The following is an 85,194-nucleotide window of genomic DNA, read 5'->3' on the forward strand; positions in this document are numbered from 1 at the left end:
CGAATTAGTGCCTTGACGGCACACTAACCAAGCCGATCACCGCAGGTCAGCGCGACCTGGTCCCCAAAAACCTGTCCAGGTGACCCAAGTCAGGTCAGAACATGGTTGATTGGGAACGGCACCAGGTGGCCGCGGATCGCAAGCGAGCAGAGCTGCAGGCAGAGGTGTCTACGTCTATGCCGCGGGGTTGCAGGAGTGGTCTGGTCAGCTGACCGTGTGCAGCCATGGTTCTTGGAAAATCAACTGGGTTTGGCCGAAGCGCCACCAGGACGACTATGACCCTGACGAAATTGCGAGGAGCGCTGCTGGCACGTACTCCTGCTGGAGGACCGGTCAGAGGCAGCACGTCAGTTCGACACTCGGCCCGACGGTCGACGATGTTGGGCAGGCGCTCGCTGAGCTGGCCGAGTCGCAGAAGATTCGGCTGGTATTGACGCATCGACGATCCAGTAAGTAAACCGCCACCGGCACGCGGGTCGAGCCGACTGAAGTGTCGGCGCTGGCGAGAGGTGTCCGACTCGCTGAGCTGCTGCTGGCGCCACCGGGTCTGCGGTGACCATGGGGCCGCGTGACCACTTCGCCTTGGGCTGGTCAGCATGAGGACAACGGGTTGTTCAGGTGGAATGGTTTGCCTGGAAATTGGCTATAGGTTCGCTCAATTGCTCGATTGAAATGATGGTGGGTCGAAATCGCTTGGGCTGATCGAGAAACTTTGAGGTTGCCCGGTGCATCTAACTGGTGTCCAAAGGGGGGCATCGTGAAATGTATTCACACCATCATCCATATCCGCAATCCGATCCGCACCGCAGTCGCCGTACTGGCGATCGCCGCAGTACCGGCGGGAGCCGTCGCTGTACCTGCGGTCGCCGGCGCCAACGCGACAACGACCGCGACTGCCGCCGGTTGTCCCACCGGCTGGGGTTCATTGCCTGAGGCAAGCACGTACACCGGCCCAGGTCACCTGACGAGCGTCCGGACCGGCCGGCACGCCTGTTTCGACCGGATCGTGTTCGACGTCAAGGGCAAGCCGTCCTGGTTCCGCGTGTTCTACGTGAAGGAGGTGTCCACGGTAGGCGAGGGCCGACCTGTCCCGCTTCGCGGCGGCGCCAAACTCGAGATCATCCTCAGCGTTCCGTCGTATGACAACGTGCACAGCACCTACAACCCGACGAACGTCGACGAGCTGACCAACGTGAGCGGCTACCGAACCTTCCGGCAGGTCGCGACCGCCGGCAGTTTCGAGGGCCAGACAACGATCGGGCTGGGAGTTCGCGCCAGGCTCCCGTTCCGCGTCTTCACCCTCACCGGCCCAGGCGCCACCGGCCGCGTCGTCGTCGACGTCGCCCACAGCTGGTGAACGCCGTGAGATCGCTACGCACCGCGCTCGCAGTCCTCGCAGTCGTTGCGGTGCCGGCGGGAGCGGTCGCTGTCCCGGCGGCCGCCACCGCCGGCACCAGCGCTTCCTGCCCCGCAGGCTGGGGCTCATTGTCCGAGGCAATGAACCGCAGCACGACCGCTGTGTTGACGAACGTCCGGACCGGACGGCACTCCTGCTTCGACCGCGTCGTGTTCGACATCTCGGGCAAGCCGCCCGGATACACCGTGCGCTACGCATCCGAGGTGTTCTACACCCACACCAACCGTCCCATGCCGCTGCGTGGCGGCGCGCAACTCGAGTTCGCCATCGACGGCAACGAGGTCGACGCGACCGGACGACCGGCTTTCCAGCCACCAAACGAGCTGGAGGTTGCCGATGTGACCGGCTACCGCACACTCCGGCAGGTTGCCAGCGGTGGTTCCGCGGAAGGCTTTACGGTGTTCGGTATCGGAGTCCGCGCCCGCCTGCCGTTCCGCGTCTTCACCCTCGCAGGTCCGGGATCAGGCAGCCGGCTGGTCATCGACATCGCTCACCGGTGGTGAATGGAGCTATGCAGCCAAGCGTCGTACTGCCAGATAGGTACATCGTCCGTGCTCCTGAATTGACCGATGCCGAGGGGATCTTCGATCTCAGGTCGGCCTACAACACGGCGGTGGTCGGGTTCGCCGATTGCACGCTGGACGAGGTCGCGGACGGCCTCGCCGAGCCCGGATTCGAGCGGGCAACCGACGGCCTCCTCGTGCTGGCGGCCGATGGGCGGCCGGTTGGCTACGCGACGACTTTCTGCAAGGGCGACGGCGTGGTGATCGAGTTCGAGGTGGTGTCGCAGGAGCAGGCGGTCGTCGCCTGGCTGGTCGATCACGCGTTGCAACGTGCCAGGCAGATGGGACGCGAGCACGGACACGCCGAGATCACCGTAGATTCGTGGGTCTATCGCGATGACGAGCTGGTGTGCGCTCTACTGGCTGATCATGACTTCGCAGCCTGTACGACGTTCCACCGGATGCGGATCGATCACACCGGAGCCGTTGCCGTGCCCGATCCACCCGCGGGCGTGGTGGTACGCCGCGGGGCGTTCGACGACACCACCCGCTGGACTGCTCATGAGGTCATCATCGACAGCTTCCGCGGCCAGTACGGCTTCGTCCCTCGTCCGCACGACGAGTGGGTCGAGGCACTCGGCGCGAGCTCGACCTTCGACTGGTCCCAGCTGACCCTGCTCGAGATCGACGGGCGGGCAGTGGCGGTGCGAAGCTGCAACGACGAGTTCGTCGAGGCCGAGAACTGCGGGTCCGTCGGCATGCTCGGCGTCCTCGAACAGTTCCGGGGGAGGGGACTGGCGAAGTTCTTGCTGCGTGACGCATTCGCCGGTGATGCGGCTGCTGGGCGGGCCGGCACGATCCTGCACGTCGACACCAACAATCCGACCCCGGCCCTCGGCCTCTACCTGTCGGTCGGCATGCGGCCCACCCTCGTCTTCGACGGCTGGCGCCGGGTCATGCCACTTCGCTAGTACCGCGCCAAGAAGCGTTCGGGTCGTAGCTTCCTGCATCCGGCCGTGGATGCTCTCGGTCCATTGGTCCCTTTCCACTGCCAGTGCGTTGCGCAAAACTGCGACCTGCGTAAACCCGGTCAACTTCAACGGTGAACACCCGCATGGACGCGGGCACGTGAGGCTTGAACCGCCCCGAACCGCCGCATTGCGTCGATGACGAGGTCCAGAGCAGTGTCGACAACACCCCAGATAACGACACTCGGTGAGAGCCGGTGCGCGGAGAGACGCCTCGTTGGCTACATCCTGGACAACGCTATTCGTGCCTAAGGGAACATGCTTTCTGGGTATCTGCTTTAGTGCAGTGCTGACTGCTCGCCGGGTTTGAGGAGGGTGGGCGAGGGTGCGGGTCGATGGCTGCCTCCCTCCGGGGGCGGCCATCCGCATTCACGCGACACCACAACGCCTCCTGGCGCCAGCTCGCTCGGCTCATCGCGTCCGGTCGGCTGGCCGTGGAACAGTTTGTGGAACGAACTGGCAAGTAACAGAGGTGCCAGAGTCGACTAAATCCGGACTCGCGTCGTGTGGCTCAAATCTGCCCCTGCCGATGCGGTCCGGCGGCCTTTTAATCCGTTGGTCGCAGGTTCGAGTCCTGCCGGGGGCGCCCACAGAACGGCAAGTCAGGCGCGGGGTGCACCTGATAGCGCAGAGCCGAGACCTCGGTCGTGGGGCTATCTGTGGTCCGGTGGTCGTAGGTGAGGTTCGGTGACCGTCCCTCGACGCTCGAGTGCGGCGATGGCCTTCGGTGAGTCGCCGTAGGGTGAGCGGGTGACTGTCGCCCGCCTGCTCGCTACTGTCCCCGCACCGCTGGATCCCGTGAACGCCGACGCTCCCGAAGTGGTGCATCGACTGCTGGTGCAGCGGGGTGACACCGAACTGGTGGCTCTCGATCTCGACTCGGGTCGCGAGGCGCGCTTCCTGGCGCCGTGGCCGCGCCGCTTCGGCACGGCGACCGTGTCCCCCCAGGGCGACTTCGCCGTGTTCGCGGGTCTGCACGCGGTTCGCGCGGTGGATCCGGCCGGAAACACCCGCTGGGAGTTGCCGCACGCCTGCTGGGGCGGCTGCGGCGCGATGCACGCGTCGCCGGACGAGTACGTCGCCGGCGAGGACCACGAGTCCGCGGACCACGGATCGGCCGCCGTGTCGGGCGACGGCAAGCTCGTCTGGGCGCATGTCTGTGACCCGGACGACGAAGCGTGGCTCGTCCTCGACGCTGCGGACGGCCAGGTACTGGGACGCGCGGAGACCGGCACGGTGGCCTCCGGCTCGTTTCATACCTCGCATCCGGACCCGTCCCGGATGAACCTGAGCATCGGTGAGGGTGAGGAGGGTTCACCCGTCTTGTCGGGTCGGTGGGACGGGCAGTTGTCCGTGGCGAAGATCGACGACGAGCTGATCCTGCTCGCGGTCAGCCCGTCCGGCCGATTGCTTACCCTCGACGTCACCCAGGAGACCCTGTCCCTGCACAACGAGGACGGCTCGGTCCGGCGCGAGCTGGACGCGACGGGCGTCCTCCCGGCGAGCACCGACGGACGGGTGTACTGGGACCTGGAGGGGGCATTCGCGGACGAGGAAACGATCATCGCCGCCGACGCTGCACAGCGGCGTCCCCGCCACTGGGTGCTCCACGACCTCACCCTGGACGACGAGATCACCTATCCGTTCCGCGTCGCAGGCCCACCGCGGTCCGCCGGCGAGGGCAGCTGGTTCACGCTGTCCGAAGACCGCACCGCCGTACACGTCTGGACGCTCTAGAGTGCTGATCGACTACAACCAGGTGTACCCGGCGTGAGGTTGGAAGCGGTCGGGTGAAAGGCGACGACGGAAATGCGGTCGGCTCACGTCGACGGGTCGCCTATCGTCATCTGTCATGTCCGAGACCTTCGTGACCTCTGGTCCGCTGCGCTTGTGGACCGAACGGACCGGAAACCCCGATCATCCCGCCGTTCTGCTGATCGCGGGCGCGTCGGCTCAGGGCCTCACCTTCCCCGACGCGCTGGTCGACCGCCTCGTCGTTCGCGGCGTGCAGGTGATCCGGTTCGACCATCGCGACACCGGGCGCTCGAGCATCATCGACTTCGACCGGCATCCGTACGGCCTGTCCGACCTAGCCACCGATGCTCTGGCCATCCTGAACGCCTATGAGCTGCCGTCGGCCAACGTCGCCGGGGCATCGATGGGCGGCGTGATCGCGCAGTGGCTGGCCGTGCATGAGCCGGCCCGCGTACGCTCCCTGACCCTGCTCTCCAGTACCCCCATGGGCCACGATCCCGGTCCGGTTACGCAACGAGCCATGGCCGGGCAACCCGCCGACCCCGACGACCTGCCCCCGCCGACCCCGCGTTACCTGCAGTACCTGGCTGACTCGGACGGCACCCCGCCGGGCGTGGTAGCCGACATAGCCATCTTCCGGGTCATGAACGGCGACGTTCGCCCCTTCGACGAACCGGCCGTCAGAGCGATGCTCCAGCGCTGCTGGGCGAGGGCCACCGACCCGTCCGCCGCCGCCCATCACGGCTTGATCGGCCGGATGAAAGGCCCGGACCTGCTCACCCCGCTGTCGACGATCAGTGCCCCGACCACAGTCGTCCACGGTGACCAAGACCCGATCTTCACGCTGGCCCACGGCGAGGCTCTGGCCGCCGCCATCCCGGATGCACACCTGCACGTCGTCCCTGGCATGGGCCACGTCTACTTCTCCCCAGGCCTTCCGGAGGAGCTCGCCGACCTGATCTCCGTGCATACCCGTGACTCGGCCGCTTCCCGAGTGGTCATGCGACGATCCTGTCCTGATTTCTGGTGACATTTCAGGCATTTACGGGGGCGTCACCGCCGTCAGAAGTACTCGACGTCATCAGCTGGTCACACCGACAGTTGGCGCTGACGGAGCTAGGCGATCGGCTCGGACCGACCCAGGGAGTGCAATGGCTGAGGTGCAGGCAGTCGTCTTTGACCTTGACGGTGTTCTGGTGGACTCCGAGCAGCAGTGGGACGAGGTCCGTCGCGGAGTCGCCGCCGAAGCCGACCGACCCTGGCCCGACGACGCGACCCGTGCATTGCAAGGTATGAGCACGCCAGAGTGGTCGGCCCACCTGACGGAGGTGATCGGAGTGCCTGGCCGGCCACAGGACGTGGCGGCCCAAGTCATCGACCGCATGGCGAGCCGATACCGGACACGGCTGCCGCTGCTGCCTGGCGCCATCGAGGTCGTCCACCGACTCGCAAGCCACTGGCCGCTGGGCTTGGCGTCGTCGTCACCGCGGCAGCTGATCGACGCCGTCCTCGAGTCTGCGAACTTGGCAAGCAAGTTCCGTGTCACCGTGTCCACCGAGGAGGTGCGAGCCGGCAAGCCCTCGCCCGCGGTCTACGAGGAGGTGGTGCGACAGTTGGGCGTGGACGCGCAACTGGCGGTTGCAATCGAGGACTCGAGCAACGGACTGCGGTCGGCTGCCCGGGCGGGGTTGCACATCATCGCAGTTCCCACCCAGGCCTTTCCGCCCGACAAGGATGCCCTCGGCCTCGCATCCGTGGTCGTGCGCTCACTTGACGACATCACCCCGCCACTGGTGACGTCGCTGGCCGATCGAAGCTAGCTACCCCGCGAATGCGGCGTCGCCCCGCCCCACCCGCTCCGCGAATCCCGAACCGTGCGGGGGGCGCTTCTGATGACTCGGGGCGCTCGGCGGCGATCATCCGGGCGGGACGATGCGGGCGGGGACTCGCGACCTGATGGTGGAGGGGCGCCTGAGGGGGTTCTCATCGTGACGATCGACGCGCCGCCGGCCGGTCCGCCGGCGATGGATCCGCAGACAGTCATCCGTTCGAAGCGGTATCTCTCGGCACTGCTGCTCGCCGCGCTCCTGGGCATTCCGATCTCGGCCATCGCCTACGGGTTCCTGGCGCTGGTCAGCGCGATTCAGGAGTACCTGTTCGACGATCTCCCGAAGGACATGTTCACCGGGGGCGCACCCGCGTGGTGGCCGGTGCCCTGGTTGGTGCTGTGTGGACTGTTGACCGGGTTGACCATCCACTACCTGCCTGGCAACGCGGGCCACTCGCCCGCCTTCGGGTTCAAGACCGGCGGAGGTCCGCCGGTCGACCGGGAGCTCCCCGCCATCATCCTGGCCGCACTGACCACACTCGGTCTCGGCGCCGTACTGGGGCCGGAGGCTCCGCTCATCGCTATCGGTGGCGGTCTTGCCGCGCTGACCGTGCACCTGGTCAAGAAAGACGCGCCGCCGATGGCGCTGACGATCATCGCGTCGGCCGGTAGCTTCGCGGCGATCAGTACGCTGCTCGGTTCCCCCGTGCTCGGTGCCTTCCTGATCATGGAGACCGCCGGCATCGGGGGTGCGACGCTGAGCCTGGTGGCGCTACCGGGGCTGCTGGCCTCCGGCATCGGCGCGCTGGTCTTCGTCGGTCTGGACAATTGGACGGGACTGGGCAGCTTCTCCCTGGCCCTCACCACAGTGCCGCCGGCGGTGGACCCGACGGTGGCCACGATGGCCTGGGCGCTGGCCATGGGCGCGGCCGGTGCGCTCCTGGGCTGGATCATCCGCTGGATCGGGCTGTCGCTGCGTCCGATCGTTCATGTGAACCGGGTGCTGGTGACAGCCGGCCTCGGCCTCGCCATCGGCCTGACGGCCATGGTCTACCAGTTGATATCCGACAACAGCTTCACCCAGGTGTTGTTCTCCGGTCAGGATGCGCTGCCCGAACTGGTCGAGGACGCCGCGGACTATTCGGTCGGCGTACTGATCCTGCTCGGCGTCTGCAAGACGCTCGCGTACGGATTCTCGCTCAGCGCGTTCCGCGGCGGACCGGTCTTCCCGTCCATGTTCATCGGTGCGGTCATGGGCATCGCCGCGGCGGGTTTGCCCGGCATGAGTCTGGCGCCGGCGATCGGCATGGGCATCGGGGCCATGTGCGCCGCGATGCTCCGGCTGCCGCTGACCGCAACGCTGCTCGCCACTCTGTTGCTCGGCGCCGACGGTGTGAAGGTGACACCGCAGGTCGTCGTGGCTGTGGCAGTGGCGTTCGTGATCACCTACGTGCTCCCCGTTCCCGGCCCGAAGGATCCGGAGGCATGAACCTGATCCCCGAGTCGTTCCGTGGGTACCAACGAGCCTGGCTGAGCCGCGACATCATCGCCGGTCTGACGCTGGCAGCGGTGGCGATCCCGGAGGTGATGGGTTACACGTCCATAGCCGGTACGCCGATAGTGACCGGGCTCTACACCATCATCTTTCCGACCCTTGCTTTTGTTCTGCTGGGTTCCTCGCGGCTGCTCGTCGTGGGCGCTGACTCGGCCACTGCCGCCGTACTCGCGGCCGGCCTGAGCGGTCTCGGCATCGCCGGGGTCACGCCCGGGTCGCCCGACTGGCTCGCCCTCACCAGCCTGACGGCGCTGATCTGCGGTGCGCTGCTGATCGTGGCGCGTCTCGTCCGGCTGGGTTTCATCGGGGACTTCCTGAGCGCGTCGGTACTGATCGGGTTCCTCACCGGCGTCGGCATCCAGGTGCTGTCCGGGCAGATTCCGGACCTGCTCGGCATCTCCAAGGGCACCGGCAACTGGTTCGAGCAGCAGTGGCACTGGATCAGCTCGCTGTCGTCGACCAGCCTGGCCACGTTCGCCTTCGGGCTGTTCACGATCGCGATCATCCAGATCTTCAAGCGTTTCATCCCGGCCGTCCCCGGTGCCGTCGTCGCCGTCGTGGTGCTGACCGCCATCTCGGCGCTGACCGACGCGCACGCCCACGGCGTGGCCGTGGTCGGTTCCGTGCAGGGCGGATTCCCCCCGATCGGCCTGCCGCCAGACGTCTCCTGGTCGGACGTGCGCAAGGTGCTGCCGACCGCCGTGTCCTGCTTCGTGCTCATCATCGCCCAGAGCGCCGCCACCTCCCGCAGCTTCGCGTTCAAGCACGGAGACGCCGTCAACATCAACCGGGACATCGTGGGGCTCAGCGGGGCCAGCATCGCCGCCGGCCTCAGTGGCACGTTCGTGGTCAACGGCAGCCCGACGAAGACGCAGATCCTCGACGAGCAGAAGGGGCACAGTCAGCTCGCCAACGCGACCATGGCGGCGGTCACTCTCCTGTTCACACTGTTCTTTACCGGCCTGCTGTCCGACATGCCCAAGGCGGTCCTCGCCGGGATCGTCTTCCTCATCGGCGTCAGCCTGATCGATGTGCCCGGCCTGCAGCGGTTGAGGATGCGACGCATCAACGAGTTCGTGGTGGCTCTGATCACCATGGTCACCGTCTTCGCCATCGGTGTCGAGCAGGGCATCATCCTCGCCATCTTGTTGTCGCTGCTCGATCTCGTCCGGCGGCAGTACACGCCGGGCGACTACGTCATCGGCCAGGACGAGGCTGGGGAGCCGACGTACCTGCCGGCCAAGCCAGGCACACAGAGCCTGCCCGGACTGGTGGTCTTCCGCTACGACGCGGCCCTGTTCTACGCCAACGCCAACCGCTTCGCCGACGACCTCGAGGCGGTGATCTCGGGTGCGCCCGACCCGGTTCGCTGGATAGCGCTGGACTGCGGCGGGATCGACGACATCGACTACTCGGCCGGAGTGACCCTGGCCAACCTGGTCAACTACTGCCGCGCTCGCGACGCCCGCTTCGTACTCGTCCGGCCGGATACCCAACTGCTCGCGACACTCCGCGCGTACGGAGTCGTCGACGCGGTCGGCGAGCACAACGTCTTCCCAACCCTGGTAGACGCCTTCCGCGCCTACCGAGCCGACCCAGAAAACAACACCTCCGCTCGCAGCTAACCCTCTCGGACGCCCGCAACCCGTCCGAGGGTTGCGGGCGTCCGAGCGCCTGGCTAGAAGGTCGCCTCGGCGGTGACCTTGGTGAACTTCTTGGTGTAGGTGCCGTCGGGGATGCAGTTCATGGTCTCGGACTGACCTGGTTCCAGGTCGCCGGTGTTGCACATGACGTGAGCGACCACCTCGTCCCCCTTGAGGAACTTGACGTCGATGAACATCGTGCTGGTCTTGTCGTCGGTGTTCTTCGCCTTGCCGACGATCGTCATACCGAAGCCCGAGTCCTTGATCTTCCAGCCGGCCAGGACTGTGTGGGAGCCGAGCTTGAACGCGGAGCCGACCTTCACCTCACACGGCGCGGACCGGTCGTCCTGGCCCTCGCAGGCGAGCTTCGGCGCCGCCGGCTGCGTCGGCTTGACCGGAGGTGCGGATGTCTTAGGCGCCACGACCTTCGGCGCTTCGGTCTTCGGGACCGCCTTCTGAACCGGCGCCGCGGTGGTGGTCGTCGCCGCCGGAGCCGCGGCCGGCTTGTCGGCGGACTTGTTGCCGCCGATCGAGCCGAGAGCTCCGATCAGAACCAGTCCACCGAAGATCGATCCGACGATGATCAGCGCGGTCTTGGTGGTGTTCTTCTGCTTCGGCGGCTGCTGCATCGGCATTTGGGCATGCGGCGGCTGCGTGTACTGCTGTGTCATTGATTTCCCCCTACAAGAGCCCGAACCCCCCTGGCTCGGCGCAGGCATCATGGGCGGAATCGCGACGCTGCGTCAACTTTTAACGTCCAACTCCTCGAAGAGGATCACAGTTTGTTACCTACCTCCCGGTAGAGGTTCTCTCAGGGAGTTCCTAGTGACTTCTCAGCGTCTTCTCGGGGCAGTGGGGCTTGCTCGTCCGTCATACCTGTACTGGCGAGTGGCGGAAGGCGTGGCGTGGTGGAGGTCGAGATGGTGGACGTGGTGGGCGTGCGACATCGGGTCGATGGGGCACGCGAGTTGCGGTATTCGGCGGACTCCGTGGTTGTCGTGGCCGGCGTGCCGGGAGCGGGCAAGAGCACGCTGTTGCGGCGGCTGTTCCCAGGGGACAGTGCGGTGCGGGTGTTCGACTCCGAGCGGATCCGGAATCGGTGGATGCCGGTGCTCGGTGTGCTGCCGTATGCGTGGTGGCGGCCGCTCGTGCATGTCACGTACTACGTGAGTGTGCTGAGAGCGATGCGGCGCGATGGCGGGCCGATGGTGGTGCATGACTGCGCTACTCGGCCGTGGGTACGGCAACTTCTCGGGTGGCGGGCCAAGAGGGCCGGACTGCCGCTGCATCTCGTCCTCCTTGACGTGCCGGGTGACGTGGCTCGGGACGGGCAGTGGGTGCGCGGTCGCATCGTACGGGCGGGAAGTATGGCGACCCATTGCCGTCGATGGCCTGGGCTGCTGGCGAAGGCGGCCGACGATCCGAGTCACGTCGTACCGGGCGCTGCGTCCGCGGTCGTCCTGAACCGGCGCCAGGCGAACCAGCTCGAGTCGATCAGCTTCGGCAGAAAACTGTCGGTGGTGAGTGATTGAGTCGTACTTCTCGTTGGGGAGGAAGTGCGGATGAAGGTTCGGGTTGGGCGTGAGGTGCTGGCCGAGGCGGTCGGGTGGGTGGCGCGTGGGCTGCCGAGCCGGCCGAGTGTGCCGATTCTGGCTGGGATGGTGGTGGAGGCCGGGGACGGGCAGGTGACGTTGTCCGGGTTCGACTACGAGAGTTCCGCGCAGGTGAGTGTGGCGGCCGAGGTCGCGGACGACGGGCGGTTCCTGGTGTCCGGCCGGCTGCTGTCGGACATCTGCCGGAGCATGCCGCGGGACTCGGTGGATCTGAGCGGCGATGCGACTCGGGTGCAGGTGAGCAGCGGGAGTTCCAGATTCGTCCTGCACACGTTGCCCCTGAATGAGTATCCGGCGCTGCCTGAGGTGCCCGCGGCGAGTGGTGTGGTCGCCGGTGATGTGTTCGCCCGCGCGGTCGCGCAGGTCGTGAGTGCCGCCGGCCGGGACGACACGCTTCCGGTGTTCACCGGGATCCGGGTGGAGATCCGCGGGGCGACCATCTCGCTGCTCGCGACCGATCGCTACCGCCTCGCCGTACGGACGTTCCCGTGGGAGCCGCTCGATCCGGACGGAGAGGCCAACGCGCTGGTCCCGGCGAAGCTGCTCTCCGACGTGGCCAAGGCGATGGCCGGTCATGAACTCACTCTCGCGCTCGGTTCAACCCGCACAGGGGACGGGTTGATCGGGTTCGAGGGTGGCGGCCGTCGGGCGACCAGCCGGCTGATCGACGGCGACTTCCCGAGGGTCCGCAGTCTGATCCCGGCAGAGGGTGCGATCACCAGCACGGTGACCGTGGACACGGCGACGCTCGTCGAGGCAGTGAAACGAGTCGCCCTGGTGGCCGAGCGGACGGCGCCGGTCCGTGTCACCTTCGCGGACGGGACGGCGACGCTCGACGCCGGGAACGGTGAGGAGGCGCAGGCCTCGGAGTCGGTCGAGGCGACGCTCACCGGTGAGCCGGTGGTTGCCGGGTTCAACGCCGGCTATCTGCTCGACGGGCTCGCGTCACTGGGCGCACCCATCGCGCACTTCGCCTTCACTCAACCAACGAAACCGATCAACCTCACCGGCCTCCGCTCTCCCGACGACAGTCCGGCCGCGGACTCGGCGTACATCTTGATGCCTATGCGACTACCGAACTGATGCCGATCGAGGAGCCGACTAGCTGGAGCGCGTCAGCTTTGGATGAGGCGCTGATCGGGCGGTTCCTGGCGCGTCGGGACCCCATCGACCGACCCGTCGACCTCGTTGTGCTGATGGGGTCCGCCGTTCTCGAGTCGGTGGAGGTCGCGGCAGGGCTGCAGCGCGAGGGCGTCGCGCCGAGGATCTTGGTGAGCGGTGGCATCGGCCACTCGACGGAACATCTCGAGGCAGCTGTCCGCAGACGTGGGCTTGACGTCGAGACGAGCGGACGACCGGAGTCGCACGTCTTCCGCGACCTGCTCATCCGGTACGACGTCCCGCCGGCGGCGATCGTGGTCGAGGACCGGTCCACCAACTGTGGTCAGAACGCGGACTTCACCCGCCGGATGATCGACGAGCCGCAGACGCTGCTGCTGATCCAGGATCCGACCATGCAGCGGCGGACCCACGCGTGCTTCGAGCGCTCCTTCGCCGACCTCCCCGGCACAACGCTGATCAGCCAGGCACCCTTCCTCCCATGGATCGGCAGTGACCACGTCAGCTCTGGTCCGGCGACGCCGGAGGTCTGGAGTCGCGAGCGGTTCCGGTCGCTCGTGCTCGGTGAGATGAGGCGGTTGCGCGACGACACCGAGGGCTACGGGCCGCGGGGGAAGAACTTCATCGACCAGGTCGAGGTTCCGGCCGAAGTGCTTGCCGCGTACAACCATCTTGTTGCCGAGCACCCCGAGTCGGTGCGGTCCTGACGTCATCTGCAAGTCGCAGTCCGGATCAGGCCGTGGACTGACGATCAGCCGGCTCTGGTGCGGTGTAGTGGGAATGTGGAACCAACTCGATCAGCCCGGCTTCACGAGATCGATCTGTTGCGGATGTGCGCGGCCGTCGCGGTGATGGCGTACCACTACCTGTTCTCCGCCTACGCCGGCGGGCCGAGGTCCGGTTCTACGCGATGATCCTGATCCTGACCTGGATCGGCATCACCCACCGCCGCGTCACGACTTTCTGTTGAGCCAAGCTGGCCGCCACCCTGATCTTCCAGGCCGGTCTGTTGCCGCACGCAACCGATCTGGTGCTGAACACCCAGTTCTCCCACTACTTCATCGCCGGGATGGCGCTCTGCCTGATCCGCCGGTATGGCGCGACGCCGCAGGCGCTCCTGATCGTCGCGCTCTCACTCGGTAACGCAATCTACCGCGGCACCGGCTTCGCGGACCGGGTCGGCCTCCGCTACCACACCGAGATTCACCGGCCGGCCGTGGTTCGCCGTCCTCGGTGCGCACACCTATCCGCTGTACCTGGTGCACGCACACATCGGTCTCATCATCTTCGAGCGGCTCGGCGACCAGGTGAATCACATCCTCCTGGTCGCCGCCACGATGATCGCCATGGTGGGCATCGCGGCCGCCCTGCACTACGGAGTCGAGCAGCCGCTAGCACCCCGCCTCAAGCGCGTACTTGAGCGCGTCCGGCCACGGCAGTTGGTTCACGCAAGGAAGTAGTCCGTCAGCGCGCGGGCCAGCGTGTCCGACGGGAGAGTGTGGAAGGTCCCGTCGTACCCTTCCACCTTTCCGTGCGGCAGCGCGGCCGCGGTCTGCTGGACTGCGTCCTTCAGCCAGTCCGGGCTGCCGTTGCTGAAGAGTGCCAGCGTCTCCTGCGGGGTTGCCGCCAGCAACGAGGTCGGTACGGCGCTGTCCCGCATCTGCAGCCCGTCGTACACCAGGGTGTGCGCGATAGCCTCCAGACCGGCCCACATCGGCGTCTCCCGGATCTGGTCGACGACCTCCTTCGGCTGCCCGACCGCCTCGACCATGAACAGTTCGGCCGCGCCACCGGGGTTCCCGGCCGCGACGAACTCCTGCAACCGCTCGAGGTACCGCTCCGGCGCCGGCGGTGCTCCGTCGACCCGGAACGGCGGCTCCATCACCGCCAGCTTCTCGAACGGCAGAGCGGCCTGCAACAGCAGCATCGACCCGGACGAGTACGCGCAGGCGAACCGGGCACCGGTCGCCGAGCGCACCGCGTCGAGGTCCTCCCACTCGCGCTCGACCGCGTACGGCAGCGTGTCGCCGGAGTCGCCGCGACCACGCCGGTCGTAGTTCACCACGGTGAACGCCGACGACAACGCCTCGGCGTCGGACACGTACCGCGAGCGGTCGGTGAACCCACCGGCCACGAGCACCAGCCCCGGCCCGCTCCCGTAGCTGTCGTACGCGATCTCGGTGCCGTCCTTCGAGGTGACCTTCTCCATCACCACACCCTTCTGTTGGGGATCCCTACTTATCCGTCGAACGGGAGCAGGCCCTAGAGACGTCCTGTGACCCACATCACAGTACGCCGAGCCCTACCGACATCCGCCCCAGCTCACTACAGTTGGTTTATGTATACAGACGACTGCACACCGTCCCGAGGTCGCTGATGCTGCTCCGCCAGCTGGAGTACCTCGTCGCCCTCGCCCGCGAGAAGCACTTCGCCCGGGCCGCGGACGCCTGCTACGTGTCCCAGCCGTCGCTGTCCGCCGCGATCCGCAAGCTCGAGCAGGAGCTCGACGTACCGATCGTCCGCCGCGGCCGCCGGTTCGAAGGACTCACCCCCGAGGGCGAACGGGTACTGCTCTGGGCACAGCGGATCCTGGCCGAACAGGACGCGCTCCGGCATGAACTCTCGATGTTGCGCGGCGGTCTGACCGGCACGCTCCGGCTCGGCGCGATCCCGACCGCGATGCCCGTCGTCTCGCTGCTCACCACCCCGTTCTGCGAACGGCACACCCATGCCCGGGTCACGCTCGAGTCGCTGTCGTCGCGGGACATCACCCAGAAGCTCGCCGAGTTCGATCTCGACGTCGCGATGACCTACCTCGACGACGACACGCTCGGCCAGGTCCGGAAGACCCCGCTGTACGAGGAGCGGTACCTGTTGCTCACCCCGAAGCACTCCGAGCTGGCGGAGTTGCCGGTGGCAACGTGGGCTCAGGTCGCCGCACTGCCGCTCTGCTTGCTCTCCCCGGACATGCGCAACCGGCGGATCATGAACGGCTACTTCACCGACGACGGCGTCACCGCCACGCCGGCGATCGAGAGCGACACGGTCTCCGGCCTCTACAGCCACCTGCACGGCAACCATTGGTCGACCGTGATCTCGCATGCGTGGCTGCACATGTTCGGAGTGCCCGACGGCATGCGCGTCGTACCGCTGAAGAGTCCCGCCCACGGACCACGGGTCGGCCTGGTTATCGCGGCTCGTAGTCCAGAGCCCGTACTGGCGCGCGCGTTGCTCGACGTCGCCCGGCAAGCCGGGGTCCACACCGCGCTCGACCAATTGCTCGACGTACATCTGATGGGTTCTGGCTATCTCGACATAGCGAGCAAGTCTTTGACCGTCGGACCGTGACGCAGCAAGTGTGGAAGTCCCTTCACTACAAGGAGATTCCACACCATGGCGAAGATCCTCTGTGTCCTGTACGACGACCCGGCCGACGGCTACCCGACGCCGTACGCACGCGACGACATCCCCACCATCGACCGCTACCCGGGCGGTCAGACCGCACCGACTCCGAAGGCGATCGACTTCATTCCGGGCGCCCTGCTCGGAAGCGTGTCCGGTGCTCAAGCTCGCGATCACGGCCGGTATCGGCTCCGACCACGTCGACCTGGACGCGGCGATCAAGCATGGCATGACCGTTGCCGAGGTCACCTACTCCAACAGCATCAGCGTCGCCGAGCACGTGGTGATGATGATCCTCGGCCTGGTCCGCAACACCTCTCATCGCACCAGGTGGTGCTCGACGGCGGCTGGAACATCCGGCTCGTCGCTGTCCGCCCAGACCCGGTACGCCGCCGGCACGCGGGAGATCCTGGAGTCGTGGCTGGCGGGTACGCCGATCCGCGACGAGTACCTGATCGTCGACGGCGGCCGCCTGGCCGGGGTGGGCGCTCACAGCTACTCGACCCGCGTGTAAGCGGGATCACGTCGTACGTAATCGGGATCACGTGAGACGCGGGCATAACCGGTCAGTACGCCTGGTTGAATGTATACAGAAGCCAGAATTCAAGGAAGGGTTGAAATGATCTTCACACGTAGGTTCGGCGCTCTGGCGGCTCGCCCGCAGTTCCCGGATGCCCCGGAGCTGCAGCACGAGCTGAACACCCCGGTCGACCTCGACGCCGAGCTCGCCCAGCTGACCGACGAAACCCGCCTGCACCACGACGACCACCGTCGCGGCGCGGACGAGTCGGCTGCCTGATCGGCGCCGAACGCAAATGTCCGGTCATGGCACTTGGTAGACTGTCTACCAAGTGCCAGGCTTAGTTCCGGGAGGGACCTCATGACGACCATCAGTGCGGGAGCGGAACCGGCGGGGGTGCGGCACGTCAAGCGGCCGACGCCGTTGCGCGAGTCCGTCTACGAGGCCCTGACCGAGATGATCATCGACGGCACGCTCGAGCGTGGGCGGCACCTCGTGGAGGTCGAGCTGGCCGGTCTGCTGGGGGTCTCCCGGCAGCCGGTGCGCGAAGCCTTGCAGCGGCTGAACAACGAGGGCTGGGTGGACCTGCGGCCGGGGTTCGGCGCGATGGTGCACGTGCCCGCGGAGGACGAGGTCGACCAGTTGCTCGCGGCTCGCGCGGCGCTGGAGTCGGAGTCCGCACGGCTCGCGGCCCGGCACGCGACCAAGGACGACGTGGCGAAGCTCCGGGACCTGTGCAAGGTCGGCACGGCGTACCAGGAGGCCGGTGACATCGACAGCACGGTCCGGACGAACGGCGAGCTGCACAGCCTGATCACGCAGATGTCCGGCAACCGGTTCCTGGTCGACTTCGCGGCCCAGGTGGATCGCCGGGTCCGCTGGTACTACACCCCCGTCGCACCCGTCCGTGGTGCCGCCTCCTGGCGCGAGCACAACCGCCTGGTGAAGGCGATCAGCGAGGGCGACGAGGACAAGTCGGCCCAGATCATGCGCGAACACACCGAGCACACCCGTAAGGCCTACCACGACCTCCAGGCGGCGTCCGAGCCGATCGAAACGCCCGACGAGGCCGCTCCTCGGAGGCGCCGCCGTACGGTGAACTGACCCACCCGACGCCGCACGCCACGCCACCTTCACACAGCCGTTGAATCACCCGGTCGGGGTGATGCCGCTCGGCCGGCCGGCGGATGAGGATGACCTGTGACCGCAGGTTGATCTCCCGGTATCGAAGGAGGCCGGCATGACTTTGACGCCGACGGGTTCGCAGGCGCCGGCCGCGGACGTGCTGGTGATCTTCGGGATCACCGGTGATCTGGCCAAGGTGATGACGTTCCGCTCGCTCTACCAACTCCAGGCGCGCGGTCTGCTCGACTGCCCGATCGTCGGGGTGGCGGCCGACGACTGGACCCTCGACCAACTGGTCGACCGGGCCAGGACGTCGATCGAGGGCACCGGTGTCACCATCGACAAGACCGTCTTCGACAGCTTCGCGGACCGGCTGTCGTACGTCGGTGGCGACTTCACCGACGCGTCCGTCTACGAGCGTGTCGGCCAGGCGATCAAGGGTGCCCAGAATCCGGTCTTCTATCTCGAGATCCCGCCCTTCCTGTTCGGCCGGGTGGTGCAGGGACTCTCCGAGGCCGGGCTGACAACCGGCGCCCGGGTCGTGGTCGAGAAGCCGTTCGGCCACGACCAGCAGTCGGCTCGCGAGCTGGCCGACACACTGCACCAGTACGTCGACGAGTCGCAGCTGTACCGGATCGACCACTACCTCGGGAAGATGGGGCTGGAGGAGATCCTGTACCTGCGGTTCGCGAACGCCATCCTCGAGCCGCTGTGGAGCCGCAACTTCTTGGACTGTGTCCAGATCACCATGGCGGAGAGCTTCGGCGTCGAGGACCGCGGCCACTTCTACGACCCGGTCGGCGCGCTGCGCGACGTGGTCGTCAATCACTTGATGCAGGTGGTCGCAGCGGCCGCGATGGAACCGCCGTCGCGCGGCGATCCGATCACATTGAAGGACTCGCAGGTCGCCTTGTTCCGTGCGATCGAGGAGGCCGATCCGGCCCACTACGTCCGCGGCCAGTACGACGGCTACCTCGCCATCGACGGGGTTGCGAAGGGTTCCACCACCGCGACGTACGCCGCGCTCCGGCTCGACATCGAGAACTGGCGCTGGGCCGGTGTGCCGTTCTTCATCCGCACCGGGAAACGGCTGCCGGTCACCCAGACCGAGCTCCGGCTGGTCTTCAAACGGCCGCCGCGGCTGGGCTTCGGACCCCGCGGGCACATCGCCGAGCCGAACCAGTTGGTGATCAAGCTCGACCCGTCGACCGGGGTCCGGATCCGGGTGGACGCGCACCGTACGGACACCGCCCGGATCGCGCCGATCGAACTGGACATGGAGTTCGCGGCCGAGGGCGGCGAGGGCCCCACGCCGTACGAGGTGCTGCTGCACGCGGCGATGACCGGGCAGAGCACCCGGTTCACGCGCCAGGACGCCGTCGAGGAACAGTGGCGGGTGATGCAACCGCTACTCGACGCACCGACGCCGATCCACACCTACCAGCCCGGGACCTGGGGGCCGGCCGCGGCCGACGAAGTACCGGCCGGGTACGGCGGTTGGCGCAAGCCCTGGATCCCGAGCTGACGTCCAGAACCCCTGGCGCGTTCACCGACCTGGCGTATCGTCAGGCGTGTGCAGGGGCCGGACACTGGTTCGGACGCAGCCTCCGTTCCCGCTGCGCCACCGACAGTGACCCCGCGGGGCCGCAGCGTGGGGTCAGGAGTCCGTGGTGGGCGTGAGCGCCTGGTTCCGCGGACCGCAGTTATCGATCGCTTGATGGAATCGCACGAGCCGGTGGTCGCCGTGGTGGCGCCACCCGGCTACGGCAAGACGACAGTGCTGGCCCAATGGATCGAGCGATTCGGGCCGCGGGTGGCCTGGGTGTCATGCGAACGCTCCGACAACGACCCGGTCACCTTGTGGACGGGCATCCTCGACGCCCTCGACCAGATCGAGCCCGTCGGCGCGGACGCGCGCACTGTGCTGGCTGCATCCGGTGGCGGCGTCGACGTCGTACCCCGGCTGGTCGAGTCGATCAGCGCGTTGCATTCGCCGGTGCTGGTCGTGCTCGACCACGTCGAGGAGATCACCAGCCCCGACTGCGCGACGTCGATCGCCGAGTTCGCGTTCCGGGTCCCGGCCGGCTGGCGGCTCGCCGTCGCGTCGCGGGATGCCGTGCCGCTCCCGCTGTCCAGGTTGCGGGTCGACCGCCGGGTCGTCGAGATCGGCGTCGACAACCTCGCGATGGACGGCGCCGAAGCGGCCGCGCTCCTGCGCCTGGCCGACGCGGAGGTGTCCCCCGCCGAGGTCGACGAGCTGGTGCGGCGTACCGAGGGCTGGCCGGCCGGTCTCTATCTGGCCGCACTGGCGATCCAGTCCGGCTCGCCGGCGACCGGATTCAGCTTCAGCGGCGACGACCGCCTGGTCGACGACTACCTGCGGTCCGAACTGCTGGCGCGGCTCTCCCCCGCCCAGGCGGACTTCCTCGTCCGTACGTCGATTCTCGACCGGATGAGCGGGCCGCTGTGCGACGCCGTCGTCGGCGGGAAGCAGTCGGCCCGGATGCTCGACGATCTCGAACGCCACAACCTGTTGGTCGTCCCCCTCGACCGACGCGGCGAGTGGTACCGGTATCACCATCTGCTGCGCGAGTTCCTGCAGGCCGAGCTCCGGCGCGGCGATCCCGACCTCGGCAGCGAGCTCCATGCCCGCGCCGCCGACTGGTACGAGGCGAACGGGATGGCCGAAGCCGCCGTCGATCACGCCGACGCGGCCGGTGACACCGAACGGGTCGCGCGGCTGGTCCTCGAACTCATGCAACCGGTCTGGGCCAGCGGCCGGGTCGGCACCGTGCGCGGCTGGATGGAACTCCTCGACGGCCGCCCGCGCGTACCGCAGCACGCCGCGGTCGCGGCGCACGGCGCGTTGATCTTCGCCCTGCTCGGCAGGCCGCGCGAGGCCGAGCGCTGGGTCGGCGTCGCCGAGAGTCTCCCCGTCGGCGGGACGTTGCCGGAGGGCACCACCGTCGCGGCGACCCTGGCGTACCTGCGGGCCAATCTCTGCCGGGAGGGACCCGCGGCGATGCGTGCGGACAGCGTCCTGGCCCTCGACGGGCTCAGTCCGGCCAGCCCCTTCCGCGCGACGATGCTGCATTCGGAGGCGATGTCCTGGTTGCTCGAGGGAGAGCTCGAGCGCGCCGACGCCGGGTTCAACCACGCGTACGACGTCGCGACCGGCTTCGGCATCACTCCGCTGGCGGCCCTGGTTCTGGCCGAGCAGTCCCTGATCGCGGCCGAGCGGGGTGAGCGAGCCGCTGCCGAGGCGATGATCAAGCGCGCCGTCGAACTCGTCGACACCGGACACCTCGAGGCTTACTGGACCAGTGCCTTGGTCTACGCGGTCGCCGCGCACGCTGCCGCCCGCCGCGGCGAGATGCGCGAGGCCCGCCAGTTCGTCCGGCGTGCCGCCGAGCTACGACCGCTGCTGACCTACGCCCTCCCGAGCGTGTCGGTCCAGACCCTGCTCGAACTCGCCCGGACGTACATGGCCCTCGTCGACCCGTCCGGCGCTCATGCCGTCCTCGAACAGGCCCACACCATCCTGCGCCGCCGGCCCGACCTCGGCACCCTGCCGGCGGCCGTCGGGCAACTGCGCGCCCGCGTCGACCAGATCACCGTGGCCGCGGCCGCCGGGATGTCCTCGCTGACGACGGCCGAACTGCGACTGGTCCGCCTGCTGCCGACCCATCTGTCGTTCCCGCAGATCGCCGAGCGACTGTACGTCTCGCGCCACACCGTCAAATCGCAGGTGCAGTCGGTCTACCGCAAGCTCGGCGCCTCCTCTCGTGGGGAGGCGGTCGAGATCATGGCCGAGATCGGCATGCCAGGCTGAGGTCTAACCAAGGCGCTCCAGCAAGTGGTCACCGACCCGCAGCGCGTTCGCCATCGCGGTCAGCGCCGGGTTCACCGCGCCGATGCTCGGGAAGAAGCTGGTGTCGACGACATAGAGGTTGTCGAGCTCGTGCGCCTTGCAGTCGCTGTCCAGCACCGAGGTCGCCGCATCGTGCCCGAACCGGACGGTCCCGGCCTGGTGCGCGCACCCCGCGACCGGGATGTCGTTCTTCATGTAGATGCTGCGCGGGATCAGGTGGTGCGGGTGCATGCCCAGCTTGCCCAGGTTCTTCTTGACCCGCTTGTACAACTGCTCCATCGGCTCGCCGTTGTTCGGCGTGTGGGCCAGCACCACGTTCCCGTCGCGGTCGAGCGTCACCCGGTTGTCCGGATCCGGCAGGTCCTCGGCCGACAGCCAGAAGTCGACGGCATGCTCGGCGACGTCGCGCAGCGCGAACGTCGGCGCCAGTAAGGTCTCGACCGGCTTCTCACCGCGGTACATCGGCGCCGACGACTTGCCCACCATCTGCAGGTTGCCCATCGGGTAGTCGAAGTCGGCGTCGCCGAAGTAGTAGTCGTTCATCCCGAGCGTCTTCTGGAACCGGGTGTCGTTCTTCTCGGTCGAGATCGCCAGGAAGGCCCGGCTGTTGTGGAAGATGAAGTTGCGCCCGACCTGGTCGGACCCGTTCGCAAGCCCCCGCGGATGCCGGTCGTTGGCACTCGCGAGCAGGATCTTGGCCGAGTTCACCGCACCGGCCGAGAGTACGACGATGTCGCCGGCGAACCGCTGCTCCGCACCGTCCACCTCGGCGACGACCGCGGTCACGGTCCGGCCGGTGGCGTCGGTCTCGAGGCGCCGTACGAGCGTGTTCCGCAGCAGCGTCACGTTGTCGTGCTCGATCGCGGGCCGGACGGCGATGACGTCCGCGTCCGCCTTCGCGTGGACCAGGCACGGGAACCCGTCGCAGGTCGCGCACCGGATGCACGCGCTGAACGCGGGCCGGCTCTCGTCGAGCATCACCCCGCATGGCGCGTGGAAGGGGTGCAGCCCGACCGCGGCCATGTCGTCGAACAGCGTCTGGATCCGCGGCTCGTGCGAGACCGGTGGATACGGGTACGGCGCCGACGCGGGCGGGTCCGTCGGGTCCTCGCCCCGGGCACCGTGGACCTGGTAGAGCTGTTCGGCCTGGGTGTAGTAGGGCTCCATCACGTCGTACGCGATCGGCCAGGCCGGCGAGATTCCGCCGTGGTGCTTGAGTTCGGCGAAGTCGCGCTCGCGCAGCCGGTACAGCGCGGCGCCGTAGAACTTGGTCGCGCCACCGACGAAGTAGTGCACCTGCGGCTGGAACGGTTTGCCGTCGCGGTCGTACCACTGGTCCGGCGAGACGTAACGGTTGTCGACGAACACGGCCTCGGCGTCCCAGTTCTCGACCTCGCGCGGGAGCCAGTCACCCCGCTCCAGGATCAGGATCCGCCGCCCGGACGGCGCGAGCCGGTGGGCGAGCGTGCCGCCACCTGCTCCCGATCCGACGATGATGACGTCGTACTGCTCGGCCATGGCTGTCTCCTCAGTTGCTGCCGGCCGGCGTGGTCGAGTCGCCTCGGTCGACGATGATGTGCGGAACGTCGGCGGAGTCGTCACCCCAGGCGATCCGCTGCGGCGTTGCGGACCACTCGACGGTCGCGGCGCGGTCGCGGTCGAAGTAGTCCCAGGCCCACGACATGAACGCGTCGGTCTTGCTGTGCGCACCGCTCAGCAGCATCGCGTGCACGCCGAGCCAGGCTGCGAAGGCGAGCGGGCCCTCCATCTGGTGCCGGTGCCGGCCGACCTCGGCGACTGCCGCGTTCCGGCCGATCATCGCCATGATCCCCTTGTCCTTGTAGCGGAACGGCTCGGCCTTCTCGCCGTGCAGCTCACGCAGGATGTTGGCAGCGACCCACGCACCGGACTGCTGCGCGACCGAGCCCAGCTGCGGCAGGATCGTGCCGTCCTTCGCGGGGATGTTCGCGACGTCGCCGATCGCGTAGACATGCGGATGACCGTCCACGGTGAGGTCAGGCTGTACGTCGATCCGCCCGCCACGACCCGTGGTCAGCCCCGTCGCACTCCCCACCACCGAAGCGGCCGACTCGCCGCCGCCCCAGATGACCGTCCGGGTCCGGATCGACGAACCGTCGTCGAACTCGACCCGGTCCGCGTGCACAGCGGCCACTCCCGTCCCCAGTCGCGGATCGGCGCCGTGTTCGGTCAGCCGCTTGTGCGCGTACTTGTGTGACTTGCGGGAGAACGCCGCGAGCAGGGTGCTGCCACGATCGACGACGGTGATCGTCCCCGGCTTCGAGATCCGTTCCGTGGCCACCAGCGCGGCCATGAGTTCGGTCAGCGCTCCGGCGATCTCCACCCCGGTCGGACCGCCGCCGACCACGACGACATCGAGCGCGCCCTCGTCCGGCTGATTGGCGTGGACCGTGGACTGCAGGTGCCGCCGCAACCGCTCCGCGTCGGCGACGGAATACAGGGGGAACGCGTGTTCTGCCGCGCCCGGAACCCCGAAGTACTCCGGTCGCGCGCCGGCCGCGATGACCAGGTGCGAGCCCGTGATCCGATCGCCGCCGGACAGCGTCACAGCGAGATTCCCGGCGTCGATCTCGGCGACATCGGCGGTCCGGATCTCGACCGTCGGGTACTCGCGGAAGATGGCCCGGTGCGGCCGGGCAATGTCCTCGGCGGGCAGTTGCGATGTGGCGACCTGGTAGAGCAACGGCTGGAACTGGTGGTAGTCGTTGCGGTCGACCAGCGTGACCCGGATCCCTTCGTCCCCGAGGCCGTGAGCGCACGCGACCCCGGCCAGCCCGCCGCCGAGTACGACGACGTGCGGGCCCTCGTCCTTCTGCCCGGTCACAGCGACAGCTCCTCCCGGAAGTCGGCCAGGATGATCCGGCCGGCCGCTCCGATCAGAGCGAGGTGCGAGAACGCCTGCGGGAAGTTGCCCAGGTGCCGGGCCCTGTCCACCTCGAACTCCTCGGCGTACAGGCCGAGCTTGGACTCGATCCGCAGCAGCCGCTCCAACTGACTCCGGGCCCGGTCGATCTCACCGACCATCGCGAGCGCCGAGACCAGCCAGAACGAGCAGATCAGGAACGTGCCCTCCTTGCCGGACAGACCGTCGTCGGTCTCGTCGGTCTTGTAGCGCAGCACGAACCCGTTCTCGGTCAGCTCGTTGTCGATCGCCTCGACGGTCGCCCGCATCCGTTCGTCGCCGGCCGGCAGGAAGCCGAACAGCGGAGCCAGCAGGGTCGACGCGTCCAGCGCGTCGGTCTCGTAATGCTGTCGCAGGACCCCGCGGTCGCTCACCCCGTGCTCGAGGATGTCCTCGCGGATCTCCTCGGCCGCCTTCGCCCACAGGTCGCCGAGGTCCTCCTCGTTGCGAATCCGGGCCAGCCTGGCCGCGCGGTCCAGGGCCACCCAGCCCATCAGCTTCGAGGAGACGTAGTGCTGAGGATTGCCGCGGGCCTCCCAGATTCCCTGGTCCGGATCGCGCCAGTGCGCGATCGCGCACTCTGCCTGCGATTGGACCAGCGGCCAGAGCCGGCGCGGCAGCCGCTTGCTCCGGACGGTGTGCAGCAGCACCGAGTCCAGCACTGCCCCGAACACGTCGTTCTGCCGTTGGTTGTAGGCGCCGTTGCCGATCCGCACCGGGCTGGCGCCCTCGTAGCCGGAGAGGTCGTCGCGGGTCGTCTCGGCCAGGTCGCGGCGGCCGTCGATGCCGTACATGATCTGCAGCGCACCGTCCGAGTCCGGCTCCAGGTCGGCGACGAACTGCATGAACTCGTTGGCCTCCCAATCCAGGTTCAGGTAGTGCAGCGCCTGCAGAGTGAACGTGCTGTCCCGGATCCAGGTGTAGCGGTAGTCCCAGTTGCGTTCGCCACCCGGCGTCTCCGGCAACGACGTGGTGAGCGCGGCGATCGTCGCTCCGGTCGGCATGTACGTGAGACCCTTGATGGTCAGCGCCGAGCGTTCCAGTGGATGCCGGTACCGATGGTCGGGGATCCGGGCCCTGGCCAGCCAGTTGCGCCAGAACCGGATCGTCGCGGCGATGCGTGCCTCCGCGTCGGCCAGGTCCGCCGGTGACGCCAGTCCGTCGGCCCACGAGAGCGCGCAGTAGACCTTCTCTCCCGTGGAGATGACGTGCCGGGCCCGGGCGGAGCCACCCTCGATGCCGATCAGCATGTCGGTGCTCAGCCGGAAGGTCTGGTCGGCCCCGGTCGCGTCCGCCGCGTGCGCGTCCTCGCCGACCATCGTCCACTCGGCCGGGACCCGGCCGTAGTCGAAGGCGGGCTCGCAGACGAGTTCCACCTCGACCGAGCCCTCGAGGCACTCGATGGTCCGGATCAGCATGTGGTCGGCGTCGTCGTCGGCCGGCGGGCGGGTGTGCGGGGTGACGGTGTCGGGGCCTTTCGACGGACCCATCGTCAGCGCGTCGTGGACGAGCAGCCAGCCGGCCGGGGTGTGCCAGGTGGTCGTCATGACGTTGGTGCCCGGCACGTACGTCCGGGCGGTCGGCTGGTTGATCCCGTACGGCCCGAACCGGAACGACCCGGCACCGCGGTCCAGCAGGTTGCCGAACGCGCTCGGCGCGTCGAACGCCGGCACACAGAGCCAGTCGACCGATCCGTCCGGGGCCACCAGCGCGCCGGTGTGGCAGTTCGACAGGAACGCGTAGTCGGCGATCGGTGGGAACGGTGAGGTCGAGGTCATGGCGGGGCTCCTTCACACTCGCGGGCCTATCTCCACCATCGGCCGGTCGAACGGAACGGCAAATCACCCGCCAGTGATGATTGTGCGGTCACCGGCGTCCTCGGTCCCCTCCTCGGAGAGCTGCGCACGCTGCTCGAGCACGTAGAGCAGGACGAAACCAGGCACCACGATCACCAGTGCCAGCCCGACCGCCACGAGCAACGTGACCAAGGTGCCCTCGGGTGCGGCGGCCGCCGAGACGGTCAAGCTCTCCGGCAGGATGTACGGCCACTGGGCGATGCCCCAGCTGACGATGATCAGGGCCACCGCCAGGATGGCGAGAACCCGCGCGCCGCGAGCGGCGTACCGCATCAACAGCACCAGGGCGCCGAATCCGCAGACCACACTGAGGATCGCGGTCGGAAGTGCTCTCGACGTCAGGCCGTCGAAGACGTGCGGTGCGTCGGCGTTCAGAACGAACAGGCCGACCACCGCGACCACTGCCGCGGCGACGGCGCTCACCACGGCCCGGCGGCGGAAGTACTCGGCCATCGCGAACTGGCGGAAATGCCTCGCGTCCCACACCAGGTACACCGCCGCCAGGTACGCCGCCGCCACGACCCCGAGCACCCCGGTCACCACCGACGTCGGGTTCAGCCAGCTGTCCACCGGGTCGCCGGCCTTGCCACCCGACGGCACGTGCCCCGACGCGATGCCACCCGCGATCGCACCCATGCAGAACGGCACGAGCACCGACGACAGCGCGAACGCCCCGCCGAACACCCGCCGGAACCGCAACGTCACCACCGCCTTACGGAAGGCGAAACTCGCTCCGCGCAGGACGATCCCGAACGCGGCCAGGGTGAGCGGGACGAACAACGTCAGCACGATCGACTCGTACGCCGCCGGGAAGGCGGTCCAGGTGACGACGAAGATGAAGATCAGCCAGACGTGGTTCGCCTCCCACACCGGACCGATCGACCGCTCGATCACCGCGCGCGGTTCCGCGCCGCGCTCGGGTCCGCCCGCGGTCAGGTCCCAGAACCCGGCGCCGAAGTCCGCTCCACCGAACACCGCGTACGCCGCGAGGGCGAGCAGCAGCACGACCGCGATCGTCGTACTCACGGTGCCCGCTCCTCGACCGCCTCGGTCTCCTTCCCGCCCTGCTCCCGGTCCTCCTTCACGGCCGCCTCCGGCGCGGGCCCGTACGGCGTGTCGCTGTCGACGAAACCGCCCGCCCGGCGGAAGCGCCGGCTCATCCCCCGCAGCACCAGGATCGTCGTGACGCCGAGCGCGACGTAGAGCACGAACACGGCGATGAAAGTGATCCAGACGCCGGTGTTGGCGGTGGCCGCCTCCTCCACCTTCATCTGCTTGTAGACGATCCACGGTTGCCGGCCGACCTCGGTGACGATCCAGCCCGCCTCCATCGTGATGACCGCGAGCACGCCGCTGCACGCGGCGGCACGCAGGAACCACCTGCTCTTGGGCATCCGCCGGCGGAAGAGCCACGTCACGCCGTACCAAACCGACAGCAGGAACAGAGCGGAGCCGAGCCCGACCATGACGTCCCACGCCAGGTGGACGATGTTCGTCTCCGAGATGGTCGGCCGATCCCCGACCGGGACACTGTTCAGGCCTTGTACGACGGTCGCCGTGCCGGTGCTCGGATCGGACAGCCAGGACGCCAGTCCCGGGATCGGGATCCCACCGGAGACTGTGTCGTTCGAGTTCAGCTTGCCGAGCAAGGTCTCCGGTACGTCGGAACGCGTCGTCGGCACCAGTTCGATCGCGGCGAACTTCTCCGGCTGGTTGTTGTACACCCAGCGGGCCAGCGCGTCGCCGACCCCCATCTGGATCGGCGTCATGATCGCGGCGACCGTGAACGCGATGGTGAACCCGATCCGGTGGTACCGGTCGTTCCGGCCGCGCAGCATCCCGGTCGCGTACACCGACGCGACCAGGAACCCGCCGACCAGGTACGCCGCGATCACCATGTGCGCTGCCTGCAACGGCATCGCGTCGTTGAAGATCACCTCGAGCGGGTCGACCTCGGTGATCTCTCCGTTCGCGTTCATCGTGAAGCCGGCGGGCGCGTTCATCCACGCGTTCGCCGCGACCACCGAGATCGAGCCGAAGATGCCGGCGATCACGATCGGTACGCCCGTCCAGAAGTGCGTCCACGGCTTCAGCCGGCGCCAGCCGAAGAGATAGATCGCGACGAAGATCGCCTCGGTGAAGAAGAACAGCCCCTCGAACGCGAACGGGATGCCGAACGCCTCGCCGTAGACGCCCATGAACCGCGGCCAGAGCAGCCCGAACTCGAAGCTCAGCACGGTCCCGGTCACCGCACCGACGGCGAACGTCACGGCCATGTACTTCGACCACCGCTGCGCCAGCACCAGCGCGTCGTGGTCGGCACGCTTGATCCCGCGGTAGTTGGCGATCAGCGTCATGAACGCCCACGACACCCCGAGCGGCACCAGGATGATGTGGAAGGCGAGCGTGAACGCCATCTGCGCCCGCGCCCACGGAACCGGGTTCACGGCCGCGACGGCCAGAGCGGTGACGGTCTCCCCCATGATTCGACTCTTTCCGGTCCGGGCCGCACCGGGCATCATCCGACGAGAGTGATTCCTCAGACCAGGTTGAGGTCCCACGCCCGGCGAACGGCCCCGTTACGGCTCGTCACCGAGAGTTTCCGCAAGATGTTCCGTACGTGCGTCTTCACGGTGTTGGCCGAGATGAACAGCTCGGCGGCGATCTCGCTCGTGGTGCGCAGCTTCGCGAGCAATCGCAGTACGTCGAGCTCCCGCTCCGACAGGTCCTCGACGATCGATGCCGGGTCGTCCGCCCGGCCTGCGGCCGCTGTCTGCTCCGGGCGCAGCCAGCCGGCCAGCGAGCGCAGCGCCGGATCGTCGCGGATGATCGCCCGGAGCCGCGCGGGGGTGTGCATGAACGGGCGGCGGATCCGCTCGCCGCGAGCGAGCAACAGCGCCTTGGCGATCCCGGACCTCCCACCGGCGGAATTCCCGTCGAGCCATTCGGCCCACGCGAGGTCCAGAAGATCCTGCACCCCCTGCGATGCGGTCATCGGCCGGCGGTGGGTCACGTCGTGCGGCCTGGCCCGGTCCAGACCGACTCCCGCCGCCTCGGCCTCGACGTACCCGCGCAGCCAGCTGTCCGGCGGTTCCGAGTTCCGCAGCGCACACCGGGCGCCGACCCGATCGCCCCGGTCCCGCATCAGCCGTACGCGCAACAGCCCGAACATCGAGCTCAGCAGGCTGTCGTCCTGCGTCTCGCGGAGCCGGCGAGCGCGGTCGAGGGAATGCTGGGCCCGGGCGAGCTCCTGACGTTCGAGGGCCACCCACGCATGCGCCAGATGTGTTGCGGCGGGACGCTCCGCCGCGGCGACGGACTTCTCGGCGAATCGCATGGCCGTGTCCGCAAGCCCTTGTCCGCGGGACAGCTGTCCACGGCAGGCTTCGGCGAGTGACAGCGTGGCGACGCATCGCAACCGGAGATCCTCGCAGTCACCCGCAGCGGCCGACCGGACCGCGTCGGCGAGCACAGCACACGCGACATCGAGGTCGCCGCCGCGGAGGAACGCCGTACCCTCCGCACTCAGAACCAGTGCCGGCAGCACTGCGGTCCCGTGCGCGGCCAGCTCCTCCCGCTCTGCCCGCGTATCCACTCTCATGCCCTGGCCCCCTCCGCACAGCCTGCTTCGCACCGTCCGGCCAGGCCGGACGGTGCGAACGGTCCCTTCCTTCAACTGTGGGGTTCACGGACGGCACCCGGCATCGCCCCGATGGGGTGAAGCGGGGATCAGGTGACGCGTTTGGGGCGACCTCGGCCGGTGGCGGCTTTGCGGGCCTCCAGGGCGGCCGCGAGGTGGGCGTACTGCTCCACCGTGCGGCGCGCGTACTGGTTGTGGTCCAGGATGCGTGGCCACCAGTGGCGGCCGAGTTGCTCGTGCATCCAGAGGAAGCCGATCGCGAAGCCCATGCTGACCAGGGCCCGGAACGCGAGGAACTTCCACGGTTCCGGTGGCAGTCCCGGCGTACCGGCGACCACCCATTCGGTCACGACCGCGTGCACCAGCAGGGCGAGCGGGAAGCCGATCACCCAGTAGACCGCCGCCGGCGCGAACACTCCGGCGGGGACCTTGCCCAGTCCGACGAGTACGGCGTACCCGGCGCCGAACAGCATGAGCGGGACACCGAGGCCGAGGCCGGTGACCACTGCCCAGCCGGCGGGCTGACCGACGAACGCGGCCAGACCACCGGCGATCAACCCGGCCGCGGCACCTACCGCGGTGGCCGGGACCGAGAACTCCGCGAGCTGCTTCAGATGAGTCATGTCAGCCCACAGCCACGCCGAAGCGGAACAGGCAGTAGAACAGCATGCCCAGGTAGAACACCGCGCCGAACCCGATGATCACGTTGCGCACCGGTCCAGGGCGGATCGGCTTGGGCAGCAGCTTGTTGTTCACCAGGAGCAACACGATGCAGTACGCGCCCATCGCGAATGTGGACAGGAAGGCGAGCGTGTCCAGGATCCCTGCCGGTCCGTCGGCCGGACCGAACAACAGGATCAGGATCCCGAAGACGATGACACCCCACAGGAACCCGGCGTACAGCCTCGACATCGAGAACCGCTTGGCTCCCGGTACGAAGTAGTACGTCATATCGGCCTGGCCGCGGGAGAACGAGTCGAACAGACCGAGGGTCGCGTTCAGCCCGATCAGTGCGATGAAGGCGAAGAACAGCGTGCCCAGGACCGGGCTGCCGGCCGACGCGAACGCGTCCGACATCGCCTTCAGCGCCGCCTCGCGGTCACCGCCTTCGATCAGCGAAGCCACGTTCGGGTTCGTCCGGGCCGCCGACATGGCCAGCACGGTGAACGAGATCGTGACCAGCATCGTGATGCCCCAGAACAGCAGGATCGCGTCGAACGTGACCCACTTGCGCCAGCCCTTCCACTTGGCCAGCTCCGTCGCGTCCTCGGTGTCGAACATGAAGCCCCGCGACGGCATCGACTCGGCCTCGTCGGCCGCTCGCAGACCGCGGATCTTCGGGATGTGCGCACCCATGCCGGCACCGCTGTCCCGCAGTTGCAGCGTGTACCACATCTGCTGCATGCCGGACGGCCCGGCGAACGCGATCGACCCGACCACGACCGGGAACCAGGCCGACGTCATCGCCTCGTGCGGGAAGTACCCGAAGGCGAACATGCCGGACAGCGTCCGGCCGAGGTCGTCCCAGCTGCCGACGATCGCCGCGATCACCGACGTACCGACGACCAGCAGGCCGATCAGCAGACCGAGCAGTTTCTCGAGGAAGTTGTAGATCACCGACAACAAGCTGAACAGCACACCGACGAACACCAGAGCCACGCAAGCGGTGACCTGCCAGGGTATGCCGGAGATCTCCTCGAATGCGGCCGCACCGGCGGACAGATGACCCGGCCACATATAGATCAGGATCGCCGCGACGTAGAAGAACCACATCATCGGTTTGAAGATCCGCGCCGCCCCGAAGAAGATGCTCTCCCCGGTCGCCATCGCGTACCGGGCCATCTCCAGCAGGACGAACGCCTGCAGGGTGACACCGACCATGAACAGCCAGCGGATGTCCGGCCCGAACACCAGGACGAGCCGGGGCCACATGTAGGACTCGCCCATGCCGACGCCCAGTGCGACCAGGAAGACGGTCGGACCGAGGATGTGCATCGAGGGCGGCGCGTCCGGAAGCTTCCGGATCGGCATCGGTTCGAGCCGGCCCGCGCGCCAGACCTTCTCGGTCACTGCCGCGGCGGCGGGCTCTTCAGGTACTTCTGAGGTCTTGCTTGTGACGTCCAAGGCGGACTCCTTAGATCGACGCCAGCATGGGCTTTACCGCTCCCCCGTGCACTCCCCCCGTTCCAAACGCATCACCGGCTTCCTCCGACAGGGGTTATCCGAGCGGCCCGGCGTTGCGGGCCCAGCGGTATTTGGCACCGAGCACCTGGACAGGGGTCTCGGTGGTGTACGGGTACGCGACCACACCGTGGTCGAACAGGTACTGACTGGCTTCCTCGACCTCGACGTCACCGGACAGCGAGGCCACCACCGGCTTGTCGATGCCCTTGGCCCGGAACTCCTCGACCACCTCGGCGACCAGCTTCGCGAACACCATCGGCGGTGTCACGATCGTGTGCCAGTAGCCCAGGATCAAGGCGTGGATCCGCTCGTCGGAAAGCCCGAGCGCGATCGTGTTGCGGTACGTCGACGGCGGCTCGCCACCGGTGATGTCGACCGGGTTGCCGGCGGCACCGAACGGCGGGATGAACTCGCGGAACGCGGCGTCCAGATCGGCCGGGATGTCCATCAGCGTCAGCCCGGCGTCCACGCAGGCGTCCGACAGCAGTACGCCGGAACCGCCCGCGCCGGTGATGATGACGACGTTCTCGCCCTTCGGCGTGGGCAGCAGCGGGATGCCGCGGGCGTACTGGAGCATCTCGTTCAGCCCCGGCGCCCGGACCACACCGCTCTGCCTGAGGATGTCGTCGTACACCTTGTCGTTGCCGGCCAGGGCGCCGGTGTGCGAGCTCGCGGCCCGCGCGCCCAGGTCGGTGCGGCCGGCCTTCAAGACGACGACCGGCTTCTGCTTCGACACCCGGGCCGCCGTCTCGGCGAACGCCCGGCCGTCCTTCAAATCCTCCAGATGCATGGCGATCAGGTTGGTGTTGTCGTCGTTCTCGAAGAACGTCAGGAGGTCATCCTCGTCGATGTCAGCCTTGTTGCCTACCCCAACAATCGCCGAAACGCCCATCCGGCTGGACCGGCTGAAGCCGAGGATCGCCATCCCGATCCCGCCGCTCTGTGACGAAAGCGCAACACTTCCCCGCACGTCGTACGGCGTGCAGAACGTGGCGCAGAGGCTCTCCGGCAGGTAGTAGTAGCCGTAGATGTTCGGGCCCAGGATGCGGACGTTGTGCTTGCGGGCGATCGCGACGACCTCGTCCTGCAGGTCCTGCTCACCGGTCTCGGCGAACCCGGAAGGGATCAGGATCGCGCCCGCGACCCCCTTCTGGCCGCACTGCTCGAGCGCGCCGCCGACGAACTTGGCCGGTACGGCGAACACTGCGACGTCCACGTCACCCGGGACATCGGTGATGCTGGGGAACGCCTTCAGCCCCAGGATCTCGTCGGCCTTCGGGTTGATCGGGTAGATGTCACCGGCGTACCCGCCGTTGACCAGGTTCTTCATCACCGAGTTGCCGATCTTGCCGGCCTCGTTCGACGCCCCGATCACGGCCACCGCGCGCGGCTTCATGATCCGGGTCATCGCGGTCAGGATCTCCTCCTGGCTGTACCGATCGACCGGCTTGCCGGCCTCGGCGTCCACGATGATCCGGAAGTCCACCGCGGTCGAGCCGTCCGGGCCGGCCAGCACCGGGTTCAGGTCGACCTCGGCGAACTGCGGGAAGTCGGTGACCAGGTCCGACAGCCGCTTGATCAGGTCACCGACCGCGTCCTTGTCGACCGGCTTGGCGCCGCGGACGCCTTCCAGCATCTCGTGCGCGCTGATCCCGTCGACCATCGCGCGCGCCTCCTCCGCCGTCAGCGGGGCGAGGCGGAAGGTGACGTCCTTGAGCACCTCCACAAGGACGCCACCCAGTCCGAAGGCGACCACCTTCCCGAACGTCGGGTCGGTGACCGCGCCGACGATGACCTCCTGCACGTCACCGCCGGTGACCAGCATCTTCTGCACCTGGACGCCGACGATCTCGGCGTCCGCTTTGTAGGCTTTCGCATTGTCGACAATCGTCGCGAACGCCTGCTGGGCAGCCTGTTCGGAGTCCACGCCGACCACCACGCCGCCGGCGTCGGTCTTGTGCAGGATGTCCGGCGACACGATTTTCAGTACGACGGGGAAGCCGATCTCGGCCGCGAGACCGGCCGCTCCCTCGGCAGTCGTGGCCAGCCCCTCGCCCGGTGTCGGGATGCCGTACGCGTCCGCGACCTGCTTGGCCTCGGGTGCGCTCAGCGAGGTGCGGCCGTCCGCCAGAGCCTGGTCGAGGATGGTCCGGACTGCTGCCTTGTCATAGGTCATTGCGATGAACTCCAATCGAGGGAAGGTTTGTCAGACGACGCCGGCGGCCTTGAGTTCCTCGAGCTCGGCGGTATCGATGCCGAGCGCGCCGTAGATCGCGGGGTTGTGCTCGCCGAGACCGGGTGAGGTCTCCACCTGCACCGGGGAGTCGGACAGCTTGATCGGGCAGCCGACGGTCTTGAAGCTGCCGCGCTGCGGATGCTTGACCTCGACCACCGCGCCGAGCTCGGCCAGCGTCTCGTCCTCGATCAGCTCACGGGTGGACATGATCGGCCCGCACGGCACGTTCAGGGCGTTGAGCTTGTCCATCACCTCGAACTTGGTGTGCTGCTCGGTCCACTGCTCGATCAGCGCGAACATCTTGTCGAGCTTGTCGAGCCGCGCGAGCGGGGTGGACCAGTCCGGGTCGTCGGCCAGCTCCGGCTTGCCGATCAGCTTCGCGATCGGGGCCCAGCCGGGCGGCTGGACGATCACGTAGATGTAGTCGTTCGGACCGCCCGGAGCGCACTTGAGCGCCCAGCCGGGCTGACCGCCGCCGGAGGCGTTCCCGGACCGCGGCACCTCGTCGCCGAAGTGCTCGTTCGGGTACTCGGCCAGCGGGCCGTGGGACAGCCGCTGCTGGTCGCGCAGCTTCACCCGGGTCAGGTTGAGCACCGCCTCCTGCATCGCCACGGTCACCCGCTGGCCCTGGCCGGAGTTCGTCCGCTGGTACAGCGCGGCGAGGATGCCGGCGACCAGGTGGATCCCGGTGCCGGAGTCGCCGATCTGCGCCCCGGTCGCGGTCGGCGGACCGTCCTCGAAACCGGTCGTGCTCATCGCGCCGCCCATCGCCTGCGCGACCACCTCGTAGGCCTTGAAGTCCTCGTACCGCCCGGGGCCGAAGCCCTTGATCGAGGCGAAGACGAGCCGTGGGTTCAGCAGCTGCAGCCGCTCCCAGGTGAAGCCCATCCGGTCGATCGCGCCAGGGGCGAAGTTCTCCACCAGGACGTCGGCGCTCTTGACCAGATCGGTGAAGATCTCCTTGCCCCGCTCGGACTTCATGTTCAGCGTGATGCTGCGCTTGTTGCAGTTCAGCATCGTGAAGTAGAGGCTGTCGACGTCCGGAAGGTCGCGCAACTGCTGGCGGGTGATGTCGCCGGTGGGTGCCTCGAGCTTGATCACGTCGGCGCCCAGCCAGGCGAGGATCTGCGTACAGGACGGTCCGGACTGCACGTGGGTCATATCGAGAACGCGGACACCATCGAGGGCCTTGTTCATAAGGAGTCCTCCCCTACTTGTGCGGTCACTTGTACATCGTCTGGTTCATCGTTCCGGGGGCGTACGCGTCCGGGTCGACCCAGACGTTGATCAGCGACGGCAGCCCGGACTCGCGGGCCCGCTGCATGGCCGGCCCGATGTCCTTGGGGTCGCGGACCTCTTCGCCGTACCCGCCGAGCATCTTGGCGAACTCGTCGTACTTCACGTCGCCGAGCGTGTTCCCGATCCGGCCGCGGGCGGCGCCGTACTTGGCCTCCTGGCCGTAGCGGATCTGGTTCATCGAGGAGTTGTTGCCGACGACACCGACGAACGGGAGGTTGAAGCGGACCAGCGTCTCGAAGTCCCAGCCGGTCAGCGAGAACGCGCCGTCGCCGAAGAGGGCGACGACTTCCTGGTCCGGCCGCGCGTACTTGGCCGCCATCACGAACGGGATGCCGACGCCGATGGTGCCCAACGGACCCGGGTCCATCCAGTGACCGGGCGCCTTCGGCTGGACGACGCCGCCGGAGAAGGTGACGATGTCACCGCCGTCGCCGATGTAGATCGAGTCCTCGGTGAGGAACTCGTTGATCTCGTGCGCGAGCCGGAGGGGGTGGATCGGGTTCGCGTCGGACAGCTGCTTGGGAAGCCGCTTCTGGTACGACGCGTCCTCCTCGGCCCGCAGTTCCGCGAACCAGGCCTTGCGATCGGTCTTCTTGCTCCGTTCGGAGGCAGCCTGGGTGACCGCGGCCAGGATCGCGCCGGGGTCGCCGACCAGACCGAGGTCGATGTCGCGGTTCTTGCCGACAGTGCGGTAGTCCATGTCGATCTGGACCACGGTCGCGCTCTTCGGCAGCCGGCGCCCGTACCCCATCCGGAAGTCGAACGGCGTACCGACGATGAGGATCAGGTCGGCGTTGTTGAAGCCGTATCGCCGCGACAAGTGGAAGTGATGCGGGTCGCCGGGCGGCAGCGTGCCACGGGCGGACCCGTTCATGAACGCCGGTACGTCGTTCTGCCGGACGAACTCGATCGCCGCGTCGGTACCGCGCGACGTCCACACCTGGGTGCCGAGCAGCACCACCGGCTTCTCGGCCCGGACCAGCAGGTCGGCCAATGCCTCGATGCTCGCCGGGTCACCGATGCTCTTGGTGGACGCCCGGTACCGCCCGGCCTCGGGGATGCTGGCCGACTCGACCGGCACCGAGTTGTCCAGGATGTCGCGCGGGATCTCCAGGAACGACGGGCCGGGCGCGCCGTTGTAGCACTCGCGGAACGCCATCGACACCATGTCGGCGACGCGTGCGGTGTGCGGCACGGTCGCGGCGAACTTGGTGATCGGCGTCATCATGTCGACGTGCGGCAGGTCCTGCAGGGACCCCATCTTGTGCTGGTTCAGCGCACCCTGGCCGCCGATCAGCAGCATCGGGCTCTCGGCGCGGAACGCGTTGGCGACTCCGGTGACGGCGTCCGTCGTACCAGGGCCGGCGGTGACGACCGCGCAACCGGGCTTGCCGGTCATCCGCGCGTACCCGTCGGCCGCGTGCGCCGCGACCTGCTCGTGCCGGACGTCGACCACGGCGATGCCTTCGTCTACACAGCCGTCGTAGATGTCGATGATGTGACCGCCACAGAGCGTGAAGATCACGTCGATCCCCTCGGCCTTCAAGGCCTTCGCGACCAGGTGGCCACCGGAGATCGTGGCCGGTTCCGGCTCGCTGACCTCTGCGACTGATTGGGATTCCGACACTGTCTGCGCCATCTGCAGTCATCTCCTCGGAAGGCCGGCGAGCGGCTTCGTCTCTTGATTGAGCACTGTGTAGATTGCATACCGTATGGTGTAGTCGTAGTCTTATCCCACGCCATGGTGCTTGTCCAGAGCTCGGCGCCCGGAGGCTCAGATGACGATCCACGACGAACTCGACCGGACCCGCCAGGCCGTTCTCGCACTGGAGAAATCCCTTGTGGCGTTGAGGAATCAGCTCGGTCCGCACCTGGACGTACTGCGCCTGCTGGACGATCTCGAGCGGTGTTCGACGGACCTACGGCGACTCGAGCAGCAGGTGCGCGCTCCACGCCGGCAGGAGCTGGTGGTGATCCCCGACGACGACCGCGACCACGGATGGTGGAGTGCCGGGGACGTCGATCACGAAGGCGTCCGCGCATAACGCAGCACGCCCCGCAGACAGCGTCTGCGGGGCCCGGGTACAGCTGAGGTCAGCGGATGGCCTCGACGATCCTGTCGAGGAACTGCATCGGGCGGACCAGGTCGTCGTAGTCGATCGGCGGCCGGCGGGTCTCGGCCATCTCCAGGAACGCGCGCAGCCCGGGCTCGACGTACGACTTGCCGAGGGTGAGCTCGCGGGCAGCGAGGCCGCGCCGGCCGACGACCATGCCGTGGAACGGAACCCGACCGTCCGGTTCAGGCAGTACCAGCTGGACCACGACCCGGACCCCACCGACGTCGGCTGTCGCGATGACGGTGTCGGTGACCTGGTCGACCTGTACGGGACCGATGGCGCCCGGGACGAGTCTGAGGGCGACGTCGACCGGGTGGATGCCGTAGAAGTAGATGCCGCCGTACTCACTGTCCGGATCCGCCGGGCCCGTGGTGATCACCGTCTGTGGAGTGCCGAGCGACGCGGCTTGCTCGGCGAGTGCATCCGTGTCCGGAACCCAGCGGACGGCTGAGGACGACGTCAACGGTGCATCGTGTTCGCGCGCTGCGGCAACGATCGCCCGGGCGTCCGCCTCGGTGCATGCGAGCGGCTTGTCCACGAACACCGGCAGGCCTTCGGCCAGGAACGGTACGGCGTGCTCCCGGTGCAGACCGCCGTGCCGGTCAGTGATGATCACCGCGTCGACCAGGCCGAGCAGGTCCGTGGGTGCGTCGACGAGCCGCTCGATCTGCCCGGTCGCGCGGAGCTTCTCGTTGCGTTCGCTCGCACCGCCGCTGAGGGCGACGACCCGGGTCTCCCCCGCGCGGCGCTCGACGTTCAGGTGGTCGATGATGTGATCGGCGTGGGAGTTCTCCGTACCGATGATCCCGATGCGCACGTCCCGCATGTCCCGCATGTCCCGCATGTCACTGTCTCCCGGTGAGCTGGACCGGGCCACCGGTCCGGGCGGATTCGTAGACGCCGAGCACGACTTCGAGCGCACGCCGTGCGTCCCGGGTGCCGACCGACGGCGGGCGGCCGTCGCGCACCGCCTCGATGAAGTCGACGTACTGGTCACGATGGGCGTCGGCGACCGATCCGGAGACGCTCGCCTCGGCGGCCGGCTCCCCGGCTTCGACTGGCCGGACGCCTGTCGCCTGGTCCGCGGGTTCGCCGTCTGCGGTGTCGAAGGCGACGAGGTCGTCCTGCTCGATCACAGCACTGCCGCGATCGCCGTACACGGACAGCCGGACCGGGCGGCCCGGGTACGCCGAGGTCATGGCCACGATGGACCCGATCGCCCCGCTGCGGAACCGCACGGTCGCCGCCACCGTGTCCTCGACATCGATCCGCTCATGCGCGAGCCGATCGCTGTACGCCTGCACCTCGACAGGCTCGCCGAGCATCCACAGCAGCAGGTCGACCACGTGGATGCCCTGGTTCATCAGGGCTCCGCCGCCATCGAGTGCCACCGTGCCACGCCAGCCACCGGAGTCGTAGTACTCCTGCGAACGCCAGAAGGCTGACTCGGCGATACCCGCGGTGATTCGGCCCAGCCGACCATCGGCGACGGCCTGATGGACGAAGGCCGGGGCGTGCTGGAACCGGCGCTGGCTGATCACCGCGACGGTCAGTCCAGTCTGCTGCTCCGCATCGATGAGCCGGTCTGCCGCTGCCAGGGTGACGTCGATCGGCTTCTCCACGATGACGTGCTTGCCGGCCATGAGCGCCGTGATCGCGGCATCGGCGTGCATGCCGCTGGGCAGGCAGATGCTCACCGCGTCGATGTCCGCGCGGGCGCAGGCCTTCTCCAGTTCCGTCATCGGCTCACCGCCGTACTCGCTGGTCAGCGCGGCGGCCCGGTCCGCCTCCACGTCGACGATCGCGACCAGCTCCGCCTCGCCGGGCAAGGACGTGATCAGGCGGGCATGGGTCGCACCGATGACTCCGGCACCGACTACTGCGAACTTCATGCGGACTGTCCTCTCAGTTGCCACGGCACGACGACACCCCCGGCGTCGGCGCTCTCCTGTGCAAGCAGTGCGACCCGCGTCGCGGCGAAGCCGACCGCCGTACTGATCTCGGGCTCACGACCCGCTATGAATGCGTCGAACGCATCGGCCGCCGGTCGCCGGCGCGGCGGCAGCTCGACCTCCCACGGCGGACGGTCGGTGGTTGCCGCGATCAACTTGTTCTGCGCCCAGAACAACTCCACCGTCCCCTCCGTGCCGGTCAGCCGCATCCGGTAGTCACCGTGGTACGGCGAGGCCGCGGGCGTCAGCCAGTTGACCTCGATCGTCGCGACGACCGAGCCGGCCCTGAGCAGGAGCGATCCCGCCAGCGCAAACTCGCTGCTATCCACCAGCCCCGTGATCGTCCCTCCGGTCGCACCGGACAGCAGCAGGACCAGGTCGATGTCGTGGACGGCGAGATCGCCGAGGATCCCGCCGTACCCCTTCCTGGTGAGGAACCAGTCCGGCCGGGTGGGGCGGTTGAGTTTGTGCGGTCCAGTCGACGCGACCTGGACCAGCTCGCCCAGCGAACCGTCGGCCAGCAGCGCGCGGGCAGCGAGGGTCTCGGGATAGTTCCGCTTCTCGAGCAGCAAGGAGACGATCCGCCCGGTCTCCCGCTGGGTGGTCTCGATCGCGTCGAGCTCGGCGAGCGTCGTACACAGCGGTTTGTCCGCGAGCACGTGAGCGCCGGCGCGGAGTGAGTCGACGATCGCCTCGGCCCGGTCCGCGTAGATGCCCGCGATCATGACCACGTCGGGTCGCAGCTCGTCGAGCAGCTTCCGGTGGTCGTCGTACGCCGGTACGCCGAACTCCCCGGCGTACCGCCCCGCCGTCGCCGGATCCGGGTCCGCGACGCCGACCAGCGCGAGGTCCGCACGTAAGGGCACCTCGTCCAGCGCGTACCTGACATGGGAATGCGCGGCGCCGATCACGGCCAGCCGGAGGGGTGCGGGCATGGATCGAGTCTAGGGGGCACCTCCCGCGATCGAGGTGCAACCAGTGACAGCCGAGCCGGCCACGGCCAGGCACTGCTTGAGCAGGCCGCGGAGCCTGATGTCGTCCGCGGCCCGAGCAGCGACGGCCACGGCTTCGGCGGCGTGCTCGGTGGCGACGAAGGTCCGGTAGATCGGCTCGCTCCACCCGAACCGCCCGAGCAGCGGCAGCCACCACCGTGCCGCTCCACCAGGCTCGTCGGCCGACCCCAGCAGGTGCAGCGCTGTCCGATGGGCTCGCGCGAGCCTGACCCGCTCGTCGGTGCGGATCTCGCCACTGACCAAGGCCGTCGATACGGACAACGCGACCAGACGTGCCGAGTGCTCGAATCCGACGCCGGCGGTGTCGAGGAAGTGCGGCGCCAGCGGCAGCAACTCGCGGCGGCCGGCTGAGCTGCTGTGGTCATGTACCGCCCTGGCCACCGCGCTCAGGACCGGATGCACGCAGGCCGGTCGATCCGTCCATGGTTCGCGAGCCAGCTTCGACACCAGCTCCATCACGCACGGATCAGTCCGCGCGACCTTCGCGTAGCCGCTCACTCGCTCGACCCGGCGACCGGCGTACCGAGTTGTGGCCGGACCGGTAGCGCAGGTCGTCCTGGTTGTTTGAGCAGCCGCACGCTCAGTGCGGTGAGTACGCCGAGTAGCCCGGCGCCGAGGAACAACGGCCGGTAGCCGATCACCGCGACCAGCGATGCCGCGACGCCGATGCCGACCAGTCCACCGACGGCCTTGGCCGAGTAGAGGATCGCCTGGTTCTGCAGCAGGCTGTGCTCGCCGAAGAACTCCAGCACGAGGTTGGCCATGATCGCGTAGAACGCACCGCCGCCGAGCCCGGCGAACATCGCGCACACCACGAACGCCCACCCCGCACCCGCCTCACCGGCGACGACCAGACCGACATGGGTGAACCCCTCGACCATCAGTACGGCGGCCAGCACCCGGCGCCGGCCGAATCGGTCCGACAGGTTACCGGCGAACGAGCGGCCCAGGCCGTTGACCGCGGCAAGCATTCCGGCGGCGAACCCGCCCACCGCGACACCCAGCTCCGCGGTCAAGGCGTAGCTCACGACGAACGCGATGCCGAACAGGGAGAGCGCCGTACTGATCGCCAGCATCAGCCACATCAGCGGCAGCGCACCGGTGCGCATCGCCTCACCCGGACGGTAGTGACGCACCGCCGGGAGGTTGTGCGGGATGCTCCGGTTCAACGTCCGGTCGATCGCCCAGGCCTGCGCATCGAGGTCCGCGGGCCACCAGTGCCGCGGCGGATCCTTCAGCAGGCCGCCGGCCACCAGCACCACGAGGAGTGCGATCAGCGCGGTCAGATCGAAGACAATCCGCTGACTGGATTGGAAGATTGTCAACAATGCGATGCTCGGTACGGCGCCCACCGCGAAGCCGCCCGTGACGAACCCGATCGTCGCGGTCCGCCGATCCGGGAACCACCGGGCCGCCGTGGTGATGCAGGCGGCGTACACGAGACCTGCGCCGGTCCCGCCGAGCAGCGCGTAGCCGACCACGACCGCGAGATAGCTGTCCGCGTGGGCCAGCGTCGTGAGGCCGATCGCGGCGAGCACGCCGCCCACAACGACGAGCTGAGTCGACGTGGCACGCCGACTCCGATGGACCCAGGCGGCCGGGATCGCGACCAGCGCCTGACAGGCCACGAAGACGGCGAGCAGCCACAACGTCCTGGCCGCACCCCAGCCGCGATCGGACTCCAGACCGAGTGCGGCGGTGCCGAACGAGTACTGCAGCGGACTGATGGCAACCATGCAGGCCCATGCGGCCCACAGTTGCCAGCGCCGCGAATGTCCGGTCAGCTCCCGGGCGTCCTCGCCGATCCGGTACCGCCGGCCGTAGACGTCACGGACGTCCCGGGGCTTTGCCGTGCCGGCCGCACTGCCCCGGTCCGGGGGCATCACGTGATTCATGTCGCCTCCTGACTACTGCATACCGTATGAGATCTGTGGTACCGCTCCACGCTTCCGCTGTCCAGACCTCACCGCTTCTTGTCACCAGATTGCATACCGCATACAGTCGTCTGCACACCGATGGAGGCTGACGTGGACCTGATGGAGTACCAAGCCAAAGAACTCTTCGCCCGGCACGGCGTCCCGGTGACGCTCGGCCGGGTGATCGAAGACCCGGCCGATGCCGCCGCGGCAGCCGAGGCGCTCGGCGGACGTGTGGTGGTGAAGGCGCAGGTGAAGACCGGTGGCCGCGGCAAGGCCGGCGGCGTGAAGCTGGCCGCCTCCCCCGACGAAGCCGTGGCGCGCGCAGGCGAAATCCTCGGCATGGACATCAAGGGCCACACCGTGCAGCGAGTGCTGCTCGCGCCGGCCGCGGACGTCGCCGAGGAGTACTACCTCTCCTTCCTGGTCGACCGGGCCAACCGCGAGTACCTGTGCATCGCCAGCACGGAGGGCGGCGTCGAGATCGAGGAGGTCGCGCACACGAATCCGGGCGCGATCGCCAAGGTCGCGATCGATCCGGCCGTGGGTGTCGATGAGGCCAAGGCTGCCGAAATCGTCGCCGCCGCGGGGTTCCCGGCCGGCGCGGAGAACGTCGTACGCCGATTGTGGGACGTGTTCGTCGCCGAGGACGCATCGCTGGTCGAGGTGAATCCGCTGGTCAAATTGGCCGACGGTTCGATCGAAGCCCTTGACGGCAAGGTGACGCTCGACGACAACGCGTCGTACCGGCACTCGGACCACGCGGGCTTCGACGACAAGGCCGCCACCGATCCGCTCGAGGCGGCGGCGCACGAGAAGGGCCTCAACTACGTCAAGCTCGATGGCTCGGTCGGCATCATCGGGAACGGCGCCGGCCTGGTCATGTCGACGCTCGACGTGGTCGCGTACGCGGGTTCGTCGTACGGCGTGAAACCGGCCAACTTCCTGGATATCGGAGGTGGCGCGAGCGCCGAGGTGATGGCGAACGGGCTCGGCATCATTCTGTCCGACGCACAGGTGCGCAGTGTGTTCGTGAACGTGTTCGGCGGAATCACCGCCTGTGACGCGGTCTCGAACGGCATCGTCCAGGCGCTCGAGCTGCTCGGCGACCAGGCCGACAAGCCGCTGGTGGTTCGGTTGGACGGGAACAACGTCGACGAGGGCCGCCGGATCCTTGCCCGGGCCAACCATCCGCTGGTGACCGTGGTGGACACGATGGACGGCGCCGCCGCCCGTGCCGCCGAGCTCGCCGCCCAGAACTGAGAGGTGTGAGATGGCGATCTTTTTGACCGAGCAGAGCCGGGTCATCGTGCAGGGCATGACCGGATCCGAGGGACAGAAGCACACGAGCCGGATGCTTGCCGCTGGCACCAATGTGGTCGGCGGCGTGACCCCGGGCAAGCGTGGGCAGTCGGTCGACTTCGCGAAGCGCTCGATCCCGGTCTACGGCTCGTGCGCCGACGCGGTGAAGTCGGCCGGCGCGGATGTGTCGGTGGTATTCGTGCCGCCTCGCTTCACTCTGGGCGCGGTCGTGGAGGCGGTCGATGCCGGCGTACCGCTGGTCGTGGTGATCACCGAGGGCGTGCCGGTGCACGACACCGCCGCGTTCTTCGCGCACGCCCAGGGCACCGGGACGCGGATCATCGGGCCGAACTGTCCCGGAATCATCAGCCCCGGCCGCGCCAACGCCGGGATCATCCCCGCTGACATCGCGGGGCCCGGGCGGATCGGCCTGGTGTCGAAGTCGGGCACGCTGACGTACCAGATGATGTACGAGCTGCGGGACTTCGGGTTCTCCACCGCCATCGGCATCGGCGGCGACCCGATCATCGGGACGACGCACATCGACGCGCTGGCCGCGTTCCAGGACGATCCGGACACCGACGCGATCGTGATGATCGGTGAGATCGGTGGCGACGCCGAGGAGCGGGCCGCCGCGTTCATCAAGGAGAACGTGACCAAGCCGGTCGTCGGCTACGTGGCCGGCTTCACCGCGCCGGAGGGCAAGACGATGGGCCACGCGGGCGCGATCGTCTCCGGTTCCTCCGGCACGGCAGCCGCCAAACAAGAAGCCCTCGAAGCCGCCGGCGTCCGCGTAGGCAAAACCCCGACCGAAACCGCCGCCCTGATGCGCGCCGTCCTGTCCGTCGCCGAGGTCCCCGTGTGACAACCCTCCAACTCAGTGGGCAGCCCCTCAGCTGGAGGGTTGCCCACTGAGAATCTGAGAGGGCAACCCTCCAACTCAGTGGGCAGCCCCTCAGTTGGAGGGTTGCCCACTGAGAATCTGAGGGGGCAACCCTCCAGGTGAGTGGGCAAGCCCCTCCGAAAACCGGTCGTGCGGGGACGGACGAGGGTCCACGCTGGGGACATGCATCTCACCTTCCTGCATGACCCGCGCGGTGAGTGCTCCACTCTGATCCGGAGGGCGGACGGCGCCGAGTTCACGCTCTCGTCGTACTCACGCAAGCACCGCGTGCCCCATGACCTCGCGCACGCCGTCACCGAACGCGAACTCGGAATGCCCGACGGCATCTTCGGCTGCATCGCTGCTGGTGCGGTGTTCGACAGCATGCAACAGACCGCGGGCAAGAAGCGGTACGACGCCAAGGCCCGAAGCACCCGCATCCTGAAGGCACCGAACAGCATCGGCATCAGCGAGTCGCTCTCGGCCGTCATTCACGAAGCGGTCGAGAAGGACCGGCCGACCCCGTACGCGCGGCTCCGCGAAAGCTGGGGCATCACTCGGCCTGACGCCTGTCCCTACCTCGACGCAGACCTCGACCGCGCCACCGCAACACTGCGCGAACTGAGCCAGCTGTGGCAAGCGAGCTCCGATCCACTCGTCTTTCCCTGGCCGAAGAGACTCCAAGCTCAACCCAGCTGAGAGCGTCGGGGCGGGGCGGTGCTGCGGCGGACGATGAGTTCGGTGGGGACGGCGACTGGGGCGTGGTGGTGTTCGCCGGCTTGGATTTCGGCGATGAGGGCGTCGACACTGCGGCGGCCGACTTCGGCGAAGGTCTGGCGGACGGTGGTGAGGGGCGGCCAGAAGTGGGCCGCCTCTTCCATGTCGTCGAAGCCGACCACACTGACGTCGTCCGGAACCGCGCGGCCGCGCTCGTACAGCGCGCGGAGTAGACCGAGCGCCATCTGGTCGTTGGCGACGAAGACGGCGGTGACCTTGTCGTTGACGGCCAGCCGGCGACCGGCCTCGTACCCGGAGCTGGATGACCAGTCGCCGTCCAGCACCGGCGGGACGTCCCGGCCGTGCTCGATCAGGGTCTGCTCCCAGGAACGCCGGCGCCGGTCCGCCGCGAACGAGGTCGGCGGGCCGCCAAGGTGCCACACGGTCTCGTGGCCCAGGTCCAGCAGATGCTCAGTGGCCAGGCGCGCGCCCTGGGCCTGGTCGGTGTCGACGATCGGGTAGTCGTAGTGCGCACTCGAGTCGACGACGACCACCGGGAGCCCGTCCGGTAGCAGCACGCCGGCTTCGTCCAGCGTGTGCGCCTCGATCAGGATGATCACGCCGTCCACTGCTTGCTCACCGAGCCTGCTGAACGCGTTCGTCACCGCGCTCTGGGTGACGTCCAGCACGGGCAGCAGGTTGATCGCGTAGCCGCTGATGGTGGCCGCGGTGGCGATCGCGTCGAGGGTGCGCGTCGTACCGAAGCTGGACAGCTCGAAGACGATCACGCCGATGCTGCGGAACTCGCCGTTGCGCAGCGCCCGAGCGGCGCTGTTCGGCCGGTAGCCGAGCTGCTGCATGGCGGCCCGGACCCGGTCCCGGGTGGTCGCGTCGACGTTGTGCCGGTCGTTCGCGACCCGGGACACCGTCTGCCCGGACACCCCGGCGAGTCTGGCGACGTCCGCCATCGACGGCCGGCGCCGGACCGATGATTCCTCCGTTGACATCGGGTGCCCTCCCTCAGTTGTGCCCGCAGTGTAGACATGTTGACGTAAACACGTTACCTTCACCGCATCGATGTTGACGTCAACATTGCGCGCGTCGCGGTGACATTCACCGGCGCGGGAAGCGAGAGGAGGTCGACGGACATGGCGGAGTCCGTGGCCCAAGGATCTACCGGGCACCACGTCACACCGGTGCGCGCGGCCGGTCGCCGGCGACGGCGAGCGGCCCAGGACGGCAAGGGGTGGCTGTTCGTCGGCCCGTTCCTGGCCGTCTTCGCGCTCACCTTCCTGGCCCCGATCGGCTATGCGATCTATCTCAGCCTGTTCCGCGACCAGGCGTTCTTCGGCGGCACGGTGTTCGTCGGCCTCGACAACTACACCGAGGCGTTGCGGGACCCGAAGTTCTGGGAGTCGTTCGGCCGGGTCGCGGTGTTCCTGGTCGTCCAGGTGCCGGTGATGCTGATCCTGGCCCTGCTCGCCGCGCTCGCGATCGACAGCGCCCGGCTGCGCGCGGCCGGCTTCTTCCGGATCGTGATCTTCCTGCCGTACGCGGTGCCAGGCGTGGTCGCGGTGCTGATGTGGGGCTACATCTACGGCGACAACTTCGGCCTGGCCGCGAACCTCAACGACCTGTTCGGCACGACCGCGATCCAGCCGCTCAGCAGCAGCTGGATGCTCCCGTCGATCGCCAACATCGTCACCTGGGAGTTCGTCGGCTACAACATGCTGATCTTCTACTCGGCGCTGCGCACGGTCCCCGGTGAGCTGTACGAGGCGGCCGCGATCGACGGAGCCGGGACGTTCCGGACGATCCGGGCGGTCAAGCTGCCGGCGCTGCGCGGCGCGATCGTGATCGCGACGATCTTCTCGATCATCGGCAGCTTCCAGCTGTTCAACGAGCCGAACATCCTGCGCACGCTCGCGCCGAACGTGATCACCACCTACTACACGCCCAACATGTACGCCTACAACCTGTCCTTCGCCGGGCAGCAGTTCAACTACTCCGCCACGATCGCGATCGTGATGGGCGTCATCACCGCGATCATCGCGTACGTCGTCCAGCTCCGCGGATCCCGGGAGGCACTGTGACTGTGCTTTTGGCCGGGCCTTCGGCGCCGGCAGGGTCATGGGGCTCTAACTCCCGGCCTTCCCTCGTCGCTCCAGTCGCTGCGCTCCCTGCGCTCCTCAGTCCAGGCCGGGAGGCCCCATGACCACCACCGTGGACACGCCGCGGGTCGTGCGTACGGCGCGGACTGTGAAGAAGACAGGGACGTCGCCGCTGCGGCCGAAGCGGTCGCCGTTGCTGACCGGCGTGATGGTGCTCTACCTGATCTACACGCTCGTCCCGCTGCTCTGGTTGTTGATCAGCGCCACCAAGACGCAGGACGACTTGCTGTCCACCCCGGGGCTGTGGTTCGGGAAGAGCTTCGCGTTCTTCTCCAACATCAAGGACACGCTCACCTACAACGACGGCATCTTCCTGCGCTGGCTCGGCAACACACTGTTGTACGTCGTTGTCGGCGCGGGTGGCGCGACCTTGCTCGCGACCGCGGCCGGCTACGGGCTGGCGAAGTACAAGTTCGCCGGCCGGCGCGCGGTGTTCGCGGTGCTGCTCGGCGCGGTCGCCGTACCGGGGACGGCGCTCGCGGTCCCGACGTTCCTGATGTTCTCGAACCTCGGGCTGACCAACACCGTGTGGGCGATCATCATCCCGTCGCTGGTGAGTCCGTTCGGGCTCTATCTGATGTGGGTCTACGCGACCGACGCCATACCGGTGGAGCTGCTCGAGGCGGCCCGGATCGACGGCGCCGGTGAGGTCCGGGTGTTCTTCACCGTGGCCTTGAGACTGCTTGCCCCCGGCATCGTCACGACACTGCTGTTCGCGGTGGTGTCCACCTGGAACAACTACTTCCTCCCGCTGATCATGCTCAGCAAACCCAACCTCTACCCGCTCACGGTCGGGCTCACCCAGTGGAGCAACCAAGCGACCGGCGTCGGGGCCCGCCCCATCTACAACCTGGTGATCACGGGGTCGTTGCTGACCATCGTGCCTCTCGTGGTCGCCTTCCTCCTGCTTCAGCGGTTCTGGCAGTCAGGCCTGTCCGCCGGGAGTGTCAAGTGAAAGGGAACAGGATGAAGCTACATCGGCGCGGCATCCGGCAGCTGGTGGTTGCCGGAGCCGCAGTCATCGCCCTGGCGGCCGTGGCCGCGTGCGGCGGCGGCTCGAGCAGCTCCGGCAGCAGCGGCAGCGCGTCCACGGGTTCGCCCGACGCCGTCGACGCCGCGCTCAAGGCGGGCGGCACAATCACCTACTGGAGCTGGACGCCGTCGGCGGAAGCTCAGGTGAAGGCGTTCACGGCGCAGTATCCGAACGTCAAGGTGAACTACGTCAACGCCGGGACCGGCAACGACCACTACACCAAGCTGCAGAACGCGATCAAGGCCGGCTCCGGTGCGCCGGACGTGGCCCAGATCGAGTACCAGGCGCTCCCCCAGTTCGCGCTGCCCGGCTCGCTCGTCGACCTGAACCAGTACGGCTTCAGCCAGTACGAGTCGGCGTACACCGCCTCGACGTGGGCCGCCGTCCACACCGGCAGTGGCCTGTTCGGGCTGCCGCAGGACTCCGGGCCGATGGCGTTGTTCTACAACAAGGAGGTCTTCGACAAGTACGGCATCGCCGTGCCGAAGACCTGGGACGAGTACGTCGCCGCCGCGAAGAAGCTGCACGCGGCCAACCCGAAGGCCTGGATCACCAACGACTCCGGTGATGCCGGCTTCACCACCAGCATGATCTGGCAGGCCGGCGGTCAGCCGTTCAAGACCGACGGCAAGAACGTCACCATCAACCTGCAGGACGACGGCTCCAAGAAGTGGACGAACACCTGGAACCAGCTCGTCACCGGCGGCTTGGTGTCGAACATCCCGGGCTGGACCGACGAGTGGTTCAAGGCGCTCGGCGACGGCACGATCGCGACGCTGCCGACCGGTGCGTGGATGCCCGGCGTGATGGAGGCCTCGGTCAAGGCCGGCGCCGGTAAGTGGGCAGTCGCCCCGATGCCGACGTACGACGGCCAGCCGGCGACCGCGGAGAACGGTGGCAGCACCGAGTCCGTGCTGAAGCAGAGCGCCAACCCGGCGCTGGCCGCGGCGTTCGTGCGGTGGCTGAACCACGACGAGGGTGTGAAGCCGTTCCTGGCCAGCGGTGGCTTCCCGGCCACCACGGCCGACCTCAAGGACCCGGCGTTCGTCGACAAGACGAGTGCGTACTTCGGTGGCCAGAAGATCAACCAGGTTCTCACCAGCGCGGCCGGCTCGGTCGTGAAGGGCTGGAGCTACCTGCCGTACGAGCTGTACGCGAACAGCATCTACGGCGACACCGTCGGCAAGGCGTACCAGTCGAAGTCCGACCTGAACGCCGGACTCCAGGCCTGGCAGGACGCGCTTGTTGCTTACGGCAACCAGCAGGGCTTCCAGGTGAACGGCTGACCCGTGACCCACTTCGCGGTTGGTGAGTCTGATTTCCTTCTCGACGGTCGGCCCTTTCGGATCCTGTCCGGGGCACTGCATTACTTCCGGGTGCACCCGGACAGCTGGGCCGACCGGATCGAGAAGGCCCGCCTGATGGGACTCAACACCATCGAGACGTACGTGCCGTGGAACGCGCACAGCCCGCGCCCGGGTGCCTTCGACACCTCCGGGATGCTCGATCTCGAGCGCTTCCTGCGGGAGGTGGCCGAGGCCGGCCTGTACGCGATCGTCCGCCCCGGCCCGTACATTTGCGCGGAGTGGGACAACGGCGGGCTCCCGGCCTGGCTCTTCCGGGAGCCGGACATGGGAGTCCGCCGGTACGAACCGCGGTTCATGGCCGCGGTGCAGGAGTATCTGTTCGACGTACTGCGGATCGTCGCGCCACTGCAGGTGGATCGGGGCGGCCCGGTGCTGCTGGTCCAGGTCGAGAACGAGTACGGCGCGTTCGGGGACGACCAGACCTATCTGAAGTCGGTCGCCGAGATCATCCGGAACGCCGGGATCACGGTGCCACTGGTGACCGTGGACCAACCCGTTGACGCGATGCTCGCGGCCGGCGGGCTGGACGGCGTACTGCGGACCGGGTCGTTCGGGTCACGTGCGCCAGAGCGGCTGGCGACGTTGCGGAAGCATCAGCCCACTGGGCCGTTGATGTGCATGGAGTTCTGGGACGGGTGGTTCGACCACTGGGGCGGACCACACCACACGACCAGCGTGGCCGAAACCGCGGCGGAGTTGGACGCGTTGCTGGCGGCCGGTGCGTCGGTCAACATCTACATGCTCCACGGCGGCACGAACTTCGGGCTGACGAGTGGGGCCAACGACAAGGGCGTCTACCGGCCGACGATCACGTCGTACGACTATGACGCCCCGCTGGACGAGGCGGGGAACCCGACGGAGAAGTTCCACGCCTTCCGGGAGGTGATCTCCCGGTACGCACCCGTCCCCGACGTTGTCCCGGCGTCGGGGCCGCGCGCGCCGGAGACTTCCGCGGCGCTGGGATCGCCGCTCCGGTTGCTGGCTGGTCCTTGGGGTTCGTGGACCGAGCATTCGACGATGCCGACGCTCGACGAGTTGGACGCTCGGCTGGTGCTCTTCCGGACCGAGGTGCCGGGCGAGGATCCGGTGCTGCTGAGTGTGGGCGAGGTGCGGGACCGGGCGTACGTGTTTCTGGATGGAGCACCGGTCGGGGTGCTTGATCGGGAGCGGCATGACCGAGCGCTGATGCTGCCGCGGGGTGGGCAGCTGGAGATCGTGATCGAGGACCAGGGGCGAGTGAACTACGGGCGGCGGATCGGTGAGCCGAAGGGGCTGATCGGTCCGGTCCGGCTCGGTTCGGTCGAGCTCACGGACTGGTCGGCGTGTCTGATCGATCTGGACGATGTGCCCCGGTTGTGGGACTCCATGGGTCCGACAACTGATGCTCCCGGTGTTGGACCTACGGCCTGGCGAGCGTCGTTCGAGGTTGACGAGCCGGTGGATCACTTTCTATCAACCGTTGCCTGGGGCAAAGGGTTTGCCTGGGTGAACGGATTCAACCTCGGGCGGTACTCGCGCCGGGGGCCGCAAGACACGCTGTACGTGCCGGGTCCGGTGCTGCGGCCGGGGCACAACGAGCTCGTCCTCCTGGAGCTCGAGGTGCTGGTCGAACCGGTCGCGCACTTCGTCGCCGGCCCGTCGCTGGGGCCGCTGGAGCTCTAGCTGGAACAGGTGGGTCGGCGGCGCTGTAGGTGGAACAGGTGGGTCCGGCGGCGCTGTGGGTGGAACAGGTGGGTCCGGCGTCGCTGTAGCCGGACCCACCCGGCTCAAGACCCCGCGGCGGCTGGGCTGGCGGCTGATGTCGCAGGGGCGCCGACCTTGGTGGCTAGGAGGTCGGCGACGGCGTGGACTGCGCGCAGGGTGGGGGCCTTGGTGCCGGTGAGGTCGGCGAGTTCGACGACCGCGGCCAGGATGACGTCGAGCTCGAGCGGCTTGTCCTTCTCCAGGTCCTGAAGCATCGAGGTCTTGTGCTCGCCGACCCGTTCGGCACCGTTGATCCGCTTGTCGACCGAGATCTCCGGATGACACCCGATCGCGGCGGCGATCTCCAGCGACTCCTCCATCATCAGCCGGACCATCGCGCGGGTGCCCTGGTGCGTGGCGATCTCCACCATCGTGGCCCGGGCCAGCGCGCTGATCGGGTTGAAGGCGGCGTTGCCGAGCAGCTTGATCCAGATGTCGTTGCGGATGTCCGCCTCGACCGGGCACTTCAGCCCACCGGCGATCATCGCCGTACTGAACGCATCGCAGCGCTCCGACTGCCCGCCCACCGGTTCGCCGATCGAGAAGCGAGTGCCTTCCAGATGGCGTACGACACCTGGCCCCTCGAGCTCGGTCGAGCAGTAGACGACACACCCCACGGCTCGCTCGAGTGACAGCACCTCGGTCACCGAACCGCCCGGGTCGACGGACTCGATCCGGCGCCCCTCGTACGGACCCTTCAGCCCGTGGAAGTACCACCAGGGAATACCGTTCTGCGCGGCTACGACCACGGTGCGTTCGTGCAGGAGGGGTGCGATCAACGGGCCGGCGCTCGCGTACGAGTTCGCCTTGAGCCCGAGAAAGACATAGTCGACCGGTCCAACCGCGGCCGGATCGTCGGTAGCCGGCGTGCGGGCGTCGAAATCGCCGCGTGGGCTGAGCACCTTCACACCGTTCGAGCGGATCGCGTCCAGGTGTGCGCCGCGGGCGATCAGATGCACCTCGGTCCCACCGCGGTGCAGCGCGGCGCCGACGTACGCGCCGATCGCCCCGGCGCCGAGAACAGCAACCTTCATGAATGTACCGCCTTCCAAGCAGGCTTGGTATACGGGATACAGTAGGCGGGAGCCCAAATGCGGTCAAGATCACACTCTGCGGTAAGCGCTCGCCAAAAAAGTTCGGTGCGAGCGATGAATCGGGACCGGCCCGTCGGTATGTACCGGCATGAGTCACTTGACCGAAGGAGCAGGAGCCATGGGCCGCGTCATCGTCGTCTCGTTCGTCAGCCTCGACGGCATCGTCACCGACCCGGACGGATCGGCCGGTACGCCGGGCGGCGGCTGGGCCTGGCGGTTCGGACCGGAACTCGTCGGCGGCGACAAGTTCCGGCTGGGTTCGATCCTCGACACCGGGACCGTCGTACTCGGCCGCTCGACCTGGGAACTGCTCGGACAACGGATGCCGAGCCGGACGGACGATTTCTCCGTGCGGATGACCAAGATCCGCAAGCTGGTCGCCTCCCACTCGCTGACCGAGGTGGAGGCGTGGGCGAACTCGACCCTGATCGAGGGTGAGGTCGCCGACGCGGTCCGGACCGAGCGCGAGTCCCGCGACGTCGTCGTGGTCGGCAGCCTGAGCGTCGTACGGGCGCTGCAGACCTCCGGCCTGGTCGACGAGTACCGCCTGATGACGTTTCCGTCGATCCTCGGCGCGGGCGAGCGGTTGTTCCCCGCCTCGGGTACGCCGGTCCACCTGGAGCTGGTCTCGATGGATCAGGTCGGCCCGACGGTCCTGGCGACGTACCGGAGGTCAGAGGGTCAGGGCTAGTCCGAAGGCCGCGAAGACGGCGTCGTCCTGGAAGACGCGGTTGTGGCTGATGCCGGCCGCGGTGATGGTGAACACGTGCAGAGTGTGCAACCGATGCACCTCACCATCGCCGCGGTAGACCGCGATCCCGGCCTGGCCGTTGGCCCCGATCGGGAACACCCTCCAGTCCGTCCCCCGCCGTGCGAACACGCCCTCCACGAACGACAGGTGGTCTTCGCGACCGGAGTACCAGTTGTAGAACGGCGGCATCTCGAGCGTGACGTCGGCGGTGAGCAGCTCGGCGAATGCGGCCACGTCCGCCTTCTCGAAGGCGACGATGTACTTGTCGACAATCGCCACGCTGCGGGAATCGTCGGGTTCGAGGACGTCGTCCTCGGCAAGTCCGGTCTCAGCCAGCTTCGCCCGGGCGCGTTGCAGGGCACTGTTGACCGCGGCCGGAGTCAGCTCGAGCTGAGCCGCGATCTCGGCGGCGGACCAGTCCAGGACTTCGCGCAGGATCAGGACGGCACGCTGTTTGGCGGGGAGGAACTGGAGTGCTGCGATCAACGCCAGCCGGAGACTGCCGCGCTCACCGACGATCGCTGCAGGGTCAGTGGGGAACGGTTGCAGCCACAGGACTTCCTCACCGCGGACCAGTGGTGCTCGCGGATCCTCACCGCGGGCAACCAGCCCGGACGGCAGTGGGCGACGGCTGCGGCTCTCCAACTCGTTCAGGCAGGTGTTCGTGGCAATCCGGTAGAGCCACGTGCGCAGTGACGCGCGACTCTCGTCGTACCGGTCGAAGGCGCGCCACGCACGGACGAGCGTCTCCTGGAGCAGATCCTCCGCGTCCTGGATCGATCCGGACATGCGGTAGCAGTGCTGGAGCAACTCCCGCCGGTACGGCGCTGTCCGCGTCTCGAACGTCACGAACCCATTGTGTCGGCAGGATGGGACAGATAGCTGGCCGGCGATGGCGTGGATCGGTGGAGCCCCCGGTGCGGGCAAGTCGACGATCGCGCGCGACCTGGCGCGACGGACCGACCTGCCACTGCACCCGATCGACCTGTGGACCTACGACCACGCAGCGCGGATGCCACAGTTGTCGAGGTGCCGGACGAAGCGGACTGGACCGCAGTCGCCCGAGTTGTCGAGAACACGCTGGGTGCGTTGCCGAGCCTGCCGGCCGGTCAGGCTGCGCCGCCAGTTGGCCCGGTACGCCGGACCAGTACGACGCGCGGCGTGGCGATGAGTGGTTGATGGTTGGCTGACCGTGCTAGGGTCATCGGCGGTTGCAGTTTTGCAGTTCCACGTTCGTTTCGAAGCGCCCGCGGATTGTAATCCGCTGGGCGTTTTTCTCATATCAGGACCGTTGGTCCGATCTGGGAGGGCTCGTTGCGGCAACCCGGGACCGGCGTCCGCCGGACTCGTAGGCCCCACAGAAGGAGCAGATCATGGCCAGCGGAACAGTGAAGTGGTTCAACGGCGAAAAGGGCTTCGGCTTCATCACCCAGGACGGCGGCGGCGCCGACGTGTTCGTGCACTACTCGGCGATCGCGACGGACGGCTTCCGCTCCCTGGACGAGAACCAGAAGGTCGAGTTCGACGTCGCCCAGGGCCCGAAGGGCCTGCAGGCGGAGAACGTTCGCCCGGTCTGAACCCCACAGACGTGACAGGCCCGGCCGTTTCGGCCGGGCCTGTTGTCATGTGGTCCAGAGGTACTCGCCGTCGTCCACCTCGTCAGTGCGGGTGAGTCCGGCGGCCGCAGTGACTGCGGCCGAGGCGGCGTGGTCCGGGTGGACGTGGGCGATGATCCGCTCGATGCCCTGGGCACCCAGCCAGGTGACGAGACCCTGTGCGGCCTCTTTCGCGTAGCCGTGGCTCTGCCAGTCCGTGCCGATCACCCAGGCGATTTCCGCCGTACTGTCGGTAACTGTCGCTTGCACGTAGCCGACCAGCTCGTCGTCGTGCTGGATCACCCAGTTGAGCCAGTGCTCTTCAGGCCGGGCCGGACCGGCGAGCTGACGGCGGTAGCGGGCTTCGAGCGTGTCCGCACTCGGCGGTTCGCCACCGGTGAAGATGTAGAGGTCGGGGTCGGACAGTACGTTCGTCATCTCCCCGGCGTACTCGATCCGCAGCGGCAGCATGCTCAGACGGGCCGTGTGGAAGGGCGTGATCACGGCTCAACCGTAGCGCCGGGCGTTGGTGTGCAGATCGAACTGCGGACTGCGGTGGGCACCGGCATCGTACGGCGCTACCCGCTCCTCGTAGTGCAGATGTGAACCGGCAGCCACACCGAGCCGGTCCCCCGTCTCCACGGTCTCCCCCTGGCTGACCACGAGCTCGGACAGGCCGCCGTACAGGTGCCAGATCGCGTTCGACTCGACCATGACCCGGTCGGCCTCGATCTGGACCACCACACCGGCCAGAGTCGCTCTGATCGGCGTACCGGGTTCGGTGCGGTAGTCGCGACCGGAATGACCCGTTATTTCGAACTCACGGACCACCTCTGGGTTGTGCACCGGTGCTGCCATGCTCAGATGCTGGTGCGGCACCTTCAGACAGCCTTAAAGCCGGGCAGGGACGGCCGGATAGGGCGCCGGTTCGACGTCCAGCTCGCCCATCCGTTGCACGTACGTGCGGTACGCCCGACGGGCCTCACCGTGCGCGCCACTCGCCTGAAACGCCGCCACCAGGCCCAGATGCGCGCGTTCGTCGTACTGATCCCGCTGCAGGATCCGCAGCAGGTATCCAGCCGCCGCATCGGGGTCACGCCGCCCCCGCTCGGCCAGTACGCGCGCCACCCGGACATAGAGCGCCCGTGCCTCCTCACGCATCCCGGCGGCCCAGTCGGCGTACACGTCCTCTTCCAGGAAGTCCCCGGAGTACGCCGCCTCGGCCGCGCGGAGCAACCGGAGATCACTCGTGTTGAGCCCCTCGCGTGCGTCGTGCAGGAACAGCTCCACGTCCACGGCCGCCTGGTCGCCGTCGAGCCAGATGGTGGCGCGGTCCGCTCCGACGAAGCGGTCCGCCGGGTACTTCTTCGTTGGATCGAGTACTGACCGCACAGTCGACAGGGCGACCGAGAGACGCGGCGACGCGACGGACTCGTCCTGGTCCGGCCAGAGCAGGTCCAGGAGTTGCACGCGAGCGACCGGCCGGCAGCGGCGGGCGACCAGGATCTTCAGCAGGTCGCGGGCCTTCTTGGACGGCCACTCCCCCAGCTGGACCGCCTTGCCGTTGCGCAGTACGCGGAAGCCGCCCAAGCACTCGATGCGGACCGGAGCCGGACCGGTCTCGTCGGTGGCTGCGAGTGCGGCCGCGGCGTACCGGGTCGCGCCGGCAGCCAAGAACTGCAGGTGTGCACGCTGGGCCAGGTCCCGGCCTTCCGGGCCTTCAGTGCGGCGGGCAAGCATCAGCTGAGCGCGCGCCTCGCCGAGTTGGTCGCCTAGCTCGCTACGAATGTTCAAGACCTCGTGGAGGACTTCACCACCACCTGCGGCGGCGTACAGCTCCAGTGCGTCGGCCAGGCCCGCGCGGTCACGGCGCTTCCGGCAGAGTGCGGCGGCTTCCTCCGCTGTCGCGGCGGCCTCGGTCTGGTTGCCGGCGTGGAGGGTGACCCAACCCAGGGCGACCAGTGCGCCGGAGAGTCCCAGTACGGGGCCATAGGCAACGGCTTGGCGTGCCAGTGCGGCCAGCTCCTGGTAGAGCGCTCGGGACGCTTCCAGTTCGCCGATCGCTTCGTCCAAGCGACCCAATCGGAGCAGGGCCTCGCCTCGGTTGTTGAGAGCCAGCGCCCGGAACACTGCGAAGCCGGCGCGGTCGCCCAACTCGAGGGCGACGTCCAACTCTTTCAGACCGGGTGCGTAGTCGCCCTCGGCGATGTGGTGCGACGAGCGGTTCACTCGGATGCGGATGGACTGCAAGAGGTCGCCGGCTCGCTCGGCGTGCTCCAGAGCCCGCAGGTAGTGCGAAGAGTTGCCGCGCGGGTCACTGTCCACTGCGGCCAGCATCGCGAAGACTGTGTGCACGATGGCCAGTGCTCTGTCGTCGCCGGAGACCTTGGCCGACTCCTGAGCCGCGGTGACCAGTGCGCGGCACTCTTCGAACTCACCGCGCAGCCAGTGCGCACCGGCCCACCACGCTTGCAGCAGAGCCTCATCCGTCGGTTGTTGCCCGTCGATCCGGCCGCGCTGGTACATGGCGATCGCTATGTCGGTCTGACCGCGCAGGTGGTGGATCAGACCGAGGCGCCAGGCGATCGCGACCGGGATCTCACCTTCAGGCTCGATGATCCGATCGAAGCAGTCCACCGCGCCTTGCCAGTCCCCGAGCACTTGGCGCGCTTCGCCTTCCAGCTGATCCATGGCGGCGTCACGCAACTCGGTGGGGAGTGCAGCAACCGCAGCGACCACGATCTCGGCCAGACCGCCGCTGACCATCGCATGCCCATGTTTGGCGAGCATTTGGGCCGCTTTGGCCGGATCGACGGCTTGGTAGCAGGCCAAGGCGTCTCTGTGCTCTCCGACTGACTCGAACCATCGGCCTGCCCGGACGGAGAGCTCAGCCATCTCCTGCTCGTCCACGGCCAGTCTGTCGTTGGCGAAGTTCTTCACCAGCGGGTTGAGCTCGTAGCCGTCGGCCTCACCGGCTGACACCAGCAGTCCTCTGATCCGGAGCTGCTGCAGGGTCTCTGCGCTGTCGGTGAGACCTATTGCCTGACAGAGGTCGGATCCGAATCGCGGGAGTACGGCAACCGCTGCGACCAAGCGCCGTACCGCGGGAGGCTCGGCGGCGAAGACCTCCTCGGCCAGGTAGTCGTACAGTGGGCCGTCCGACCGCAGTGCCCGCCGCAACCGGGTGCCGCGGTCGTCCAGCGGCGCAGTGCGCAGCGCTTCCACCGCCAGGCGTACCGCCGCCGGCCAGCCTTGGACCGCTGATTGGAGTGGCTCGGCCAGGTCCTCGGTGCCGTCGCCCAACACCTTCTCCAGTACGGCGAGGGTTTCGGGGACCGTGAACGCCAGAGCGGTGGCGTCGATCTCCAGCACCTGACCACGGCCGCGGAGCCGGTCGATGCCGAACGGCATGGGACTGCGGGACGCCACAACCAGGTGCAGGCTCGGTGGCGCCGTTCGTACCAGGCCTTCGATCAGTCTGGTGGCGGGTGCGGCCGGGTCGAGCTCGTGCAGGTCGTCGAGGACGAGGATCAGGTCGTCGTCGACGTTGTCGGCTAATGCGTCGGCCAGAAGAGCGGCGTAGGCGAGGGCTCGGGTCTGCTGCTCGGCGTCGGCGTCCGGACCGCGCGGGCTCTGGAGTTCGGCGGGGATGGTCTCGAGCGCGGGGACCTGGCGGCGCAGGGCGGTGACCAGTGCGGACACCATGGCGGCCAGCGAGCCGTCCTCGGCTCGCACTGTGTGCCAGGCGCATGGCTTGTCGGTGGCCCACGAACTGAGCAGCGTGGACTTGCCGAAGCCGGCGTCCGCCACGACCGTCAGCAGCCGCCGCTGCACTCCCTCGTCCAGCAAGGCCCCCAGCCGAGGCCGCCCCACCGTCCCCGTCACGGATTCCACCGGCCCGCACCCCTCCCCAGATCCCCGAACAGGACAGCACCCCCGACAGGCCGCTCGCAACCGTGCTGGCGCTGATCTCCCGGTTGATCGTGCAAATCTCCCGGCTGACCCGGGGTAACTGCCCGGATGCGGCGGGAATGCGTACCTAAGGAGGTAGTGGGTCTTCGGCCGGGTGTTCACGCGGCGGCATGCGGGATTGGGGCAACCACCTCCTGTTCGTAGGGACGCCAGGGTCCGGCTTGCTGGATTGGCAACAGCATGTGGGGGTTGGCCGTGAGTGGGCTCAGACTGGCGGCATGGTGGAGATTGAGATCGAGTGGGCGGAAGAGGCTGGGCGGCTCCGGGCATCGGCGGAGGGTGAGGCGGACTGGAACAGGACGGTTGCCACCAGCCTGGTCCGGGATGGCGATCAGGTGGCTGTCGACGTGGGCTGCGGTGGCGGTGGGATGGCCAAGGCGTTGGCGGACGCACTGCCGGCCGGAGCGACGGTTGTCGCGATCGACGCGGATCCCGATGTACTGGAGCAGGCGAGGCAGCACACCGGCGGGGCGGTTCGGTGTGAGTTGGCTTCGATGGACGACGGGGCGGAGCCGTTGCGCAAGGCAATCGACGCGCCGGCCGACCTCATCTGGGCGTCGGCCTCGGTGCACCACGCCGGCGACCAGCAGGCCGCCGTTGAAGCCCTGGCGTCACTGTTGGCACCGGGCGGGCGGTTGGCGTTGGCCGAGGGTGGTTTGCCGGCGCGGAGTCTGCCGTGGGATCTCGGGGTCGGCGAGCCGGGGCTGGAGCTGCGGCTGGACCTTGCCCAGGATCAATGGTTCAAGGTGATGCGCGAATCGCTGCCGGGGTCTGTGCCCATGCCTTACGGGTGGACCGACGCTCTCACCCGGGCCGGGTTGACCGACGTGACCACGCGGAGCATCCTCACCGAAACCGCGCCTCCGCTCTCGGCGGAGCGCCTGGAGCACCTCGTCTCCGGGTTCCGCTTCAGGGTCGAGCGCCTCACTGGCACTTCGTCCGAGACGGGCCACGGACACGGGCATGGGCATCTTGTTCCCGCGGACGCTGACTGGTTGAGCCCTGACGACCTGGCCGCTTGGCAGCAGCTCCTGGACCCTGACGGGCCGCATTACCTCGGCCGCCGTACCGATCTCGCCGTACTGTCCGTCCGCAGCATCCACCTCGGCCACGCACCCCGCTGAACACGGTCGTCAGCACGCCGTACACACCCCGTCGTACGGCGTGCTGAGATGAGCGCCACGCCGAGCTTGGGACCGGCGGTCGCCCTGGTGTCGGCGGGTCGCCGTAAGGTTGGTGCCCATGAACGACCGGCTGGTGTGGATCGACTGCGAGATGACCGGCCTCGACCTGGCGGCGGACGCCTTGATCGAGGTTGCGGTTCTGGTCACCGACTATGAGCTCAACGTGCTCGGCGACGGGATCGACCTGGTGATCGCGCCGCCACCGGGCGCCCTGGAGCAGATGGGTGACTTCGTCCGCGACATGCACACCGGATCCGGCCTGCTCGCCGAGCTCGAGCACGGTATCGCGCTCGCCGACGCGGAGCAGCAGGTGCTCGAGTTCATCTCCGGGTACGTGAAGGAGCCGCGCAAGGCCGCCCTCGCCGGGAACTCGGTCGGCACCGACCGGACCTTCCTGGTCCGCGACATGCCGCGGGTCGAGGCGCACCTGCACTACCGCAACGTCGACGTCAGCTCGATCAAGGAGCTCGTCCGGCGCTGGTACCCGCGCGTCTACTACGCGACCCCGGCCAAGACCGGCAACCACCGCGCCCTGGCCGACATCAGGGAGAGCATCGAAGAACTCCGCTACTACCGCCAAACCGTCTTCGTCCCCCAGCCCGGCCCCGACTCCGACACCGCCCGAGCCGCCGCCACCCTCATCAGCACCCCAAACACCCCTGAACCAGCCCCGTAGACGGCCGATTTCTGGTCCCACCCCTAACCGTCCCAACGCCCCAACCAGGTTCTGTTGAGGCGTGCGGGAGGGCCGATTTCTGGTCCTGGGGGTTCGTCGCTATGATTGCTCAGCCGTCGCAGTCGGGGCGGCAATGGTGGGTGTAGCTCAGCTGGTAGAGCACCTGGTTGTGGTCCAGGTGGTCGCGGGTTCGAGTCCCGTCACTCACCCCAAGGCGAAGGCGACCTGCGTCCGCGGAAACGCGACCGGGTCGCCTTCGTCATTTTGTGCGACCGTGATCTCCGTCCGGCTGGCAGGATGTGCGGGTGAAGTCTTCCGGGAGCTTGTGGTTCGGGTACGGCGTAGTGCTGGCCGTCACGTTCGTGGTGGGGTCTCTGGCGTTCGCCGTCTGGGTGTTGTCGAAAGTCTTCTGAGTTGGGTGTGATCTGACGGGGCGGTCGGTGCGTCTCTTGAGGCAGAGGCATCGACCGAAAGGCTGCGATGAGATCGACTGAAGACTTCGAGGAGTTTGCGCGGGCGCGGATACCGCAGCTCTACCGGACCGCGTGGCTGCTGACGGGTGATCGGCATCACGCCGAAGATCTGGTCCAGGAGACGCTGGCGAACCTGCTGCGGACCTGGCACCGGATCGACACCCCGACGGCGTACGCGCGGACCGCGCTGGTGCGGACGTTCGTCTCGCAGCGCCGGCGCAAGAGCTGGTCCGAGCGGCCGACGGCGGACCTGCCGGAGCTGGCCGAACGGGCCGGCGACCCCGAGTTGCGGCTGGCGCTGCAGAGCGCCCTGGCCGAGTTGGCGCCACTGGATCGTGCCGTGCTGGTGCTGCGGTTCTTCGAAGATCGCAGCGTCGAGCAGGTCGCGCTCGATCTCGGCAAGAACGCCAGCGCGATCACCACCCGCACCGCCCGAGCCCTCGACCGCCTCCGTGCGGTCCTCGGCGACGGCGCCGCCCAGCTGATCGTGCACTGAACCCGAGGAGCATCTATGAACACCCAACTCACCGACCTCATGCACCGGGCCACCGAGAACCTCGAGCCGGTCACCCCGGACCTGCTCGAACGCAGTGTCCAGCAGGGCCTCCGGCTGCGCCGCCGCCGTACGACGGTGCTCAGCCTCACCGGCGCCGGAGCCATCCTCGCCACCGTGGGCCTCATCGCCGGCGGTGTCCAACTGCTCGGCAGTCCGTCGAACACGGCAGTCGCCAGTACGCCGATCCCGTTGGCGAAACCGACTCCGGCGGCCAAACCGAGCCATGTGACTCCGCAGCAGACGCTGGAGAGGCTCAAGTCCTTCGTCAAGGCACCGGGCCGCACTCTCTCGCAGCCCGAAACGTGGGGCACGTCCGAGGAGGGCTTCGCGGCAGCGGCGTACGTCGTCAACGACGGCAAGGGCGCCTCCCGCGTCGACGTCCTGGTCGCCGGTGGCGGCGTTCAGGGCCTGTGCGAGTCCTCCGCGGCGAACTGCACCACCAACCCCGACGGTTCGAAACTGTTCAGCGTGACCGAGCAGCCGGAGTACCCGGGTGACCGGAACAAGGACGGCGTCACCAGCAACCACGTCGAAATCTCCTACCCCGACGGTCGCTTCATCAGCATGACCAGCTACAACGCGCCCGCCGAGAAGGGGCAGCGCCACACTCGCCAGAAGCCGTTGTTCACGGTGGCCGAGCTCACCACGATGGCGAAGAGCAAGACCTGGAAGTTCCCGCCGGCCAACGTCGTGAAGCCGTCCGGCAAGGTCGTCCCGCCGTCGTCGAAGATCAAGCCCACCAAGTAAGCGCTGGCTTTGGCCCGGCTACCGCACGGGTAGCCGGGCCTCTCGCAGCTCAGCGGCGGATGAAGCGCACCGCGTCCGCCACCGCGTAGCCGTCGGCGGTATCGGTCAGCTCCACAGTTCCGGTGAGGCCACCGGTGAAGTGGTAGGTGCCCAGTGTCACCCATTCCCCTCCGCGTACGTCGGGCGTACCGCGCACGGTCTGATCGACTGGGATCGCGCTGGAGCCGTCCGCGTGGTTGACGACGTACGGCGCGGCCTTGGACCGGTTGGACGCGGCGGCGTACGAGACCTGTACTTCGTAAAGACCATCCGCCGGAAGGCAGGGCTGCCAGCGGACGCGCGAGCTCCCGTCGCCCGGTGGGTGCGAGGCGTAATTGCCGCTGTAGTACCCCGCCACACCGGTGCCCGACGGCCAGGTGCCCGAGACGACCGTGTAGCCGAGCGCACCGTTGTCCACAGTGATGGTCTCGGACACATCCGGAGCAGCAGGTGCCTGTGTCAACGTCAACTGATCAAGCGAGATGCTCTGGCCGCCACCACGCCCGGCCGGCCGGTGCGAACCTCACCACGTGCTGTCCACCTCTGAGTCGCACAGTGCCCAGCAGGAGTACGTCGTACCCGTTGGCGGTCTCGGATGTCGTGTCGATGAGGTGGTTCCGTGGTTTCAGGCCATCCACCGTCACCGAGACCAGTCCGCCGTCGGTAGATCGGTAGTAGCGCAGCCAGAGCTCGTACTCGCCAGGGCCGGGCGCAGTGACGTGATACTCGAGGCGATCTCCCTCCAGCTTGTAGGACTTCGTCTTCAGGCGTGGACCCTTCGCGAGGCTGTCCCGGCCCTGCGTCAGCCACTCGAGTTGAAGCGGCAGACGTTGACCCGCAGTGGGAAGCTCGCGATGTCGCCGTCACAGCCGTAGATCAGGACGATCGTCCCGTCGGACAGCAGCGCCAGGTCGGAGTAGTACGACCGATTCGGGTTGATCACTCGGCTGTAGCGGAAGGTCTGTGCGTCGTCGTAGCTGATCGATACGGTCATGTTGTAGCGGACCGGAGCATCCGGTCGGCTGAACAGGATCCGCCCGCGCGTGTAGCCGAGCATGCCCGCATCGACGGCGTTGAACGTCCCCGTGCCGCCGTCCATCGTCGGCGCCGACCAGGTCAGCCCACGGTCCTTGCTGACCGAGGTGATTCGTTGCCTGTTCCCACCGGCGGCGTACCGTCCGTTGATGAGCACAGTACCGTCATCACGCTGGACCAACCGGGCCTCGTTGATCGGATAGTCGACCGACACCGGTACGGCGCCAGTGCTCTGCCACGTCCGCCCGTGGTCAGCGCTGTACACGGATGCGACGCCGTACATCCGTTCTGCCACGCTGTTGCCGACGATGACCCGCCGGTGCGCGACATTCATCAGCAGCCGGCCGTTGTCGAGCTGGATGCCGTGGCCGGGTCCAGGCGAGTGCAGCGCCCAGTCGTACCCGAAGTGGTCGAACAGGTCGAGCAACCGCGGCTCACCCCAGGTCACTCCGCCATCCGTGCTGGAGACGACGTACAGCACGCCGGTATCGCCGGAGCAGCTCGTGTTCTCGGGCAAGCGACCGGACAGGTTGTAGAACAGGAACACCTCGCCGGTGTGCCGATCACACACGAGTGCCGGGTTGCCCCACGACTGGCCGTCGACAGACGTGACTACGACCTGCGACTCGCTCCAGGTCTCGCCTTTGTCGGTACTGCGGCGCAGTAGGAGGTCACGTGGTCCCGCGTCGCACACCTCGTGACGTCCCTCGCTGAACGCCAGGATGGTGTCATCCGGCAACACCGTCAGCCCGTGCACGTGGTAGTTGGCCAGTGGCCCGGATGACGCGTCCCACAAGGTCTTCTCGTCGTACGACGGTTGCCCGGGGCCATGACTCGCGTACGCCGGCGTGATGCCGGTGACTGCGGCTCCCGCGGCCACTCCCAGTCCCACGGTGAAGGTCCGCCGGCCGATCAGTCCGTCGCTCATGACACGCTCCCAGGGATGAGGTGGGCTTCCAGCGGCGCCATGACGTCGGCGAGCTGTCGCAGCTCGTCCGGCGTACAGGGCGCGAGGGGTGGTGCGCAGTGCGTTGGGCAGAGACCCCGTGCATTCAGCAGCGCCTTGACGGTCGGTACGCCGGGACGCACCGCGTGGATCCTGGTCAGGGCGGTCGAAAGCTCCTGGAGAGCTGGTCGAGATCGGTGCTGGGGGCAACCATCTCGAGGGCGAGTCCGGGGGCCAGGTTCGCGATACCTGGAGTGATTCCGTGCGCTCCGGCGCGGAGTGCGTCGGCCAGTTGTTTCTCGTCGCCCTGACTGACCTCGAAGCCGGGTCGCGCGATCGAGAGCAGGTAGCGGAGCAGGTCCGGGTCGCCCGAGGAGTCCTTGACGCCGGCCATGTGTGGCATGGCGACGAGGGAGTCGGCGGCTGCTTTTGTCAACAATGTGGAGCGAGGGGTGTTGTAGGCGACCACCGGCAGACCGTGACGACCCAGTGCGGCGAAGTGCGCGACGACCTCGTCGTCACGGTGTTTGAAGAAGGTCGGCGGGCTCGCCACGATCGCGTCGGCACCGGCCGCGGCCGCGTCGGCTCGCCGTTCTGCTTCCGCCGTACCCGGTGCTGTGACGTTGACCAGGATCGTCCCGGCCGGCACGAGTTCGCGCCATCGCTTCACCACCCCGGCCACGAACTCGCCTGACACTTCGGCCGGGATCAGTGGTCCTTCGCCGTTGCTGCCCAGCAACATCAACCGCCGCACGCCAACCGAAGCCATTGCGGCCAGCAACGGCTCGCCAGCCTCCGCCGACGGCACCCCAGGCGCCGACATCGGAGTCACCAACGGCACCACCGCACCACTCAGCAGACCAGCGGCCCCGGTCACGGACGCCACCGCTTGTCGTCGAAGAGGGTTATTTCGCCGTGTTCCATCAGGGCGATCAGGCTCAGCAGTGCGCCCCAGGTCTGGAACGGCTCGCTGTTCGGCTTGTCGCAGGCGCCGCCGTGCACGCTCGAGTAGTTCTCGTGCACGTGCCGGTGCTGATTCCACTCCTTCAGCACCAACCGCGAACTCCCTTCGGCCAGCCATGCCGCCGCCTCCTTCTCACCGGCGCGCAGCAACCCCAGGTAGACCAGGAAGTTCACCGGCGGCCAGGCCCGGCCCTCCCAGTAGCTGGTCTCCTTCAGCTCGATCGGCTCCTGCCGCGGCGACGTCGGCAGGATCCACTCGCCGCCGAACCCGTCCTCGGCGACCAGGTGCTCGGCCACCATCCGCGCCGTACGCTCGGCGCCGCCAAGCCCGGCCAGCAACGGGTAGAAGCTCATTGTCGACAATCGTTCTGTCGGCAATCCGGTGTCGGTCCGCCGGCTGCGATAGATCCCGCTCGGCTCGTCCCACAAGGTCTCCATCGCCGGTACCACGGTCTCGTGCCGCTCCCGCAGTTCCGTCACCGCGTCCGCGTGGCCGAGGATCTCGGCGATCTCGGCCAGTGCCTCGCAATCTGCGGCGTACAGGCTGTTCATCCCGACGTCGTGCGCGGCGAGCAGACTCTTCGTCTGGTCGAACGGCACGTCGTCGAACACCGGATGCCCGTCCCAGCCGCTCTCACAGGTCGCCCCGAAGTGCTGATGGATCCGCGGGATGTCCTGCGGCGACGGGAACTCCGGATCGAAGTGCGTCGACCCAGTGCAGAGCAGCTCGCCGTCCCGGCGGACCCGCCACCACCAGCGGTTCCACGACAGCAACGCGTCGAAGGTCTCCTCGAGGAACCACTGCGTCCCGGACGATCTCGTGATGCTGCGCGATCGGATCCGACCCAGCCGCCCCGATCTCCGCCGACGCCGCGGCCACGATCTCCGCAATCTCAGCCAGACTGCGGGCCCGCCCGGTACTGACGCCGACAGCACCGTTCAACTCGAGCGCCAGGTACGGCCCATCGATGTCGACCTACGGATCGTCGACGTGTGGTGCGGTCGCAAAGATGTCGACAATCCTCCTGTCGACAACAGTTGATCGCGGCGAGGCAACGGGCCGCGGGAGTGCGGTGCCGGCTGCGGCGCGGAGGTGGTCGGCGTCGGGGGTGACGGTGCCAGGTGTGGCGCGGAGGTGGTCCGGCTCCCGGCTGACGATGCCCGGGCGGTTCCAGAGGTAGTTGACGGCGATTGTCAACAATCCGCTCTTCTGCTGGTTGGCTGTTGGCGTCACCAGCGCCACCAGGTCGTCTCCGGTGTGAGCGGTCTGGACCCGGATCGTGATGCCGGCCCAGCTCACCGTGGTCTCCGTGTAGCTGCCGCCGTACGCGTGCCGGCCGAGCGTCACGGTCTCGGCGCCCTCGGTCCGCCGACCGATCTGCACCGTCCGCAACGACGTACCCCGGTAGTACTCCTTCAGGCCGAAGGACAGCCCGAGCCCCTCCGGCAGCAGCACCTGCGTGAGCACGCTGCGTGTGTCCCAGGTGTTCCACCCGCGGGCCACCTGCTCCTGGATCCGTTCGTAGGCCGCTTCACTCTCGTTCGTCATCGTTCCCTCGGATACTCGGCTCCGTCTGGTGGCAGACAGCCTCGCACCAAATCCCGTGGTAATACGAATTATTCGAGTGTCGCGTCGTACGGCGGCAGGCCCGGACGCTCTCCGCGCACAAGCGGGTTCAGGCAGGGGGTTCGACGTACCAGTGAGGTAGTTCGTCGGGGTGCAGGCTGGTGGTGTCGCCGGGGCGGCTGAGGGTCAGCACCGCCTGGACGATCTCGGGGCGAGCGTTGAGGGCGTCCTCCAGTCCGTTCAGACGGGCGGCGACCACGGACTCGGGGTCGTTGCCGGCCAGGTCGACCGCGGCGACCAGGAAGATCTTGTCGGCGCCGACCCACTCCATGTGCAGGAAGCTGACCCGTTCGATGTCCGCGTGGTCGAGCAGCGCCCGCAGCGCGCGGTTGCGGGCCAGCGGAGTGACCGCCTCACCGGTCAGGAAGTCCATGTTCCGGCTGATCAGGAACAGCGCGACGCAACCGAGCAGCACACCGACCACGATCGACCCGATCGCATCCCAGACCGCGTTGCCGGTCAGTTGGTGCAGCAGGATCGCCACCGCCGCGATCACGATCCCGATCAACGCCGACAGATCCTCGACGAACACCGCGCGCAGGACCGGGTTCGACGTGAGCCGTACATAACGCCACGGCCGCAGCATCCGTTCCAGCGCGCCGGCCTTCGTCTGCCGCAGCGCCTGCGTGAACGAGATCCCTTCCAGGACGAACGAGATCGCGAGTACGGCGTACGCCCACGAGTAGGACGCGGTTTCGGTCTCCCCGCGCTGCAGCGACTGGATCCCGTGCCAGACCGACACCGCCGCGCCGACGGTGAACAATCCGAACGCGGCGAACATCGACCAGATGTAGCCGACCCGCCCGTACCCGAGCGGATGGGTCTGGTCGGCCGGCTTGCGACCCCGGCGCTCACCGACGAGCAGGAAGATCTCGTTGCCGGTGTCGGCCCAGGAGTGCGCGGACTCCGCCGCCATCGAGGCCGAGCCGGTGATCACCGCGACCACCGTCTTCGCCACCGCGATCAGCAGGTTGGCGGTGAGGGCGACGAGCACGGTGAAGAAGCTCTCGCCTCCCGCCGCGTCCTCCTCCGAGCTGCTCACAACCCGACCCTAAGCCCCGCACCCCGCTGCTCCCGGGAACCCGGCGCTCAGCTGGGTGGGCGGATGATGCGTTGCTCGATGGCCCGGGCGACGGCCGCGGCACGGGTCTCGACTTCGAGCTTGGTGTAGATGTGCGAGAGATGGGACTTGACCGTCGCCTCGCTGACGAACAGGCGGCGGGCCAGCTCCCGATTCGACTGACCGGTCGCGAGCAGGCCGAGGATCTCGACCTCCCGCTCGGTGAGGAGCGGACCGGACCGCCGTACCAGCCGGGCCGCGACGGCCGGGGCCAGGACCGTCTCACCCCGCGCGGTGCCGCGGATCGCCCGGAACAGATCCTCCGGCGGCGCGTCCTTCAGCAGATACCCGGAAGCGCCGGCGTCGATCGCGCTCATGATGTCCGCCTCGGTGTCGTACGTCGTCAGCACCAAGACGTGAGGTGGTTCCGGAAGTGCCCGCAGGCGCCCGGTCACCTCGGCACCGCCCGGGCCCGCGCCGAGGTTGAGATCCATCAGTACGACATCGGGCCGGACCGCGGCGACGAGCTGCTCGGCGCTGTGCGCGTCCGACGCCTCGCCCACGACGGACAGGTCGTCCTGACCTTCAACCAGCGCGCGCATCCCGGCCCGCACCACGGGATGGTCGTCGACCAGCGCAACCCGGATCATGAGCGTTCCAACGGTATTGATGCCGCCAACGCCGTTCCCTCTCCTGGTTCACTTTCCAGCACCAGCGTTCCGCCGAGCTGCTTCAGGCGATCACGGATACCCGCCAGTCCCCGCCAGCGGTCGGGATCCATGGGTTGCTGAAGCAGACCGCGGCCGTCGTCGCGGACGTCGAGCACGACAGCGTCCGGCTGGTAGGTCAGTGTGACCACAGCGGTGCTGGCGGCGGCGTGTTCGAGCACATTGGCCAGTGCACCACGGGCAGTACGCAGCAGGGCGGTTTCAACCTCCGGACCGAGCGACACCGGCGTACCGTGCACCTGGACTCGGACCTCCACACTGCTGTGCGCCGCAAGTCGCTCACAGGTCTGCCGGAGCGCGTCCGGCAACGCAGGGGCTCCGGAAACCGCCAATTCCGCGGGCGCCAGGTCCCGGACCACCCGCCGTACCTCATCCAACCCGTCCCGAGCCGTCGCGGCCGCCTGGGCCGCATGCTCGCGTGCCGCGGCGGGGCGGTCGTCCCACTCCCGTTCAGCGGCTTGGAGGAGCAGATTGATGCTGGAGAGTCCCTGAGCCACGCTGTCATGGATCTCGCGCGACAACCGCGCCCGTTCGGCCAGTGCGCCGGCCTGGTGCTGCGCATCGGCTAGATCACCCTGGGCCGCGTGCAGGTCGTCCAGTAGCGCCTGCCGCGCCAGTGCGTCCCGCTCCAGAGCCCGATAGGCCCCAACCGCGAGTACGGCGATGCACACCGGACCCAGCACGATCGTCGGGTCCAGCCGGTCAGCCATCCGGGTCCACTGGACCAGTGTGGTGATCACCATGCCCGCAACGACCACACAGGCCGGCCAGAACGGCAGTACCCGCAGCGCCACGAACGACAGCGGTACGGCGCACCACGCGAACGAAGGCGCCAGCAAAACCAGCCCGAACCACACCGCCACCAGCAACCCGAGCCACACTGCTCCAGGCAGCACGCGATGTGCGGCGTACGTCGCCAGCAGCACCAGAGCGCCCGCAAGCACCCAGGGCGCCCGGTCGTCGAACCCGTGGCCGGTCAGGTACCGGACCGCGGAGGCGAGCACGAGGACGACGAACGCCGCGTGCAGCGCCGTCACCAGCCCGTTGGCATGGCCGAGGATCGCGGCCGGTGTGCGTTCTCGATCTCCGGCGAGTGAAGTGCTCATGTCCTGCCGATGGTAGGCCCGGCGGACCGGCTTCCGAATCATCCGTTCGGCTATCCGATGGTGGCCGAACACCCGTCGTGTGGGCCTGCGCAGCGGACCAGGCTGGAGGCAGTCCACCCGTTCGAGTGATGAGAGGTCCTCATGTCAGTCCGCTCCCTGTCCGCGACTCTGGCGCTGTCCGCTGCCCTGGTCAGCGTCGGCGCCGGCGTATCCACTGCGTCCGCCCGGCCCAGTTCCTATGAGCTACCCGGCGACACCGGCGGGTCCAAGTTCGAGGGCATCGGGTACGACACCCGCACGCAGCGGTACTACGTCTCGGAGACCACGGGCGGCGAGATCCACCGCGGCCAACTGCGGTCCGCGACCGCAACCGAGTGGCGTCCCGGCGACGGCACCGACGGCCGCTGGACCGCCCGTGGCGTCACCGTCGACGCGCACGGCCGGGTGTACGTCGCTGGTGGTCCGAACGGCATCGATCACCCCGGTGCGCCGGACCTGTGGGTCTACGACCGTGACGGACGGCTGCTCGCGGCGCTGCGGACCGGCGTACCGAACGCGTTCCTGAACGACCTCGTGATCGGGCCGGACGGAGCGGCGTACGTAACCAACTCGAACGCACCGCAGGTCTTCCGGGTCGCCGAGCAGCACGGCCGCTGGACCATCCGGACCTGGGAGGACGCCACCGCGACGATCCCGACCCAGGCCGGCTTCAACCTCGGCGGCATTGTCCTGTCCCCGGACCGGAGCGCGCTGGTCGTGGCCCAGGGCAACGTCGGCAAGCTCTGGCGGTTCTCGCTGCGCACCGGCGCGGTTTCGGCCGTCGACACCGGTACTGCGGACCTGGGCAACGCCGACGGTCTCGTGCAGGACGGCCGGCAGCTCTGGGTGGTCCGGAACTTCTCCCGCGTGCTGACCACGCTGCAGCTGTCCGGCGACGGCCGTACGGCGCGACTCGTCTCAGCGATCCCCACCGACCCGGACCGGGTGCTCACCACCGCGAAGCTCGCGCAGGGCAGACTGCTGCTCGTCGACAGCAAGTTCGACGAGCCGACCGCGCTCCCGCCGTACCAGGTCATCACCCTGACGCCGCCGCGCCGATGATCCGCGCCATGACCGTGGCCGCCGTCATCCTGCTGACGGCAGCCTGCACGTCCACTGAGAGCCCACCACCGCGGGGGACTACCGCCGTGTCGACAGTCAGCACGCTCGATCAGCAGCTGATCTCCGCCGCCTGGAAGAACGACGTCGCCGAAGCCCGCAGCCTGATCACCAAGGGCGCGGACGTGAACGCGGTCGACGACACCGTGCAGAGCGCCTTCCTGATCGCCGCCAGCGAGGGTTACCTCGACCTGCTCGACCTCACGCTGCAGCATGGCGCGGACATCCGGAGCCTCGACAGCTACCACGGTACGGCGCTGATCCGCGCAGCCGAGCGTGGTCACGCGGCAGTGGTCGGCCGACTGCTCCAGGCCGGGGTGACCGTCGACCACGTCAACAATCTCGGCTGGACCGCCCTGCACGAGGCCGTCCTGCTCGGCAAGGGCACCCCGCAGTACGTCGACACCGTGCGGCTGCTGATCGCCGCCGGAGCCGACCGCAACAAGCCGGCCGAGCGCGACGGCACCACTCCGGTGCAGGGGGCGCGCTCGATGGGCCAGACCGAGGTGGCAGCCGTCCTTGCCACCAAGCGGCCGAGCTCTCCGGCCGCTGCGCTGCTCTCGGCGGCCACCTCCGGCGACGCGAACCAGGCTGCCGCCGCACTGGCCGCCGATGCGCCGATCGAGTCCCGCGATGGCAACCGCCGTACGGCCCTGCTGCTGGCGTCCTTGAACGACCGCGTCGACGTCGCCCGCCTGCTGGTCGCACTCGGCGCGGACCCCGACGCGCAGGACGATCGCCATGACTCGGCCTGGCTCGTCACTGGCGTCACCGGCAGCGTCGCGATGCTCGAGACCCTCCTCCCCGCGAAACCCGACCTCACCCTGCGCAACCGCTTCGGCGGCATCTCGGTGATCCCGGCCAGCGAGCGCGGTCACGTCGACTACGTCCGCCGCGTCGTCCAGACCGGCATCGACGTCAACCACGTCAACAACCTCGGCTGGACAGCGCTCCTGGAAGCCGTCATCCTCGGCCGGGGCACCGAGCCGTGGCAGCAGATCGTCCGCATCCTCCTCGCCGCCGGCGCCGACCCATCCCACCCCGACAACGACGGCGTCACCCCTCTCCGGCACGCCGAGAAGCGCGGCTACAACGAGATCGCCAGAATCCTCCGCGAGGCAGGAGCTCGCTAGGGCCAGATCGAGTACTTCGGAGGACGGCTAGGCCCAGATCGCGGCCGGGGGCCCGTCGCCGAGTACCTCGGGAGGATCGGGGTAGGCGACGGCCCGGCCCTCGGCGTACCGCCTGGCCGTCCACGCCACCGCGGCCGCGTCGAGCACATCGTCAACGGCCGCGAACTCGCCCGCCGGACCGATGTCGCCGGTCAGGCCCAGCCCCACGCTCGCGAGCAGTCGCCTGCGCTCCTCCCCGCCCGCCCAGGTCGACTTCGGATGGCTCAAGGGCCGCCCGGCCATCGTTGCGAAACAGACCTCCGGGTGCACCTCGATCACCGCGCAGCGAGCGCTCGACAGCCAGGCGTCAACCTCGAGGATCTTCCTCCGCAACGCGAACGCCTGCTGGCTGATCCCCGTCCCGGTCGCCTGCACGTTCAGCGCCGAGGCCTCCGCGTGCGTGATCGCCAGCAGCGCCTCCCTGACCGGCGTCGCGAACACCGACGACGCCCGCCGCCCGACCACCCGTCGCGCCAGTACGTCGGCCTGCCGGGACCCCGCCGACGGCAACCCGATCGGAATGTCCACACCCACCACCGCCGGCGCGCCATCCACTTCGGCCGCCTCGACCAACTCCGCGATCGTCGTCCCGAAGTACGCCTTCAGGTCGTCAGCGACCCCCACCCACCCCTTCTTACACGCGTCGACTCCTACTACCCGCGTACCTGCCATCCATTCCTCCGCAAGTCTGATGACACGATTGTCGGGTGCGGGTCTTCTCTGGCGATGTGGACGGTGGTGACGAGGCCAGCGAGTTGGCTGTCGGGCACGCGTTGGTGCGGCAGGTGTCGGCTGGGGAAGTGAAGGAGGCGCTGCGGGTCTATCGGCCGGCCGCGCCGGTGGTGGTGTTCGGCCGGCGGGACACGCGGCTTCCCGGGTTCGGGGCGGCCGTGGGTGCGGCCCGGGCGGCTGGGTTCGAGGCTTTGGTGCGGGCAGTGGGTGGGCGACCGGTCGCGTACACGACCGAGGCGTTGGTGGTGGACCACGTCAAGCACGAACGGCTGGCACCGGACGGTATGGAGACTCGGTTCAAGCAGTACGGGACGCTGTACGCCGACGTGCTCCAAACCCTCGGGATCGACGCGCGGGTCGGAGCGGTGCCTGGCGAGTACTGTCCGGGTGCCCACAGCGTCAACGCGCGCGGTGTGGTGAAACTGGTCGGCACAGGGCAACGCGTCGTACCCAACGGCTGGTTGTTCAGCGCACTGATCGTCGTGGGCGACGACGCGCGTCTCCGACCGCTGTTGGCCGACATCTACCGGCACCTCGAGCTGCCATTCGACCCGGTGTCGGTTGGCTCGCTCTCGACGGAGGTGCCCGGGCTGACCGTGGAAACCGTCGAGCACCAAGTCCTCGACGCGTACGGCGCGGCAGACCCGCAACCACTGGACGACGCGACCCTCGCACTGGCGCAGTCGCTCGCCGGAGATCACCGAGCCGACTAAGACAGGCAACGAGAAGGCAGGTCGAACCACCTGAGGTGGTCGAAGTCCGCGTTCACCTGTCCCTCGGCGTCCGGTCCGGTCTCCTGGCAGGTCGACAGCAACTCTCGCGCCTCCGCCAGGTAGTCCTGCAGGGCTGACTCCGGCGCGGTGTGGTCGTGGCGTGGATACCTCAGCTTGCCGTCGGCGTCGTACCCGACCTGCGACAGGCGCATGGGCGGCTCGACCGGGCCACGATGGTGCCGCCACAGCCCGTTCGCCGGGTCGAACCGGTAGTCGCCGAGCAGCCGCCACCCGTCACGGGCGACCAGCTTGACCGCGTCGACGACGTACGCGAAGACGGCCTCCGAGATGAAGTAGTTGAAGTTCACCCGCACCCAGCCGGGCTTGATCCCCTCGCACCCGTGCAGGATCTCCTCGGCGAACTCGTGCGACCGCTCCAGGTCGATCCCCAGCAGCGTGTGCCCGTACGGGCCCGCGCATGAGCACCCGCCCCGCGACTGGATCCCGAACAGGTCGTTCAGCAGCGCGACGACGAAGTTGTGGTGCAGATACCGACCGGACGGCGCCTTGACCACGAACGACACGATCGACAGCCGCTCGGAGTCCAGATTGCCGAGGATCTGGAGGTGCGGCTCGTCCTTCCACGCCTCGACCGCACGCCGCAGGTACGCGTCCTCGTGCGCGCGGATCACGTCGATCCCGACCGCCTGCTTGAGCTGGAACGCCAGTCCGGCCCGAATCGACCCGATGATCGCCGGCGTGCCGCCCTCCTCCCGGTGCACCGGGTCGTCGAGGTAGCGGTGCTCCAGCGGGTTCACATACGCGACAGTCCCACCACCTGGTACGTCGGGCACCCGGTTGCGGAGCAGTTCCCGCCGGGCCACCAGAACGCCGGGAGTCCCCGGTCCGCCGATGAGCTTGTGTGGACTGAGGAAGATCGCGTCCTTGTACGACAGCGGGTCGGCTTCGGGGTCGCCGTACATCTCGATCTCGACGTACGGCGCCGCGGCGGCACAGTCCCAGAACGACAGAGCGCCGTACCGATGCAGCAGGGCCGACACCCGATGGGTGTTGCTGACGATGCCGGTGACGTTGCTGGCGGCCGAGAACGAGCCGATCTTCACTGGGCGATCGGCGTACTCGATCAGGCGTTTCTCGAGCTGCGGGATGTCGATGTGGCCGTCATGGTCCTGGCTGATCACGACCACGTCGGCGATCGACTCGCGCCACGGGAGCTCGTTGGAGTGGTGCTCGTACGGCCCGATGAACACGACTGGGCGCTGGTCCGGCGGGATCTGGTCGGTGAGGTGGTAGGTGTCGTCCAGCTCGGCCGGGATGCGCAGACCGAGGATGCCGATCAGCTTGTCGATCGCACCGGTCGCACCGGACCCGCAGAAGATCACCGCGGTCGCGTCGTCGCCGCCGACGCTCTGGTGGATGATCCGGCGGGCGTCCTCGCGCAGGCGGGTGGTCTGCAGGCCGGTGCCGCTGGACTCGGTGTGGGTGTTCGCGTACCGCGGGAGGACTTCCTCGCGGATGAAGTCCTCCAGGAAGGTGAGCGCGCGTCCGGACGCGGTGTAGTCCGCGTACGTGACCCGGCGCGGACCGTACGGCCCGGGCATCACCTGGTCGTCACCGATCACCGACGCGCGGATCCGCCGCAGCAGCGGCGTGTCCGGCGGCATCTCCCCCTGGATCCTCATGCCCCAGAGTAGAGCGGACGAGTGACGTTCGTCGCGTGCTGTCGCCGCGAGCTGTGGATAAGGTCGGTGCCAGTCGACGGCGAGGAGTGGGGATGACGTTTTCCAGCGAGCTGTGGGACCGCGGCGGGGCGCCGGTGTACGACGCGATCGTCCAGCACCCGTTCATCACCGGGCTGACCGACGGGACGCTCGACCACGATGCGTTCCGTTACTTCATCGTCCAGGACAGTCACTACCTGCGGGCGTACTCGCGGGCGCTCACCCTGGTCGCCGCACGCGCGGTCGACGAGGACGCGGTCCGCATGTTCGCCCTGCACGCCGCCAACGCCATCGAGGTCGAGCGGTCGCTGCATACGTCGCTGCTGGGCTCTTTGGGCTTGACGCCGGCCGATGTCGACGCAGCCGGGTCCGGGCCGACGACAACGGCGTACATGTCCTATCTGACCGCGGTCTGCGCCACGGGCACGTACGCCGAGGCTGTGGCCGCCGTACTGCCTTGCTACTGGATCTATCGCGACGTCGGCCGCGAACTGCTGAAGCGGTCGTCGCCGGACCCGCTCTACCGCGAGTGGATCGAGACGTACGGCTCGGACGAGTTCGACGCGGTGGTGGAGTCGGTGCTCGCGGTCACGGACGGACTGGACGTGAGCGCGTCGGAGCGGGAACGTTGTCATCAGCACTTCGCTACGACGTGCCGCTACGAATGGATGTTCTGGGACGCCGCGTACCACAAGCTCGATTGGCCGGTGGGATGAAGGACTTCTACGACGTCGTGATCGTCGGGGGCGGGCACAACGGCCTCGTCGCCGCCACCTATCTGGCCCAGTCCGGGCTGTCCACGCTCGTACTGGAGCAACAGGCCCACACCGGCGGCGCAGCGGTCAGCGAGGAGGTGTTCCCCGGTGTGGACGCGCGCCTGTCCCGCTACTCGTACCTGGTCAGCCTGCTGCCCGACAAGGTCGTCGCCGACCTCGGGCTGTCGCTGGACCTCCGCTCCCGCGCAGTGGCGTCGTACACGCCAGTACGACGCTCTGGACGCGATCTGGGCCTGATGGTCGAGCGACCGGAGGGCGCGGCCACCCGGGCGTCGTTCGAGGCACTGACCGGAGGCGATGCCGACTATGCGGCGTGGACCGCCTTCTATGGTGCTGTCGGCTCCCTTGCCGCCGTCATCGCGCCCACACTGCTCGAACCTCTGCAGTCCGCCGCCGCACTGCGCTCATCTGTCGACTCGGCGCTCTGGGACGAGCTCATCGAACGACCTCTCGGCGAAACCATCGAACGACGCTTCACCGACGACACTGTCCGCGGCGTGGTCGCGACGGACTCCGTCATCGGTACGTTCGCATCCCTCCACGACGAGTCATTGATCCAGAACCGGTGCTTCCTGTACCACCTGATCGGCAACGGCACGGGTGAGTGGCGGGTTCCGGTGGGCGGCATGGGCGCGGTCACGGACGCCCTGGCCGCAGCAGCCCGCCGGGCGGGTGCCTCGCTGGTCACCAACGCTGTGGTGACCTCTGTGGAAGCCGATGGGGTGCGTGGGTCGGTCACCTGGATGGGTGGCGACGGTGAGCGGTCGGTCGACTGCTCCTACGTCCTCTCCAACGTCGCACCGGCCACGCTGGACGCGCTGCGTGGTCGTCCTGCCGACGTACAGCCTGAGGGGTCGCAGCTGAAGATCAACCTGCTGCTGCGCCGGCTGCCTAGGTTGAAGTCCGGTGACGACCCGGCGCGGGCCTTCGCCGGGACCTTCCACATCGACGAGGACTACAGCCAACTGGAGTCGGCCTACCTCGACGCGGCCGCCGGCCTGCTGCCCGCCGTACCTCCCTCGGAGGTCTACTGCCACTCCCTCACCGACCCGTCGATCCTGTCGCCGGCATTGGTTGCCTCCGGCCACCACACGCTGACCGTCTTCGGCGTCCACTTCCCCGCCCGCTTGTTTGCCTCCGACAACGACGCCACCCGCGCCGAAGCCGCCCGCCGGGTGCTGGCCGGCCTGGAGTCCTACCTGGCCGAACCGCTCGAGGACTGCATCGCCCGCGACGCCGACGGGAACCTCTGCGTCGAGGCCAAGACGCCGTACGACATCGAGCAATCCGTCGGCATGCCCGGCGGCCACATCTTCCACGGCGACCTCCAGTGGCCCTGGGCCACCGACGACACCGACGTCGGCCGCTGGGGCACCGAGACCGACGTCGCCAACCTCCTGATCTGCGGCTCCGGCGCCCGCCGCGGCGGCGCCGTCTCCGGCCTCGGCGGCCACAACGCCGCCATGACCATCCTCACCCGCTAACCGATTTCGCATCTCCCCGATCCCCCTGCTACGATCCTCATCGTTCGCAAGCGCCGCTAGCTCAATTGGCAGAGCAGCTGACTCTTAATCAGCGGGTTCGGGGTTCGAGTCCCTGGCGGCGCACAAACACCCAGGTCACAGCAGTGGCCTGGGTTTCTTCATGTCTGGCACGGACCCTTTACGTGCCTCATTGCCAGAAGTCGCCTTCGACCTGAGCTCCTTCTCTCGACCTCAGGTCGCCCTCGTATCTCCTCGCTGCACCTCGTCAACCTTCATCTGATCGTGACTGTGCGTCACATCACATCGGTTCGCATCGTTGTCGACTTCTCGGATTCGGTCCCCCGCCCAGCGTTGAGCAACCAACCGTCGTTCAGGTTGGAGGCTTGAGATGTCGAGGTCACCGCTGCCCATCGGAACCTGGGGAAGCATCTCCACTAGCGTCGAGCGGACCGACGACAAGGGAAAGCCCGTGGCCTACCGGTCGAAGGCGAAGTTCCGCGACCACGACGGCCACGTCCGCGTCGTCAGCGCGTTCGGCAAGACCAAGACAGCGGCCGAGCGTGCCCTGCAGACGAGGCTCCAAGACCGCGCCAAGACCACCCAGTCCGGCGACCTCACCACAATGCACAAGATCAACCACCTGCTCGACCTCTGGGAGCAGCGATTCGAGCGGCTGGTTGCCGACGGGAAACGCTCTCCCACCTCCCTCGACACCTACCGGCGCGCGATCAAGAACCACGTTCGCCCCGCCCTCGGCGAATACCGCATCGGCGAAGCCACCACACCCCGCATCGACACCGTCATCGCCAAGATCAAGACCACCGCCGGCGCGCCGACCGCCAAAACCTGCCGCGCCGTCATCTCCGGCGCCATGAAACTTGCCGTCCGCTACGGCGCCATCTCGGTCAACCCCGTCCGCGAAGTCGACACCATCGAATCCCAACCCAAGAGCCCACCCAGGTCCCTGACGACCGAAGAAGTCACCCTCCTCCGCAAACACCTCAACGCCGACGACTGCGCAGTACAGGCCGACCTCCCCGACCTGACAACCTTCATGCTCGCCACCGGCGTCCGCATCGGCGAAGCCCTCGCCGTCCTCTGGTCCCAAGTCGACCTCGAAGCCGGCACCGTCGAAATCACCCACACGATCGTCCGCGTTAAGGGCCAAGGTCTCCTCCGCAAGACCACCAAGTCCAGAGCTGGCCAACGCCTCCTCCATCTCCCCGACTGGGCACTCGCCATGCTCCGCACCCGCCACGCCGCCGGCATCCGCTTCGACGACCCTGTCTTCGCCGACTCCCTCGGCGGCTTCCGCGACCCCACCAACGTCCGCCGCTCCCTCCGCACCGCCCTGTCCCCCGTCGGCGCCACCGCCCGCCGCGACCTCGGCCTCAGCCTCCGCGCCCTCCGCCGCCAAACCGGCATGACCCGCAAACAGGTCGCCGACCACCTCCACTGGCCCCAAACCAGAATCGAACTCATCGAAACCGGCCGCATCAAGGTCGACCACCAACTGGTCGCCACCCTCGTCACGACCTACGGCATCCAACTCGCGAACCACCACCCCCTACTCGCCCATGTCCACGACGCCGCCCAACCAACCGAATCCGACCGGCTCGCCTGGATCCGCTCCCACGCCCTCCGCAAAACGACCGCCACCGCCCTCGACCAAGCCGGCCACACCGCCCGCCAAATCGCCGACCAACTAGGCCAAGCCAAAGTCTCCATAACCCAAGACATCTACATGGGCCGCCAAGCCGCCAACCCCGCCGCCGCCCAAGCCCTCCAACAAGCTTTCGACGACCCCGAGCTCCCCTGAGAATGCGCACGTGTCCCGTAGCGCCAGGATGTTCCAGATCCCGTCCACACGTGTGTCGCCGCCGACACAGCGAGAAGTCGGGCAATTCCGCCTCCGATGACGTAGCGTGATTGAGTATTCACGAGTGCACAAGGGAGGCTGCGGCGTGACCGACGTGCTCTGGGAACTCGAACCAGCAACCGCGGCCAAGCATCAGCTGGACAAGCGCTACCTCGACGCTTGGTGCCAATCCTGCTGCAACCCACGCAACGCGGCTACCTCCAACGACGAGTCACTTATCTCGACGCGTTCGCCGGGCCAGGAAGTTATCTCGGTGGAGAAGGGGGCTCGCCGATCTTCGTGCTGAACCGCCTTCTTCACCACACCGCAGTCGAACGAATGCAGCTTAGCCGTGAACGCGTTCGGCTGGTATTCATCGAGAAGGACCGGGCGCGCTTCGAGCAGTTGTCCACGGAACTTGCTGCTAGGTTCGGAGATCTCGACGCTCTACCCGTGACCGTCGTCGTCCGGCGCTGCGATGCCGCGCAGCTCACGCCTCCGTTGCTCAGCGAGTTCGGTCAGTGGTCCCACCCGACCTCTCCCGCCCGGAGCGCGGTCGCTAGGAGGCGTTTCATGCACGGAGAGCTTTGACTGGCGGCTGTGTCAATCACCTACCGCCGACCGTCTAGATCGCGATGGCCAAACAGAGCCCAGATCAGCCCAGATCGCATTCAACTACGACGTCTTAGACAGCTGACACTCACTCGTTGTCCCATGTCGGGAAGAGAGCAGGGACCAAGCCAAGACCTGCTTTGAAGCGGTCTCGCCATTGGGATTGGTCCTCGCGAAAGTTCTCATGCCACGTCAGGATGTCGCGATCTCGTAGCGCGGAGTCAAACGACAGGTACAGCGCGGTGTCCACCAGTCCCGATGCGAACTTGGCGGCGCTCCAGATCGACTCTCGCGTGGTCGGTCCGCCATGGGCGAGCGAATCGCGGACGCGCGAGAGTCGCCGGACCTGGATTGACCATTCATCCCGCAGAGAGGCAATCCACTCGTCTGATCGATCCGCGTTCCACAGGCGTGCCCGCAGAGTGCGGATCCTCCTCGCCCCGGTGGAGCCACTGCCGCGCAGTCGTTCGATCTCCTCCAGTCGAGAGATCGCCGAGATGTAGTCGAACTGGATCATCTTCGCCTCGAAGCTGATGATCTCGCGGCGCAATTGCTCCAGCGCATGGTGGTCGACGCTGTCCTCAAACTCAAGACCATTGTCGGGCGACAGCCCGGAGTGGGTCGACTCCTGGATCGAGTTCAGCACCTTCGCCCGTACGTCCGCCCATTGCAGATAGCGGTTTGCGTAGCTGTCCCAATTCGGAAGCTCGACTCTGGCCGCTATCAGGTCGAGCACACGTACGCCGACGAGCACCGCCCCAGCATCGTGACCGTTACTCGCCTCCCGCCACCATCGGAGTGTCTCCGCCCATTCGCGTACCTCGCCGCTCCGGAAACGCGCTACCTCGGCGACGGCAAGAACCTGTTCGAGTTCATCGACTACTGCGTCCAATCTCGGGACGACGTCGACCCGGGGGGTGCGCTCCTTGAAGCCCAGCGAGCTGGCGACGATCTCCCCATCCATCGCGTGCCAGTACCCCTCGAGCCTCGTCCAGTTGTTGCGCCTGCCAGCTCGATGCTTGGCGAGCGTAACCAGCGCATCCACGACCCCGGCCGCCACCTCGGGCGCATTGCTCAAGCTCTGTCGGCCGAGGTCCATCCGCGTGAACACGAACTGCTCATTCTCAGGAAGCGAGGAGAAGTCCCACACCGCCGGCCGGCTGCGAAGTTCAGGCGGGATATCGACCCACGGCGACGGCTCTTCCATTTCCACCAGTCCCCTGAGCCAACGCCCGGTAAAGATCGTCAGATCTCCCAGGCGCAGATCGATGCCATCGATGCTCGCGCGTGTGAAGACATGCCAGACCACGTGATGGCGTTCTTCCGGAGTACTCAGCAGGATCCGCTCCGCCAACTGCAGCCGCTCCTCGACGCTCAGTTGGATCTGATTCGCATCGTTCGTCAGAATCCCGGACAGATGACTCGAGAGTTGGCTCTGGTCGCGCCCACCTGTTGCCGCGACGTTCCAGAAGAAACCCCGAGCTGCCAGACATTCCTCAACGGTCGCATCTGAGTCTCGCAGCAACCGTAGATAGTCCAGCCATGCAGCGTAGAGGCTCGCACGCTCCTTGAGCCTCCCGAGCAGCGTCTCCAATCGCGCGCGAAGGATCTGCCGCTCTGCAGCGATCGCGATGTACCCGCGCGCACGCTCCTGCCGTACCGACTCGAGCTCGGCTTCGAGAACTCCGGCCAAGTGTGGACCGAGGCTGTCGAGTGACGACTGCAGTTCAGCCAGAACGGAGGACCATCCGGGACGATGGTTGCGCCGGTCGAACCGACGAGGGTCGCGCAGCCAGGCAAGCACCTCCTCCGCGGCCAACGTGAGGTCGAGCCTTGGCGGAGACGGATGTGGATTGCGAAAGGAATTCCATTGGAGCAGCCGAGCTGCCTCTACCAATGACGCCGACGCAGCCTCTTCGTCCATACCATGCATCTTCGCAACTCCTGGAACGGTGTTCGTTGCTGACTCGCGATAACTCAGCATCGCCCGGCCCGTCCGCGCTATCACGCTTCGGTTGCCGATCGAGCACACGTGCCCCACTCACGCGCCATGAACCGCACCGGACAGTCCGCGACATCCTTCTGGAGAGCGGCGCCTCCGCGGCCGCCTTAGACGCCCTCGACCCCGGCCAAGTCCACCTCACCCGACTCGACCGCTTCTCCCACGAAATCAGCGGCGGCGAACTCCAACGTGTCGACCTCGCGCGAGCGCTCCTCACCAACCCCCGCTACCTCATCACCGACGTATGACCGCCAGCGTCGACGCCCTCACCCAAGCCCGCATCTGGCACTTCCTCCTCGAGCGGTCCGCGCTGGCACTAGTACGAGGTCGGCAACTCCCGAGACGTACGCTGCCTCGACTGTCGGTGGCGGGTGACTACCGTGCGACTGCACATTCATCGCTCGACTGGCCAGCAGGGTGAGTGGCTGGTCACCCACCCCGACGCTCAGCCGCTCAGTCGTGGTACATGCCGAACCAGTCCGGCTCCGCGGTTGGTGTGTAGGGCCAGTCAGACTTCCGCGGCAGGGCACCTCGCGAGCGTTCGGCCTGAGCGGGGGTCATGAAGATGCCGAACAAGTCGTTGCCGCCGTTGAGGGCGTACAGCGCGAGCCGCTGCCCCGCCAGTTGCCGGTTCACAATGTCGAACAGGGCATACGTCGCTAGCCCCCAACAGTCCGAGGCGGGGATCGACGGGCCAGAGATTGAGTAGCTAGTTCCGCCACACTGCACGACGTACGTGCCGGCCTCGGCATCAGCGTGCTCACTGACCGAAGCCGACGCGATTCCGAGCTCACTGAGCTCCCTTGACAACTCCTCATAAGCAGCCGCGACGGCCTGCTCTGCCAGTTCCTCGGCATCCAGTATGAGCGCGGCGTCATAGTCGATCGCGCCGGTGCGATCGTCGACGGGATTGGTCATGGCGCCAACCTACTTGCCGAACGGATCGCGGCAGATCCGGACGCTCCGTGGCGACTCGTGCGCGTGACTCGTCCGCGCGGAGTCATGGACGAGATACCAGTGGGCGGGTTAACAGGGCTCGCCTCGTCGTGAAACGACGATGAACGCATCGAGCGTGCGCATGCACTACGCAATCGGGCGGATCACCCGTCGCGGGAGATGTTGGCCGATCAGATGGTCGCCGGTCAGAGTCCTCCTGCTCCCCACTCGGACGACTTGCCCTCACCCTCGATCCTCGTCTTCTTTGCGACGGCTCGCGGGTTGTTGTCCGTCAGCGGCGCCCGACGGTGCTTTACGTCGTAGACGATGGCCCAGATCGTCAGGAGTCCGATGGGCACGATGATCAGCAGTAAGAAGAGCATGGCGCACCTCCCGCGCTAAGCGTCTTCGACGCTACTCCTCCTGCGCGGCCGGGGATAGCGCGACGATTGCCGTTCAGTCGAACCTTGCATCAAGCGCTCATCGGCATGACAGCGCATCACTGTCCGCGGCATGTCCGTGCGACTTCCGACCTTCCTTACAAGTGCCGCGACAGATGTTGGCGGCGGTGTACGGCGTGTGGCTCTGAGCGGGTTTCGGACCGCCCGAGCAAGCCCGTCCACCCGCGTGCGGTGTCTCGTTAGCAGCCCTGTTAGCACTCGACGCGGAAGACCAAGACACTGGAGCCATCTGGTGCCGACCACCGATACGCCATGAGGCACCAGCCGATCTCCGGATCGACGTAACCGTCGTCGGAGATGTAGAGCGCTTGGACAGCCGTCGCTTCCATGCACTTACCGGGTGACCGGGAACTCGGTAGATCTTCGGCGGGTAATCGACGGTGTCATCGACAAGGAGCAGGCCAATCGACGGTGACGACCGGATCAGCGCTTCGATCTCGGCGCGGTTGAGCCATTCGCCGTCTCCAGATTCCCGGAGCGTCAATCCACCGCCGGCCGCCTCAATCTCGTCACCATGCAGCTTGTTCGGCGCATACCGCAGATCATCAGCGGCCTCCGCGAGTTCCCTCGGGTCGAACTCCATCCGTGCGCCTTTCCCTCGTCGCCAAGACAGATCGTGGCCATTGTTGCCCCGTCCCCGTGAGAGCTGCCAAACCAGGTCACTACGGCGCGTATCAAGAGTCGGCTTGCCGATCCCGCCGGGACGCCTCTGGCGCTGTTGAGACGGTCGAAGGGCCCGGCTCCTGCAACAGTGCCTGGTGGATCCGTACAAGGTGCAGAGCACTCAAGCGACCCAGATGGAGTGGAGTACTACAGGGTCGTTTGAACCCGCGCGGCCAGCGTCAGCGCGGCCCGGCGAACGAGGCCATCACCTGTGGTTCGCAGGGGTCGAGACATCCTCAACTCGGCATGAGCGCGTTTCACTCTCGGCGGCATGTCAGTGCGTTTCGGGGAGCAGAGCAGCTACCTCTTCAGCGCCCACTCTCTGGGCCAGGTCACGCGGAGTTGCTCCGGCTTCGTTGACGATGTCCGGATCAGCGCCAGCCTTGAGGAGCGCTGCCACTGTCGCTTCTTTCCCACGCGAGTTGAACACCGCACGCCACAGCGGTGTATTCCCGAACCGATCTCGCGTGTCCACTGGCCCTCCAGCTTCTAGTGGTCCGTTTCTGAAGTTTGGTGACGGTTGGCTTTGGCGAGGACCTGGTCGGCGGTTTTGGTCCAGACGAACGGGTGGCAGCGGTCGTTCC

General features: G+C 67.7%; 80 protein-coding genes and 3 tRNA genes. 44 read left to right on the plus strand and 39 right to left on the minus strand.

Translation table 11 applies throughout. The features are described from left to right. Window positions 1-757: 757 nt before the first annotated feature. From AB0E63_RS26530 to AB0E63_RS26570, 9 genes are all read left to right on the plus strand, one after another. A complete protein-coding gene (locus tag AB0E63_RS26530) occupies window positions 758-1,357 on the plus strand; it encodes a hypothetical protein (RefSeq protein ID WP_360371667.1) in 600 nt (199 codons plus the stop codon). A 5-nt stretch (window positions 1,358-1,362) separates the two neighbouring features. Next, a complete protein-coding gene (locus AB0E63_RS26535; protein WP_360371670.1) occupies window positions 1,363-1,920 on the plus strand; it encodes a hypothetical protein in 558 nt (185 codons plus the stop codon). A 59-nt stretch (window positions 1,921-1,979) separates the two neighbouring features. Further along, window positions 1,980-2,891: a GNAT family N-acetyltransferase gene (locus AB0E63_RS26540; RefSeq protein ID WP_360371673.1), complete on the plus strand. Its 912-nt coding sequence runs from the start codon at window positions 1,980-1,982 to the stop codon at window positions 2,889-2,891. Window positions 2,892-3,467: 576 nt separating this feature from the next. Continuing rightward, a tRNA-Lys gene (locus tag AB0E63_RS26545) sits at window positions 3,468-3,534 on the plus strand. Between the two features lie 164 nt (window positions 3,535-3,698). Beyond that, window positions 3,699-4,685 carry a hypothetical protein gene (locus AB0E63_RS26550; RefSeq protein ID WP_360371676.1) on the plus strand — a complete coding sequence of 329 codons (987 nt, stop codon included), beginning with the start codon at window positions 3,699-3,701 and terminating at the stop codon, window positions 4,683-4,685. A 115-nt stretch (window positions 4,686-4,800) separates the two neighbouring features. After that, window positions 4,801-5,733, plus strand: coding sequence for an alpha/beta fold hydrolase (locus tag AB0E63_RS26555; RefSeq protein ID WP_360371679.1), 933 nt, complete (start codon window positions 4,801-4,803; stop codon window positions 5,731-5,733). Between the two features lie 121 nt (window positions 5,734-5,854). Next, on the plus strand, window positions 5,855-6,523 hold the full coding sequence (locus AB0E63_RS26560) for an HAD family phosphatase (protein WP_360371682.1): 669 nt from the start codon (window positions 5,855-5,857) through the stop codon (window positions 6,521-6,523). Window positions 6,524-6,691: 168 nt separating this feature from the next. Next, a complete protein-coding gene (locus AB0E63_RS26565) occupies window positions 6,692-8,020 on the plus strand; it encodes a chloride channel protein (protein WP_360371685.1) in 1,329 nt (442 codons plus the stop codon). Then, window positions 8,017-9,711, plus strand: coding sequence for a SulP family inorganic anion transporter (locus tag AB0E63_RS26570; protein WP_360371688.1), 1,695 nt, complete (start codon window positions 8,017-8,019; stop codon window positions 9,709-9,711). Before AB0E63_RS26565 ends, AB0E63_RS26570 begins: the two co-directional genes overlap by 4 nt. A 53-nt stretch (window positions 9,712-9,764) precedes the next feature. Here AB0E63_RS26570 and AB0E63_RS26575 read toward each other — a convergent pair whose 3' ends face one another. Continuing rightward, complete coding sequence (locus AB0E63_RS26575; RefSeq protein ID WP_360371691.1) at window positions 9,765-10,400, minus strand: hypothetical protein; 636 nt, start codon at window positions 10,398-10,400, stop codon at window positions 9,765-9,767. Window positions 10,401-10,649: 249 nt separating this feature from the next. Here AB0E63_RS26575 and AB0E63_RS26580 point away from each other — a divergent pair, with 249 nt between their 5' ends. The 4 genes from AB0E63_RS26580 to AB0E63_RS26595 all read left to right on the plus strand — a co-directional run bounded on the left by AB0E63_RS26580 (window position 10,650) and on the right by AB0E63_RS26595 (window position 13,921). Next, window positions 10,650-11,261: an AAA family ATPase gene (locus tag AB0E63_RS26580; protein ID WP_360371693.1), complete on the plus strand. Its 612-nt coding sequence runs from the start codon at window positions 10,650-10,652 to the stop codon at window positions 11,259-11,261. Between the two features lie 30 nt (window positions 11,262-11,291). Next, window positions 11,292-12,425, plus strand: a complete 1,134-nt coding sequence (dnaN, locus tag AB0E63_RS26585; RefSeq protein ID WP_360371695.1) for a DNA polymerase III subunit beta — start codon at window positions 11,292-11,294, stop codon at window positions 12,423-12,425. Then, entirely contained in the window at window positions 12,425-13,168 is a 744-nt protein-coding gene (locus tag AB0E63_RS26590) for a YdcF family protein (RefSeq protein ID WP_360371697.1), read from the plus strand. The genes dnaN and AB0E63_RS26590 overlap by 1 nt, the downstream gene beginning before the upstream one ends. A gap of 552 nt (window positions 13,169-13,720) precedes the next feature. Continuing rightward, on the plus strand, window positions 13,721-13,921 hold the full coding sequence (locus tag AB0E63_RS26595; RefSeq protein ID WP_360371700.1) for a hypothetical protein: 201 nt from the start codon (window positions 13,721-13,723) through the stop codon (window positions 13,919-13,921). Here AB0E63_RS26595 and AB0E63_RS26600 read toward each other — a convergent pair. Then, window positions 13,906-14,670, minus strand: a complete 765-nt coding sequence (locus tag AB0E63_RS26600; RefSeq protein ID WP_360371703.1) for an alpha/beta hydrolase — start codon at window positions 14,668-14,670, stop codon at window positions 13,906-13,908. The two genes, AB0E63_RS26595 and AB0E63_RS26600, sit on opposite strands and share 16 nt — an antisense overlap. A 167-nt stretch (window positions 14,671-14,837) precedes the next feature. Here AB0E63_RS26600 and AB0E63_RS26605 point away from each other — a divergent pair, with 167 nt between their 5' ends. The 6 genes from AB0E63_RS26605 to AB0E63_RS26630 all read left to right on the plus strand — a co-directional run bounded on the left by AB0E63_RS26605 (window position 14,838) and on the right by AB0E63_RS26630 (window position 21,340). Beyond that, entirely contained in the window at window positions 14,838-15,809 is a 972-nt protein-coding gene (locus AB0E63_RS26605) for a LysR family transcriptional regulator (RefSeq protein ID WP_360371705.1), read from the plus strand. Between the two features lie 211 nt (window positions 15,810-16,020). Then, the gene (locus AB0E63_RS26610) at window positions 16,021-16,377 is read left to right on the plus strand and encodes a hypothetical protein (RefSeq protein ID WP_360371708.1); all 357 of its coding nucleotides are present in this window, start codon (window positions 16,021-16,023) and stop codon (window positions 16,375-16,377) included. A 105-nt stretch (window positions 16,378-16,482) separates the two neighbouring features. After that, the gene (locus AB0E63_RS26615) at window positions 16,483-16,662 is read left to right on the plus strand and encodes a hypothetical protein (protein ID WP_360371711.1); all 180 of its coding nucleotides are present in this window, start codon (window positions 16,483-16,485) and stop codon (window positions 16,660-16,662) included. A gap of 81 nt (window positions 16,663-16,743) precedes the next feature. Further along, window positions 16,744-17,487, plus strand: coding sequence for a GntR family transcriptional regulator (locus AB0E63_RS26620; RefSeq protein WP_360371714.1), 744 nt, complete (start codon window positions 16,744-16,746; stop codon window positions 17,485-17,487). 136 nt (window positions 17,488-17,623) lie between these two features. After that, window positions 17,624-19,033, plus strand: coding sequence for a glucose-6-phosphate dehydrogenase (gene zwf, locus AB0E63_RS26625; protein ID WP_360371717.1), 1,410 nt, complete (start codon window positions 17,624-17,626; stop codon window positions 19,031-19,033). A gap of 192 nt (window positions 19,034-19,225) precedes the next feature. After that, a complete protein-coding gene (locus tag AB0E63_RS26630; RefSeq protein WP_360371720.1) occupies window positions 19,226-21,340 on the plus strand; it encodes a LuxR C-terminal-related transcriptional regulator in 2,115 nt (704 codons plus the stop codon). 3 nt (window positions 21,341-21,343) lie between these two features. On the opposite strand, the gene AB0E63_RS26635 is transcribed toward AB0E63_RS26630, so the two are convergent. The 11 genes from AB0E63_RS26635 to AB0E63_RS26685 form a co-directional block, all read right to left on the minus strand. Further along, the gene (locus AB0E63_RS26635) at window positions 21,344-22,897 is read right to left on the minus strand and encodes a GMC family oxidoreductase (RefSeq protein ID WP_360371723.1); all 1,554 of its coding nucleotides are present in this window, start codon (window positions 22,895-22,897) and stop codon (window positions 21,344-21,346) included. Window positions 22,898-22,907: 10 nt separating this feature from the next. After that, window positions 22,908-24,242 carry an NAD(P)/FAD-dependent oxidoreductase gene (locus AB0E63_RS26640; RefSeq protein WP_360371726.1) on the minus strand — a complete coding sequence of 445 codons (1,335 nt, stop codon included), beginning with the start codon at window positions 24,240-24,242 and terminating at the stop codon, window positions 22,908-22,910. Next, window positions 24,239-26,098: a glycoside hydrolase family 15 protein gene (locus AB0E63_RS26645; protein WP_360371729.1), complete on the minus strand. Its 1,860-nt coding sequence runs from the start codon at window positions 26,096-26,098 to the stop codon at window positions 24,239-24,241. The genes AB0E63_RS26640 and AB0E63_RS26645 overlap by 4 nt, the downstream gene beginning before the upstream one ends. A 63-nt stretch (window positions 26,099-26,161) precedes the next feature. Beyond that, complete coding sequence (locus AB0E63_RS26650; RefSeq protein WP_360371732.1) at window positions 26,162-27,202, minus strand: cytochrome d ubiquinol oxidase subunit II; 1,041 nt, start codon at window positions 27,200-27,202, stop codon at window positions 26,162-26,164. Next, a complete protein-coding gene (locus tag AB0E63_RS26655) occupies window positions 27,199-28,659 on the minus strand; it encodes a cytochrome ubiquinol oxidase subunit I (RefSeq protein WP_360371735.1) in 1,461 nt (486 codons plus the stop codon). Before AB0E63_RS26655 ends, AB0E63_RS26650 begins: the two co-directional genes overlap by 4 nt. A 56-nt stretch (window positions 28,660-28,715) precedes the next feature. Further along, window positions 28,716-29,777: a LuxR C-terminal-related transcriptional regulator gene (locus AB0E63_RS26660; protein WP_360371738.1), complete on the minus strand. Its 1,062-nt coding sequence runs from the start codon at window positions 29,775-29,777 to the stop codon at window positions 28,716-28,718. 128 nt (window positions 29,778-29,905) lie between these two features. Further along, window positions 29,906-30,439, minus strand: coding sequence for a hypothetical protein (locus AB0E63_RS26665; protein WP_360371741.1), 534 nt, complete (start codon window positions 30,437-30,439; stop codon window positions 29,906-29,908). Between the two features lies 1 nt (window position 30,440). Next, window positions 30,441-31,940: an Nramp family divalent metal transporter gene (locus tag AB0E63_RS26670; RefSeq protein ID WP_360371744.1), complete on the minus strand. Its 1,500-nt coding sequence runs from the start codon at window positions 31,938-31,940 to the stop codon at window positions 30,441-30,443. Between the two features lie 94 nt (window positions 31,941-32,034). Beyond that, the gene (locus AB0E63_RS26675; RefSeq protein WP_360371747.1) at window positions 32,035-34,176 is read right to left on the minus strand and encodes an acetate--CoA ligase family protein; all 2,142 of its coding nucleotides are present in this window, start codon (window positions 34,174-34,176) and stop codon (window positions 32,035-32,037) included. Between the two features lie 30 nt (window positions 34,177-34,206). Further along, a complete protein-coding gene (frc, locus tag AB0E63_RS26680) occupies window positions 34,207-35,433 on the minus strand; it encodes a formyl-CoA transferase (protein ID WP_360371750.1) in 1,227 nt (408 codons plus the stop codon). Window positions 35,434-35,458: 25 nt separating this feature from the next. Then, window positions 35,459-37,174, minus strand: a complete 1,716-nt coding sequence (locus tag AB0E63_RS26685) for a thiamine pyrophosphate-binding protein (protein ID WP_360371753.1) — start codon at window positions 37,172-37,174, stop codon at window positions 35,459-35,461. Window positions 37,175-37,313: 139 nt separating this feature from the next. On the opposite strand from AB0E63_RS26685, the gene AB0E63_RS26690 reads away from it, so the two are divergent. Then, complete coding sequence (locus AB0E63_RS26690) at window positions 37,314-37,580, plus strand: hypothetical protein (RefSeq protein WP_360371756.1); 267 nt, start codon at window positions 37,314-37,316, stop codon at window positions 37,578-37,580. Window positions 37,581-37,629: 49 nt separating this feature from the next. Here AB0E63_RS26690 and AB0E63_RS26695 read toward each other — a convergent pair whose 3' ends face one another. The 5 genes from AB0E63_RS26695 to AB0E63_RS26715 are packed head-to-tail and all read right to left on the minus strand — an operon-like array spanning window position 37,630 to window position 42,512. Next, complete coding sequence (locus tag AB0E63_RS26695) at window positions 37,630-38,496, minus strand: Gfo/Idh/MocA family oxidoreductase (protein WP_360371759.1); 867 nt, start codon at window positions 38,494-38,496, stop codon at window positions 37,630-37,632. A gap of 1 nt (window position 38,497) precedes the next feature. Then, the gene (locus AB0E63_RS26700) at window positions 38,498-39,544 is read right to left on the minus strand and encodes a Gfo/Idh/MocA family oxidoreductase (RefSeq protein ID WP_360371762.1); all 1,047 of its coding nucleotides are present in this window, start codon (window positions 39,542-39,544) and stop codon (window positions 38,498-38,500) included. Beyond that, the gene (locus tag AB0E63_RS26705; RefSeq protein WP_360371765.1) at window positions 39,541-40,539 is read right to left on the minus strand and encodes a Gfo/Idh/MocA family oxidoreductase; all 999 of its coding nucleotides are present in this window, start codon (window positions 40,537-40,539) and stop codon (window positions 39,541-39,543) included. The genes AB0E63_RS26700 and AB0E63_RS26705 overlap by 4 nt, the downstream gene beginning before the upstream one ends. Before the next feature lie 9 nt (window positions 40,540-40,548). Next, window positions 40,549-41,115 (minus strand): hypothetical protein, encoded by a 567-nt coding sequence (locus tag AB0E63_RS26710; protein ID WP_360371768.1) that lies wholly within the window; start codon window positions 41,113-41,115, stop codon window positions 40,549-40,551. After that, window positions 41,112-42,512 carry an OFA family MFS transporter gene (locus AB0E63_RS26715; protein WP_360371771.1) on the minus strand — a complete coding sequence of 467 codons (1,401 nt, stop codon included), beginning with the start codon at window positions 42,510-42,512 and terminating at the stop codon, window positions 41,112-41,114. Before AB0E63_RS26715 ends, AB0E63_RS26710 begins: the two co-directional genes overlap by 4 nt. A gap of 132 nt (window positions 42,513-42,644) precedes the next feature. Between AB0E63_RS26715 and sucC the strand changes: the two genes are divergently transcribed. The 3 genes from sucC (at window position 42,645) to AB0E63_RS26730 (ending at window position 45,417) form a co-directional block, all read left to right on the plus strand. Further along, complete coding sequence (gene sucC, locus AB0E63_RS26720; protein WP_360371899.1) at window positions 42,645-43,796, plus strand: ADP-forming succinate--CoA ligase subunit beta; 1,152 nt, start codon at window positions 42,645-42,647, stop codon at window positions 43,794-43,796. Between the two features lie 10 nt (window positions 43,797-43,806). After that, on the plus strand, window positions 43,807-44,700 hold the full coding sequence (gene sucD / locus AB0E63_RS26725; RefSeq protein ID WP_360371774.1) for a succinate--CoA ligase subunit alpha: 894 nt from the start codon (window positions 43,807-43,809) through the stop codon (window positions 44,698-44,700). A gap of 201 nt (window positions 44,701-44,901) precedes the next feature. Then, window positions 44,902-45,417: a hypothetical protein gene (locus tag AB0E63_RS26730; protein WP_360371777.1), complete on the plus strand. Its 516-nt coding sequence runs from the start codon at window positions 44,902-44,904 to the stop codon at window positions 45,415-45,417. Here the strand turns inward: AB0E63_RS26730 and AB0E63_RS26735 are convergent. Further along, on the minus strand, window positions 45,405-46,442 hold the full coding sequence (locus tag AB0E63_RS26735; RefSeq protein ID WP_360371780.1) for a LacI family DNA-binding transcriptional regulator: 1,038 nt from the start codon (window positions 46,440-46,442) through the stop codon (window positions 45,405-45,407). The genes AB0E63_RS26730 and AB0E63_RS26735 overlap by 13 nt on opposite strands. 141 nt (window positions 46,443-46,583) lie before the next feature. Here AB0E63_RS26735 and AB0E63_RS26740 point away from each other — a divergent pair, with 141 nt between their 5' ends. The 4 genes from AB0E63_RS26740 (at window position 46,584) to AB0E63_RS26755 (ending at window position 51,668) form a co-directional block, all read left to right on the plus strand. Then, window positions 46,584-47,528 carry a sugar ABC transporter permease gene (locus AB0E63_RS26740; RefSeq protein ID WP_360371783.1) on the plus strand — a complete coding sequence of 315 codons (945 nt, stop codon included), beginning with the start codon at window positions 46,584-46,586 and terminating at the stop codon, window positions 47,526-47,528. 118 nt (window positions 47,529-47,646) lie between these two features. Beyond that, window positions 47,647-48,561 carry a carbohydrate ABC transporter permease gene (locus AB0E63_RS26745; RefSeq protein WP_360371786.1) on the plus strand — a complete coding sequence of 305 codons (915 nt, stop codon included), beginning with the start codon at window positions 47,647-47,649 and terminating at the stop codon, window positions 48,559-48,561. Between the two features lie 11 nt (window positions 48,562-48,572). Continuing rightward, window positions 48,573-49,925, plus strand: coding sequence for a sugar ABC transporter substrate-binding protein (locus tag AB0E63_RS26750; RefSeq protein WP_360371789.1), 1,353 nt, complete (start codon window positions 48,573-48,575; stop codon window positions 49,923-49,925). 3 nt (window positions 49,926-49,928) lie between these two features. Continuing rightward, window positions 49,929-51,668 (plus strand): beta-galactosidase, encoded by a 1,740-nt coding sequence (locus tag AB0E63_RS26755; protein ID WP_360371792.1) that lies wholly within the window; start codon window positions 49,929-49,931, stop codon window positions 51,666-51,668. Window positions 51,669-51,772: 104 nt separating this feature from the next. Here the strand turns inward: AB0E63_RS26755 and AB0E63_RS26760 are convergent, their stop codons facing one another. Continuing rightward, on the minus strand, window positions 51,773-52,783 hold the full coding sequence (locus tag AB0E63_RS26760; RefSeq protein WP_360371795.1) for a 2-dehydropantoate 2-reductase: 1,011 nt from the start codon (window positions 52,781-52,783) through the stop codon (window positions 51,773-51,775). Between the two features lie 178 nt (window positions 52,784-52,961). On the opposite strand from AB0E63_RS26760, the gene AB0E63_RS26765 reads away from it, so the two are divergent. After that, window positions 52,962-53,534, plus strand: coding sequence for a dihydrofolate reductase family protein (locus AB0E63_RS26765; RefSeq protein WP_360371798.1), 573 nt, complete (start codon window positions 52,962-52,964; stop codon window positions 53,532-53,534). Here AB0E63_RS26765 and AB0E63_RS26770 read toward each other — a convergent pair. Beyond that, window positions 53,517-54,443, minus strand: coding sequence for a sigma-70 family RNA polymerase sigma factor (locus AB0E63_RS26770; RefSeq protein ID WP_360371801.1), 927 nt, complete (start codon window positions 54,441-54,443; stop codon window positions 53,517-53,519). The genes AB0E63_RS26765 and AB0E63_RS26770 overlap by 18 nt on opposite strands. A gap of 180 nt (window positions 54,444-54,623) precedes the next feature. Here AB0E63_RS26770 and AB0E63_RS26775 point away from each other — a divergent pair, with 180 nt between their 5' ends. Next, entirely contained in the window at window positions 54,624-54,773 is a 150-nt protein-coding gene (locus AB0E63_RS26775; protein ID WP_360371804.1) for a hypothetical protein, read from the plus strand. 194 nt (window positions 54,774-54,967) lie between these two features. Continuing rightward, the gene (locus AB0E63_RS26780) at window positions 54,968-55,171 is read left to right on the plus strand and encodes a cold-shock protein (protein WP_132152442.1); all 204 of its coding nucleotides are present in this window, start codon (window positions 54,968-54,970) and stop codon (window positions 55,169-55,171) included. A gap of 45 nt (window positions 55,172-55,216) precedes the next feature. Here the strand turns inward: AB0E63_RS26780 and AB0E63_RS26785 are convergent, their stop codons facing one another. From AB0E63_RS26785 to AB0E63_RS26795, 3 genes are read right to left on the minus strand one after another with little or no spacing between them, the layout of a single operon-like run. Continuing rightward, window positions 55,217-55,693, minus strand: coding sequence for a GNAT family N-acetyltransferase (locus AB0E63_RS26785; RefSeq protein WP_360371808.1), 477 nt, complete (start codon window positions 55,691-55,693; stop codon window positions 55,217-55,219). Between the two features lie 3 nt (window positions 55,694-55,696). Continuing rightward, window positions 55,697-56,047 carry a M23 family metallopeptidase gene (locus AB0E63_RS26790; protein ID WP_360371811.1) on the minus strand — a complete coding sequence of 117 codons (351 nt, stop codon included), beginning with the start codon at window positions 56,045-56,047 and terminating at the stop codon, window positions 55,697-55,699. A 33-nt stretch (window positions 56,048-56,080) separates the two neighbouring features. Next, on the minus strand, window positions 56,081-59,083 hold the full coding sequence (locus AB0E63_RS26795) for a BTAD domain-containing putative transcriptional regulator (protein ID WP_360371814.1): 3,003 nt from the start codon (window positions 59,081-59,083) through the stop codon (window positions 56,081-56,083). Between the two features lie 296 nt (window positions 59,084-59,379). Here AB0E63_RS26795 and AB0E63_RS26800 point away from each other — a divergent pair, with 296 nt between their 5' ends. The 5 genes from AB0E63_RS26800 to AB0E63_RS26820 all read left to right on the plus strand — a co-directional run bounded on the left by AB0E63_RS26800 (window position 59,380) and on the right by AB0E63_RS26820 (window position 62,797). Next, the gene (locus AB0E63_RS26800) at window positions 59,380-60,285 is read left to right on the plus strand and encodes a class I SAM-dependent methyltransferase (RefSeq protein WP_360371817.1); all 906 of its coding nucleotides are present in this window, start codon (window positions 59,380-59,382) and stop codon (window positions 60,283-60,285) included. Window positions 60,286-60,403: 118 nt separating this feature from the next. Further along, window positions 60,404-61,021 (plus strand): oligoribonuclease, encoded by a 618-nt coding sequence (orn, locus tag AB0E63_RS26805; RefSeq protein ID WP_360371820.1) that lies wholly within the window; start codon window positions 60,404-60,406, stop codon window positions 61,019-61,021. A 136-nt stretch (window positions 61,022-61,157) separates the two neighbouring features. Continuing rightward, window positions 61,158-61,233, plus strand: a tRNA-His gene (locus tag AB0E63_RS26810). Window positions 61,234-61,501: 268 nt separating this feature from the next. Further along, entirely contained in the window at window positions 61,502-61,990 is a 489-nt protein-coding gene (locus AB0E63_RS26815) for a SigE family RNA polymerase sigma factor (RefSeq protein ID WP_360371824.1), read from the plus strand. 15 nt (window positions 61,991-62,005) lie between these two features. Next, window positions 62,006-62,797, plus strand: coding sequence for a hypothetical protein (locus AB0E63_RS26820; RefSeq protein WP_360371827.1), 792 nt, complete (start codon window positions 62,006-62,008; stop codon window positions 62,795-62,797). A gap of 49 nt (window positions 62,798-62,846) precedes the next feature. On the opposite strand, the gene AB0E63_RS26825 is transcribed toward AB0E63_RS26820, so the two are convergent. From AB0E63_RS26825 to AB0E63_RS26860, 8 genes are all read right to left on the minus strand, one after another. Beyond that, entirely contained in the window at window positions 62,847-63,305 is a 459-nt protein-coding gene (locus AB0E63_RS26825; RefSeq protein WP_360371830.1) for a hypothetical protein, read from the minus strand. Between the two features lie 333 nt (window positions 63,306-63,638). Then, entirely contained in the window at window positions 63,639-64,799 is a 1,161-nt protein-coding gene (locus tag AB0E63_RS26830; RefSeq protein ID WP_360371833.1) for a sialidase family protein, read from the minus strand. Window positions 64,800-64,974: 175 nt separating this feature from the next. Next, window positions 64,975-65,694: a dihydrodipicolinate synthase family protein gene (locus AB0E63_RS26835; protein ID WP_360371836.1), complete on the minus strand. Its 720-nt coding sequence runs from the start codon at window positions 65,692-65,694 to the stop codon at window positions 64,975-64,977. Next, window positions 65,691-66,671, minus strand: a complete 981-nt coding sequence (locus tag AB0E63_RS26840) for a trehalase family glycosidase (protein ID WP_360371839.1) — start codon at window positions 66,669-66,671, stop codon at window positions 65,691-65,693. Before AB0E63_RS26840 ends, AB0E63_RS26835 begins: the two co-directional genes overlap by 4 nt. 85 nt (window positions 66,672-66,756) lie before the next feature. Continuing rightward, the gene (locus tag AB0E63_RS26845; protein ID WP_360371842.1) at window positions 66,757-67,329 is read right to left on the minus strand and encodes a hypothetical protein; all 573 of its coding nucleotides are present in this window, start codon (window positions 67,327-67,329) and stop codon (window positions 66,757-66,759) included. A 127-nt stretch (window positions 67,330-67,456) separates the two neighbouring features. Further along, window positions 67,457-68,449, minus strand: a complete 993-nt coding sequence (locus AB0E63_RS26850) for a cation diffusion facilitator family transporter (protein WP_360371845.1) — start codon at window positions 68,447-68,449, stop codon at window positions 67,457-67,459. A 47-nt stretch (window positions 68,450-68,496) separates the two neighbouring features. After that, entirely contained in the window at window positions 68,497-69,117 is a 621-nt protein-coding gene (locus AB0E63_RS26855; protein ID WP_360371848.1) for a response regulator transcription factor, read from the minus strand. Continuing rightward, window positions 69,114-70,301 carry a sensor histidine kinase gene (locus AB0E63_RS26860; protein WP_360371851.1) on the minus strand — a complete coding sequence of 396 codons (1,188 nt, stop codon included), beginning with the start codon at window positions 70,299-70,301 and terminating at the stop codon, window positions 69,114-69,116. Before AB0E63_RS26860 ends, AB0E63_RS26855 begins: the two co-directional genes overlap by 4 nt. A gap of 141 nt (window positions 70,302-70,442) precedes the next feature. Here AB0E63_RS26860 and AB0E63_RS26865 point away from each other — a divergent pair, with 141 nt between their 5' ends. Continuing rightward, on the plus strand, window positions 70,443-71,402 hold the full coding sequence (locus AB0E63_RS26865) for an SMP-30/gluconolactonase/LRE family protein (protein WP_360371854.1): 960 nt from the start codon (window positions 70,443-70,445) through the stop codon (window positions 71,400-71,402). 8 nt (window positions 71,403-71,410) lie between these two features. Further along, window positions 71,411-72,592, plus strand: a complete 1,182-nt coding sequence (locus tag AB0E63_RS26870; RefSeq protein WP_360371857.1) for an ankyrin repeat domain-containing protein — start codon at window positions 71,411-71,413, stop codon at window positions 72,590-72,592. A 27-nt stretch (window positions 72,593-72,619) separates the two neighbouring features. Here AB0E63_RS26870 and AB0E63_RS26875 read toward each other — a convergent pair whose 3' ends face one another. Continuing rightward, window positions 72,620-73,303, minus strand: coding sequence for a DUF429 domain-containing protein (locus tag AB0E63_RS26875; protein ID WP_360371860.1), 684 nt, complete (start codon window positions 73,301-73,303; stop codon window positions 72,620-72,622). Window positions 73,304-73,338: 35 nt separating this feature from the next. Here AB0E63_RS26875 and AB0E63_RS26880 point away from each other — a divergent pair, with 35 nt between their 5' ends. Then, window positions 73,339-74,076, plus strand: coding sequence for a lipoate--protein ligase (locus tag AB0E63_RS26880; protein WP_360371863.1), 738 nt, complete (start codon window positions 73,339-73,341; stop codon window positions 74,074-74,076). Here the strand turns inward: AB0E63_RS26880 and AB0E63_RS26885 are convergent. Then, the gene (locus AB0E63_RS26885; RefSeq protein WP_360371866.1) at window positions 74,073-75,779 is read right to left on the minus strand and encodes an aminotransferase class V-fold PLP-dependent enzyme; all 1,707 of its coding nucleotides are present in this window, start codon (window positions 75,777-75,779) and stop codon (window positions 74,073-74,075) included. The two genes, AB0E63_RS26880 and AB0E63_RS26885, sit on opposite strands and share 4 nt — an antisense overlap. Window positions 75,780-75,871: 92 nt before the next feature. Here AB0E63_RS26885 and tenA point away from each other — a divergent pair, with 92 nt between their 5' ends. The 5 genes from tenA to tcmP all read left to right on the plus strand — a co-directional run bounded on the left by tenA (window position 75,872) and on the right by tcmP (window position 80,527). Then, on the plus strand, window positions 75,872-76,534 hold the full coding sequence (gene tenA / locus AB0E63_RS26890; protein ID WP_360371869.1) for a thiaminase II: 663 nt from the start codon (window positions 75,872-75,874) through the stop codon (window positions 76,532-76,534). After that, window positions 76,531-78,078, plus strand: coding sequence for an NAD(P)/FAD-dependent oxidoreductase (locus AB0E63_RS26895; protein WP_360371872.1), 1,548 nt, complete (start codon window positions 76,531-76,533; stop codon window positions 78,076-78,078). The genes tenA and AB0E63_RS26895 overlap by 4 nt, the downstream gene beginning before the upstream one ends. A gap of 50 nt (window positions 78,079-78,128) precedes the next feature. Continuing rightward, window positions 78,129-78,201, plus strand: a tRNA-Lys gene (locus tag AB0E63_RS26900). Between the two features lie 265 nt (window positions 78,202-78,466). Beyond that, the gene (locus AB0E63_RS26905) at window positions 78,467-79,897 is read left to right on the plus strand and encodes a helix-turn-helix domain-containing protein (RefSeq protein ID WP_360371875.1); all 1,431 of its coding nucleotides are present in this window, start codon (window positions 78,467-78,469) and stop codon (window positions 79,895-79,897) included. Between the two features lie 222 nt (window positions 79,898-80,119). Continuing rightward, window positions 80,120-80,527 (plus strand): three-Cys-motif partner protein TcmP, encoded by a 408-nt coding sequence (tcmP, locus tag AB0E63_RS26910; RefSeq protein WP_360371878.1) that lies wholly within the window; start codon window positions 80,120-80,122, stop codon window positions 80,525-80,527. Between the two features lie 109 nt (window positions 80,528-80,636). On the opposite strand, the gene AB0E63_RS26915 is transcribed toward tcmP, so the two are convergent. Continuing rightward, window positions 80,637-82,472: a hypothetical protein gene (locus AB0E63_RS26915; protein ID WP_360371881.1), complete on the minus strand. Its 1,836-nt coding sequence runs from the start codon at window positions 82,470-82,472 to the stop codon at window positions 80,637-80,639. Between AB0E63_RS26915 and AB0E63_RS26920 the strand changes: the two genes are divergently transcribed. Next, window positions 82,445-82,798: an ATP-binding cassette domain-containing protein gene (locus AB0E63_RS26920; RefSeq protein ID WP_360371884.1), complete on the plus strand. Its 354-nt coding sequence runs from the start codon at window positions 82,445-82,447 to the stop codon at window positions 82,796-82,798. The two genes, AB0E63_RS26915 and AB0E63_RS26920, sit on opposite strands and share 28 nt — an antisense overlap. A gap of 205 nt (window positions 82,799-83,003) precedes the next feature. Here the strand turns inward: AB0E63_RS26920 and AB0E63_RS26925 are convergent, their stop codons facing one another. The 4 genes from AB0E63_RS26925 to AB0E63_RS26940 all read right to left on the minus strand — a co-directional run bounded on the left by AB0E63_RS26925 (window position 83,004) and on the right by AB0E63_RS26940 (window position 85,085). After that, window positions 83,004-83,468: a hypothetical protein gene (locus AB0E63_RS26925; RefSeq protein WP_360371887.1), complete on the minus strand. Its 465-nt coding sequence runs from the start codon at window positions 83,466-83,468 to the stop codon at window positions 83,004-83,006. 224 nt (window positions 83,469-83,692) lie between these two features. Further along, window positions 83,693-83,869: a hypothetical protein gene (locus tag AB0E63_RS26930; protein ID WP_360371890.1), complete on the minus strand. Its 177-nt coding sequence runs from the start codon at window positions 83,867-83,869 to the stop codon at window positions 83,693-83,695. A 269-nt stretch (window positions 83,870-84,138) separates the two neighbouring features. After that, entirely contained in the window at window positions 84,139-84,276 is a 138-nt protein-coding gene (locus AB0E63_RS26935; RefSeq protein WP_360371893.1) for a hypothetical protein, read from the minus strand. Between the two features lie 608 nt (window positions 84,277-84,884). Beyond that, complete coding sequence (locus AB0E63_RS26940; RefSeq protein WP_360371896.1) at window positions 84,885-85,085, minus strand: ankyrin repeat domain-containing protein; 201 nt, start codon at window positions 85,083-85,085, stop codon at window positions 84,885-84,887. Window positions 85,086-85,194 lie beyond the last annotated feature (109 nt).

This window comes from Kribbella sp. NPDC026596, from assembly GCF_040638415.1.
GTDB lineage: Bacteria > Actinomycetota > Actinomycetes > Propionibacteriales > Kribbellaceae > Kribbella.

Excerpts from the sequence above, each read along its gene's own strand:
- dnaN (WP_360371695.1), top strand. The coding sequence starts at position 11,292 with ATGAAGGTTCGGGTTGGGCGTGAGGTGCTGGCCGAGGCGGTCGGGTGG.
- AB0E63_RS26790 (WP_360371811.1), bottom strand. The coding sequence starts at position 56,047 with ATGGCAGCACCGGTGCACAACCCAGAGGTGGTCCGTGAGTTCGAAATA.
- zwf (WP_360371717.1), top strand. The coding sequence starts at position 17,624 with ATGACTTTGACGCCGACGGGTTCGCAGGCGCCGGCCGCGGACGTGCTG.
- AB0E63_RS26705 (WP_360371765.1), bottom strand. The coding sequence starts at position 40,539 with ATGCCCGCACCCCTCCGGCTGGCCGTGATCGGCGCCGCGCATTCCCAT.
- AB0E63_RS26685 (WP_360371753.1), bottom strand. The coding sequence starts at position 37,174 with ATGGCGCAGACAGTGTCGGAATCCCAATCAGTCGCAGAGGTCAGCGAG.
- AB0E63_RS26925 (WP_360371887.1), bottom strand. The coding sequence starts at position 83,468 with ATGACCAATCCCGTCGACGATCGCACCGGCGCGATCGACTATGACGCC.
- AB0E63_RS26815 (WP_360371824.1), top strand. The coding sequence starts at position 61,502 with ATGAGATCGACTGAAGACTTCGAGGAGTTTGCGCGGGCGCGGATACCG.
- orn (WP_360371820.1), top strand. The coding sequence starts at position 60,404 with ATGAACGACCGGCTGGTGTGGATCGACTGCGAGATGACCGGCCTCGAC.
- AB0E63_RS26730 (WP_360371777.1), top strand. The coding sequence starts at position 44,902 with ATGCATCTCACCTTCCTGCATGACCCGCGCGGTGAGTGCTCCACTCTG.
- AB0E63_RS26865 (WP_360371854.1), top strand. The coding sequence starts at position 70,443 with ATGTCAGTCCGCTCCCTGTCCGCGACTCTGGCGCTGTCCGCTGCCCTG.
- AB0E63_RS26690 (WP_360371756.1), top strand. The coding sequence starts at position 37,314 with ATGACGATCCACGACGAACTCGACCGGACCCGCCAGGCCGTTCTCGCA.
- AB0E63_RS26920 (WP_360371884.1), top strand. The coding sequence starts at position 82,445 with ATGACGCCGACGCAGCCTCTTCGTCCATACCATGCATCTTCGCAACTC.
- AB0E63_RS26845 (WP_360371842.1), bottom strand. The coding sequence starts at position 67,329 with ATGACGAACGAGAGTGAAGCGGCCTACGAACGGATCCAGGAGCAGGTG.
- sucD (WP_360371774.1), top strand. The coding sequence starts at position 43,807 with ATGGCGATCTTTTTGACCGAGCAGAGCCGGGTCATCGTGCAGGGCATG.
- AB0E63_RS26885 (WP_360371866.1), bottom strand. The coding sequence starts at position 75,779 with ATGAGGATCCAGGGGGAGATGCCGCCGGACACGCCGCTGCTGCGGCGG.
- AB0E63_RS26715 (WP_360371771.1), bottom strand. The coding sequence starts at position 42,512 with ATGAATCACGTGATGCCCCCGGACCGGGGCAGTGCGGCCGGCACGGCA.
- AB0E63_RS26630 (WP_360371720.1), top strand. The coding sequence starts at position 19,226 with ATGGAATCGCACGAGCCGGTGGTCGCCGTGGTGGCGCCACCCGGCTAC.
- AB0E63_RS26580 (WP_360371693.1), top strand. The coding sequence starts at position 10,650 with ATGGTGGACGTGGTGGGCGTGCGACATCGGGTCGATGGGGCACGCGAG.
- AB0E63_RS26735 (WP_360371780.1), bottom strand. The coding sequence starts at position 46,442 with ATGTCAACGGAGGAATCATCGGTCCGGCGCCGGCCGTCGATGGCGGAC.
- AB0E63_RS26750 (WP_360371789.1), top strand. The coding sequence starts at position 48,573 with ATGAAGCTACATCGGCGCGGCATCCGGCAGCTGGTGGTTGCCGGAGCC.
- AB0E63_RS26915 (WP_360371881.1), bottom strand. The coding sequence starts at position 82,472 with ATGGACGAAGAGGCTGCGTCGGCGTCATTGGTAGAGGCAGCTCGGCTG.
- AB0E63_RS26655 (WP_360371735.1), bottom strand. The coding sequence starts at position 28,659 with ATGGGGGAGACCGTCACCGCTCTGGCCGTCGCGGCCGTGAACCCGGTT.
- AB0E63_RS26860 (WP_360371851.1), bottom strand. The coding sequence starts at position 70,301 with ATGAGCACTTCACTCGCCGGAGATCGAGAACGCACACCGGCCGCGATC.
- AB0E63_RS26745 (WP_360371786.1), top strand. The coding sequence starts at position 47,647 with ATGACCACCACCGTGGACACGCCGCGGGTCGTGCGTACGGCGCGGACT.
- AB0E63_RS26780 (WP_132152442.1), top strand. The coding sequence starts at position 54,968 with ATGGCCAGCGGAACAGTGAAGTGGTTCAACGGCGAAAAGGGCTTCGGC.
- AB0E63_RS26740 (WP_360371783.1), top strand. The coding sequence starts at position 46,584 with ATGGCGGAGTCCGTGGCCCAAGGATCTACCGGGCACCACGTCACACCG.
- AB0E63_RS26930 (WP_360371890.1), bottom strand. The coding sequence starts at position 83,869 with ATGCTCTTCTTACTGCTGATCATCGTGCCCATCGGACTCCTGACGATC.
- AB0E63_RS26560 (WP_360371682.1), top strand. The coding sequence starts at position 5,855 with ATGGCTGAGGTGCAGGCAGTCGTCTTTGACCTTGACGGTGTTCTGGTG.
- tenA (WP_360371869.1), top strand. The coding sequence starts at position 75,872 with ATGACGTTTTCCAGCGAGCTGTGGGACCGCGGCGGGGCGCCGGTGTAC.
- AB0E63_RS26695 (WP_360371759.1), bottom strand. The coding sequence starts at position 38,496 with ATGCGGGACATGCGGGACATGCGGGACGTGCGCATCGGGATCATCGGT.
- AB0E63_RS26600 (WP_360371703.1), bottom strand. The coding sequence starts at position 14,670 with ATGGAGAAGGTCACCTCGAAGGACGGCACCGAGATCGCGTACGACAGC.
- AB0E63_RS26855 (WP_360371848.1), bottom strand. The coding sequence starts at position 69,117 with ATGATCCGGGTTGCGCTGGTCGACGACCATCCCGTGGTGCGGGCCGGG.
- AB0E63_RS26635 (WP_360371723.1), bottom strand. The coding sequence starts at position 22,897 with ATGGCCGAGCAGTACGACGTCATCATCGTCGGATCGGGAGCAGGTGGC.
- AB0E63_RS26570 (WP_360371688.1), top strand. The coding sequence starts at position 8,017 with ATGAACCTGATCCCCGAGTCGTTCCGTGGGTACCAACGAGCCTGGCTG.
- AB0E63_RS26590 (WP_360371697.1), top strand. The coding sequence starts at position 12,425 with ATGCCGATCGAGGAGCCGACTAGCTGGAGCGCGTCAGCTTTGGATGAG.
- AB0E63_RS26820 (WP_360371827.1), top strand. The coding sequence starts at position 62,006 with ATGAACACCCAACTCACCGACCTCATGCACCGGGCCACCGAGAACCTC.
- AB0E63_RS26615 (WP_360371711.1), top strand. The coding sequence starts at position 16,483 with ATGATCTTCACACGTAGGTTCGGCGCTCTGGCGGCTCGCCCGCAGTTC.
- AB0E63_RS26555 (WP_360371679.1), top strand. The coding sequence starts at position 4,801 with ATGTCCGAGACCTTCGTGACCTCTGGTCCGCTGCGCTTGTGGACCGAA.
- AB0E63_RS26605 (WP_360371705.1), top strand. The coding sequence starts at position 14,838 with ATGCTGCTCCGCCAGCTGGAGTACCTCGTCGCCCTCGCCCGCGAGAAG.
- AB0E63_RS26830 (WP_360371833.1), bottom strand. The coding sequence starts at position 64,799 with ATGAGCGACGGACTGATCGGCCGGCGGACCTTCACCGTGGGACTGGGA.
- AB0E63_RS26870 (WP_360371857.1), top strand. The coding sequence starts at position 71,411 with ATGACCGTGGCCGCCGTCATCCTGCTGACGGCAGCCTGCACGTCCACT.
- AB0E63_RS26875 (WP_360371860.1), bottom strand. The coding sequence starts at position 73,303 with ATGGCAGGTACGCGGGTAGTAGGAGTCGACGCGTGTAAGAAGGGGTGG.
- AB0E63_RS26660 (WP_360371738.1), bottom strand. The coding sequence starts at position 29,777 with ATGAGAGTGGATACGCGGGCAGAGCGGGAGGAGCTGGCCGCGCACGGG.
- AB0E63_RS26935 (WP_360371893.1), bottom strand. The coding sequence starts at position 84,276 with ATGGAAGCGACGGCTGTCCAAGCGCTCTACATCTCCGACGACGGTTAC.
- AB0E63_RS26645 (WP_360371729.1), bottom strand. The coding sequence starts at position 26,098 with ATGACCTCGACCTCACCGTTCCCACCGATCGCCGACTACGCGTTCCTG.
- AB0E63_RS26575 (WP_360371691.1), bottom strand. The coding sequence starts at position 10,400 with ATGACACAGCAGTACACGCAGCCGCCGCATGCCCAAATGCCGATGCAG.
- AB0E63_RS26765 (WP_360371798.1), top strand. The coding sequence starts at position 52,962 with ATGGGCCGCGTCATCGTCGTCTCGTTCGTCAGCCTCGACGGCATCGTC.
- AB0E63_RS26620 (WP_360371714.1), top strand. The coding sequence starts at position 16,744 with ATGACGACCATCAGTGCGGGAGCGGAACCGGCGGGGGTGCGGCACGTC.
- frc (WP_360371750.1), bottom strand. The coding sequence starts at position 35,433 with ATGAACAAGGCCCTCGATGGTGTCCGCGTTCTCGATATGACCCACGTG.
- AB0E63_RS26905 (WP_360371875.1), top strand. The coding sequence starts at position 78,467 with ATGTCGAGGTCACCGCTGCCCATCGGAACCTGGGGAAGCATCTCCACT.
- AB0E63_RS26675 (WP_360371747.1), bottom strand. The coding sequence starts at position 34,176 with ATGACCTATGACAAGGCAGCAGTCCGGACCATCCTCGACCAGGCTCTG.
- AB0E63_RS26700 (WP_360371762.1), bottom strand. The coding sequence starts at position 39,544 with ATGAAGTTCGCAGTAGTCGGTGCCGGAGTCATCGGTGCGACCCATGCC.
- AB0E63_RS26665 (WP_360371741.1), bottom strand. The coding sequence starts at position 30,439 with ATGACTCATCTGAAGCAGCTCGCGGAGTTCTCGGTCCCGGCCACCGCG.
- AB0E63_RS26895 (WP_360371872.1), top strand. The coding sequence starts at position 76,531 with ATGAAGGACTTCTACGACGTCGTGATCGTCGGGGGCGGGCACAACGGC.
- AB0E63_RS26800 (WP_360371817.1), top strand. The coding sequence starts at position 59,380 with ATGGTGGAGATTGAGATCGAGTGGGCGGAAGAGGCTGGGCGGCTCCGG.
- AB0E63_RS26760 (WP_360371795.1), bottom strand. The coding sequence starts at position 52,783 with ATGAAGGTTGCTGTTCTCGGCGCCGGGGCGATCGGCGCGTACGTCGGC.